Source organism: Sphingomonas sp. GW821-FHT09E03, assembly GCF_059416225.1.
Genome location: NZ_JBWKOS010000004.1, coordinates 357,518 through 467,563 on the forward strand (window position 1 = coordinate 357,518; position 110,046 = coordinate 467,563).

A 110,046-nucleotide genomic window follows, 5' to 3' on the forward strand; every position below is an offset into this window, starting at 1 on the left:
GGAGCGGATGAGCGCCTTCTACGACAAGAAGTTCGAGGTGCTGGTCTCCACCACGATCATTGAATCCGGCATCGACATCGCGTCCGCCAATACGATGATCGTCAACCGTGCCGACCGCTTCGGCCTCGCCCAGCTCTACCAGCTGCGCGGCCGCGTGGGTCGCTCCAAGACCCGCGCCTATGCCTATCTGGTGACGCCGCCGGAGCGGATGATGACCGATACCGCCGAGAAGCGGCTGAAGGTGCTCTCCGATCTCGACAGCCTCGGCGCCGGTTTCCAGCTCGCCAGCCACGATCTCGACATCCGCGGCGCGGGCAATCTGCTCGGCGACGAACAGTCCGGGCACATCAAGGAGGTGGGCTACGAGCTCTACCAGTCGATGCTTGAAGAGGCGATCATGGACGTCAAGGCGGGCGGGCTCGCCAGCGATCGCCCGCGCGACTTCAGCCCGCAGATCACCGTCGATGCACCGATCCTCATTCCTGAGGAATATGTCCCCGACCTCGACCTCCGGATGGGGCTGTACCGCCGCCTCAACGAGCTGGAGGAAAGCCGCGACATCGAATCGTTCGCCGCCGAGATGATCGATCGCTTCGGGCCGCTGCCCGAGCCGACCGAGAATCTGATCCGGGTGATCGAGATCAAGCTCAACGCGCGGCGGGCCTGCATCGCCAAGATGGACGTCGGCCCGCGCGGCGTGCTGGTCGCGTTCCACGACGACACCCCGCCCAACGTGCCGGGACTGCTCGCCTATGTTGACCGGCTCAACGGCGTTGCCAAGCTCAGGCCCGACAGCAAGCTGGTGCTCCAGCGTGCCTGGCCCGACGCCAAGTCGCGCCTGCACGGCGCGTTGCAATTGTCGAAGGGGCTGGCCAAGGCAGCGGGGTGAGGCGCCGACCGGTGGCGCTCAGCTGCTGTGGTCGGAGATGATCTTCCAGCCGGCGTGGCCGCGCTCGAAAACGAGCGTTGTCATCCCGGCGGCCGGCTTCTTGCCGGCAGGATAGGTCAGCTGCCAGCGCGCGAACAGGATCTGGTGGCGCGGGTCGACCGGGCGGAAACCGGAGATGCGGAACGACAGCGCGCCGCGCGCCGCGGGATCGGCGCCATAGCCCTTGGCGTAGCGTGCGGCGATCGCGGCCTTGCCGCGGACCAGGCCGTCGCGGGTGACGAAGATCGCGTCGTCGGCATAGACCGCCATGAAGCGGCGGATGTCGCCGCGGCTCCACCCAGCGGCGCTGTCGGCCATCGCGGCGCGGATCGCGGCCTGCTGGTCGTCGGCGCGGGAAAGCGCCGGGGTAGACAGTAGAAGCGAGGCGGCCAGCAACGTGCGGATCATGATTGCTCCATCAAGGCGGTGAGCGCGGCCTCGTCGATCGGCTCGGCGAGGAGGAAACCCTGGTAGAAGGCGCAGCCCTCGGCGGCGAGCAGCTGCCGCTGCGCCTCGGTTTCGATCCCCTCGGCAACGACGGCGAGATCGAGCGAGCGAGCGAGCGCGACCACCGCGCGGATCACGCACCTCTCGCGGTCCGAGCCCTTGATGCCACGCGCCAGTGCCTTGTCGATCTTGAGGTAATCGAGCGGCAGCGCGGTGAGATAGGCGAGGCTCGAATAGCCGGTGCCGAAATCGTCGAGCGCCACCCGGCAGCCGGCGGCGCGCAGCGTCTCGAGCAGCACCGCGGCGACGCCGAGATCACGGATCGCGCCCGATTCGGTTACTTCCACTGTCAGCCGGTCGAGCGGGAAGCCGCTCGCAGCGACGCGGTCGAGGAACAGCTGCGCAAAGCCGGGGCGGCCGAGATCGCCGGCGGTGAGGTTGAGCGCGACGCGCAGGCGGTCGAGCGGCGGCGGCCAGGCCGCGACCCGCGCCAGCACCAGCCGCTGGATGTGATCGGACAGCGCAATGCCAAGATCGGCGCGATCGGCGGCGGCGAACAGGGCGTCGGCGCCGAGCGGGCCGAGCGCGGGATGGTGCCAGCGCGCCAGCGCCTCGACCCCGCTGATCCGGCGGCCTTCGATGGGCGCCTGCGGCTGGAACAGGATCTCGATCTCGCCGCGCTCGATAGCGTGATGGAGATCAATCGCGAGCGAATCGAGCGGCGCCGCTCCTTCCGGTCCGGCGATGCGGATCACCGCGCCATCGCTCGCCTTGGCGGCGATCAGCGCCTCGCCGACGCGGCGCAACAGGCTGTCGGCATCGTCTCCCGCCCCGGCCAGCCCCATGCCCCAGCGGCTGCCCAGCACCGCGCGTTGCTCGCCGGCGTGGAGCGGCTGGGCAAGTGCCGCGCCGAGCCGTGCCGCCAGGCCATCGAGGCCGGTGGCGTCGGCCTCGACCGCGACGACGATATCGCCGCCTCCGGGATGGGCGACCTGCGCCGCGTCACCAGGGGCCGATGCGGCGATCGCCTCGACGGTGCGGCGCGCCTCGGCGATCAAGGCATCGCCCGTGGCACGACCGCGCGCGGCGTTAAGGATGTCGAGCCGCGACAGCGAGATACGCAGCACGCCAACGCTGCGGCCTGCCGCGATGCGGTCGGCCAGCCACAGGCGCAGCACCGCCATGGCGGTGTCGTCGGCGCGATGGGGCCAGCGCCGCTCACCCTCAGCCGACCAGCGATCGGAGCCGCGCTGGGCATGGCGGGCAGCGTAGCGGATCGCCTGGGTCAGCTCCGTCACGCTGGCCGGCATCGCGAGGAAATGGGTGGCGCCGGCGGTGAAGGCCTCGTCGATCGCCTCGTCATCTACACCGTCGAGAAGCACCAGCAGCGCCGCACCGGTCGCGCCGACCAGCCCGCCCAGCCGCCGCAGATCGGGCAATGATCCGGCGATGCCGCCGCGCGCGTCGATCACCGCCACCGCAGCGCCGCTCGCCATACAGCGCGCGGCAACGCCGCCGCCACCGGCATCGATGATCGGGTGCCAGCCGTCCGCCTCGGCGGTCTCCGCCACCGCCGGGCCCGGCGTGGCCGCGCCGCCCGGCGATACGATAAACAATGCTGCGCAACCGGCGTCTTTCCCCATCCGCACAGGCGTAGCCGCGCGCGGTGGCGCCGCCAACTGCCCTGGCGCTGCCCCGCTTCCCGTCCGGGGACGCCGACATCCCCAATGACCTGTCTCGTGCAGACCCGCCCTTGCCCCGGAGCCGCCGAGCCCCTAGCTCCAACCCATGGCCATTGATGTTCTCTCGACCGACCGCCAGCTGGTCGATGCTCACGGCCGCACCATTCGCTATCTGCGCATTTCGGTGACCGATCGCTGCGACCTGCGCTGCCGCTATTGCATGGCCGAGCAGATGACCTTCCTGCCGCGCGCCAAGCTGCTCAGCCTCGAGGAGATAGCGATCATCGCCGAGCGCTTCATGGCGCGCGGGGTGACCAAGATCCGCCTGTCCGGCGGCGAGCCGCTGGTGCGGCGCGACGTCGGCGAACTGATGGACCGGCTCGGCCGCCATGTAGGCCATGGCCTCGACGAGCTGACCATGACAACCAACGGCACCCGCCTCGCTGAACATGCCGAGCGCATGATCGCGGCCGGGATCAGCCGGATCAACGTCAGCCTCGACAGCCTCGACGCCGACACCTTCCGCTTCATCACCCGCCACGGCGACCTTGCCCAGGTGCTCGGCGGCATCGCCGCGGCCAAGGCGGCCGGGCTTGCGGTCAAGATCAACATGGTCGCGCTTGCCGGGATCAACGAGGCCGAGATCGGCACGATGCTCGCCTGGTGCGCCGCCGAGGGCCATGACCTGTCGCTGATCGAGACGATGCCGCTCGGTGCGATCGATGAGGACCGGGTCGACCGGTTCGTGCCGCTGACCCGCGTGTTCGAGACGCTTTCCAGCCGCTTCCCGCTGGTCCGCGACACGCACCGCACCGGCGGCCCGGCGCGCTACTGGCGCGTAGAGGGCACCGCGACGCGGCTCGGCCTCATCTCGCCGCTTACCGCCAATTTCTGCGACGGCTGCAACCGGGTGCGGCTGACCACCGAGGGCAAGCTCTACATGTGCCTCGGCCATGACGATCAGGTCGACCTCAAAGCAATCCTGCGCGAACAGGGCGTCGACGCGCTCGACGATGCGATCGACGGCGCGCTGCTGCTCAAGCCCAAGCGGCACGATTTCCGCATCGAGGCGGGCTCGGCGCCGGCGGTGACGCGGCACATGAGCGTCACCGGCGGATGACCGGCTACACGCGGCGGGCGCTGGTCGCCTCGCCAACCGCCCAGGCGCAGGCCGCCGCGGCCGAACTCGCCGACGCCCAGGATTGGGTGGAGCCGGCCGACGCCGATGTGATCATCGCGCTCGGCGGCGACGGCTTCATGCTGCAGACGTTGCACGCGATCCTCGATCGCCGCAGACCGGGGGTACCAGTGTTCGGGATGAACCTCGGCACGGTCGGGTTCCTGATGAACGAGTGGCGCCGCCACGGCCTCGATGAACGGCTGATGCGCGCACGCCCCTTCCAGGTGACGCCGCTGCTGGTGACGGTGACCGACCAGGAAGGGCGGATCTTCCAGGTGCCGGCAATCAACGAGGTGTCGCTGCTGCGCGAGACGCGCCAGACCGCCAAGCTGTGCGTCACCGTCAACGATCGGGTGGTGATGCCGGAGCTGGCGTGCGACGGCATCCTCGCCGCCACCCCTGCCGGTTCGACCGCCTATAATCTCTCGGCGCAGGGCCCGATCCTGCCGCTGGGATCGAACCTGCTCGCGCTGACCCCGATCAGCCCGTTCCGCCCGCGGCGCTGGCGCGGCGCGATCCTGCCGGACAAGGCACGGATCTCGCTGAAGGTGCTCAACCCGGCCAAGCGGCCGGTGTCGGCGGTGGCCGACCAGCGCGAGTTCCGCAACATCGCCTCGGTCGACATCGCGATGGATCGCGCCCGCGAACTCACCCTGCTGTTCGATCCCGAGCATGCGCTCGACGACCGGATCACCATGGAGCAGTTCCTCGGCTGATCGACCGATCGGTTCTGCGACAAAACGGGGTTGCATCGCCGATTTTGCCGTTTATAGACGCGCTTCCGCAGCGCGTTCCCTGATAGCTCAGCGGTAGAGCTCTCGACTGTTAATCGAGCGGCCGTAGGTTCGAATCCTACTCAGGGAGCCAGCTGCGGACCTCCGAAAACCAAGGTTTTTCGTCGAGGGCCGCGCGATGTCGGGGCCACTATTATGACATCCGCGATCTATTGCTTGATTGTTGCTCCACCGGCCTATTGCCGCCTACGATAACCATCACGTGCCGGGCCGGGCGTGTGGAGGATTGTGTATGGCGATTGGTCTTGTCGCAGCCGCTCTGATCGCCAGCGGGCAGGCGGGCCCGCCGGCAGCGGTGCCCCCCGCGCCGCAAATATCAGGGCAACGCCTCCAGCGGTGGATCCCCGGTGACGTGCGATGCAGCGGCAGGACCTTCGCCGGCACGCAGCTTCGGCGGCCCTACACAACCTTGCTTTGGGGCGAGCAAACATCGGCGCCGCGAACCTACACGTTCCGGATCGATCCGCGCGGCCAAGCCATGTCGATCACCGGCAGCGGAGACTGGGACTATTCGACAACTGACATAGCGCCGTCGCTCGCAGCATCGCATTTCGCAGTGGCGGCGGCGCTGGACAATTGCACGGTGACCTACACCGCGAATCCCCTGTCGATCGCCGACGCTCCGCTCGGCGATCTCATCTCCTACAGCATCAATCCGCTCAACGGCGAGCTGCCGCCAGCGGCGTGGGCCCGGATCAAGCCCGAGGGGGCGGATTGCGACAAGGAGCCCAGGCCGCAGTGGCTGCGGGCCGTGTCGCCCGATTACCTGAAGCTGCCGGGTGCTCCTGGGGCACGGGACTGGAGCCTGGTGGCTTATGATCTAAACGCCAAAGGCCGCCCTATCCACCTCAGGCAGGCGGTCGGCACCGGCAACGTAGCGCTCGAACGGGCTGCACTGCGCGCGATGGGCCAGTCGCGGCTGACGCAAGGCCCGCGGCGTGGCTGCCTCAACCCGTTCACCAGAAACGCCACCCGTTTGCCGGCGCCGGCGGACATCGATCCACCGTCGCTGACCCCAGCCGGCAGTAATTGCGCCTATGACGAGAAATGGGAAACGATGCCAGCGCTCGTCTATCCGGACAATTGGCGCAAGCGGGCGATCGAGGGTTGGGCGATCCTGGCGTTCGACGTTGCGCCCTGGGGCGCCACCGGCCACGTCAGAGTCTTGGCGAGCCAGCCGTCGGATGAATTCGGCAAGGCGGCGCTGCCGATCGTGTTGGATGCCAAGAAGAAGGCGTCCAGCACAGGGCTGGTGGGCTGCGTCGAGCGAGTCCGGTTCCGGATGGGGCCCGGTACGCCCGAGCCGGCGGGAGGCGGCTGACCGCAAGGTCAGTTACCGCCCGCCCTTGAGGCGCGATCAGGCCGGCTTGGCGAGCATCTTCTCGGCACTGGTTTTGACGAAATCGCCGATCGGGCCGGCCATCATCGCCAGCATCATCGGGATGCGCACCGTGCCGGCGACCTGCGCATCACCGATCACGAGATCGGCCGCCACCTTGTGCCCCATTGCCTTGATCGCCAGCGATAGCGCATCCGCGCCGGTCCACTCGGCATCAACCGTCCCGCCGCCGGGGATGTGCGCCGCGAGCTTGGGCAGGCCGGCTTCGATGCGGCGCCGCGCCTCGGCCCGGCCGAGCGCATGGGGGATGTCGAAGGCAAGGTCGGCCATGGTCACTCGTCGGTTGCTGGATCGGGTGCGTGGCCTAGGCTGCCGATGACGGCCATGACAAGGCTAGCCACGCACCCGCAACAGATCAGGGCCGCTCGGCAGCCAGCGTCAGCGCCGCCGCGGTGCCGCTCGCCGGGCGCAGGTGGAACCACTCGGGGCGGTCGATCGCCGTGAGGAACGCGAGGATGCAAAGCCCGAACGCCAGCAGCCCGACCTTGCCCCACACAGGGTGAAGTGGCTTGTCGTTGTTGGTGGCGGAATCGTCCATGAACGTCTCTCCTTGGGGGTTCGATGCCCGATCTAGGTGGCGGGTTTTGCCAGCGGACGTGCGCGGCGTGACGTTTTCTTGCTGCGACGCAGCAGATACCATGGGCGTTGCCGGGCGTGGTTCCATGCTATGGCATCCCGATGCAGCAGGCCACCACCATCATCACCATCGACACCCGGCACCAGGGGCTGATCGATTTTACCCGCGACGTCGTCGACTGGGTTGATCGCCAAGGGCTGACCGAGGGGCTGCTCACTCTGTTCTGCCGCCACACCTCCGCCTCGCTGGTGATCCAGGAGAATGCCGCCCCGGCAGTCCGGCGCGACATGGAGGCCTATTTCGCCGCGCTGGCGCCCGAAAGCCGGCATTACGAACATGACGACGAGGGGCCGGACGACATGCCGGCGCACCTGCGCACTGCGCTCACCGGCGTGCAGCTGTCGATCCCGCTGATCGGCGGCCGGCTTGCCTTGGGGACGTGGCAGGGCATCTATCTGTTCGAGCACCGCCGGCATCCCCACCCGCGGACGATCGCGCTCCACCTGATCGGCGAAGCGCGCTAGCGGCTGCTCAGATGCCGGCCACGTAGAGGCCGTGATGGGACAGAATGAACAGGCTGCGGCCATCCGCGCCGCCGACGAGCAGCTGGAGTGGGCGCTCGGGGACGTCGATCCGGCCGATCTCGCGGCCATCGGCGGCATAGACGAATATCTGTCCATTGGCGACGAATACCCGTCCCCGCCCATCGACCGCGACGCTCTCGCCACCGCGGTTCGCGAAGGCCTTGAGCGCGCTGAGCTCGCCGCGCGGGCCGAGCAGGCCGCTATACGTCTTATTCTCCGAGCCGTTGGTGACGAACACGCGACTGCCCGGTCTGGCGGCGACAAAGCCGTAGCTGTCGAGCGCATCGGAGAAGCGCCAGCCCCTGAAATCCGCCGGCCCCTGCTGGAAGGTGCGATAGGCCGGCAGCACCAGGCTGCCATCGGGCGACACATAGGCGCGGGACTTGGGCAAGGCGGCGTCGCGCGCGAACATGTCGGCGAGCGTCGGGTAGCGCATCGTCGCGGGATCGAGCTGATCCTTGAACTCGCCGTTGTTCCAATAGCTCGCCGGCAGCGCCACGCTGGCTTCCGGGTGGTCCGCCGCCGCGGTCGGCGCGATCACGGTCAGCGCCGTCTCGGGCGCGCCCGGCTTAAAGCTGTAGACGGTGCCTTCTCGCCCGGCGGACGACAGCACCATCAGATTGCCCGAGCGATCCACCGCCAGGTTGACCGCATCGAGCGGCGTATCCCGCACGATGGACAGACCGCCCTTGGCCGACCAGCCGTAGATCCGCTGCGCTTTGCGATCGACAAAGTAGAGATTGCCCGCCGCATCCACCGCGCCGCCGCCGGCGGCATCGAAGCCGCCGGCTAGCTTGGTGACCTTGCCGGCGAACGCGCGGGCCTTGGCCGGCGGGGTGGCGGCGCCGACATCGAGGGTCGCAAACTCGTGCTCGCGTACTTCCAGACCATTGGTCATGTCCTGGACGGCATTTTCGTACGGATATTTGCTGGCGCGCAGGTAGGTGGCGCAGCCATTCTCGTCGCAGGTGCCAAGTCCGCTTTCGGCGTTCACATGCACGTTGCGGAAGCGGATGCCGCGGGCATTGTAAAGCCGCACTGCCGCCGCGGCGGGTTTGAGCGAGCGGGTGACGCGATAGGCGTGATAGTTGGCGACGAGGATGTCGTGGCTGTCGCGGATCTCGAGCGACACTGCATCCTGGCTTTCGCCCGCTTCCTCCTCGGTCTGCGGCGCGAGCAGTTCCCAATTGGCGACGCGGTTGAGCGCGATCTCGGTACGGGCGTGATGCTCGACCGACATCTCGTAGACATGGCCGGGGGTGTCGGTGTCGGAGACGTAGAAGCCGGCCTGGGCGTAGGTGTTGGGGCTCCAGATGTTGTTGAAGGTGCCGCCGCCGCCGCGCGTCACCCACAGGCTGGGATATTGCGCGTCCCAGCGCTTGGCGGGATCGGCATCGCCGCTGTGGTTGGCATTGTACGGATCGAAGCGGGTACCGTCGGCGAGGTCGGTGCCGTGGCCGCCCTGGAACTTGACGTCGTCGACCAGCGAATTTGCGCCGGCGGTCCACAGCAGGGCGGTGGCGCGCGGATTGATCCCGCCGGTGGACAAGCCAAGGCCGGAGACAATTGCCGAGCCACCGTCTGCGGAGGCGATCAGCGGCTTGGGGGCGCCAACGCCCTGATAGCCGGGGGTACGATCGGGCAGGATGATCTGCGTGAGGTTGGGATGGAGCGCGACCAGCGCGGTGTCGGCGCGCAGCCGCAGCGTGTCGCTGACGATGTAGCGACCCGCGGGAAAATAGACGGTGCGATGCGAGTCGATCGCGCGCTGGATCGCCTGGGTATCATCGGTCTTGTTGTCACCGCGCGCGCCGGCCTCGCGGACGTTGAACCAGTCGATGGTCGCGGGCAGCGGCCGGATCGCGGGGGCACCGGGCGCCGGCAGCGCGGGCAGCGCCGCCGCCTTGATGACGGTGGCATATTGGCCGGTCTGGCCGAGGCCGGGTACCGTCAGGCCGTAGTCGAAGGCCGCGACCCGGTAAGCCTGACCGGCCCCCGCTACCGTCTTGCCGCTGTCGCGGAAGCGCGCGAATAATGGGGTGTTGGACGCCAAGGCGTTCTCGAAGCCGATCTGAGTGTAGACGTTGTTCTCGTTGGAGATCACGACGCCGGCGCGGGCGATATTCTCGAAGCGGACGTCCCTGCCCCACAGCCAGTCGCCATAGCCCCGGTCGATGTCGATCCCGACCGGCGCGTTGCGCATCGTGACGTTGACGAGGGTGAGCCCCGCCTCATGCTCGCGGATCGCAGCGTCGCGCTGGCCGTCGAAGCTCGAATCGAGCAGGGTGAACTGCCAGGCAGGCGATGGTTTCTCGGTGAGGATGCCGTAACGGCCACCGCGGAAGTGCAGGTCCTGGCCGACGTTGGCGACCTGGTAGAGCCCGGCAAGACCGGAGCCGAGATCGAAGTCCATGTGGCTGAGATAGGCGTGCTGCGCTGCATGGAAGCGGATCGCCGCGGCGGCCGGATTGCCCTGGCCGATCTCGACATCGATGTTACTCATCGCCGAATAGAAGGTGCCGGGGTTGGCGTCGGCGACGGTGGCGTCGAACGGCACGCTGCCAGGCGGCGGGAACGGCACTCGCGGCACCTGGCCACGGTGGGCGCCGGCGAAGATCACCATGTTGGCGATGCCCTGCTGGAAGCCGGGGGTGGAGTCGCCGAGCACCAGCACTGGCCGGGTTCCGCCGACGCCGAACACGCGAACACCGGGCCAGACGAAGATGGTCCGGGTAACGCGATAGCGGCCCGAGGGCATGAAGACGATGCCGCCGCTGCCCTTGGCGGCGGCGGCGTCGATCGCGCGCTGGAGCGCGGCGGTGTCGTCGGCGCGGCCGTCGCGCTTGCCGGCGACGGTGACCGCGCGGGGATCGTCGGGCGCGGTCTGCAGCGACGACGTCGACGCCATCGCCGGGGCGGTGCTGGCCAGCAACAGGCCGATAAGCGCCGCCGCCCCTATTCCGTTGCGTCGCTGCATGGCCGATCTCCTGATAGACGAAAGTCCCGGCACATGGCCGGGACAGTTGGGGGAAGAGGTAGCGCCCCGGCGGCGGTCGACACCAGCCACAGAGGCGCAGAAGGATCAGAAATTGTAGCGGACGCCGAGCCGGAACATCCGCCCGATCACGTCATAGAGCGCCGGGTTGACGTCCACCCCGGTGTTGGTCTGCGGCGAGGGCGCGGGATCGCGGTTGAAGAGATTGTCGACCTTGAAATAGGCGGTCAGCTTCTTGGCGATGTTGTACGATCCGCCGACGTCAAAATAGAAGGCGCCGGGCATGAAATTATAATCGACGGTAGGGTTGTTGACGGTCGATACCGGGCAATTGCCGGTGCCGCAGACGACATATTGATTGCCGATCACGCCGTCGCTGAACCAGCGCTGCTGCAGGGTGAAGCTGAAGCGATCATTGTCATAGCCTTCGATCGCCAGCCATTTCCACTTGGGCGTGTTGCCCGAGTTGGCGCCGGCGCTGTCGATCGGAATGGTGCCAGGCAGCCCGGTGTCGGTGATGAAGCTGCGGACGTTGGTGGCGAGCCCGCGCAGCGAGAAATTGCCCTTGATCCCCAGCGGGTCGCGCCACTGGTAGCTTGCTTCGATGTCGATTCCATCGGTGGAAATGGACGCGAGGTTGAACGGCTGGACGGTGACGAAGTTGTTGCCGCCGGGATCGGAGAGATTGAACGAGCCGCAGGTCGCGGTGACGCCCGAGAAGCAGAGATTGACCTGCTGTTGCGCGCTCAACGCCGAGATCACGCCGTCGAGCTTGATCTTGTAGTAATCCACCGAGACGCTGAACCCGGGGAGCCAGCTCGGCCGGGCGAGCACCAGCCCCACCTCGGTGTTGCGCGCGACCTCGGGGCGGAGGTTGGGATTGCCCGTGGTGTTCTGGATGATGTTCACCGCGGTGTTGTTGAACGGATTGGTGAAGTTGGGGACGGTGACCGAGATCGGTGCCGCGAACAGCTCGGACAGATTGGGCGCGCGGACGTCGCGCGAGGTGACCGCGCGGATCCGGAACCCGTCGAGCGGCGTGTCCCAGGTGCCGCCGATCTTCCACGTGTAGACGGTGCCCGAGGTGCTGTAGCGCGTCGCCCGGCCGGCGACATTGAGGTTGGCCTTGCCCAGCGTCGCCGAGCTCAGGAACGGCACGTTGAGCTCGAGGAAGCTTTCGAGCACGTTATAGCTGCCGCGGCCGTTGTGGTAATTGCCCGCGTACCAGTTGTTGCCGACGGTATTGAGCAACGGATCTGCCGGGTAGTTGGTGTCATACGGGCTCTCGTCCGACACGCCGTTGCCATAGGGATCGCCAGTGACATGGTAGAATTCGCGGCGATATTCGGCGCCGGTCGCGACCGACACCGGCCCGGCCCAGAGCGAGAAGGGCTCGCCCGAGATGCTGGCGCTGGCGACGTCCTGGGTCTGACGCGTGTGCTGACGCGGGCCGTTGGCGGGCTCGATATAGGCGAGCGCCGCCGCCGACGGCGGTGTGCCGCCGATGATGTTGATCGGGACGCACCCATTGGCTCGTGCCACTGCGCTGGCGCAGACGGTCTGGCCGTTGAGCGTGATCGCCTGGATCGCGGCATTGTAGCGCGGTGTCAGCGTGATGTTCTCGACGTTGATGTCGGTGATGTTCTCGCCATGCTCGTAATAGACGTCATAGTGCCATTGCGAGCCGAGCACCGGCACCCGGCCGGTGGCGCCACCGACGAACCGATATTGCTTGCGGGTGGGATAGACGGTGATGTTGGGCAGGATTGCGTTGCTGACGCCATATTGGAACTGGGTGATGCCGTTCGCCGCGCACGCCGCCTGGATCGAGGCGGGCACGAACGGGTTGGAACATTGCAGCGTCAGGCCGGACTTGGCAGCGCCAGGGTTGGGCTGGTTGCTGGTATCGACCTGGGCGATGTTGACAGTGGCGTAAATCTCATTGTCGGCATCGATGTCGAAGCCGACCCGGCCATAGCCGTTGTAGCGATCGAGCCTCGACTGCAGCGTGGTGCCGATGCCGACATTGCCCGAGAGGTCGCCGCCGACGCAGAAGCCGATGTAGCAGCCACTCACCGTACCCGCCGCATTCTTGGCCGGCACGCCGTTGGAGCCGTAGGCGAACTGGAATGGCTGGCCGGCGGCGTTGAACGCGGTGCCCTGCAGCGGGCCGGCGGATATCAGCCCGTATTTGGTGTACTGATAGGCCTGGACATGCTCACGATACTGATATTGCGGCGAGCCGTCGTTGGTGATGCCGCGGTTGATCAGGGTCGCGGTGGTGTACCAGTCGCGGCTGTCGGGCGCGTCTTCGCCGAAGCCGCCGGGCTTGATGCCGTCCTCATGGGCATATTCGCCGCTGACGATGACGTGCAGGCGATCATTGAGGAATGCCTTGCCCGCCGCCGCCTGGACCAGGATCTGGCGATCGTCGCCATAGGTGGAAACGCCGCCGAGGACGTTGGCCTTGAAACCTTCGAACCGCTTGTTGGTGATGAAGTTGACGACACCGCCGACCGCGTCCGACCCGTAGGATGCCGAGGCGCCGCCGGTGACGACGTCGACGCGCTGGACCAGCAATTGCGGGAACAGGCTGATGTCCGGCACACCGGTGACGTTGGCGCCGACTACGCGCTGGCCATCGAGCAGCGTCAGCGTGCGAATCGTGCCGAGCCCGCGCAGCGAGAAGGAGCTGAGCCCCTGAGTGCCGCTCGAGGTGCTGTTGGTGCCGGTGGTGGTGCCGGTCGAGCCCTGCAGCGAGGGCAATTGGGCGATGGTGGTGAAGATGTTGGGCTGGGCGTTGCGCGCGATCTCGGCGGCACCGATCACCGTCGTCGGCGTCGGTGCGCTGAAGCCGCTGGAGGTGATCCGCGAGCCGGTGACAATGATGTCCGGGCCGCCGGCGGCCCGGGTGGTCTCCGCCGCCTGATCAGTCTGCAGCGTCGCGGGTGCGGTCATCTGATCGGGTGCGGCGGGGTCGGCGGTCTGGGTAGTCGTCGGCAGGCCGCTGTCAGGCGACGCGGGCGGCGTGGTCTGCGCCGCCGCCGGCAGCACCAGCACCGCAGCGATCAGCGGCGCGAGGCTGGCGCCGAGCAGAGAATGGCGGCGGTGTCGTTGGATATTGGCCATGGCAGTTCCTCACCTGTCGTGTTTTGTTTTTCGTAATCGTCGGTCACACCCTCGCGGCGAACAGCGTGTGGTGGGTCAGGATGAACAGCGTGCGATGATCGGCGCCGCCGAGCAGCAGCTGCAGCGGGCGCTCGGGCACGTCGATCCGCCCGATCTCGCGGCCGTCAGCGGCGTGGACGAAGACCTGGCCGTTGGCGATGAACACCCGACCCTGCCCGTCCGTCGCGACGCTCTCGCCGCCGCGGGCCGCGAACGGCTCGAGATCGACCAACGCGCCGCCCTTGCCGAGCCGGGCGCTGTAGGTGACGCCTTCGGAGCCGTTGCTGACGAACAATCGCTCGCCGGTCCTGGCCGCGACAAAGCCATAGGCCTGGAGCGTGTCGGACCAGCGCCAGCCGGCATGATCGGGCGGGCCCTGCTGAAGGACCCGGAACGCCGGCAGCACCAGGCTGCCATCGGGCGAGACATAGTCGCGCGCCTTCGGTGTTCCGGCGTCCCGCGCGAACATCTCGGCAAGGGTGGTGAAATGGTCGCTGGCCGGATCATACTGATCGCGGAACTCGCCATTGTTCCACCAATTGACCGGCACCAGCGTCCGGGCGCCGGGATGATCGGCGGCCGCGGTCGGCGCGATGACGGTGAGCGCGGTCTTGTCCCCGTCGGGATCGAGCGCATAGACGCTGCCTTCGGGTCCGAACGACGACAGCACGAGCAGCTTGCCCGATCCATCAACGGCGAGGTTGACCGGATCGGGCGCGGCATCGCGCACCACCTCAAGCCCCCTCGCCTCGGTCCAGCGATAGATGCGCTGGAAGCGGTGCTCGATGAAGTAGAGCGCGCCATCGGCACCGACCGCGCCGCCGGAAATCGACCAGAAATCGCCCGCCAGCTTCTTCACCGGCGTGCCGAGGCTCGCCGGCGCAACGGGCGGCGGCGCCGCGGGCACGTCAAGCGTCGCGAACTCGCGCTCGCGCACCTCAAGCCCGTGCGTCATGTCCTGGATGGCGTTGTCGAACGCGAATTTGCTTGCGCGCAGATAGGTTCCGCAGCCGTTGGCGTCGCAGGTGGCAAAGCCGCTCTCGGCGTTCACGTGGACGTTGCGGAAACGGATGTCGGCCGCGTTGAACAGCTTCACCGCGGTAGCGGCGGGGTGAAAGGTGCGGGTGACACGATAGGCGTGATAGTTGGCGAACAGGACATTGCGGGTGTTGCGCAGCTCGAGCGAGACGGCGTCCATTCCCTCGCCCACTTCCTGCTCGGTCTGCGGCGCCAGAAACTCCCAGTTGGCGACACCATCAAGCACGATCTCGTTGCGGACGTGATGCTCCACAGACATCTCGTAGACATGCCCCGGCGTCTCGGTATCGGAGACGTAGAAGCCGGCTTGGGCGAAGGTGTTGGGGCTCCAGATGTCGGCAAAGGTGCCGCCGCCGCCGTCGGTCACCCAGATGCTGGGATATTGCGCGTCCCAGCGGTTGTCGGCGACCGGATCGCCGCTGCGCGCGTTGCGGGCGCCGAGCGGCTTGCCGTCCGCGGTGGGGGAACCGCCACCGCCCATGATCTTGACGTCCTCGAGCAGGCTGCCAGCGCCCGAACGCCACAGCAGCGCGCTTGCCCGCGGGTTGACCCGGCCGGTGAACAGCCCGAGCCCGGCAACGATGTTGTCGCCGCCTTTCGGCGTCTCCAGGATCGGCATTACCGCGCCGACACCGGCGTGGGCGGGATCGTCGTCGGGGATCACCAGCTGGGTGATTGCGGGATGGAGGCCGAGCAACACCGTGTCAGGGCGGAGGCGCAGCGTCGCTCGGACCATGTAAAAGCCGGCGGGGAAATAGAGCACGCGGTGGGTGTCGATCGCACGCTGGATCGCGTCGCTGTCGTCGGTGCGACCATCCCCCTTGACTCCGAGGCTGCGGACGTTGGTCCAGGCCGCGACCTCCGGATAGGCGCGGATTGCCGGGGCGCGGTGTGACGGCATCGCCGGCAGCGGCGCGATATCCGCCTTGGTCGCGATCTTGCCGACCCGGCCGAGCCCCGGCACCGCGAGACCATGGCTGAAACTGGCGACGCGATAGGCGCCGGGCTTGCCGGAAACGGTACGGCCGCTGTCGCGGAAGCGGGCGAACACCGGCGTATCGACCGCCAAGGCGTTGTCGAAGCCGATTTGGGTGAAGGTGCTCGCCTCGTTGGAGATGATCACCCCGGCGCGCGCGATGTGCTCGAAGCGGACGTCCTTGCCCCATAGCGAGTCGCTGTACCCCCGATCGATCTCGATCCCGACCGGCGCGTTGCGAAAGGCAACGTTGACCAGCGTCAGATCGGCCTCATGCTCGCGGATCGCCGCATCGCGCTGGCCATCGAAGCTCGAATCGATCAGCGTGAACTGCCACGCCGGCGAGGTCTTCTCGCTGACGATGCCATAGCGACCACCCTCGAAGTGGACGTCCTTCATGACATTGCCGGCCTGATAGACACCGGCGAAGGCCGAGCCGAGGCGGAAGCGCATGTGGCTGAGGAAACCATGCTGAGCGACGCGGAAGCGCACCGCGGCGGCCGCGGGATTGCCAGCGCCGATCTCGACGTCGACGTTGCTCATCGACGAGTAGAAGGTGGCCGAATTGGCGTCGCGGACCTTGTCGCTGCGCGGCACCACGGTGGGCACCGGCACGGGCACCTTGCCGACGTCATATTGATCGCCGCCGGTGAACACGATCAGCGTGCTGACGCCCTGCTGGAACCCCGGCGTGTTGTCGCCGAGCACCAGCAGCGGCCGGGTGGGGCCGACGCCGAAGATGCGCACGCCCTGCGGCACCAGGATGCTGCGGGTCAGCCGGTAGCGGCCGGACGGCAAGAAGACGATGCCATGGCCGGTGTCATCGCGCGCAGCGTCGATCGCGCGTTGCAGCGCCTCGCTGTCGTCGGCGCGGCCGTCGCCCCTTCCCTTGACCGTAACGGCACGGGGATCGTCGGGGCGGGCGAGCAGGGTCGAGCCGGTGATGGCGGCAGCCGCAGGCTGCGCCACGAACAGGCTGGTCGCCGCCAACAAAACTGCCTTCATCCCGATCACGTTTCCACCCCAGCAATCATGGACGCGTCGCGGCGCCTCGTCTGGATCGTGGTTACGCTGGCACGGCGTGGCTGGCATCCACGACGATGGTCGTAGTTCCCCGCAACCCGCCGCCTCGCTAATGGGTTGGGCATCATGCCGACCGGCTCGTGGCTCGGCGCGACCAGCCAGCGAGGACAAGGCTTGCACCCGTCAACCACTCCTGCGGCGCTCGCCCCGATGGCGATCATCATCATGGGCGTCAGCGGCAGCGGCAAATCAACGCTCGGCCATGCGCTGGCGCAGTCGCTGGGCTGCCCGTTCCTCGAGGGCGACGACTTCCACGATGCCGCCGCCATCGCCAAGATGAGCCACGGCGAGGCACTCACCGACGACGATCGCTGGCCATGGCTCGACCGCCTGGGCGCCGCCATTGCCGGAGCCGTCGCGGAGCGCGGCCTGGCGGTGGCCGCCTGCTCGGCCTTGCGGCGCAGCTACCGCGATCGGCTGATCACCGCGATACCTGCCCCGACACGCTTCGTGCTGCTGGACAATGATCGCGACGAACTGCGCCGCCGGATCGCCAATCGCCCGCTCCATTATATGCCGCCGAGCCTGCTCGACAGCCAGCTGCAGACACTAGAACGGCCTGCCGCGGGGGAGCGGGCCATGGCGTTCGACGCGGGCTCAGCGCCGGCGGTGCTATGCGGGCGGGTGCTCGCGTGGCTCGAACAATCAGGCACCGAGGGATGATCCGCGCGGTGCTGACCATCGCTGCCGCGGCCGTGCTGGCGCCCGCTCAGGCAACGCCGCAGATCACGGTGCCGATCTGGCCGCAGGGGGCGCCCGGCTCCGCCGCCCACCGCGGCGAGGCCGAGATCGTCGAGAACAGCTATATCCGCAACGTCCATGCCCCCTCGATCACGGTGTTCCCCGCCGATCCGGCACACGCCAACGGCGTCGGCGTGATCGTGATCCCCGGCGGCGGCCACCGCATGCTGGTGTGGGTGAACGAGGGCGTGATGCCGGCGCGGACACTGAACCGGTTTGGAATCACGGTATTCGTGCTCAAATACCGCCTCGCGCGTCAGCCGGGATCATCGTACGGTATCGAAACCGATGCCGCCGCCGATGCTCGACGCGCGGTGCGCTGGGTACGCGCGCACGCCGCCGAGTATCACATCGATCCGCATCGACTGGGGCTGATGGGCTTCTCCGCGGGTGGCGAACTCGTGTCGCTGGTCGCCGACAACCCTGCGCCCGCAGGCGCCGCGCCGCTCGATGCGATCGACCGCATCAGTGCCCGGCCCGATTTCCAGATCCTGGCCTATCCCGGCCCACTGGGGATCCCGGCGCGCGCCGTCATCGGAGCGCCACCGGCGTTCCTCGTCGCCGGGACGCAGGACGCGTGCTGCGCGCCGCCGACGCTCGCGCTGTACCAGCAGTTGCGCGCGGCCGGCGTCTCGGCGGAACTACATCTGTTCGCCGACACCGATCACGGCTTCAACGTCGCCATGCACGCCGAGCGTGTGTCGCTGCAGCATTGGCCGGACCGGCTGGCCGACTGGCTGGCCGACGGCGGCTGGCTGGTCGCGCGGCACGATGCGCGGACCACGCCGAGCAACTGGCCGATGCCCTAGGGCATCGGCCTAGGGCATCAGGCGCTTGCGTCCCTCCGACAGATGCCAGCGCATCGCCAGCGCGGCGCCGTCGGCATCCTGGGCGCGGATCGCGTCGACGATCGTCTCATGCTCGCGCATCATCGCGCCGATCACCTCGGGCGGTCGCGACCGGGAAATGTCGACGCCGGCGCGCATGATCCGGTCGATCTCGCCCGACAGTGCCTCGAACGCGAGCAGGAAGGCCGGGTTGGCGGTCGCGAGCACGATCCGGCGATGCAATTCCATGTCCTCGGCGTGCGCCGGGTCGCTCGACAGCAAGGCGGTGCGCAGGTCCGCCAGCGCCGCGTCGATCGCCGCCATCTCGGCGACCGAGCGGCGCGCCGCGGCGAGCCGCGCTGCCTCGGCCTCGAGCACGAAGCGCACCTCATACGTGCCGAGCGTCGCCGACAGTTCGGCGAGCGGCATGTAGGCGACCAGGCGGTCCGACGGCCGGTTCTTGACGAACGAGCCGGCGCCACGCCGCGCCTCAGTGATGCCGTCCGACGCCAACCGCACCAGCGCCTCGCGCACCATCGTCCGTGACATGCCGAACATCCCGGCCAGCCGTGACTCCGAGGGCAGGCGATCGCCGATGCCGAGCCCATCGGCATCGATCAGCGCGACGATGCCCGTATAGGCCTGGTCCGCCAGGCGGATGTCGTTCATCGGCCATTCTCCCCGCAGCAGACCCCTCGGGCTGCCATCACATCACGCTGCTGCCGAGCAGCACCAGGATCAATCCCACCACGGATACCACGGTCTCCAGTACCGACCAGGTGCGGAAGGTGCCCGGCGTATCGGTGCCAAGATAGCTCTTGACCAGCCAGAAGCCCGGATCGTTGACATGGCTGAAGAATACCGAGCCCGCGCCGATCGCCAGCACCGTCCATTCAGGCGAGACGCCGGAGGCGGCGACCAGCCCCGGCATGATCCCGGCGGTGGTGATGGTTGCGACGGTCGCCGAGCCGGTGGCCAGGCGGATGCACACCGCAACGCCCCAGGCGAGCAGGATCGGCGACAACGCTCCGCCGGCCGCGACGCGGACCAGCAGGTCCGACAGGCCGGCGCTGACCAGCACCTGCTTGAGCGCCCCGCCGGCGCCGATCGAGAGCAGGATGGCGCCTGCCGGCTTCATCGTTTCCGACCAGATCGCCTCCTGGGTGGCGCGCCGGCCGACGCCGCGGCCGAACAGCAGCGGCAGCGCGACGAGGCAGGCGATCAGCAGCGCCAATACCGGATTGCTCGCGGCGCCAAGCCAGGCGAAGCGCGGCGCCACGCTGACGGGGAGCAGCGATTCCACCTGGCCGGCGGCGATCAGCACCACCGGCATCAGCACCACGACCAGCGCCCGCCAGATCGCCGGCGGCTCGATCTCCACCGGGCGCGGCGCGATCGCCGGGGTGGCGAGCACCACGCCGCGGGCGGTAAACCGCGCGAGCAGCGGCCCGGCGATGATCGCGGTCGGCAAGGCGACGAGCAGGCCATAGCCGATCGTCAGGCCGAGGCTGGCACCGAGCGCGTCGACCGCAAGCAACGGCCCGGGGTGGGGCGGCACCAACGCGTGGACCACCGACAAGCCGGCGAGCGCGGGCAGCATCAGCCGTAGCTTGGCGTCGTCGCCGCGTCCGCCATCGGGCAGCGCCGCTGCCGCCGTGGCGACGATCGGCAGCAGCAGCACCAGCCCGGTCTCGAAGAACAGCGGCAGGCCGATCACCAGGGCGACCAGCAAGCTTGCCCACGGCGCCCGGGCGGCGCCGGACCAGCGCAGACCGGCGCGCGCGAGCGCCGCAGCGCCGTCGGACAATTGCAGCATCGCCCCGAGTGCCAAGCCCAGCGCGACCACCAGACCGGTGCCGCCGAGGATGTCGCCCGCCCCCTTCTGCACCGCCTTGGCGGTATCCGCCGTGGCCATGCCGCTGACCAGCCCGACGGCAAAGGCGCCGCACAGCAAGGCGATGAACGGGTGGAGGCCGACACGCACGATCAGCACGATCGACAGACCGATGCCGAGCAGCGCGGCGATGATCAGGCGGTAATCGGCAGCGATCATGGTCGCGCTCCTGCGGTGATCCGCAACGTCGCGGTCGCACGGCGCCCACGCCTATCCTCTCGTATCATCACCCCTCCTCCAACCGGCTTACCACTGACCTTGGCGGCCGTCGAAGCTCCAAAGCTGTATGACAGGAAAATTGAGAATGACCATAGATTGCTGCTGATCTAGCTAGATTGAGCGTCAAACCGCTTGAACCTGTCCAACCAATACGCCTAGGATCGGATCACGACGTGAGTCGAGATGGGCGACCGACCGGCGAGACGACCGGCAGCGCCCCGACGGGCGCTGGGCGCGCGATGGGAGAGATGGCCGTGAACAGGATCGTACCGAACGACAACATGCCGACCGATCCGGGCCACCAGCCGGCCACGGCGGGAGCGCAGCTCACCCCGACGCAGATGAAGGTGCTGGCCGGGGTTCATTCAGGGCTGCTCAACAAGCAGATCGCCTATGATCTCGGCATCGCCGAGGCGACGGTGAAGGCGCATATGACCGCGCTGATGCGCAAGCTCAACGTCCGCAACCGCACCCAGGTCGCGGTCGCTGCGCAGCGCATGGATCGCACGCTGCGGGCGTGACATCTTGCGAAGCAGGCTGATCCGCGCGTGCGGCTGTGGTATCGCTATCAGCATAACAGTGCATCAGCACGAACAAGGGTGGAGGCCGGGATGGACTTGGGACGACGTGACCTGCTGCTGTCCGCGGCATCACTGGCGGTGGGATCGAGCGCGATGGCGCGTGTGGTGCCGGATCGGCCGCTCGGCTACGCAATCGTCGGGCTTGGTTATTACGGGCTTGGGGTGATCATCCCGCAGTTCGCCAACTGCGCGCACAGCCGGCTGGCGGCGGTGGTCAGCGGCGATGCTGCCAAGGCGCGACGCGTCGCCGCCGAGCACGGCTTGCCGGCGCGATCGATATATTCCTACGCCAATTTCGATACGATCCGCGACAATCCGGACGTCGACATCGTCTATGTCTGCCTGCCCAATGCGATGCACGCCGACTATACCATCCGCGCCGCCAAGGCCGGCAAGCACGTGATGTGCGAGAAGCCGATGGCGGTCTCGGTGAAAGAATGCGAGGCGATGATCGCGGCGTGCAAGGCCGCGGGGCGGAAGCTGATGATCGGCTATCGCTGCCATTTTGAACCGCTCAACGTCGAGGCGATGCGGCTGGCGCACAGCGGCGCGGCGGGCAAGATCCGCTACGTCCGCTCCGAACACGGTTTCACCCAGGGCAGCCCCTCGGCCTGGCGGCTCAAGCGCGCCATGGCGGGTGGCGGATCGCTGATGGACATGGGCATCTACAGCCTGCAGGCGGCGCGCTACATGACCGGTGAGGAGCCGATCGCGGTCACCGCGCGCGAATCCACCGACCGTCGCGACCCGCGGTTCACCGAGGTCGAGGACATCCTCGACTGGACGCTGGAATTCCCCTCGGGCGCAATCGCCAGCTGCCAGTCGATGTACAGCGCCAACCAGAACCATGTGCTGCTGATGGGCGACAAGGGGCGGGTCGAGCTCGAACCCGCGACCCGCTACGACGGCAACCGGATGTGGCTCGGCAAGGACGGCCGCGAGCGCGAGGTGACACCGCCGCCGGGGCCCGCCAAGACCCAGTTCGCCGGTCAGCTCGATCATCTCGCCAGCTGCGTGCGCACCGGGGCCGAGCCGATCGTGTCGGGTGAGGAAGGATTGCGCGACATGCGGATCGTCGAGGCGATCTACCGTTCCGCGCGCGAGGGCCGCACCATCCGCCTTGGAGCCGGGGCATGATCGCGCGGCTCGCACGAGTTGCGTTGCTGCCGCTGGCGTGGACGGCGGTACCCGGCAGCGCAGCGGATCCGACCAGCTTCGCCGCCGCCGGCGAGGTCGCCGCGCAGGTCGCCGCAATGGGCAAGGCGATGAAGCCGGGCCAGGGGTTCGCCTGGCAACCGGTCGTGCGCGATGGCGCCACCGTTGCCGGGCTGGAAATCTGGAAGGCGCCGGGCCGCCCGGCAGTTCACCCGAGCGACGGCGAATATGTCATGGTCGTCGCCGGTGCGGGCACGCTCGTCTCGGGCGGGACGCTGGTGGCGCCGGTGGTGAAGCAGCCCGGGCTCACCGAAGGTGACCGGATCGACGGCGGCACCACCCGCACGCTCGCGCCCGGCGACGTCTTCCTGATCCCCGCCGGGACGCCCCACTGGTTCGGCATCACCGGCGACCGGCTGGTGATGCTCGGGATCAAATTGCCCGCAGGACGCTGACCCTCAGCGGAACGCTCCGGCACCCCGCACGCCTTTTCCGAAGGCGGCGGGGCCATCCGCCGAGACGGAACATTTGCCTTACATGCTCAACAACTCCACCGGCCGGTCTTCGACCCCGGGCTCAAGGTGATCAACTCGGATGCGCGCATCGATCTGCTCGTCACCGCCGTCGGGCTGCCCGGCGGTATGAGCGGCCGCCAAGTCGCCGACGCCGCTCGCGCGATCCGCCCGAACCTCAAGATATTGTTTATTACCGGCTATGCGGAAAATGCGGTGCTCAGCCACGGCCACCTCGACCCCGGCATGCACGTTCTCACCAAGCCGTTCTCGATCGACGCGCTGACCAGCCGCATCCGTGGGCTGATCGAGGGCTAGCTGAGCCCCCCCCTCGAGCGACGCCGCAGCATCGGGATGTCAAAATGGTGCCCCTGGCCTCTGCCGCTTCGTCGAGGTCATCATGCTGTAAACCCTGGATTTTATTGATGCTTGTAGATGGGCGGTGCCCCCCGTGGTGCCCCCTGCCCTATCCCGCCGGTGGTTCAGCGGAGAGGCGGGCACTCACCCATTCGTCGACGGCAGCCTGCCACCAGCCACAACATTGCGCGGTGAGTCGCACCTGCTTCGGGAACTGGCCGTTGGCGATCATCCGGTAGATGGTCGCTCGGCTCAGACCGACCGTCGCGACGACATCGTTGATCCGGAGGAAGCGACCAGCAGTGCTCGGCTGGCCCTCCTGCTTGCGTTGGGCGGCAGTCTTCATGCGGCTTCCTTGAGGCGTTCGGCATCGTGCAGCTCGGCGATACGATCGCGGACCTGGACGGCAGTGGCGTAGGGTGAGGTTAGTCCGTGCATGGCCATGATGCGGGCGCGGACGTCGACGATGATGGCTGCTTCTTCGAGGCTTGGGACGCGCTGCGGCCAGCCTTTCACGTAGCGCAGATTGGTGGGCAGCGACGCTTCCAAGCGGAGACGCTCGGCGCCGAGGAGCTTGCCCCGCGCCAGTTCCGAAGCCAACGAAGCCGGCAGCAGATCCGGGGCAACGTCGCCAAGCCAGCGATCAGGCTGAAAGCTGAATGTGGACGAGGCCTCGCGGCTGACCAGATGCAGGTAGGCGCCCCGGTTGCCCGGCGCCCTTGCGGCGATGCCAATGTCATGCGCCGAAGCTAGGACGCAGAACGCGCAGCCATGGCGCGTGCTGCCCAAGCCGTAGCTTTCCGGCAACGGCAGGCCATAACGCTCGCAGTAGGCGTAGACCTCGTCCTCGCGCACATCGACGCCAGGGTGCCACGTTAGGATATTTGCACCGCGCTTGCGCGTGTAGCAGGAGCCCTCGGCCTTGCTGATCGGGGTTAGCCGACGCTTGGGGCTTTCTTCGCGGCGAATGCCAACCACGGACAGGATCCGATCTGCTGGAAAGCGACGCAGCAGCTCGGGCAGAATGACCTGCGTTTTCATTTCTGACGTGCAGAAACGGGTGCTCGCGGAAGACCATGGCGCCGTCAGGTGGTAGGTCAGCAGCTCCTCGTAGCGCCGGCAGCCCAGCTCAAAGCGGCGCTCCCATTTGGACAACATGTCATAAGACTTGTTGCGCACCACGATGAGCGGCACGCCAAGCAGGGCCGCTGCCGCCCGTACTGTAGCCGGGGTGGATTGCCATTCGATACGACCAAGATCCGCATGGATCCCGACGCGTCGCTCCCGCGGGTGACCAAGGCGGTCGAGCAGCTGCGCGGTAGCGTAGCTGATCGAAACGCTATCCTTGCCGCCAGAAAGGCTAAACGCCACAGGTGCGCCTGCTTGGATGGCCATGCGCACGTCTGGGGAGACCGCCAGCTCTTCGAAGCCGGTGGTGAAGAGTGCCATCTGGTGCCGCGCGTCGGCTGCCCGCGTCATGCAGCGAGCCTCACCGGCGCAGCGGGCGGCTGATTAGCGAGGACGAGTGCGCGAGCTACCGGCGGACATACGCTGTTGCCAATCGCGCTGATCTGCTTGGCGATAGCGCTCATCAGATCACCTCGTAAGATGCGATGTCATGGGGGCGGCCAGTAAGGGTCCAGCGGCAGCCGGCCTTACCGTCTGCTGCCCAACCAGACGGCGACATGGGGTTGGCGTCGGTCGCACCCTCGTTGCCGTTGGCGAGGATCACGCGGACGCGCTTGCCGATCGCCTCGCGGGGCAAGTAGCCGGGGTTCGGGCTCACAGCCGGATCTCCGCGTAGCCCATGCTGCTCAGCGCCTTGGCAACCAGATGCCAGACGTGGAGCTTCAATCGGGCGTGGCGCCGCACCCTGTCCTCTCGCTGGGCCGTCCCAGCGAGCATGGCGTGGTGCAGCGTCTTTGCATCGCGCCCGCGATAGCTCCGGGCGCGATAGTCGGCGTGCTGGCGATCGGCAGTGGTGCCGCTGTTGTCGATCGTCATCCGCGCAAGCTCGGAAACCTGCCCATCGACGGCCGACCACAGCTCTACGCGGACGACGATCACATGTGCCTCACAGCAGCTGCGGCGATCACGGCGATCAGCGTCCAGGTGCCGGCAGGCGCGAGGATCCGCGCCAGCATCTGCGCGCGGGGCGACCAGGAGGTGACGTGGGGCTCGCTCATCAGATCATCCCCAGCGCTTGCATGTAGACCTCGAGGATCGCTTCCTCTTCCTGGAACTCCTCTTTCTTCTTCTTCCGGATCGACAGAATCTTGCGGATGGCCTTCGGGTCGTATCCGCGCCCTTTGGCCTCGGCCATCACGTCCTTGATGTCGTCGGTGATGCCCTTCTTTTCTTCCTCGAGGCGCTCGGCGCGTTCGATCAGCAGGCGCAGCTCGTCAGCCGCGATGTGACCGCCGCCCATGCCTTCGCCGCGGGTATCGCCGGCCGAGTTCGTGCTTTCGGATATGCTCGTCATTGCTGGTTCCAGTTCGTGCGGGTGGAAATCAGGGGCGCGCCAGCGGCGCGACTTGTAGAGAGGGGCTCCACAAGGACCGGGAGCCGTTCAGAACATTGGCGGCGGGCGGCGCGGGACCGGGTGAAGATCCGCGGCGAGGCACCAGCACGCGACGCCGTCGGCGAAGCGGACTGTGGCCAAGAGGTGGCGGACGGCGAGCACATCGGCCTGCTTGCCGCGACGCTGGCCGCTGCCGAGGAAGAGCACCCGGTCGCCATGGCCGAGGCCTGGGCAACCCTCGCTGGTGGCAGAGCGCGACACTTCACCGCGCTTCAGCCAGGAGCCGCGCGATGCGCCGCCATTGCGGGTTCACGGTCGCGGCGATGATGCCGATCGACGCCGAGGCGGCACCGGCGAACGCGGCCGCCGCCAGCACAGGAGCCATGCCGGCCATCAGCGCCGCGCCCCGGCAACGCTGACGACCAGCATCAACAGGCCCGCAGGAATGGCGACCAGCGCCGCCAGCGTGATGGCGACCGCGCGCAGCACACGGCGCCGGCGCGACCGCGCGGCGTAGAGCCGGGCGGCAGTCACTGGCAGCGCTCCACGCGCTCGAAGTCCGGCAGGCACTGGGTGCAGGCGGTGGCGGTCGCCCAGGCGCAGGCATGGTGACCGTCGGTACAGGGATCCCAATGGCTGCAGCCGCAACCACGGCAGATCCGCGGGTGGCGATCGGCGGGCTCGGTGGCGAGCTGGCGGTACACGTCCGGGTCGAACGGGAAGACGGTGCGCAGGCTTTCCAGCGTCTCGGGCCGGCGCGCGACGTTGCCCGGCGTCTCGAGCACATGCATCAGGTCCAACGCCGGCGCGACCTCGTCGGCGTTGCGCGCGAGCATGCCTGCGGCCACGCTAATCGACAGGCCGGCAGCCTCACGGCGGAGGCGCAGGTACGCGGCCGGCGTGAGAGCCTCCGCGTCTGCGCAGAGAGCACGCTCGCCGCGCTTCTTGGGGAGAGCGAACGTCCGGGGAAAAGCGTGCATCATGGGCGATCCTTTCAGGCAAGGGTGTGGCGTTGCCGGAAGCGGGCGCTTTCGGCGGGGTCAGGTCGACAGGGGGCGAATGCGGCGAAGCCGCGTCGGGCTAGGTGCTCATGTTGCCGGCCAGCGCTTCGCAAATGAGCGCAGCAGTCTCGACGCGGCGATCATCATTGGCCGGTGCCGGATGATTTTCATTCGCCGGCTTTGGTGCCGACCAAGCTCCAAAAGGGAGGCGGACCTCCGGGTTGGATTTGGCGCTCGGCCGGATCTCACGCACGAACGACAGCTGGGCGACGGCGCTAAACCCGCAGTCGTCATTGGTGCAGACGATGCGCAGCTCGCGGACGCAGAGCGTCACTTCCTGGCTGTCGCGAACAATGGTCTTGTTGCGGCAATGCGGGCACTTGATCGACGGCAGACGTGTGAGCTTCTTAGGCATTTAACCCCCCGGTGTTCCCCGCGGCCGGCGCCACGCCGTTCGGGAGGAAGCTCGCCAGGCGCCGCATCAGCGCTTCGATCGCGCTTGCTGCCTGCTGCGCCTCGGCGAACGCCCGATGGGCATCCAGCGGCGAGGCATTGGAACTGGTGAGGACGAGGGCGGCAGCGACGGTTTCGCCCCACTCCTTCGCCGCGGTGGCAATCTCCGCAACCAAGGCGCGCGTGCAGGCGTCCTGCCGATTAACGGTGACCTCAAGCTGAAACGCATAGGCGTCGAGGAACGGAGCGCCCTGTCCGCCGGCAGCCTTGTAGGCGGCGTCGAGCGCGAGCGCGTGATGGATCCTCGGCGTTGCTGAGCAGCTTTCTTCCGTCCAGTAGCCGATTGTCCGATCGCCCACGCTGGTGATGGCGCGGCAGGCCGGCTTCTCGATGACGCCAATGACACGGCGCATGGCCGATTTGAAGGTACGAGGCGCGCGGAGCTTGGTCATCGGCCAGCTCCGATCAGGCCGAAGCGGTAGAGCAGCTGCTGCCACCAGGGCGCGGGCTTACGCTCGCCGAAGTAGCCGATGCGGTACAGACGGCTCAACGTGCCACGCCTTGCGAAACCGAGAGGATATCGAAGGCGACATCGCCGCTGCCCGTGAGGCACATATGCTTCATATCTACTGCTAGAGAGGGGCGACCAATGCTGATCAGCGCTAATTGCGCATCATGAGGGATAAGGTCATCAGGCCAGTTTCGCGGGTCACGAAACCATGCTGCAAATCGCTCGAGATTATGAACGAGAAATGGTTTTCCCTCTCTCAATCGCTGGAAGAAGGATCCATTATTGACGACGATTGTCGCGACTCGAGCCAGCGACCTTCCGCCACACGCAGCAATCTGCTCCTCGTAGGCGTCGGCAAGTGTTCGCATGGCGTTCTCATATGCGGCATCCATGCATCGGCACTGCGGTATTTGGACAGCGGATGTCAATGGACATCTGCCGCTCGCTTGCCGTTTTTTGATGCTGCATAGGTGCCGCATGAACTCGCAGCTGCAAACGATACAGGAGCGGATTTCCGCGAAGCTCACGGAGCTGAACCTATCGGCACGGGAAATTTCGCTCGCTGCCGTGGGAAAGCCGGATGCCATTCGCAACATCCTGAAGAAGAATGCGATGCCGGCGATTGACCGGCTCGACGCGATTGCCGAGGAGCTGGGCACGACAGCGGATTGGCTCTTGGGGCGCGAAACCGGTATCGTCCCTACGTTCGATGCCGGCTTGCCGATCCGCCCCGAACAACTCCGCCGCCTGCCAAAGACACTGCCTATTTACGGTAGCGCGCTAGGCGCAGACATGGAGTTTAGTGGCGACGGCGGCGTGGTGGTGCGTGTTGAGCAAACGGAGGTGCACATGGTGACGCCCCTCGACTTCATGGCTCGGCCCATTGGGGTGACAGGCCGCCCGGATTTGTACGTGCTGGAGGTTTCCGGCCATTCCATGGAACCTCGTTATGATTCGGGGCGGCGGGTGCTTGTGGATCCGCGGCGCTCGCCCGGCGTCGGCGATGACGTGGTGGTGCAGTTGCGAGGCCCGACGTTTGACGGCGAAGAGGTGCGCCACGTCCTGATCAAGCAGCTGGTCCGCCGTCGCCCCGGAGCGGTGGTCCTGCGACAGTTTAATCCTGATGCGGTATTTGACGTGCCCAACGAGCAAGTCTCGGCCGTTCATCGCGTTATGCCTTGGGACGAGGCGTTAGGATTTTGATGGTGAGCGAGACATCACCCAACGAGCTGTCGGTAGCTACTGTGCTCTCCCAACTTAGCCGTGCGGGCGTTCCCGACGCCAAGCTAGACGCATTGCGTCTGAAGTATGCCAATTCGTCTGTAAACGGCGGCTTGGTCATGGACTTTGTCGCTGCGCAGATAACTTTCAATCTATCGTTGGCGGAGGCGCTGCAGAAGGTCGCGAACAACCAATCGTACAGCTTGGAAGCAGTGATTGCCGACTTGCGAGATACTGTGACTGCTGGACACGCCATCATCAACACGGTCGCCGACCAGACGGTAAATGCGGTGCCAAATGGCTGAACCCGAAACTCGCCTTCGCGCCCTTTTTTCAGTCGAGCAGCGGCTAAGGGCGATCGAAGAAGCCGACACGCGCTTGAATGGCGGGGGTGGCGGTGGCACATCAGGCGGCGTGACTGACGATTGGAAAATCAGCGTGGACCGCCAGCTCGGCCAGCTCCATGAAGACGTCCGCGCGCTCCTCAACCGCGGCGTTGCTGCGGTCGTTGCGCTAGCCCTGATGGTCGGCGGCCTCTATTTCTACTTCAACGAGAAGTTTGAAGCCGTCGATCGGCGGATGTCGGCGATGGAGGTTCAGCAGGCCAAGTCGGACGCGACCATCAATGGCAAGCTAGACACTCTTCTGCAGCGAAAGGATGCGGCTCAGAAGTGAGCCGATTACGCGGCGCTCTCTAGCGTCAGCGCCGAGGTGAAGCCGCGATCGGGCAGCAGCTCGTGGGTGACGTCGGATACGAGCCACTTGACGGCGCTGATCTCGGCCTTGAAGCCAGCGACCGTTACCGGTCGGTCAGGGTAGATCTCCAATCGGCCGAGGGCGAGCCCCAAGTCTAGCTTCCGCGGCGCGCGGGCGGCTCGGCTGCTCTCGGCCGTCGCCGCTTTCTTGGCCGCGGCCTCGCTGGCATAGGTGCGGGTCAGCCGGCGCGTCGGGCCGCTGCCGCTACCGGCCTTCACGGTCTGCTTCTTCGCACCCTTGCGATCGTGCCATTGCGCCTCGACCTCGCCAGCCTCCTCGCGCTTTTCGATGCGGAAGCTATGCCGGTCGCCGTCGCGTCGCTGGATGGTCAGGCCGGGGATCTTGGCGCCACTGGAGGTGGTGGCGACGCCGATCGGCGCAAAGATAAGCGTGCCGGCTTTCACCGTAGCGGTCGCGTCATGCTCGCGGCCGAGCCGCCGCAGCAGCGCCATGTCGCTCTCCCGCCCTTGGGTGAACGCCTCGACCTTGATCGAGGCCAGCGCTGGGGCGCAGCGGGCGGTGAGCTTGTTGCGGCCGGCGATCTGGTTGACGATCGCGCCAAGCGTCGTGTCGTGCCAGCTCTGTTCACGCCGGCTGCGGATATCGCTGGTGAGGTCGGCCGATCGGGCGCGGACGGTGATCAGATCCGGCGGGCCGCTGTGCTGCACCTCGTCGACGACGAACTTGCCCTTGTCGACCAGGCCAACGGTGACGTCGCTGCCCGCCTTCCAGCCGAGCTGGACGCTAAGCGTGGCGCCGGCCGAGGGGATCGCCATACGCCCGTCATGGTCGGTGATCACGATCTCGAGCTGGTCCGCGTCGCCACCGCGGCGCTCCGATAGTCGCAGGGAAACCAAGCGCGGTCGGAGCTTGTCGGTCAGATCCTGCCCGTTGAGCGTCACCTTGTAATCGGCGATGTTGGTGACGGCCGTCACGCGCCGGCGCCCTGCTGCTGATCCTCAACCTCGAGCAGATCGATGCCGAACTGGATCAGGCGCGCGGTGCCGTCAGGGAAGAAGGAGCGCTGACCTTCGCGGATATTGGTGATGACGAAGGCGCCATAGACGCGGCCGGTGCCATCCATCAGCGGCCAGGCTTCCCCTTCCTCCGCCATCTCGCGCAGCCGCTCGAGCGAAGCGGCACCTTCCATCAGCTCGGCCGGCGCATCGCCGGTGAGCGAGATGGTGTCGTTTTCCCGCCCGGTGAACTGGACGGCGTCGATCGCGCCAATCCGACCGCTACGCGCGTGGCGCCAGGCGCTGTCGCGCTGCAGCTCCTGGTAGGCGAGCGTCGGTAGCGAAAAGGCGAACATGCCCAGCGACATCATCGTGCTCACAGGTCGGCTCCATCGGCATCGTCACGGTAGCTCGAGCGCCGGCGCGCATGGACATCTCGCTCGCGCCGGTCCAACTCGCGGGCGACAGCGCGAGCCAATGCCTGCTCATCCATGCCGGCAACCCCCTGGACGGTGATGTTGTAGATCGGCGCGGTATAGCTGCCCCCCTGGCCAGCGACGCCTCCTGCGCCGCCCGAGCTGCCAGCGCCTTGACCGCTGGTCGACGGCAGGCGCGTGCTGATGATCTTCACGCCGCGACCGCGCGCGGCGACCTTGTCGGCGGTGGCGATGGCCGGCGAGACGAGTGCGCCCGTCGCGAGCGCAGGAAGAGCAGCAGCCGCGGCCATGTTTCGCGTCAGGCGCCGCATGCGCCCGATCGCACCATCATGCCCGCGATCGAGCCCCGCATTGAGCCCACCGACGATGTGACCGCCCAGCGCCATGAAAACGCGGCTGGGCGATCTGATCTGGGCAGCGGCCTTGAAGCCCCCGGCAAGCGAGCCAGCAAGTGCCTTGCCGGCCGACCATAGCCGCCCCGGCGCGCTCTTGATGCCGTTCCACAGGCCGCTGATGATCATGGTGCCGAAGTCGAAGAACATGGCGGGCAATGTGACGAACGCTGCTCGCACGGCTCCCCGGAAGGCGTTCCAGGCGATATTCCAGCCACTGGCGAGCATCGCCGGCAGCCGAGTGGTCAGCCACGAAACCGAGGCGCCGATCGCTCCGGTGAGCATGGTCCATGCCGCGCTCCAACCCGACGACAGCAGGCCCGGCAGCGTGCCGGTGAGCCAGGAGAATGCGGCGGAGCCGAAGCGGTAGAGCGACCCGAGCGCATAGCCGACGAAAGAGGCGATACTCTGCCCCACCTCTAGCAGGCTCATGGAAAAGAGCGCCTTCACGCCGCTCCACATGCCGCTGAAGATCCCGGTCACGGCGTTGGTGCCGCTGGAGAAGAGCGCCTGCACGCCGGTCCACAGGTTCGAGAAGAAGCCGGCGACCTCGCCCCAGTTGCTGTAGATCAGGTAGGCACCGCCAGCGAGCAGCGCGACCGCCGCCACCACGGCCAGCACTGTGCCGAGAATTGGCAGCAGGCCGACCGAGGCCAACCCTCCCGAGACGCCCATGGCGACCAGGCCAGCGTTGACGATCGCGATCGGCCCCATGAACGCGGCAAGCGCAATGGCGCCGGCGCCGAGCACCAGGAACATGGCAGTCAGCGCCGCGGCGCCGAGCACCACCACCTTCGTCAGCAGCGGGTGGCGCCTGGACAGGTTCGCCAGTCGATCGGCGTATACGCCCGCCTTCTGGACGATCGCGTTCACCGCCGGCAGCAGGACGGTGCCCATGCTGATCGCCAGCGCCGTCGCCTGGATCTTGAGCCGCTTGCTCTGCTCGGCCGAGTCCTTGAGGCGCTCGGCGAAATCGCGATCGGTGGTGCCGCTGGCGCCGGCCGCCGCGGCGCGGATGCGGCGGTATTCGTCGAGGTTCTGGATCAGCGGGCGCAGGCCCTGCTGCACCTGGGCATCCTCGAACAGGAAGCCGATCTTGCCGAGATCGCCGCCCGTCGCTTTCTTGGTCAGCTCGGCGATTGCCTCGAGCGGCGTCTTGCCATCCGCATAGGCTTTCTTCAGCGCGTTGGGCAGATCGACGCCCATCTTCGCGAACGCCTTGATGGTCGCTGGCGAGGCGATCTTCTGGATGATGTTGCTGACGTTGGTGGCGGCCGAGGCGCTGTCGCCGGCACCCTTGCGGGCGATCTGCAGCGCGGCCGACAGATCGGCGACGGCACCGACCCCGGTTTGCCCAAGCGCCTGGTAGCCGGCGGTGAGCGATGGAAACGCCGCCGCCATGTCCTTGATCTCGAACGCACCCTGTTTGCCCGCCTCGGCCATGATGTCGATGACGCGGGAGGTCTGCTCGATCGGCACCTTGAGGTTATCGTTCGCGGCGAATGCGGCAGCCGACAGATCCTTGATCTCGGCCTTGTACGCGGTGGCAGCGCGCCCGATCGGCTTCATCATCGCGACCGCGCGGGTCGGATCGAGCCCGAAGCCCGACAGCGTGTCGACGCCCTCCTGGAGCGCATCGGGCAGCTGGTTGGCGGCGCGGGAGGCGGCGAGCAGCTCCTTACCCATGGCCGCGGCCTGGACGCGCGACAGGTTCGCCTTCTGGGCGATGTCGGTCATCACCGACTCGAACTGCTGCGCCTGCTCGACCGAGCTCGCCAGCGGCCGCGCCAGCGTCATGCCGGTGGCAATCCCCGCGGCGCCGCCGGCAGCGAGTCCGGTGGCCATGCCCTGGGTGCGGCCGAACCGCTCGCGGGCCTCGGCGAAGCGCCGCGCGCGGGCGTCGGCTCGGCCGAGGCGCTCGGTCTGTTCAGTCAGCTCGCGATTGGTGCCCGCAATCTCGGTGCGGAGCCGGCGCTCATGGCCGGCCAGATCGCCGGTGCTGATCCCAGCGGCGCGGAGCCGGTCGCGGACCTGCTGCAGCGACTGAGCTTGGCGATCATTCTCTGACTTCAGCCCCGCTGCCTCGCGCTTGGCTTTCTCGAAATCACGGGTGAGCTGGCGCGTCGGGTTGCTGGTCTCGCTCATTTGCCGAGCGAGCGCGGCGACACGCGCCTGGGCGGCCTGCATCTCCGTCTCGGAGCCGCGGATCTCCGTCTTCAGCTTGCGGAACGACGTGATGTCGCTCTGCGCCCGCTCCAGCTCCTTCAGCCGGTCGCGGGTTTCCTTCAGCGCCCCGGTCGCGGCGCGGCTGCCGCCAGCGATATCCCGCAGCGGGCGAGTGACCCGATCGCTCGCTTCCAGGATCATGCGGATGCGAAGGTCGCGATCCATCGGGTCAGCCCTCCGGGTTGTGCCGCTCTACGGCTTTGGCACGCCAGCCCATCAATTCGGGCAGCGTCATCGGGTCCATGGCCGCAGGCGACCAGTGGAAGACGATGGCGAGATCCGCCATCGCCTCGTCTACGCTTCGGGGGAGGCCGCCTGCTTCGTCGCCTTCGGCAGCAAAAAATCCATCACTTCCATGCCGAACTGGGTGAAGTCGGCGGGATCGAGCTGGGCGACCTCCTGGGCGGTCAGCACAGGCGTGGTGATGCGCGGCAGCAGCGTGGCGGTCGCGGTGACGTTCATCTGCACCAGGTCGGCGATGTTGAGCCCGCGCAGCTCGCCGGCGCGCGGCCGGCGGACCTGGACCTTGTCGATGGTCTGCTCGCCGCGGGCGAACGGGAAGTCGAGGTTGACGGTGATGGTGGCGGGCTTGTTCTGATCGTCGTTCATGAGAAGTTACTCGGATTGAGGCGGGGATGATCGTGGAGGCGCCGTTGCCGGCGCGACCGGCGCGGCTGCCCCCTTGCGGGGGTGTCGGTCACAGGATCGCGGCGCGCTGCTCGGCGAGCATGTCGACGCCATCGACCATGTAGATCATGTTGAGGATGTCGATCTCGATCACGGTCTGGCCGTTCCAATCGAGCCGGTAATAGGCGCACTGCGTCTTGACCTTGGTCTCGCCGCCTTCGCCGACCTTGGACTCGCCCATGTCGATCTCTTCGTGGCGACCGCGCACGGTGATCTCGACGGCATCATAGGCGCCGGTGGCATCGTTCTGGTAGGATCCGGCGAAACGCAGGAAGGTGCTGGCGACGCCGGGGCGCGCGAACTGGCGGAGTACGGTGAGGTCGGGGCCGCCCAGCGTCCATTCCATCTCCATGGCCTCGGCGCCCATGTCGATCTTGACGGTGCCGTCCATCCCACCGCCGCGATAATCGTCGAGCTTGCGGGCCAGCTTCGGCATGGTCACCGACTGGGTCTCGGCCAGATAGCTCTGGCCCTCGTTGAACAGGTTCATGCTCTTCAGCTTGCGGGGAAAGGCCACGGTTCAGCTCCTGGATCGATTGGGAAAAGGCGGGCGCAGGCCGTCAGCTGACCGTGAAGTCGGCCAGATAGGTGTCGGTGATGCGCTGGGTGAGCGCGAGGTTTTCGAGCGGCGGGACCGGCGTGAACTCATAGTCTATCGCCAGCTTGCCCGCGGCGAGGCTCGCCTGGGGGTTCTTGTCGGCCTCGAACCATGCCTTGCCACCGATCAGCTGGCCGGCAGTGACCATGCCGCTGATGGTACCCTTGATCGTCTCGACGATATCCTTGGCGAGGCTCGGGCGCAGCGGCTTGTCGATCGCCCACATCATGCCCTCGCCGATGGTGTCGAGCAGCACCTGGGCGGTACGGGTGGCGGTTTCAAAGCTGAACGGAGAGGTCGGCTCGACACAGCCGCGGTTGCCCCAGAAGCGGAAGCCACCGCCGGCGCGGATCAGCGCGGTCACCTGGCTGTCGTTGAGCAGCATCGCCTCGCAGGCGGGATCCTGGACGTCGAACTGGATGTCTTTGGTGAGACCGAGCACGCCCTCCACGGCGACGTTGGACAGCGACTTGTGCCAGCCCTGCTCCTGATCGATCCGGGCGCGCAGGCCGAGGGCGCGCGCGACGGCGAAGCTGGTCACGTTCGCCGCGGCGCCGGTGTCGAAGGCGAGGAAGTCGGGATAGACGAGCATCAGCTCGCGCGCGGAGAAGTCGGCGCGGTAGAGCTTGGCCGCCGCGACATCGACACCGATCGCCGAGGCATAGGCATAGCCGCGCAGCCGCTGGGCGATCACGGCGAGCGCGGTCGCGACCGCGTGGGTGTCGAGCCCCGGTGCGCCGAGGATCCGCGGCTTGATGCCGAGCTGCGCCTCGGCCGCGAGCAGCGCCTGCAGGCCCGTCTTCATGCCGTCGACGGTACCGCCGATGACGTTGGCGCTGGTTTCCGCCGCATCGTCGCCTTCCTCGACGCGCACCACCACCGTGGGCGCCTTCACCTGGTCGGCGATCGCCCGCAGCGTGCGCGCCAGGGTGCCGCCATCGCCGGCGACGCCGATCGCGGCGTTGAGATCCGTCACCAGCACCGGCCGGTTGAGCGGGAACGCGGCGTTGAGCGCGGTGGTGTCGGCGCCGGCCGCGGCCGAGGCGGTCGCCACCAGGCCGATGACGGCGGTGGCAACGGTGACCAGCGAGCGGGTGCCCTCGGTCGCTTCGATGATGGTGATGCCGTGCATGGTGGCTCCTTCAGGCGTAAACGGTGGGGCTGCCGTTGTTCGGCAGCGGGATGGTGAGCTTGGCGAGTGCGTTCGGGCCGGCGACGTCGGTGCGCTTGCCCTCGAGCACGACGGAGAAGGCGCCTGGCGCGGTCTGCTGGATGGTGACGTTGGTGAGCTTGATCCGCGGCTCCCAGCGCAGCAGCGCCAGCGCCGTCGCCGCCATCAGGCGCATGCGACCGAGCGGGTTCATTGGCTGATCCATCAGCTCAGGGAGCAGCGAGCCATAGTCGCGCCGGCCGATGCGCGTGCCGATCGGGGTCGACAGGATGTCGCCGATCGATTGCTTGAGGTGATCGACGCCGGCGAGCGGCTTGCCGGTGCGGCCGTTCATGCCGATCATGGCTGCTTCATCCAGGCGAGCTTCGCATCCGCATCGCGAGCGTCCTCGTCGTGAAACACGCCGTAGAACCGCGCACCAGGTGCCATGTTGGCGATGTTCTTGAGGTCGGCCTCACTGAACTCGATCATGATGGCTTGGCTGGGCTCGACCGAGTGCCAGGCATCTCCCGCCTTGACCCTCATAGCGGCGCCCCCGAGATCCCACCGCCGGCGGTGACACCGGTGTGCTTGTGGCCCTTGAGGCTCTTGCCGCCGCCTACCACGTCATCGCTGGCGGTGGCCGTGCCTTGAATGCCGACGTCGCCGGTGATCTTGACCGCGCCGGTGATCTCGACCGGGCCGTTGATCTTGACGCCACCCGGCGCATCGACCTGGATCTTGCCGCCGGCGGGCAGCTGGGCAACAAGAAGGTGCGCCTTGGCGTCGTAGGAGAGGATCGCGCCATCATCGAACCGGATCAGGTCGATGTCTTCGGTCGAGGGCGCGGGGTTCGCGTCGGAAAACAGGCCGAGCACGGCCAGCGCGTTGTCGGTGTCGCCCTCGGGGCAGAGCAGCAGGCACTGCTCGCCGACGCTGGGCGGCGACCAGGTGCGCGTCTTGCCGGCGCGCTGCACCACCCAGCAGATATCGCCGGAAACGGTGTCGCCCACGCGCACGCGACAGGTCGCGTTCGCAAGATCGACTTTCTCGATCGTGCCGATTTGGATGATGTTGCCGATGACGCGGCGAGGATCTGGCAGGTCGCTCATGAGCGGCGACATTGGCGAGCCTTGCCGCGGAAGGCGCGAGCCTGCCCTTGTAGAGAGGGTTTCTACAAGGGCAGCGCTTAGGCGGCGGGGGGCGCGTCGGCAGCCGCTTGCGCGTCGGCGGCGGGATCTTCCGCCGGCACCGTCTTGATCACGCCCAGTGCGATCTTTTGGGCGACGCCCAGGGCGACATCGTCGACGCGCGCAGCGGTTCCCGCCTTGTCGTAGGTGCCCTTGTTGGTGAGGACAGCGTTGACGTCCCGCTTGTGAATCACGTCACCTTCCTCAAAGGTGACAGGCACCGTCTTGGCAGTGCGGTCATAGTTGCCGATCGTGACGTTCATACAAGTTCTCCTTAACTGTGGACCCACGTGCCGCCGTAGTTGTTCCAAACGGTCAGCTTTCCACTGCTGGGATCGACTTGGAAATGGATATCGCCGTCAGTATTGCCGGTCGGAGCATTTTGGCTGCGGGTGATCGTATCGCCGACGGTGCCGGGATCCGCGTAATGAACATACCGCCCCGCACCAGACTTGGAGACCGGGCCGGTGAATGCGGCGCCCGCCAAAAGGGCGTATTCGGCTGCTTGGCGCCCGTCGAGCAGATCGGCGTCGAGCCCCGATCCGGCGCCGTCGTTGCCGAGGTGCCAGACCTGTGAGCCGTTCTGCTGCAGCGGACGAAAAGCGTTAATCGCGCCATCGGTGATCCGCATTCGCTCCACGTCAGAGGTGCAGAAGCGTAGCGACGAGCCATATAGACCCAGCCAGTTGCGCAGCGTGTTAGCGGTATTGGTCGCCATGATGGCTGTACCGTGACTATCATTCGCAGTGGCGCTGTCGTTATGCAAACCCAGCCCGTTGAGTTCATCGCCGGTGAAGGTCACGGAAAGCTTTCGCAGGGGCGCGCTGGTTCCAACTCCCATTGCTCCTACGATCGTCATGCGACCGAACTGGTCCAACGCCAAAAGCGCAGCATTTGCGCTTGCTCCGCCAATGCGGAACACGTTGTCGCTGTCCAGCCCCATATTAACTGCAAAGGAGCCGAACCGATGGAAGGTCATGGTGGCACCGCTTGTTTCCTGACCGTCCGAAGAGACGACAAGCGATCCGCTTAAGTTTCCATTGCGGGCGCCGGTGTTCAAGGTGGACGAGAAACGGAAGCGCCCGTTCCTGTACCATTGCTCCGTGTCCGCAGCTGGAACCGGATTAATTGGCGTGTAGCCAAGACGCCCAACGATATCTGCGTAATAGGCGCCATGTTGCCCGTCGAGCAGATCCGCGTCTAGACCACTGCCGGCGCCGTCGTTGCCAGCGGTCCAGGCTTTGTTGCCCGCAAGCGCCAGGTCGCCGAACTGAGTAAGCGCGAAGAGCGAAGCGTCTGCGCTTCCACCCCCGATCCGGAACACAAAGTCGCTGTCCAAACCCATGTTTACAGCGAAGGAGCCAAACTTATGGAAGGTCATCGTTGCACCGCTGCCCGCAGCACCATCTGACGACACAACCAACGAACCGCCGAGAGCACCGTCGCGCGCGCCAGTATTACGCGTTGAGGTGAACCGGAAGCGTCCGTCCCGGTACCATTGATCCGTCCCCACCGGCGGAAGCGGGTTGATCGGCGTATATCCCAGGCGCCCAACGATATCGGCGTAATATGCGCCCTGCTGCCCATCGAGCAGATCTGCGTCGAGCCCCGACCCGGCGCCGTCGACCTGCAGGAGGCGGGAAAGGACGTTCGCCGCAGTGAAGATCGCCGCCATGTTCTTGGGCGTCAGCGCCCGCAGCGCGTCGACCAGCGCTGCGGCTTCCGCGTCCGTCGCCAGCTCGACCACGCCGGCACGCTCGGTGGTCGCAGGCGGGTTGAGGAAGTTGGTGGCGCCGAAGGTGATGTTGGCGGCGGGCACGTTGACCAGCGCCAGATCCACCGCCAGCAGGAAGACGGCGCCGGCCGATTTCTCGAGGATCACCGCCGGCTGGCCGTAGATGCCGAACAGCGTGCCGTCCGCCAGATAAAGGGCGAAGGATCGCACCGAATAGCTCGCGTCGGTTTCATCGCGGACGATCAGGTGGACCATGTCGGTGGCGATGGCATCGCCGGCAATCGTCGTAATCCGCTTCACTTCGCCTGGCAGCGCCGTGATCGCGGGATCAGCGGCGACGGCGGTGGGGCTGACGCCAACCGAGGCGATCTGGACGGCCTTGGTGCCGCCAGCGGGATTGACCATGGCCGCTCGGCCGGCGTTGGTGATGATGAATTGCAGCGCCATGGGGGCTCCTGTTCAGGCGGCGAGCGTGAGGCGGGTGAAGACGGTCGGCCGAGCCGCGGCGATGACGCCGATGCTGGATCCGGCGGACAGCGCCTGGCTGAAGGTAAAGACCGAGCGCACCGGCTTGGCACGGTGGACCTCGGCGATGACCGCATCCGCAAAGGCGGCGGTCTGCTCGGCGCCGACCAAGCCATCGAGCGATAGCACCAGGTCGAAGGTGTGCGGCGCCCCGCGTGGCGCCGTCTGCCACCATTCCCGTAGCGCCACGGCGCCGCCGAAGCTCTCGACGACGGTGCGCACCGAGGCCGCGGTGCCCTTGGTGCGCTGGATCTGCAGCGCCGCAGCAACCCGGCGCCGCTTGACCAGCTCGGGCCAGTCACTCGACCAGGCGTCGATCGACAACGCCCAGGCCAGATAGGGCAGCAGCGGCAACGGACAGGTGGCGGGGTTCCACAGGTCGCGTAGCGGCACGGGCACGTCGCTGACACGGGCGGTCGCCGCCTCGAGTCCGCGCTCGAACGCCGTGGCGTTGGGCGGCAGCAGGGTCACTCGCCGAGGCCCGCATAGGTGACGTCGGTCCCGGTGCACCAGGGCGCCTGGGTGCGGCTAACCACGATGTCGGCAGCCGGCTGGGTGAGGACGACGTTCTGGACGCCCTCGACATGCAGCGCGGCGAAGATCCCCGAGCGCGTGATGTCGCGGCCGATGCGATGGCTCTCGGCGACATAGGCGGCGAGCCGGCTGCGCGCCTCCTCAAGCACGATCGAGCCATCCGGCCCCGAGAAGGTCCGGACGGTGGCGATCACCTGATAGTTGACGATCTCGGCCGACTGCACGGTGACGTGATCGGTCAGCGGGCGGCGCGTCTCGGCCGAGACATAGTCGAGCACCGCAGTGAGCAGCGCAGCATTAGCGGCGCCATTGCCCGCGCGCGACAGCACGGTGACCAGCACCTCGCCCGCGGCGGGGCTGGTGGCGCTGGCGTCGAGCACGTCCGACGACGCGGACAGCGTGTGGAAGATGTAGGCGCCTTCGGGTCCGGCAACGGAATATCCCTCCGGCGCCAGCACCAGGCGACGGCGGAAATCGTCGTCGCTCTCGTACACCGCTGCGGAGCCAGTCAGCGGATCGGCCGGCGTGATCAGGAGGCGTGCCACGCTCATCAGCGCCGCGAGCTGGTCGAGATCCGCGCCGAGAGCATAGGCTGGCATCACGGCCCGAGCCGCATCGTTGACCCGGCCGCGCAGCAGCAGCTCGCGATAGGCGGCGATCTGCAGGATCTTGACCGCCGGGTCGCTCTCCACCGTAGCGTCGAACGTCGGCAGCAGCTCGCGCAGCCGGGCGAGCATCTCGGCATAGATCTGCTCGAACGACAGCGCCTCGATCACGGTGGGCGCGGGCAGCCGCGACAGATCGACGGCGGTGAAGGTCGCATATTCGGCCATGCAACCTGTCGTGGCGCCGCGCACGCGGCAGGCCAGTGCGCACCCTTGTAGAGAGGGTTTCTACAAGGGCGGCTTCGCCTCAGATCCGCTGACCAAGCGGCGGAGCCTCCGGCATTCACATTAACCGAAGGGGTATCATGAGGGTACAATGTGTCGCTCGTCCCGCAGAAATGCGCGAGCAAGGCGGAGGGTGTCTCCACCGCGTCAGGAACAATGCCGCTGATCTAGACCTCGCCTGGGATAGTACGGCTTTTCAAATGCACTCGCTGCTACTAGCCGTTTTGCACAGACGGCCGAACGGAGGCTTCCCATGGACGTAAATGAGGTTGAGGCACTGCTCACCGGCGCGGAGGAGACCGACACACTCGAGTTCAAGGCGGCAGTTAGCTGGAACCGCAACCTTTACGTCAAAGACATTCTTGCTATGGCTAACGTTATTGATGGTGGCCGTATAGTCGTCGGCGTCGAAGACGGTACTTTCCAAAGGCAGGGTTTAACGCCTGATCAAGCAGCGACTTACAATAATGACATCATGCGAGATGCGATCGCTCCGTTTGCGGACCCACGGGTTCTTTTTCGGTCCGAAGCTGTTAAAGATATAAGTGGTCTAACGTTTGTTGTAATAGACGTTAGCCCTTTTGAAGACGTGCCTGTTATTTGTCATCGAGACGGCGCCGACGTTCAAGCTGGCGTGATATACTTCAGAAGCCGGACGCGACGCCCAGCTAGCGCCCCAATAGGGAACAGCTCTGATATGCGGGATTTGGTTGAAAGAGCCGCCGCTCTAAGCGCAACAAGACTGCGACGCATCGGTTTCGTTCCCCTTGAAGAAGGCGGGCCAGACTATGACGCGCAGCTTGGAGGATTGTGATGAAGGCGGGTTTGCTAGAGCGCATTCAGGAGATGGCCTACTGGCGTGTCCTGATCCGGCCTATCGTTCCTCTTAAAGAGGAACTAACCTTTGCCCGTTGTCTTGATATCGTCAGCTCAAGCAAAGTATCTTTGCGTGGCTGGGATTTTCCTCACGTTGAGCGTCGTGACGAAGACGACGTAGGCGGCCATGGGCGAGGAGACGATTTTTACGAGAGCTGGACCGAATGGCAAGGTTTTCACGAATTTTGGCGCATGTACAAGTCCGGGCAATTCATCTCGTATAGCCTTCTTCACGGCGAGATTGGAATGTTTGGTGACGAAGGCGGAAAGCAAACGGTTAACACTGTTGACGCGACATACGGCGTCACCGAGTTTGCAGAATTTGCACAAAGGCTGTTTCGACATGTGCCTTATAAAGGCGGGTATGAACTAACCATTTCTTTGAAAAATGCGGCGGGTTACCGCTTGAGCGCTGGTGCAGGGCGAATGCCGTTCTTTGATCGCCAATTAAACGGAGCCGCCGATATCACAGTTGTCACTCGGATCACCGCTGGAGACGCCGCCAAAGGATCTGTGGAAATTGCAAATGAAATCGTGCTAAAGATCTTTGATTACTTCGGGTGGAACCCCGATCCCAATCAGATTAGGCATGACCAAGAGGCATTTTTCAGGCGAGAATTTCGGTAGCTTAGGCCTGAGCAGCCCCCACCGGGTGGTCCGGTTTGGTAGTTAGTGCATTGTCGTTTGCGCCGCCATTGTCGGTCGGAGGTGGAGCGAAGCGGAACCGGAGGCCGGCAATGGCGGTGTCGCTGCTTCCGGAGCCGGCGGTCGGTAGCCGAGGCTGCTGTGCGGACGGACAGTGTTGTAGTGACGTCGCCAGGCCTCGATCAGCACCCTGGCCTCGGCGAGGCTGTAGAAGATCTCGCCGTTGAGCAGTTCGTCGCGAAGCGAGCCGTTGAAGCTCTCGTTATAGCCATTCTCCCACGGCGAGCCCGGCGCGATGTAGAGCGTCTTCACGCCGATCTGCCCGAGCCATTTCTGGACCGCGGTGGCGATGAACTCGCTGCCGTTATCCGACCTGATATGCGCTGGCGGACCCCGCTCGACGAACAGGTCGGCCAAAGCCGCCAGCACGTCTTCATGTTTGAGCTGGCGGGCAACGACCAGCGCCAGGCATTCTCGGCTGGCCTCGTCGATGATGGTCAGGATGCGGAACTTGCGCCCGTCATGGGTGCGGGCCTCGACGAAGTCGTAGGCCCAGACGTGTCCCGGATACTCCGGCCGGAGCCGGATACAGGAGCCGTCATTCAACCACAGCCGACCGCGCTTCGGTTGGCGCTGGGGCACTTTCAGCCCCTCGCGCCGCCAGATTCGCTCCACCCGCTTGTGGTTCACCGACCATCCTGCCGCATGCAGCAGCGCCGTGACCCGGCGATAGCCGTAGCGCCCGTACTGCTTGGCCAAGGCGATGATGTCATCGGTGAGCGCCGCTTCGTCATCTGCCCCGCACGGCACCTTGCGCTGTGTCGACCGGTGCTGCCCGAGCACGCGGCACACCCGCCGCTCGGATACGTCCAGCACCTCTTTCACCTGATCGATGCAGCGCCGGCGCCGCGCGGGGCTCAGAAGTTTCCCCGCGCCGCCTCCTGCAAGATGAGCTTGTCGAGCGTCAGATCGGAGATCGCACGGCGCAGCCTCAGGTTCTCCTTCTCGAGATCTTTCATCCGGCGCGCCTGATCCGTCTTCAGCCCGCCATACTCCTTGCGCCAGCGATAATAGGTCTGCTCGCTGACCGCGATCCGGCGGCACGCCTCTGCGGTCGTGCCGCCCTGGCCCAGCATGATCTCGACCTCACGCAGCTTTCCGATGATCTCCTCGGGCTTGTGCTTCTTCGCAGGCATTCGTCGTCCCTTCCTTGGTCCAGACTGTCATAGTCGATGGACCACTCAGAAGGGGGCAGCTCAGGCCTACGTTAGCGATATTCTATCGTTAGGTTGCGGGGTACGGTTTGCTGACATCAGAGTGCAATCGGTTTTGGACCTACCAGAAAAGCATGCATCAGGCGGAGGGTATTTCCGCCGCCTCTTGCCGCCTTGGTAGCGTAGCTGCGCTAGTCCGTTCCTACCTCCCGTAAGGCTTCGCCTTCGTCGCCAGCACTGCAGCCCGATCTAGATGTGCATTGCGCTGCTCCGGCGTCGATGCACTCGCGGCTGCTTCAAGCTGAGCTCCAACTAGTTCCTCGTAATCGGCGTAGGTGAGATATTCAGCCAAGGTGGCTCCGTTTGTCGCTCGCATGAGCCGAGAGGTACGAGCGGACGATCAAAGGGATGCCCCACCGAGCTGGTCGGCTAGATGAGCTGGTGCATTTGCTGGGTCAATCGATCGGGTACAGTCTCAGTAAATTGATGGTATTAAGCGTGCTTAACCCGCGGAAATGCGTGACCGCGGCGGATGTGGTATCTGCCGCGGCGGTGGGTATCTCCGCCACTCTTTTATCCGGATCTGTCAATCGTCAAAGCGCGGTGGTAACCGTCTCAAGCAGCAGATCGAGCGCGCGCGTCCGCTCTGCCTGGGTCAGGCCGAGCAACCCGCGCTGGGCATAGCGCACCGGCTTGGCATGCAGCGCCGGCCGATCGCTTAGCCCCTGCTGGTGAACGTTGGCGATCTCTGCCGCGCGTCCGGTGAAGCCGATCCACGCTTCATGGTCAGTGACGCCGGCGCAAAGGTTGCGGCCGTTGCGCAGCTTGCGGAACATGGCTCGCTGCCGGATCATGCCTCCGCGGCGGAACTTGCCGGCACCGGCGTTCTGCTCTTCGCGCTCCACCGGCAACCATCGCGCAACCTGATCCCAGAAGAAGCTGCGGATCCCGCCCGCCTCGACATCATAGCCGGTGAGCAGCGCGCCCTGGCGCACCCAGCTCTTCATAAACACCACGCGGGGCTCGGCCGCCCCTTTGGGATAGAGGAACCGCACGGCATAGGCGCCCGGCTTCAACACCTTCTTGGGCTGGCGCGGGGTGTAGGGCTGGCCATCCGGCGCCTGCTGGCGGCCGATCCGCGCCGATTGGCTCTTCTGGACCTCGCGCGCCATCTTGCGCAGCAGGGATCGCTGGGCGGCCGGCGCGAGCTGGCGGAGCAGCGCGCCCGCGATCGTCTCGATCTCGGCGAAGTCGCTCACTCGACGGGGGTGTGGCGCGGGTCGCTGGTCTGGACGACAAGCTGATCGTTGAGGAACAGCTCCCAGAGCGGCACGCAACCGATGCCGAAATCGTCGACGTCGGCCGGTGCCTCGACGCGCTCGGCGGTGAAGCCGCCTCCTGCCTTGGCCATGACCAGCACCGCTTCGTCCAGCTCGAGGTAGATCGAGACGTCCGCGGTGTCGGCGTCGAGGAGTTCGGACTCGAAGCGGAACGGCTCCTGGTCGGCGCGCTGCAGCAGCTCGGGCTGGTGCTGGCCGATCCAGGCGAGGATCGGCACCATCAGCTCGTCGACGTCGCCGGCATAATCCTGGACGACGATGTTGAGCGTGTAGCGATATTCCAGGCTGAGCGTGCCCGCTCGCGCCGCGACCCGCCCCTTGTCGACGAACATCGACAGCTTGGTGGGATCTGCCGCGATAGCAGGCACGAAGGCCTGCAGCAGCTCGCGGACCGAGTCGGGCTTCTTCATGACGCTTAGCTTCCGATCAGCGGCCGGGCGTCGGCGCGGGACACGCGCCGGGCTTGTTCCAGTTGATCAGCCGGTCGAGCTTATCCGCGTTGGCGCCGAAGGAGCGCGCCAGGCGGATGATGCCGGCACGAACCTTGGTGGGGATCTGGGCGATCAGATCTGGATCCTCGGGCAACCCCTGCGGTCGCTCCGCGCAGCGGGTCAGCTCGGCAGGCGGCGTGTCCTTGATCGGAACCGCGATCGGATCAGGAACCGGGCTCGCGGGCGGCTGCGGATGCGGCGCGCAGGCCAGCAACGCCGTTGACAGCAGCAAACCACTCACGATCGACCAGATTCTTGCGTTCAGCTTCGGCATCGGCGGCCTCCATTCGGAATGCGGCGGAGCGGGCGGCCTCGGCCGCGGCGCGTGCCGCCTGGGTGTCGGTGTTCTGTCGGGCGTCATGGTCAGCCATCGCCTGGGCGAGCAGCTGGGCGGTGCGCTCGTCGGCCGTGGCCTTGAACTTGGCGAGTCCAGCGACCCGGGCGGAGCAATCGCGCCCCGCCGCTGCCGTGCCCTCCGCCGCATAAGCGGTGCCGGATCCGGCGCAGGTGACCTCTGCCCAGTGCTGCAGCTGGTCGCGATCGGCGCGGACCTGCTGAAACTGGACGTAGAGGTAGGCGCCGACAGCGGCGACGACGAGCAGGACGATGAACGCCGCTTCGGCGCGGAGCTTGGCCCATAGGCCGGCGAGCAGCTTGATCACGACGGTTCCTTTCCGGTCAGCATCATCGCCTCGAGGCGTTCTGCGCGGGCGCCGACCTGGCCGTGCCACTTGGAGGCCTTCATGCCTGCGGCGGCACCCTTCCAATCGCCCGCTTTGATCTTCGCCAGCGTGTTAACGAACGAGAGCAGGCCCTTGGTGCTGTTGCCGATGCCCATGTTGAAGCACATGTTCAGCAACACACGCTGCCGGACCCCGTCGAGCGTGCGCCACCACGGTAGCTTGCGATCGAGATCGGCTTCGCTGCGCTTGATGTCGTTGGCGAACAGCGCGTCCGACTGCGCCTGGGTGATACCCTTGGCCTTGCAGCTCGCGACGGTGATGCCGAGCAGCGCGGTCTCGGCAGCCGAGATCCCGACCTCGTCTAGGTTGCGGCCCTTACCGATCGACAGCTTGCCGGCGGTGCACCAATACACTTTGAGCTTGTCGCCCTCATCCCGCGCGATCTCGCGCGCCAGGACTGCACGGTCATAGGTCATGCGGCATCCTTCTTCTTGCGGAGGATCGGGATGAGATCCCGGATGGAGCTGGGCAGATCGGCGACAGTTTCGACGCAGCTGGTGATGAAGCGCGGCGTGGCCTTGAACGCGATCATACCGACGACGAAGCCGATCGCTTGGCGCACGAACGGGTCGAGCGGCCCCCAGGGGGACAGGGCGGCAATGGCGTTGGTCGCGAAATAGCTGACGACGATTCCCACCCAAAGCTGGGTGACGCGGCGGCCCCAGGTGAGCCCGGTTTCGTAGACAAGGCTGACGCTTGCACCGAGTGCGGCCGGACAGAGGCTGACCAGGAACGCGAGCAGCGCGTGCGCGACGTCGTGAAGGAGCTTGTCCATCGTCAATCCCAGAGCTGGATGAGGGGAAGCGCCGTCACCGCCGGCGTGGTGCTCGCCGGCACGATCACGGGGGTGCCGATCGGCAGCACCGGGCCGAGATCTGCGACGCCGGGGTTCAGCTCGAGCACGCGGGCAAGGTCGGCCGCGCCGAGCGTGCGCTCGCGCCAGATCAGCTCGTCGAGCGTGTCGCCCTGGCGCGCGGTGATGACATCGGCCATCAGATCAGCTCGACGTTGGTGCGGGTAGTGCCGAGCATATCGCGGATGGCGTGGATGCCATCGCGGCGCAGCTCGCCGATTGCGGGCTCGACCTCTTCGGCCTTGCGCTGGCCGGTGCCGGTCAGGTCGACGTCGCGATAGGTCTCGACCAGCTCCGCCTTGGCATAGCTGCCGATCGCGCGCTCGTAGAGCAGCACCAGGCGGCTGGTGCCGTCGATTTTGATCGAGGGAACCGCGGCAAGGCTGGCATGGCCGGTCAGCCGATGCGCCATCTGCCAAACGACGAGCTGATTGCCGACGGTGATCACCGCGCCGATCAGCGCCCGGCGCAGGCGCTCGGCCGTGATGCCATCCTTGAGGCGCAGGGCGAGCCGCTGGGCGGCCGGGTCGACATCGGGAAACCAGCCATCGTTGACGATGATCTGCTCGGCCGGGGAGGCCGGCGCGGGTGCAAGCGTGGGAGGGCAGCTGAAGCCGCTCACGCGACGATCCGGGCGGCGATGTTCGCACCCATCAGGAAGAAGATCAGGCCGATCAGCACCGCCGCAGCAATGACCCAGCGCGGGTGCCGATCGAGCGCTGCGGGCGCGCCAAGGTCGGCGAACACAACGCCATTGGGGAAGACGGCGAGGAGCATACCCGCAAGCGCCAACCAGGACCCGCTGCCGATCAGCATCAGGGCGAGGATGAGGAAGATGAGATCGCGCAGCATGAGGTTCGTCCTGTCTCGCTCGCCCGGTTTTCGGGGGTGGAGATCGGTCGAACGATGGCCCTCAGCCCCGGAGGGCTCTCCCATCTCGCGCGATCTGCCCCCGAGCGCCGGGGGCGAGCTATGCGACCGGCGGAGCGCCGGCCTTAATCGTTGGCGCCGCTGTCCACGGCGTTGAGCAGCTCGATCACCTCGTCGGCGCGCCCGTCGATGACGAGCTGCTTGGGCGTCTTGCCGAAGGAAGGATCGACGAAGCTGCTGAACCAGGTGCCGACCTCGGCGGGCGTGCCCCCCATCTCGGTCGCGCGGCCGATCACGCGGGCGGTCGCGGCCTGCAGGATGGCGCGCTCCATGCGCCGGATCTTGTCCTTCGCACCCGCGCGCGGGTTCAATGCCTGCGCGCGGCGCAGGGGCACCAGGGCGCGCTCCGCTGCTGCGGCGACGTCCGGGTTGCCGGATTCGCTGTCGTCGACCGCGCGCGCCAGCTCGGCGCCGATCGCCTTCATCAGCTTGGCGCGAATCTCGTCGAAGATGTCGTCATCGGCGGTGAGTGCCTCGACGGCCTCGAGCACGTCGATCGGGAACACGTCGCCGGCGACCTGGGCGGCGATGGCGGTGTCGGCGATCTCTTCAACGATCAGATCCGCGGCCGATCGCTGATAGCGGGAGGGAAGCGGGATGTGGAAGCGGAGCACATGCTCGGCCAGATCGAGCGCGCGCGGCCAATCAGCGACGTCGATCGACCAAACCATCATCGTCGGCAGCACGTCGTCGGCGCCGTTCGATGGCAGCTCGTGCCCCTCGACCGCACGGCCCGCCTCGAGCTGCAGATCGCACCAGGCGCGATAATCGGGCAGCATCTCGCGCTTGGCGGCGATCTTGAGGTCGCGTGCCTTGATCTCTTTCAGCCGACGCTGGTCATGGGTCAGGCGCAGCATGATCTGCGCGACGGCAGGATCCACGCCGGACGCCAGCTCGCCGGCCGGGCTGCCGCTGGCAGCGGCTGCGGCAATAGCGGTGGTGAGCCGGTGCTCGAGGGCGGGCGTGATCTCGGGCAGAGAGGGTTGCCCGCCCTTCTCGCCGGCGACGATCTTGGACGGGCCAGGCATGGCCGCAGCTGCGGCAAGGCGTTCCCGATGAAGGCGAGCAGGGCTCATGATCGTTTCCAGGTGAAAAAGGCGGGCAGAACGGAGGGCGAGACGGCGGTTAAGCCGCCTTCGGCCCAAGCTGGATGTTCTCGATGAGGCAGGCCTTGCCGTATTCCTCGACCATGAAAGCGTCGTTGATGCTCTCGTAGTTGGCGATCCGGTCGTATTCGGGCTCATCCTTCACCGCGCGGCGCGCGGAGCCCGTCTGCCAATAGTAGGACAGGTTCTTGAGGCTGGTGATCATGATGGCGTTGGCCGGGAAGAACGGCACCTGCATGGTGGGCTTGCCGCCGAGCTGCCGGCTCGACAGGATGACGTCGCGCGCGACCTGCTCGGTTGCCTTGTCGCCGGCCTCCGAGACGATCTTGAAATACTTCTCCTGGACGAGGTCCGATCCGACGATCACGACCAGGTCGGTCGCGGTGCGGAAGCGCTCATGGAGCAGGTTGCCGATCGCATCGAACACCAGCGCGTCGAGGTTGACATAATCGGCGGTGCCGTCGTCCGAGACGTAGACCTTGGCGTCGTCCTTGGTGCCGTGGCTCATCACGCGCGACGGCGCGTTCTGCCGCATCTTGTAGAGCCAGCCCCAATTGACGTCCTGGAGCAGCGGATGGGTATCACGGTCGGTTTCGACCGCGGCATCGACGCCGTTGAAACCGATGGTGATGACGTCTTCCGCCTTCTGGATCAGCACGGCATCGCGGACGAGCTGCTGGAATTCGGGGCGATGCGACCAGGCGTCGAGCAGCGTGTAGCCCCAGGCGTAATCGTAATCGGTCTTCTTGCAGAAATACTGATCGATCTTGTCGGCCGACGTCGGATCGGTGGGATTGCGGCGGTGGCCACCGGCGGTGTTGGTGCGGCTGGCGAGCGAGCGGCCGACGCCGACGCCGACGCGATCACCCTGCTGGGCGGCGACCGGCACCACGTTGATGCGGCTCATGAAGTCGCTGGTCAGCTGCAGCTTGGCCTGCAGGCGCTGCTCGATGACCGGTGCCACGGCGAACTGCTTCAGCTCGCCGGGGATGACGGTCAGCGAGGGATCCAGCGCGTTCAGCTGGGCGAGCTGACCGACATAGGAATTGAACATGAGGCGGGTACGGGTCTGCATGGAAGGCTCCGGGCGTGAGAGGCGTGTGGGCTGCAGCGAGGATCAGCAGTCGGTCGCGAACTTCGCGTCGACGGATCCACCGGGGGCGGGCGAGCGGGAGAAGCCGTTTGGCGTCTCGGTGGTGGCTAGCTTGCCCTCGAGCGTGGTGAAGCGGGCGTCGAGCGCGGCGTGGGCGTCGGTCACCGGCTTGAGCGCCGCGGCCATGGTGTTGCCGAGCGCGGTAATGGCGCTGGCGAACCGATCATTGTCGTTCGCCGGCTCCTTCGGCTCTTCTACCTTCGGCTCGGGTGCCTGCGGCTTGAACATCGCAGCGACCCGCGAGAAGCCCGCGACGATCGCATCGGCGACGCCGGTCGGTTCTGCCGGCGCGGCCTCGAATTCGATCTTCACCGACTCGGTGCTTGGCGCGAACACGCTGCCGGGCGCGGTGCGCGAGAACTTGAGCGCCTGAGTGCCGATGCTGGCAGGCGTGTCGGTGAACGCTAGACCGATCAGGCCGACCTTGCCGATGCCGGCATAGCTGTCGGTCAGCTCGACCGAGGGGAACGGCTTCTGATCCTTGGCGGCGAGCGCCACCAGCTGATCGTTGCCATCGACCTGGCAGTAGAGCGCGCGGCGCTGCTCCTTCTTGCCGTCGATCGTGAACTCGTCGGTCTTCGCCTCGACCGCGATCACGGTGCCATAGCCGTTGAAGGGCGGCTCGGGGCTGTAGCCCGAGACGTGCTCGATATTGATCCGCGGCGAATAGGTCTCGACGTTGAAGGTCTCGACGACCTGGTCGATCATCTCGGCCGTGATCTTGCGGCCGTCGCTGATCGTGTTGCCCTCGACGAAAGCACGGAAAAGCTTGCTCTTGGTGCCCATGGCGCTGCGGTCCTCGGTTCGAATACTGGCTCGCGGCGTCGGCCGCTCTAGAACCCGCACAGGGACCGATTAGGGGCAGCTTCTCAAGCGAGCCGTCTTGTAGAAACCCTCTCTACAAGGGCAGCCCGGCGCAGCCGGGGTTGAGCCATGGCTAGGCTCGCCGGCGATGACCAAGGTTGCGCCCGATACCGACATGACCCTGCCTGCCGCGACGTTCCCGCTTCCGGTGACGGCGCAGCGGATGGCGCGCAGCCTGTACTGGCGCGGCTGGGGCGTCACCCAAATCGCCGACGAGCTTGGCCAGATGGGCTATGCCAATGACGAGACCGGCAAGGCCTATGCGCGCGCGACGATCGAGAGCTGGAAACAGCGCGGCCGGTGGGATGATGCTTCCTGTCTCGACAAAATCGAAGACAGCCTGGAAGGCCGGCTCAACACCCTGATCTGGAAAGACAAGAAGGGCGGCGCCGAGTTCAAGGAGCTGGACGCGCTGCTGCGCGGCGTTGTCGCGACCGCCAAGATCCGCCGCTACGAGGCGCCGGGCGGGCACGAGGGCGATCTCAACGACAAGGTGGCGAACCGAAACGCGGGGCCGAAGAAGGACAAGGCTCCGCCGAACCACTTCACCGCCGAGCAGATCGACCAGCTCAAGGAGATTTTCCACCGGGAGAACTTCGAATACAACGAGCTGTGGTACGCCAACCGGCACCAGCGCACCCGCATGCTGCTCAAATCGCGGCAGATCGGGGCGACATTCTACTTCGCGCGCGAGGCGCTGCTCGACGCACTCGGGGGTGGCGGCAACCAGATCTTCCTGTCGGCGTCCAAAAATCAGGCGCACGTCTTCAAGAAGTATATCATCGCCTTTGCCGCGCGCGTCGGCGTCAAGCTCAAGGGCGATCCAATTGTCGTGTCGTCGGAGCTGCTGCCCGACGACAAGCCCACCGCCGAGCTGATCTTCCTCGGCACCAACGCGCGCACCGCGCAGGGTTACACCGGCAACTTCTATTTCGACGAGTTCTTCTGGACCTTCGGCTTCGACGAGCTGAACAAGGTCGCCAAGGCGATGGCCAGCCACAAGCACTGGCGCAAGACCTACCTTTCGACGCCATCGAGCATCGCGCATCAGGCCTACGGCCTTTGGACCGGGTCCTCCTTTAACCGGCGCCGGAAGAAGGCTGACCAGGTCAAGATCGACGTCAGCTATGAGACGCTGAAGAGCGGCAATCTCGGCGACGATCGGGTCTGGCGTCACATGCTGACGCTGGAGGATGCGGCCGAGCAGGGTTGCGACCTGTTCGACCTGGCCGAGATACGCGACGAGAACGCCCCCGACGAATATGCCAACCTCTACGGCTGCCAGTTCGTCGACGACACGCTCTCGGCCTTCAAGTTCAACGAGATCCAGCGCTGCACCGTCGACGCGATGGAGGATTGGACCTGGTTCAACCCGCTCGCAGCGCGCCCGGTGGGCGACCAGCCGGTCTGGGCCGGCTATGACCCGCAGGAAAGCCAGGACGGCGACAATGCCGCGCTGGTAATCGCGCTGCCCCCGAGCGGGCCAACGGGCAAATTCAAGCTGCTCGAGCGCCATCAGATCAAGGGTGACTTCGAAGAGCAGGCTGAGTTCGTGAAGGCCCGGCTTGCACGCTACAACTGCACCTACCTCGGCATCGACAAGAAGGGCGTGGGCGCAGCCGTCTACCAGCTGCTCCGCGACAAGATCCGCGGTGTCGTCGCGATCGAATATTCGCTTGAGACCAAGACCGCCATGGTGATGAAGGCGCAGCACAGCTTCGCGCGCCAGCGGATCGAGTTCGATCGCGGCTGGATCGACCTGCAGTCGGCGTTCCTGTCGATCAAGAAGGCGCTGACCACTTCGGGCCGGGCGGTCACCTTCAAAGCCAGCCGCACCGATGATGTCGGCCATGCCGACCTCGCCTGGGCAGCGATGCATATCATGATCAACGAACCGCTCGATGGTCAGGAGCGGCCCAAGACCACCATGGAGATCTTCGAATGAGCAAGGCCAGCAAGGCGCGAGCGGCGCGGCGGATGTCGCAAGCTGAAACGGCCCAGGCGTCGTCCGGCGCGATCGTCGTCGCCAACGACAATCGCGGCTCGAGCGAGGCGTTCGCGCTCGGCGACCCTGAGCCGGTGCTTGGTGGCCGCCAGCTGATCGACATGGTGGAATGCTGGCACAACGAGCGCTGGTACGAACCGCCGCTGCCACTCGACGGCCTGGCGCGCGCCTTCCGCGTTTCGCCCCACCATAGTTCGGCGATCATGCTGAAGCGAAACCTGTTGGTCGCGTCGCTCGATCCGACGTCGATCATCAATCGCACCGAGTTCGGCAAGATGGTCCAGGACTATCTCGTATTCGGCACCGCCTATGTTGAGGTGAAGCGCAACACCTTCCGCGCGCCCCTACGCCTGGTCCATTCCATGACCCGCTACACCCGTCGCGGCGTGGTCGATGGCAAATTCTGGTGGGTGCCCGGTGCGACAGATGCGGTTGAGTTTCCCGCCGGCAGCGTGGTCCAGATCATGCAGCCCGACGTCAATCAGGAGATCTACGGCGTTCCGGAATATCTCAGCGCCCTGCAGGCCGCGCTGCTCAACGAGGCGGCGACGCTGTTCCGGCGCCGATATTATCTGAACGGCAGCCATGCCGGCTACATCCTCTATGCCACGGGCGATATCGACACCAACGACACGGAGAAGCTGAAAGAGGCGCTGCGCCAGTCGAAGGGTCCGGGCAATTTCCGCAACCTGTTCGTCCATGCGCCCAACGGCAAGGAGGGCAGCCTCAAGATCCTGCCGATCGCCGAGGCCGGCGCAAAGGATGAATTTCTAGGCATCAAGAACGCCACCCAGGCCGACGTAATGGCAGCACACCGCGTGCCGCCTCAGCTGCTCGGGATCGTGCCGGCGCAAGGATCTGCGTTCGGCAGCCCGACCGACGCCACCGCTATGTTCTTCGAGCTGGAGATCCAGCCGCTGCAGGCGGCGTTCCTCGAGATCAACGAGCGCCTCGGCATGGAAGCGCTCAAGTTCCTGCCGCGCGTCGTGCCGGCCAAATAGTTTCGCGCCTGGCAGCGGCCAGGCGGGGGAAGCTGGGTTGCCGCCCGGCTCACCGACGAGGGGAAGCTCGCCACGACCATGGCCATCGGCCGTCCCGCACCCGGCATGTCGCCGGGCGGGATCTCTACAAGGCGAGTTTTTCCAACATGTACACCAGCAATCCTGTTCGGCCCGTCGCACCCGCGGCGGGCTATATCGGTGGCAAGCGCAATCTGGCCTCGCGTCTGGTGCCGCTGATCGCGTCGATCCCGCATGACGGCTATGCTGAGCCGTTCATCGGCATGGGTGGCGTGTTCCTGCGCCGGCGCGCCCAGCCGCGCGTCGAGGTGATCAATGACGCTTCCGGCGACGTCGCGACCTTCTTCCGGGTGCTGCAGCGGCACTATGCCTACTTCCTCGACATGCTGCGTTTCCGGGTTGCCAGCCGCGCCGAGTTCGAGCGGCTGAAGGCGCAACGGCCGGAGACGCTGACCGACCTCGAGCGCGCGGTGCGGTTCCTCTATCTGCAGCGGCTGGCCTTCGGCGGAAAGGTCAATGGGCGCAACTTCGGCGTTCATCGCGAGCGGGGATCCACATTCAACGTCACCACGCTCGAGCCCATGCTCGCCGACATCCATGACCGGCTTTCGGGAGTGGTCATCGAGCAGCTCGACTTCGGCGATTTCATCCGCCGCTATGATCGGCCGGGGATGCTATTCTACCTCGACCCGCCCTACTGGGGTTGCGAGACGGACTATGGCCAGGACGTGTTCGGCCGGGCCGACTTCCAGCGCCTTGCCGACCAGCTCGCCGGCATCAAGGGCCGCTTCCTGCTGTCGATCAACGACACGCCCGGCGTGCGCGAGGTGTTCGGCCGCTTCCACATGGTCGAGGCGGAGACCACCTACACGGTCAGCGCCGGCAAGGCCAAGTGCGCGGCCGAGCTGATCATCAGCGACCAGCCGTTCTGAACGGCGATGCAGCCCGGCAGCACAGCCGGGCTGCATCTCAATGGCGACATTTCGATGGGAATCAGCCTTGGCGCTTTCGGGTGCGCAGATGGCCTAGCAGCGATACCGCGGCCGAATTCGGCTCGGCGGGGCCTTGCCAACAGAATATAAACCTGGCGCGGGCGATGAAGGTCGATAGTAGTCACAGGCGGCAGTTGGAAAGATTGAATGGTGGCTGGGGAAAGAGTGGTGGAGTCACGCGTCTCAAACTGCGGAAAGGCTCCCACCTACGTCGACGTCTTCGCCGGCTGCGGCGGCCTGAGCCTCGGCCTGCATCGCGCCGGCTGGCGCGGGCTGTTCGCCGTCGAGAAGGACGCCTTCGCGTTTGAGACGCTCTCGACGAACTTCCTCTCGCCCGACGCGCGACACCCCTTCGACTGGCCCACTTGGCTGCCAAAGGCACCGACGACCGTAGAGGACTTGCTGCGCAACCATGCGCATGAGCTGGCGCGCCTGCGGGGCAAGGTCGACATGCTCGCAGGAGGCCCACCATGCCAGGGCTTTTCAAGCGCCGGCCGCCGCATGGCGGACGACCCCAGGAACGCGATGGTCGAGCGGTACCTCGAGCTGGTCGAGATCCTACAGCCCACCATCCTCCTGCTTGAGAACGTCAGAGGCTTCACCTTAGACTTCCAGGCGCGACCAGGCACGGGCGGCCAGCGGAGGGAGAACGCCGCCGCACGGCTCCTGCGTCGACTGTCCAAGAACTATGAGGTCGAGACTGAAATCCTTCGGGCGAGCGACTTCGGCGTACCGCAAAGCAGGCCCCGCTTCATCCTCGTGGCCGTGCGCAGACACAGCGGCGCCGTCTCCGGCGCTCTGAACGACCTGCGAGTCACGGCCGCCCTCGTCGCCCAGCGTCACGGCATAGGCCTGCTGAACAGCGCCGGTGAAGCGATCTCTGACCTCGAGTTGTCACGCAACGAGACGGTGCCCTGTCCCGACAGCGTCGGCTTCGAATCAGTAGGCTACCGCGGCCCGACGACGCCCTTTCAGCGCGCCATGCGCGACGGATACGACGCGCCGCCCAGTGACACGCGGCTGGCCCGGCATACGCACGCAGTCCGCGAGCGCTTCGCCGACATAATCGAGATCTGTCGGGAAGAAGGTCGCGGTTCGAGGCAGCTCAGCGCAGAGATGCGGGAGCGACTCGGCATCCGTAAGCTGACGACCCGCGTGCTTGATCCCAGTTTGCCCGCCCCCACCGTCACGAGCATGCCCGACGACCTGCTCCACTATCGTGAGCCACGCACGCTTACCGTTCGCGAGAACGCCCGCCTTCAGACGTTTCCGGACTGGTTCAGGTTCTGCGGGAAGTACACCACAGGAGGGCATCTGCGCCGCGTGGAAGTCCCGCGCTTCACTCAGGTGGCGAACGCCGTCCCCCCCCTTCTGGCCGAGATCCTGGGAACCAGGATCAGACAGCACTGCCTCAGCGCTGTCAGTCCCGAGCGGGAGGCAGGCTAGCCTCGACGGCGACCTCGACCGCCACCTCTACCGCTTCGACCTGATCCGCGAGGGCTGCCTCGCCTACTTCCGTTGCAAGCTCCCGCAACGTCACCAGGAGGCCGCGCAGGTTGTCCGAATGGTCAAGGATGCGCAGGCGCAAGGCCTTCATCGAATCTTGGTCAAGCGGCTGGTCGCGTCCCTCGAGTAGGAGCTTGCCGTCTCGTACCTCCGCCCTCCGATGAGCGAAATCGTTACGTGGGCCGATCACCTCGTTATTGTACTTGTCGAGATGTTCGATGAAGTGGCGCTCGCTCACTCTGTCGGCGAGCTTCGCGACCTCCTCCTTCAGCACCTCCCACCGAAGGAACGCGCCGAAGGACGGCTCACGCAGCAGCTTCGCGAGCTTTCCCCTTCTTCCCAGGCCTTCGATCTCGTCGGCTTTCTTGCGCAGGCCCTCCGAAACGCGCTTGGCAATCGCCGAAGCCAAGACGGCGGCGCCGTCGCCAGGGTGCAGGACCTGCTGAACGACCTCCAGGCAGTCGACTATCGCCATGTCGAGGTCGCTTGTCGCGGCCATGACCAGCCCGCGCATGTGGTTCAGGTCCAGCATGCGGCGCAGCTGCCCCTGGATTATACCGTTCACGCGGTCGGTTAAATGCTCGCGATTGACGCAGAACACGCCATCGATGTCTTGTTTGAAAATCAGCTCGCGGAGTTTCTTCGCATGTTCCGAGCTGTAGAAAACGACGTCGGTGTGCCTGAACGATTGGCGCAGCCGACGCGCCAGAACGGCCCCGTCATGTCCGCCGCCCAGCTTCCAGTCCATTAAAACAAGATCAAGACCTTGTGTAGGCAAGGCCGACAGCGGATCGCCGGAATCGGCAGTGACGATCCTGAGATCGATCTTGGCCTCAAAGCCGAGACGAGAGATGATCCCCTTCACGCGATCGACGAAGGGGCTAATCGGCCCAGGCTGGTCGTCGAACCAGAGGATGTTGTATTGGAGCTGCATAAAACTAGCCCTTGATGCGGATGATAAAGTGGGCGCCACCTTCGCGACGTTCCGCTGTTATCGATCCTCCCATATTGTCGAGGATTTGCGCGACGTGGTACAGTCCAAGTCCCGAGCCGGTTGAGGTGGTGAAGCCTTTCTCGTAAATACGGCCGAGATCGAGCGCGGCCGGAAAGCCCAAGCCGTCGTCGTCCACCGAAATCAACAGCTCGCGAGGGTTGGGCTGCTCGACGATGAAGTTGATCTCAGTGGCTTCCGCTCGCGACGCGTTGCTGACGAGGTTGTCGACGAGGATCGCCACCTCGATCGGCTTAAACCTTCGATTGAGCCTTGCCGCGCTGCTCGAAACGCCGATCCGGATGCCCGCCTCGCTGAACATCGGCGCGACCTCGCGGATATAATCTTCGACGTATCCGGCAATGTCCGCGTCGATCGCCTCGGACTCAAGCCTGAAGTTCGCCTTCGTCGCGAATCGTGCAATCGACAGCACCTTACGGTTCTGGAAAGAAATGTTTTCCAAGACCGAGAAGAGGTCGTCCGCTGTTGGCATATCTCCATCGCGCAGGCGGTCGAATTGGCCGTTGATGATCTCGTTGATCGCGGCTGCATGGATCACGATCTGGTGGTGGAGGATCTCGACGGTTTCGCGATCCAGGCTGGAAAGGGAGGTGAGGAAGAGGTTGCGCTTGCGCTCCTCCTCCAGCTTCTCGGTCGAGATCTCGGCGCGAAGTTGGGCCTCGGCAGCCGTTCGTTCGGCCTCGCGTCTGGCGTCACGCTCGCGGTCGGAGGCCTCGCGCGCCGAGGCCTCCGCACGCTGCAGCTCATCAAAGCGCTTCGCCGCTGCGCTAATGTCCGCGAGCAGCTGCGGGTCATCGGCCTTCCGCGCGAGGATCTCCAGACCGGCCAACGTCTCCTTAAAGGCGGCCGACCGTTCGTTCAGAATTCGCACGAGGTCGTGGTTGAACCGGACGAGTTCGACGCCTTCGGTCCCGGCCAGCTGAGAGACAATCGCCGTGATGCGCGCGGCAGCGGTGTCGCCTTGGAGCCGAGAAGTGTCGTCCACGTCCAGATCGAGCTGGTCCTGCCAGTTTACGCCGACCACGTAGCGTTCGAGCCGGCGGAAGCACTTCGTGTCGAAGCAGGTGTCCATCTGCTGGTAAGCGGGCGTTTCGATCAGCCCCTGGTCGCGGCTGGTCGACTCCCGGAACACCTCGTCCGAACCGCTCACGTCGATGCGACCGATGATGTCGCGGGTGCCGAGGAAGCGGTTGTAGCCCTGCGCCTTTCGCCGATCGATGCGGAAGGTGTCGACGCCCATTTCGCCGATCGGAAATATGCGAAACCCGTTCTTAAACAGAAAAACTGATCCGAACTGGGTAGACGGCATCCCCATCCGGCGCGCGAAGGTCGCCTTGGCCGATCGGTTCAGGTAGTAAAGATTGCACCTGAAGCTCGATCCGACCAGCAGCGGAAATTCGTTCGGCTCCCTTATATCGTAGATCACCGAGCCCCGGTCGGTCAGGACCGAATGGAGCTGCTTACCATCTTCCGACAGCCAAACCTCGAGGTGGGTGGTCTTGTCCTTTAGCGTGTCAAAGATGAAGTTGGCGATCGGGCCGTTGACAATGGAGACTGCGGTTCCCTCGCCGGCCCAGTTCTGCCGTTCGATCGCGTCTTGCACCTCCTCGCCCTTTGCGCGGATAGTCACCTCGAAGTGATCGTCGGTGTGCCCGAAGGGATTGATGAGCTTCGCCAACGCGGTCCGCAGCCGTAGTAGCTTTTCCCGGCCCCAGGGTTCTCTCAGCCCGCTGATTTCAAGCACTGTCCCCGATTTCGGGACGTCAACGCCCTCCGGAAGCTCGAACTGCGTTGCCTCGCTGTGTGCGATGCCCACGTCCTTGAACTCCTCGTTGGCGTCGCGTTCGAAGTCCTCCCAATCTACGTCGAGCACCTCCACCGACTCACCAGAGCGGCGCGTCTGCATCTTGAGGGAGCTGCCGAGCCGATCGCACGAGAACCGTCCCACGCCCTTGCTGCCGGCATAGGTGCGGCTAGCGCCGATACGGTCGCGGTAGCCCTCGTCTTCCGTCCCGTCTTGTTTTGCCGAGTAGGCGACGAAGAGCCACTTGCGCTCGATATCGCCAAGCGACATGCCCTTGCCGTCATCGATGATGAAGAGCCGGCTGTCCTCAAACACCAGCTCGACCCGCTGCGCCTTTGCATCAAAGCCGTTCTTTACCAGCTCGAAAACCGCGACAAGATCGTCCGTGATTAGGTCGCGCCCGATCACCCTTTTAAGAGCAGTGCTGACCTTAAAAAACAGCTGCGGCTCCCCCTCCGTCTCCTGATCCACTAAGCTGTCACCCCAGAGCCAACGATCGGCGGACAGCATCTTAATCAGATGGTCCGCATCTGGCCAATGCCTTACTTGCCCACTCGACTGAACGACGCAGCGTAGGTCAAGCAGAGCGCCGTAAAACAGCAGCTTGTTTTGGGATACCGCCTAAGAATTACCGTCCGCTAAACATAATCGACAACGCCGCACATTTCGACGCGCATGATGTGCAGCTCGCGCTGCGGTGCCTGCTGCCGCACGCCAGCGACCGAGCCATGCTCGTCGAGTTCTGGCGCTACGCCGGGCAGATTCACGCTGCCAACCGCGCGGCGTGTTGCCAGGCGGTGCTGCAGTCCATTGTCGCTGATCTGCGCGCCGGCGGACAATATCCGAATGACGAGCTGGAGCCGCGACGCCAGACGGTCGAGCTACTTGATGAGGTCGGCCGCGATCGGGAAGCGAAACGCCAGATGCACCAACGCCACTACTTCACCCCGCCCCCGCAGCGGGGCCGCTGACCGGCGAGACGACGCTGGTCATCCCCTGCGGCAGCCCTGCCCCGCTGCCACCCCGAATAACGCGCTGAGACCCCCGCCTCGCCCGCCCTCTTTTTCGCTCGCTTTTGATGCAATGTCGCGATCTGATGCAGACCCGCTGAAAACCGTGGCTTCTATGGCCATTTCGCGCAGTCCCGCATGATGCGGATTGATGCAGCTAGACGCCCCAACAGGCGCACCGGTCACGATGACGCGGCACAGAAGTTGCGCGCTCCCCCCTAGGGAGCCTCGGGGCCGCGCAAGCGGACCCGTTCACCAGCCGCGGTAGAGGGCTGGTGTGGGTGGGTTTCGAGCCGTTGGACCTTGGTGAGACCATCAAGCTGCGCACGCCAACGGCGTTCCTTTTATCTTTATCTCTTACAGGGCCTCTGTCTGTCCGCTCGGCGGATTTGCACTATCAACAGTTACGCGGAGCCTTTCGAGCAGGGCGCGCAGCTCGGGGTTGGCGACCTCGGCGATCACTTCGTCGACGGTCGAGGTGTCCAGCTTGCGCTGCCGAGCCAGCTTCTCGGCGACAGCGCGAACGAACTCGCTCGGCTTCCGCAGCATGCGCCGAACGCGCTCCTTTGCGGTTGTCGGCACCTGCAGCACATACGCGTTGGCGATCTGCTCGGTCTGCTGTTCGTCAGGCTCGGCAGTCTCGATCGGCCTGCACCGCCGGATCCAATCGATAAAGCCGTGCTCCTTGAGGCGCGCGAGCGCCGCCGCTACCGCGCTGCGGGAGCGGGAGATCGCATCTGCAATCCAGCGGATCGTCGGATCAAGGCGCCCGTTCTTTTTGCCTCGCAGGCGCATCAGGTAGCGGTAGACCTCCAGGCCGATGCCGCCGATCGCACCGTTTCGGCGGCCGGGCAGCTTGGTCTCGCGCTCGAACTCTTCCAGCGCTTTCATGCGGGCGTTATGCTCGCTCTTTGGGAACATGTTGTGCGCGCGCCAGAGCGCGACCTCAGCTCCACCCGCATTGTGGCTATTGCGACGAACAGGCTGCCCGGTGCGCTCGCGCGCAGGCTTGCCGCTGGCAACCTGATGAAGGGAGCGCGCCATCATGCGACGTCTCCCTTCGCGGTCAGCCGTGTTGCCGCAGCCCCGTCAGGAGTTCGCTTGCCGGCTGAAGCCCCTGGATCAGCATATCGGCCCATTCCTGCGCCAGCTCGCGCCGGCGAGGCATGTACGCGGCTCGATTGTAGATTCCTTCCACCCCGGCCGGCACGTGAGCCAGCATAAGGTCGATGATCGCTCTGTCCCCTACCCTGTTCTCGACCCCGGCCAGCTCGTTCATCACGGTCGAGAAGGTCGAGCGCCACCCGTGCGGGACATGAAGCCCGGTGAATCCCGCTTCGCGGTAAGCCTTGCTCAGCGTGGCGTCGCTCAAGGGGCGCCGCGGATGGCGAATACTGCGGAAGATCAGCGGTCCATTGCCCGAGAATTCGATCGCCAGTTTGATGACCTCGACCGCCTGCCGGGATAGCGGTACCACGAAGTCGAATGCAGCATCGTTCTTTTGCTCCAGGACGAGCTTCATCTTCGCGGCCGGAATGCGCCAAAGCGGTTCCTGGCCGTCCAGCCCCTCGAATTCGCGAGGCTCCGCCATGCGGAGCACTCCAGATCGGACGGCCGTTAGCGCCAGCATGCGCGAGGCCAGCTTCGTAAGCGGGTGAGCTGGTTGCGCCTCCACCTTGAGCAGTACGGTCTGCGCCGCCTTTACCGTTCGAACCGCCGGCTGCTTGCCGCGCCTGATCGGGGCAAGAGCTTGCTGAGCCACCGCAGCAGGATCCGACGCCACTATGCCGCTGCCTATCGCTCTGGCGTAGATATCGGAGATCCGCTGCCGAGCACGATGAGCTGTTTCGATTGCGCCCCGCTGTTCGATCGGCCGTAGGACGTCGAGCACCATCGGCGTCGTGATCGAGTCGATCGGCAAATGACCGAGCTTCGGAAACACGTCGCGTACAAGGCTCGCCTTCACAACCTGCGCGTGCCCCTTGGACCAGGTCGGAGCCTGGCTCTCCATCCAGTCGTCGGCGATCGTCTTGAACGTCGCACCCAGCCGAGCCGTTTGAGCCGCAGCACGCTGTAGCTTGTCCACGGACGGATCCACGCCCTCGCGCAACTTGCGGGCCGCGTCCTCGCGCATGCTCCGCGCATCGGCCGGCGTCAGATCCGGATAGGCCCCGAAGACCAGCCGCTTCTCTTTCCCGCCGATCCGGTACTTCCAACGCCAGCTCTTGAAGCCTGTCGGAGTCACGTAAAGGTACAAGCCACGCCCGTCCGTGAGCTTGTACGGCTTGTCCTGTGGCTTCGCCCGCTTGCAGGCTATATCCGTCAGCACCCGGTGCCCCCACCGCTAAATTCCGGTGCCCCGAAAATGCCCCCAAAACCACTGCGCTGCATGGCGACGATATGAGACAGGTTGAGACGCCAAACAACCTGTATAACGAGACAAATCCCGCCCCTTTCGGGACGGGATGAGACACGTTGAGATTGGTGGTTGGTGCCCCTGGCCGGACTTGAACCAGCACGCCTTGCGGCAACCGATTTTGAGTCGGTCGCGTCTACCAATTTCACCACAGGGGCAGCGGCGGATCAGCTAGAACAAACTGGCGATCATCGCAAGCTGGCTCGCATCGGCTCAGTTGGTCGGCGCGCGGCGGCGGTAGCTCAAGGCTTCGGCGACGTGGATCCGCCCCACCACATCTGCTCCCGCCAGGTCGGCGATGGTGCGCGAGACGCGGAGCACGCGGTGGAAGCCGCGCGCCGACAGCCGCATCGACTCCGCCGCCTGCGCGAGCAGGGTGCGGGCACGCTCGTCCAGCGCCGCGGCCCGTTCCAGCAGATCACCATCCGCTTCGGCATTGGTGCGGATGCCGTCGGTGCGATACCGTGCGCGCTGGATACCACGCGCCTCTGCCACCCGGGCAGCGACCTCCGCCGATCCTTCGGCGGCGGGCGGGAGCACCAGATCGGCGGCACTGACCGCGGCGACCTCCACCGACAGATCGATCCGGTCCAGCAGCGGGCCCGAGACCCGCGCCTGATAATCGGCGGCGCAGCGCGGTGCCCGCGCGCAGGCGAGGCTGGCGTCGCCGAGATGGCCGCAACGGCACGGGTTCATTGCCGCCACCAGCTGCACCCGTGCCGGGAAGGTGACATGGGCGTTGGCCCGCGCGACGCTGACCACTCCCGTCTCGAGCGGCTGGCGCAGCGAATCGAGCACCGCGCGCTGGAACTCGGGCAGCTCGTCGAGGAACAGCACGCCCAGATGCGCGAGGCTCACCTCGCCCGGCTTGACCTTGAGGCCGCCGCCGGTGAGCGCCGCCATCGAGGCGGAGTGGTGCGGCGCGCGGAACGGGCGGGTTCGCGTCAGCCGCCCTCCCGCCAGCGTCCCCGCCACCGACTGGACCATCGACACCTCGAGCGCCTCGGCGGCGTCGAGCGGCGGCAGGATGCCCGGCATGCAGGCTGCCATCAGCGATTTGCCCGACCCCGGCGGCCCGACCATCAGCAGATTGTGGCCGCCGGCGGCGGCGATCTCCAGCGCGCGCTTGGCGGTTTCCTGGCCCTTCACCTGGCGGAGATCAGGGCCGAGACCGACCGGCTCGGCCTCGCCGGCCACCGGCGGGCTGAGCAGGCCATGGCCCTTGAAGTGGTTGATCAGCGCCAGCAGATCGGGCGCGGCGAGCACCTCGATCGAGCCTGCCCAGGCGGCCTCCGCCCCTTGCGGGCCGGGGCAGATCAACCCCTTGCCCTCGCCCGAGGCGAACAAGGCGGCGAGCAGCACGCCCGGCGAAGCGGCGATGCGCGCGTCGAGGCCAAGCTCGCCGACCACCACATAATCCGCCAGCGCCTCGACATCGGCGACGCCCATCGCACCGAGCAGCGCCAGCGCGATCGGCAGGTCGAAATGCGAGCCCTCCTTGGGCAGATCGGCCGGCGACAGATTGACGACGATCCGCTTGGGCGGCAGCGCCAGGCCCATGGCGGCGATCGCGCCGCGCACCCGCTCGCGGCTTTCGCCAACCGCCTTGTCGGCGAGCCCGACGACGTGGAAGGCGGGCAGCCCCGGGATCAGCTGGACCTGCACCTCGACGCCGCGCGCCTCCAGCCCCAGATACGCCACGGTCTGCACGATCGCCGTCATCATCATCCCCCCGGATTGTGCGGCGAGCATAGCGGCATTGTCGGGCCGCGATACCGGGGGCGCCTACGTGCCTTGCGCCGCTAACACACGGCGCCTAGATGCTGCGGCATGAAGGATCGCCACCCCGCCAGCCGCTACGCCCAGCTCGTCCTCGGTGGGTTGCTGATGATCGGCGCCGCGATCCTCGGCCCGTTGCCCGGGCCCGGCGGCATTTTCCTCTTCGCCGGCGGGCTGGTGCTGATCCTGCGCAACTCGCGCTGGGCGCAGGTGCGGTTCGCGCGCGCCAAGCGGCGCTGGCCCAAAACCGGCCAGCTGATCGACCGCACCATGCGCCGCCCCTCCGCGCTGCGTCGTCACGCCCGTGACAAGATGGCGCGCGACAAGATGCTGCGCTCGCGTTGACTTTGCCACGCCGCCTTTGTAAGCGCAGCCCCATCAGGCCGTCCCCGTTGGCGGCCCTTTTCTATTCTGACGATTCCAAGGAATGAACCATGAAGCGGACCTTTCAGCCGAGCAACCTGGTGCGGGCGCGCCGTCATGGCTTCCGCGCGCGGATGGCGACGGTGGGCGGCCGTTTGGTGATCCGTGCCCGTCGGGCCCGCGGCCGCAAGAAGCTGTCGGCGTAAAGACTCTCTCGCTTCGTCGCGATTTTCTCGCGGCGAATGCGGGGCGACGCGCACCGATGCCGGGCTTTGTCCTGCTGGTGCGCGATCGCCAAGATGGTGACCCCGCGATGCGTGTGGGCTTCACCGTCACCAAGAAGATCGGCAATGCCGTGGTCCGTAACCGGATGAAACGCCGGCTGCGGGCCTTGTCGCGTGAGCTGTTGCCGAGCGCCGGGGTCGTCGGCGCGGATCATGTGCTGATCGGCCGCAACGGCGGTATCGAGCGCGACTTTGCGCTGCTGCGGACCGAGCTCGCCAAGGCGCTCAAGAAAGTGGTGCGGTGAGCATCGCCGCCCGGCTGCTGATCCTGGTTGCCCGCGGGTGGCAGCTTGGTCCATCGGCGGTGCTGCCGCCCTCCTGCCGCTATCAGCCATCCTGTTCGGCCTATGCAATCACTGCGCTTCGCCGCTATGGCGCCGCCAAAGGGGGCTGGCTGGCGGTGAAGCGGATTGCACGCTGCCATCCTTGGGGCGGGTACGGACCCGATCCTGTTCCCTGACCATTGGGGCATCGACTTGAAGAACGATCGTCAGAATTTCGTCCTGTTCGCGCTGTTCGCGGCGGTGATCCTGTTCGGCTGGCCGCTGATCCAGGGCAAGTTCTTCCCGGTGGCGAACCCGCCGGTGACCAAGATCGAGAAGGGTCGCTCGACGGTGGTGACGCCGCAGGGCGCCCAGCCGACTGCCAATACGCCCGCCGCGATCCAGAGCCGCCAGGCAGTGCTGGCCGCGGCGCCGCGGGTGCGGATCGACACGCCGACGCTCAAGGGCTCGATCAACCTCAAGGGTGCGCGGATCGATGATCTGGTGCTGGTCAACTACAAGGAGACCATTGCCAAGAACTCCGCGCCGATCCGCCTGCTGTCGCCGGCCGGCGCGCCCGAGGCCTATTTCGCCGGCTTCGGCTGGCGCAACGAGGGGCTGAACCCGCCGGCAGCCGACGCAGTGTGGACCGCCTCGTCGACCGTGCTCGCCCCTGGCAAGCCGGTGAACCTCGACGCCGCCAACGCCACCGGCCAGCGCTTCCGCATCGAGCTGTCGGTGGACGACGGCTACATGTTCACCATCAAGCAGACCGTGCTCAACGCCGGCCGTGGCCCGGTGCAGGTCGCGCCCTATGGCTATGTCAACCGCGCCGGCGTCTCCAAGGATCCGGGCACCTGGCAGATCCACACCGGCCCGATCTCGGTTCACGGCGGCCACGCCGATTACGGCGTCAAGTTCAAGGACGTCGACGCCGGCGGCGAGCGCTTCACCACCACCGGCGGCTGGATCGGCTTCACCGACAAATATTGGCTGACTTCGCTGATTCCCGACCAGAGCTCGCAGTTCGACGGCCAGTTCCGCTCGGGCGGCAACCTCAACTATCAGGCCGATTACACCTTCGCGCCCAAGATCCTGGCCGCCGGTCAGGCGCTGACGCAGACCAGCCGCTTCTTCGCCGGTGCCAAGGAGGTGAAGCTCCTCCAGCATTACGAGACCGCCGCGGGCGTGCCGCAGCTCGACAATTCGATCGACTGGGGCTGGTTCTGGTTCATCGAGAAGCCGATCTTCACCTATCTCGACTGGCTGTTCCGGATGATCGGCAACTTTGGCGTCGCCATCATCCTGCTGACGCTGACGATCCGCGGGCTGATGTTCCCGGTCGCCCAGCGCCAGTTCGCCTCGATGGCGAAGATGCGCGCGATCCAGCCCAAGATGAAGGCGCTGCAGGAACGCTACAAGGACGACAAGGTCAAGATGCAGCAGGAGGTGATGGGCCTCTACAAGACCGAGAAGGTCAATCCCGTCGCCGGCTGCCTGCCCACCGTGATCCAGATCCCGATCTTCTACGCGCTGTACAAGGTGCTGATGGTGACGATTGAGATGCGCCACCAGCCGTTCTTCGGCTGGATCAAGGATCTGTCGGCACCCGATCCGCTGACCCCTGTGAACCTGTTCGGCTTCCTTGCCTTCACTCCGCCGCACATGATCGCGATCGGCGTGGTGCCGATCTTCCTCGGCATCTCGATGTTCTTCCAGTTCCGGCTCAACCCGGCGCCGATGGACGATACCCAGAAGCAGATCTTCGCGTTCATGCCCTGGGTGCTGATGTTCGTGATGGCCTCCTATCCGGTCGGCCTGCAGATCTACTGGATCGCCTCCAACTGCCTGGCGATCCTCCAGCAGCGGGTGCTCTACGCGCGCCATCCCGGCCTCAAGATCGCGCCTGCCAAGTGACCGATGTCTTCGAGCCAGAAGCGATCGAATTCGCACGCAAGACCTTTGCAGGCCCGGTCGGCTTCCTGAAGTCGGCGCCCAGCCTCGAGTTCCTGCCCGATGCCACCGTGCCCGAGGTGGCGTTCGCCGGGCGCTCCAATGTCGGCAAGTCGTCGCTGCTCAATGCCCTCACCGGGCGCAACGCACTGGCGCGGACCTCGAACACGCCGGGGCGAACGCAGGAGCTCAACTTCTTCGAGGTCGGCGAGCCACTGCTGCTTAGGCTGGTCGATATGCCAGGCTATGGCTTCGCCAAGGCGCCGCCAGCGGTGGTCAAGAAGTGGCGCTTCCTGGTCAACGATTTCCTGCGCGGCCGCCAGGCGCTCAAGCGCGCGCTGGTGCTGATCGATTCACGCCACGGCATCAAGGATGTCGACCGCGAAATCCTCGAGATGCTCGACAAGGCGGCGGTGAGCTACCGGATCGTGCTGACCAAGGCGGACAAGATCAAGGCGTCCGAGCTTGCCGAGGTGACGGAACGGACCGCGGTGGAGGCCCGCAAGCGGCCGGCGGCGCATCCGGACATTCTGGTGACCTCGAGCGAGGGCGGCATGGGTATTCCCGAACTGCGCGCCGCGGTGCTCGAAGCGCTGGGCTGATCAGCCGAGGGTCTACCGTCGTCGCCGACTAGACCCGCCCTGCCCCCGCGGCTAACCCGGGGCGCATGAAGCTCATCATCGGCAACAAGGCCTATTCCTCCTGGTCGCTGCGCGGCTGGCTCGCGTGCAAGCAATCGGGCCTTCCGTTCGACGAGGTGGTCGTGCCGCTGTACGACGGCGAATGGGACCGCCGCCGCGAGGGCGCCGAGTTCGCGCCGTCGTCGGGCAAGGTGCCGATTCTTTGGGATGGCGAGGCGGTGGTGTGGGACAGCCTCGCGATCGTCGATTATCTTGCCGACAAGGTGGGGCGCGACCGCTTCTGGCCGGCGAACGAGGCGGCACGGGCGATGGCGCGATCGATGGCCGCGGAGATGCATTCGAGCTTCACCGCGCTGCGCCGCAAATGCCCCATGAACGTCCGCCAGGTGTTTCCCGCCCAGCGCCCCGACGACGACGTGCTCGCCGATCTCGCCCGGATCATGGAATTATGGGCGCAGGCCCGCGCGCGCTTCGGCGGCGACGGCGAGTTCCTGTTCGGCCAGTTCGGCGCGGCCGACATCATGTTCGCGCCGGTGCTGACGCGGATCGTCACCTATCAGCTGCCGATCGCGCGCTTCGCCACCGCCTATATGGACGCGATGTTCGGTCACCCCTGGATGCAGGACTGGATCGCCGGCGCCCAGGAAGAGGAATGGGTGATCGAGCAATATGAGCAGCCGGCGCAAAGCCCCGCGGCGTGATCGATCCGGTCGCGCTGGCGCAGGCGCTGATCCGCGCTGACAGCGTGACGCCAGCGCGCGGGCCGGTGTTCGACGTGCTGGAGGCGGCGCTGGCCACAGCCGGGTTCGCCGTTGACCGCTTCGTCAGCGGCGACGCACCCGACGGCCCGGTCGAGAACCTGCTCGCGATCCGCGCCGGCACCGGACCCCATCTTGCCTTCGCCGGTCACGTCGACGTGGTGCCGGCGGGCGACGGCTGGACCGGCTCGCCCTGGTCGGGAGAGATCCGCGACGAGCTGCTCTACGGCCGCGGCGCGGTGGACATGAAGGGTGCGGTCGCCGCCTTCGTCGCCGCAGCCGGACGAGCGCCGCGCGGCGCCACGCTCAGCCTGATCATCACCGGCGATGAAGAGGGACCGGCGACCTACGGCACGCCGGTACTGATTGAACGGATGGCGGCGCGCGGGATCGCGCCCGACGCGTGCGTGGTCGGCGAGCCGACCTCGGCGCAGCGGCTGGGCGACACGATCAAGATCGGCCGACGCGGCTCGGTCAACATCTGGATCGAGGTGCCGGGCCAGCAGGGTCATGTCGCTTACCCTCAGCTCGCCGACAACCCGGTGACGCGGCTGATCGCGGCGCTGACCGAGATCGATGCGCTGGTGCTGGATGCCGGCAATGACTGGTTCCAGCCGTCGAACATCGAGGTGACCGACCTCGCCGTCGGCAACCCTGCTCATAATGTCATCCCCGGCAAGGCATGCGCGCGGCTCAACATCCGCTTCAACAGCGAACAGCGCGGGGCCGATCTGGTTCAGCGGATCAAGGCGGTGGTTTACCGCCATGCGCCCGCCGCGACGGTGACCGCCAGGATCTCCGGCGAGGCCTTCCTCACCGAGCCCGGCGCACTATCGGCGACGATGGGCGCGGCGATCGAGGCGCACACCGGTCTTGTGCCGACGCTGTCGACCACCGGCGGGACGTCCGACGCGCGGTTCCTGTCACGCCTGTGCCCGACCATCGAGTTCGGGCTGATCAACGCGACGATGCACCAGGTCGACGAGGCGGTGGCGGTGGATGATCTCCACACGCTGACCGCGATCTATGCGGATCTGATCGCGCGGTTCACGGGCTAACGCAGGGCGGATCCGGCGACGCACCGTCGTTCAGCAGGGTGTGGCGAGCGATCAGGCCCGCCGCCTGGCGAGCGCTAGCTCCGGCCCCGCCGCAGGACGATGTACAGCGCGCCTTGCCCGCCGTGGCGCGGATGGGCTCCGCGCACGGCAGCGATTGAATCCGCGTGACGCGAGGCACCCAGCCAGTCGGTCACCGCCGAGCGGATGGCGCCGCGCGCATGGGGCCGCTCGCTTTCGGCGCGCGGTGGCTTGCCGGTGACGAGCAGCAGCACGCGATCGCCACGGCGGATCGCGTGATCCAGGCCCTGATCGAGCAAGGCGTGCGCCGAGGAGAGCGTATGGCCGTGGAGATCGATCGAGCTATCGGGCTGGACGATGCCGCGGACGATCTTCTTGTCCCAGCTGCCGTCGAGATTGCCCGCCCCAATCGGCGCGGGACGCGGCGTCACCGCGACCTGCCGGGGCGGCTTGGCCGGAGCGATCGCGCGCGGGACAACTTTTGCCGTCGCTACCGGCGCTGGTGCCTTGGGCACCGCCGCGGGCGCGACCGGCCGCGGCGTGCGAATCGGCGTCACCGTCGCCATCACCCGCGCCCACAGCTGCGCCTCGTCAGGGCTGAGTTGGCGCACTTGCCCCCACCCGTGCCAGCGTGCCGATCGGGAGCAGCAGGAACGCGGTGCCGTGCGCGGCCATGCCGCCTGCGGTCGCCTCAGCGGCAGGGCCGGCACCCCAATAGGTGTCGAAGCGATTGGCGCCCTTGATCGCGCCGCCGGTGTCCTGCGCCACCCACAGACCGCTTGCATCCTGCCGGTCCATCGACAGGAACACCGGCGCACCGAGCGGGACGTATTTGACGTCGGCGGCCGCGCTCACGCCGCCGTTGACGACATAGCCCATCGCGCCCTGCGGCGGCGTGTCCAGCGTGCGGAAGAACACGAAGCTCTTGTTCTCGTTCATGATCGCCTCGCCCTCCTGCGGATGGGCGCGCAGCCAGGCGACGATCCCCTGCATCGAGGTCTGCCCCGGCTGGAGCAACCCGCGGCTCTTCATCAGCGCGCCGATGCCGGTGTAGGCGCGGCCGTTCTGGGTGGCATAGCCGACCCGCATGAACGAGCCATCGGGCAGCCGCAGCCGCCCCGAGCCCTGGATCTGGAGAAAGAACACCGCCGCCTCGTCAGCGCCCCAGGCGAGCACCGGCGCCTTGTTGCCGAGCGACCCGGCGACGATCTGGGCACGCTCGTCATAGGGCACGAAGTTGCTGCCCTGCACCTTGCCGCGGATCTTCTTGCCCTTGAGATCGGGCGAGAACTGGCCGAGGTCGACGTCGATCAGATCGTCGGGACGGCCATAGATCGGCACCTCATAGCCGGGCCGCCGCTCGCGCGACGCGGCGATTTCGGGTTCGTAATAGCCGGTGGCGAAGGCGCTGCCGTCGCCCACCTGCACCGCCTCGAAATTGGCCACAAAGAAGTCGCGGGCGCCGCCCCGCGGCACCAACTGGGCTGCCGCGCAGGCACTTTGCCAGTCGGTGCCGCGGGTAAGACCGGAGGCATCGGTGCGGCGCATCAGGCCCGGGCAGCTCGACAGGAACGCCTGTCGCGCTGCTTCCGCTTGAGGCTCGGTCAGCGGCAGCGCGGCGAGCGACGGCCCCGGGACGACGCCGGTGCTGGTGGCGGTGGTCGCGCCGGGGGTCGGCACCACCGGGGTCGCCAGCAACGGGATGGCGGAATCGATCCGTCCGTCGAACGCCCGACCGCTCGCGATCGGCTGGGCGGCGACGCTGCTGCTTGGCCGCGACGGCGGCCGGCCGGCGGTGTGGCTGGGACGGGACGGCGGCGGCGCTACGCCAGCCGACGGCGGCACGATGGCACCGCTGCAGGCGCTCAGCGCCGTGGCGAGCGCAATGCTGACGGTTACGCGTCTACTAATCATCTGGTCACCCCGGAACGGACGCCGGGGCAAGCGCCCCGCTTCTCCAAGCAGGCGATGTGCCCAACGGTCGCGCCGGGAACAAGCCCGGGCGCGATCCAATCGATCAACAATCCTAGCCGGTGGCTCACGCCTCGTCGGTGTCGGCGAGCTTCCAATTGGGGTCGTTGCTGCGCAGCGTGCGGGCGAAGGTCCACACGTCATGCGTCTCGACCGCATCGACCAGCGACCCAGCGATGACATGGCCCTCGGCATCGCGCGTCACCGCGGCGATATCGGCGTCGAAGCGCACGGTGATCCGCGCCTCGCGGCCGGTCAGCGCCGCATCGGCGATCATCGCCCGCTCGATCGAGACCAGTCGGTTGTCGAGCGTCTCGCCGGCTTCGCGGCGCTGCGCAATCGCCTCGCCGAACGCATCGGCGACCTCGTCATTGGCGAGCTCTCGCAATTCAGCCTCGTCGCCGCGCCAGAACGCTTCGAGCGTCATCCGATAGGCCGCCTGCGCGCCCTCCAGGAAACGCGACACGTCGAAACCCTGCTCGCCGGCGACGATCGCGCGGAGGCCAGCCTCGGCGCGCGGCTCGATGTTGCGGTTGGCCGGTTGACGTACCTCAGGGGTAACGTCGATCGTGCGCGGCACCGCCAGCGACGCCGGGCGATCCTCGGCCGTGCGCGGCAGCGGCTGCTGTTCGTGGCCGGTGCGCTTCCCGAGCACGCTGTACAGCCTCAGCGCCAGAAAGCCTGCGACCATCGCGAGTAGAACTACGTAAAACACCGTGCCTCCGATCTTCGCACCCACATAGGCGCATGCGTCGGCAATTCAAAGCATCGCCCGCGAGCGGCCGTTGAATCACCCCGTGAGCGCTGCTAGGCGCGGGCTTAACGCATCCCAACGCCCGACCGGCGGTTTCGATGCTCCTCCTTTCCATGATCCAAGGACGATTAACATGGCCAGTACGTTCGACAGCCAGCCGCTTGCCAACGGTGCCGACACCGCGCCGGCCGCAGGGCTGATCTCGCAATATGTGAAGGACCTGTCGTTCGAAAATCCGAACGCGCCCGCGATCTTCCAGAACCCGAGCCAGCCGGCGATCGACGTGCAGTTCAACATCGGCACCGCGCAGGTCGGCGATGAGGTCCATGAGGTGGTGCTCAAGATCGACGTCAAGGCCGAGGCCGAGGGCCAGACCGCGTTCATCGTCGACCTGACCTATGCGGGCCTGTTCGGCCTGCGCAACGTGCCCGCCGAGCATGTCCAGCCGTTCCTGCTCGGCGAGGCGCCGCGCCTGCTGTTCCCGTTCGCGCGCCGCGTGCTCGCCGACACCGTGCGCGACGGCGGCTTCCCGCCGCTGCTGCTCGAGCCGATCGATTTCAGCCAGCTCTACCTGCAGCAGGCCGAGGCGCAGGGTCAGGCGATCCCCGAAGGCTTCGGTCAGGCCTAAGCTGATCCCGGGGGGCGGACAGCGATGAACCTGACCAAGTCGCTGGGGTCGGTCGGCGGGCTGACCCTGGCCAGCCGCGTGCTCGGCCTGGTGCGCGATTCGCTGTTCGCCCGCTATATGGGGGCAAGCTTCGCGTCGGACGCGTTCCAGATCGCGTTTCGCCTCCCCAACATGTTCCGCGCGCTGTTCGCCGAGGGCGCCTTTTCCGCCGCGTTCATCCCGATGTTCAATCGCAAGGTGGCCGACCCCGACGGCGGTGGGCTGCCCAACGGCATCGCCTTTGCCGAGGACGCCTTGTCCGTCCTGCTGCCGATCCTGATCGCGCTGACGGTGATCGTCGAGGTGGCCGCCTGGCCGGCGACCTATCTGATCTCGGGCGGCTTCCACGATGCCACGCCCGATCAGTTCAGCTATGCGGTCGAGCTGTCGCGCTGGACCTTTCCCTATCTGATGCTGATCAGCGTGGTGTCGCTGCTCGGCGGGATCCTCAACTCGCTGCACAAGTTCTGGATCAACGCCGCGGCGCCGATCCTGCTCAACGTCACGCAGATCGCTGCGCTGATCTTCTTGCACACCAGCCCGATCGGCACCGCGCGCAACCAGGCGATCGCGGTGACCGTCGCCGGGGCGCTGCAGCTCGGCTGGTTGTGGTGGGCGTGCCGGCAGAGCGGCGTGCGGCTGCGGATCAAGCGACCGCAGATCAACCCGGACGTCAAGCGGCTGATGGCGCTGATCTGGCCTGCCGCAGCCGGCGCCGGTGCGGTGCAGATCAACCTGGTCGTCTCCAGCGCGCTGGCGGCGCATTTCCTGCCGCATGGCTCGGTGACCTACATCTACCTTGCCGATCGACTCAACCAGCTGCCGCTCGGGCTGATCGGTATCGGCCTTGGCACCGTGCTGCTGCCGACGATCTCGCGCCTGCTCGGGCGCGGCGAGGAAGCGCAGGCGATGACCACGCAGAACCGCGCGATGGAACTGGCGCTGTTCCTCACCCTGCCGGCCACCGCCGCGCTGGTGATCTGCGGCCGGCCGATCATCGCGGCGTTGTTCCAGCATGGTCATTTCCGCGCCGATGATGCGGTCGCAACCACGCAGGCACTCGCCGCCTTCTCGATCGGCCTCCCGAGCTACATCCTCGTCAAGGTGCTCACCCCGGGCTATTATGCCCGCTCCGACACCAAGACGCCGGTGCGCTATGCGACCATCTCGATGGCGGTCAATCTGGTGCTCAATCTCGCCTTCATCCTGCCGCTCGGCCACATGGGCCCGCCGCTCGCCACCGCGATTGCGAGCACGGTCAACGTCACCCTGCTCTATCGTACGCTCAACCGCCGCGGCCAGTTCACCCCCGATGCGCAGCTGCGCCGGCGAGCGCCGCGGCTGCTGGTCGCCGCGGTGATCATGGGCGTGGTGATGTTCTTCCTCAACGATCTGTTCCAGCCCTATGTCACCGGCCCCAGCCTCGCGCGCTGGATGGCGATGGTGGTGCTGGTCGGCACCGGCGGGCTGGTCTATGCCGCGGCCGTCTTCGCGACCGGCGCCTTGCGCCCGCGCGACATCCGTCAGCTCGTTCGTTCAAAGTAAGGCCCTGCCATGCGCGTCGTTTCCGGCATCCAGCCCACCGGCAATCTCCATCTCGGCAATTATCTGGGGGCGATCCGGCAGTGGGTGGCGATGCAGGACGCGATGGGCCCGGACGACGATTGCCTGTTCTTCCTCGCCGATCTCCACGCGCTGACCCAGCCGGTGGTGCCGGCGGATCTCTCGGCCAACACCATCGAGATGGCGGCGACGCTGCTCGCCTGCGGGATCGACCCCGATCGCTCGATCCTGTTCAACCAGGCGCGGGTGCCGGCGCACAGCGAGCTTGCCTGGATCCTCAACGGCACCGCCCGGGTCGGCTGGCTCAACCGCATGACGCAGTGGAAGGACAAGGCCGGCAAGAATCGCGAGGGCCAGAGCGTCGGCCTGTTCGTCTACCCGGTGCTCCAAGCCGCCGACATCCTCGCCTATCAGGCGACTCACGTGCCGGTGGGCGACGACCAGAAACAGCATCTCGAGCTGGCGCGTGACATCGCGACCAAGTTCAACAGCGATTACGGCGTCGAGCTGTTCACCCTGCCCGAGCCACTGATCAGCAAGGCCGCGCCGCGGATCATGAGCCTGCGCGACGGCAGCGCCAAGATGTCCAAGTCCGATCCGTCCGAGGCGTCGCGGATCAGCCTGATCGACAGCGACGACGCCATCGCCCAGAAGCTGCGCAAAGCGAAGACCGATCCCGAGCCGCTGCCGGCGACGCTGGAGGAGCTGGACGGCCGCCCCGAGGCGAAGAATCTGGTGACGATCTTCGCTGCGCTTGCGGATCGTACCCCGGCCGAGGTGCTCGGCGACTATGCCGGCCAGGGCTTCGGCGCGTTCAAGCCAGCGCTGGCGGATCTCGCCGTGGCGACCCTGAGCCCGATCCGCGAGCGGCTGACCAGCCTGCTCGCCGATCGCGCCGAAGTCGCCGCGACCCTCGCCCGCGGCGCGCACAAGGCGCGCGACATGGCGGCGCCGACGGTGGCGGCGGCGCAGGCGGCGGTGGGATTGCAACTGTAACCAACACCGTCGACCCGGTGGAAGCCGCGGTCTGTCGCGGCTCCATTCCTGCAAAAGCCTGCATGAGATCCTAGCTTCCGCTGGGATGACGTACTTGCGGCTGGTCGAGCGCCGCGCAGTCGATGGCGGAAGCGCTAGGCTTCCAGTTCGCGCATCAGCGTGCGCACCGCGGCGTCGATGTCGCGGTCCTGATCGCGCAATTCCTCGATCTTGCGCACCGCGTGGATCACCGTGGAATGGTCCCGGCCGCCGAACTTGCGACCGATCTCGGGCAGCGAACGCGTCGTCAGCCGCTTGGCCAGATACATGGCGATCTGGCGCGGGCGGGCGACGGCGCGGCTGCGGCGCGCCGAGACGAGGTCGAGCGGCTTGAGCTCGAAATGCTGGCTGACCAGCTTCTGGATCTCGTCGATCGTCACCCGGCGCTGGGCGCCGCGCAGCAGCTCGCCGAGCGTCGCGACCGCAAAATCGAGATCGATGGTGTCGCCGGTGAGATGGGCATAAGCGATGACGCGGTTGAGCGCACCCTCGAGCTCGCGGATGTTGGCGTGGATGCGGGCGGCGAGCAGGTCGAGCACCTCGTCGGGCACGCGGGCATCGGGAAGGTCGGCAAGCTTGCGTTCCAGTATGGAACGCCGCAGCGTGAGGTCGGGCGACTTGATGTCCGCGACCAGCCCCACCGACATCCGGCTGATGATCCGCGCTTCGACGCCCTCGAGCGCCTGGGGGCAGCGATCGGCCGAGATCACCAGCCGCTTGCCCGCGCTCATGATCTCGTTGACGGTGTGGAAGAACTCTTCCTGGGTGGCGTCCTTGCCGGCGATGAACTGCAGGTCGTCGATCAGCAGCAGGTCGGCGCCGCGCAGCCGCTGCTTGAACGCGAAGGTGTCGCGTGCGCGCATCGCCGCGACAAAGTCGAACATGAAGCGCTCGGCCGACATGCACAGCACCGTCGCATCGGGATGCGCCGCGAGGAACGCATGGCCGATCGCGTGCATCAGGTGGGTCTTGCCCTGGCCGGTGCCGCTGTGGAGGAACAGCGGGCTGAAGCGCGGCGCGCCCGGCTCGGCCAACACCTTGGCGGCGTTGAACGCCACCCGATTGGTGGCGTCGACGACGAAGCGCTCGAAGGTGAAGCGCGCGTCGAGCGGCGGGCGCTCGGCCGGCGCGCGCACGACCGCCGCGGCGGCGACCGGCTTCAACGCCGCGATCGCCGCCGACACGTGGAAGCGGCCAGGCGCCGGGGTCTCGGCCGGCGCCGGCATCTGAGCCGCCGGGGCCGTGGGGGCTGGCGTGGGAGCTGCGGCAGCGGCCGGCGGCGCTACATGAAAACGGCTCGGCGGCGGCGGTGCGGGTGTTGCGGCGACGGGCGCCTGCACCTCGGCGACCAGCGTGACCGGCGCGGGGCGTGATGCGCGGGTTTCGATCGCGACGCTACGCACCCGCGGCATCAACGCCTTGAACTCGAGCAGCAGGCGATCCGCATAATGGCTACGGACCCAGTTGGTCATGAACGCGGACGGCAGGCCGAGCCGGATCGAATCGGGCTCTTCGCCGTCGATCAGTTCCATCGGCTTCAGCCACTGATCGAACAAGCGCGCCCCGGCAGATTCGCGCAGATTGGCGCGGACACGGGCCCAGGCGCGATGCGCCTCGCTTCCCGTCATCGTTGCACCCTGCCCGTAACCCAACGCACGCAACCCCTCGATCTCGCGCGCAGGACGCGCAAGTAGCTAAATTCCAGACAGTAAGAGTTCCCCCTCACGGCCAGTCGGCCGATCGGCATGCTCACGCTGTTCAGTAACGCGGTGGTGAATACCGCCGCGGTGAGGATCAGTTATGAAGGGTTGGACGAGTCGATCAAGGCCTGCCCGGGTCGCATTACTGAAATAAACCGGATTGACACTCCGCCAGCCCAGCAAATGCGTCGGATTTTTGATAAGCTACTGTTTTGGCGCGTTTTTATGCACCGTTAACGCTCGGCTACCTACTCGAATCGCGGTAAGTCCTAGGTTTCTCTTTTCGTTCCAGATGCGGGCGTCGAACGCATCAAAAAACCCGCCGGGAACGATCCCGACGGGCTAAACTTTTGAGCCTGAACGATTAGTCCCGGCCGAGACCTGTGGGTCTCACGCCATCAGCGACAGACGCTTGGTCAGGCGGGCGAACTTGCGGCTCGCGGTGTTCTTGTGGAGCACGCCCTTGGCCACGCCACGCGCCAGCTCAGGCTGCGCCTGCTGCAGCGCCACCGACGCCGCCGACTTGTCGCCCGAAGCGAGCGCCGACTCGACCTTCTTGATGAAGGTGCGGATACGGCCGACACGCGCGCCATTCACTTCGGCGCGGGCCTGGTTACGACGGATGCGCTTTTTGGCTTGCGGCGTGTTCGCCATTCTTACGTCCTCGAAATCTCTGAAACGGTGAAAAAGTGGCGCCGGATAGACCCTACGCCCTCTCGAAGGCGCTGCCCTTAGCGATTGCCGACCGGGCGGTCAACCGACTTGACCCCATCTGGCATGTCACTGGCGCTGGCAGCGTGGGCACCAGAAGGTGGAACGGCCGTTCTCGGTGCGGCGCTGGACGGTGCCGCCGCAATGGCAGGGTTCGCCCTCGCGGCCATAGACCAGGAACTGCTTGGAAAAATAGCCAAGCTCGCCATCGGGCCGGGCATAATCGCGCAACGTGGAGCCCCCCGCCTCGATCGCCGCAAGCAGCACCTCGCGCACCGCCACCGCGAGCCGATCGAGCCGTGCGCGGGCGATCTGCCCGGCCGCCCGGGTCGGCGCGATGCGGGCGACGTGGAGCGCCTCGCATACGTAGATGTTGCCGAGGCCGGCGACTATCCGCTGGTCGAGCAGCATCGCCTTGACCGGCGCGGTCCGGCCGGCAAGCGCCTCGTGCAGATAGGCGCCGGTGAACGCGGGGCCGAGCGGCTCGGGGCCCATCGCCACGAATGGCGGATAAGCATCGATCGTCTCGGTCGGCCACAGATCGAGGAAGCCGAACCGGCGAGGGTCGTTGAGCGCGAGCGTGCGGCCCTGCTCGGTTTCCATTTCGAGATGATCGTGCGGAATCGATTCGGCCGGGTCCACCCGCCACCGTCCCGACATGCCGAGGTGGAAGACCAGTGTGTCGCCGCGATCGGTGTCGATCAGGCCGTATTTGGCGCGACGGCCCAGCGCAGTGACGCGCGCGCCGGTGAGCCGCTGGCGCAGGTCGACGGGGATCGCCTTGCGCAGATCGGCACGGCGCGGCTCGACGCGGGTGAGGCGCTGGCCGGCAAGCACGGGGATGAGCCCGCGCACGGTGGTTTCAACTTCGGGGAGCTCGGGCACGGCTTTCAGCTAGGTTGCGTTTGCCCCTGCCACAAGCACTGGCTACAGCCGCTGCCATGACTGACACTGTCTCCTTCGGCTACGAAGACATTCCCGCCGACCAGAAGACCGCCCGCGTCGGCGGCGTCTTCACCAATGTCGCCGCCAAATACGATCTGATGAACGACGCCATGTCGGGGGGCATGCACCGCCTGTGGAAGGATCGCTTTGTTCGCCGCGTCCAGCCGCGCGAGGACGAGCAGATCCTCGACATGGCCGGCGGCACCGGCGACATCGCCTTCCGCCTCGCACGCTCGGGCGCCTCGGTGACGGTCGCCGACATCAACCCGGCCATGCTCGAGGTGGGCATGGATCGTGCCGCCAAGCGCGGCATCGACGGATTGGTGTGGACCGAGGCCAATGCCGAGGTGCTGACCTTCCCGGACAAGTTCTTCGACGCCTATACGATCGCCTTTGGCATCCGCAACGTCACCGACATCCCGCAGGCGCTGCGCGAAGCCCATCGCGTGCTGCGCCGCGGCGGCCGCTTCTTCTGCCTCGAATTTTCGACCACGGTGTGGCCCGGCTTCAAGGAAGTGTACGATAGCTATTCGCACAAGCTGGTGCCGCAGCTCGGCCAGCTGCTGGCGCAGGACGCCGACAGCTATCGCTATTTGATCGAATCGATCCGCCGCTTCCCCGACATGCCGACCTTTCAGGGCATGATAAAGGAGGCTGGCTTCATCCGGACCAAGGTGGAGCCGCTGCTCGGCGGGCTGGTCGCGATCCACAGCGGCTGGAAGATTTGACCCGCCAGTGACATCGCCCCTCGTCCATAGCTGGCGCCTGCTCAAATGGGGCCGGATCCTCGCGCGCCACGGCGCGCTGCGCGGGATCGAGCGCGATCCTAACACCCCGGCACCGGTTCGCCGGCTCGCCCGCATCGCCCGGTTTGGCGCGCGGGTGCCGGCGCAGCCACGTTACGCCGATGCCTTCCAGGCGATCGGGCCGGCGGCGATCAAGCTCGGCCAGACGCTGGCCACCCGCCCCGATCTGGTCGGCGAACATGCCGCGCATGATTTGCTGCGGCTGCAGGACCAACTGCCGCCGGTACCATTCGAGACGATCCGCGCAGCGATGGCGGCAAGCTTCGGCCGCGATCCCGACGAGCTGTTCCAGCGGATCGAGGAAGTGCCCGTCGGCGCCGCGTCGATTGCACAGGTCCATCGCGCGATCACGACCGATGGCCGCCAGGTCGCGGTGAAGGTGCTGCGGCCCGGCGTGGAGGAGGACTTCGCCCGCGCGATCGATACCTATCAATGGGCCGCGGCCCAGCTCGAGGGGATGAGCATCGAGGCGCGGCGCCTGCGCCCGCGGCTGACGGTGGAGAATTTCCGCCGCTGGACGCTGCGCGAGCTCAACTTCCGTCGCGAGGCCGCCTCGGCGTCCGAGCTTGCCGAATCGATGACCGCAGAGCCCGATTTCGAGGTGCCGGCGATCGACTGGCAGCGCTCGACCGCCAAGGTGCTGACGATCGAGTGGATCGACGGGATCAAGCTGTCCGATCGCGCGGCGCTGCGCGCGGCGGGCTATGACCTGCCCAAGCTCGCCAGCACGCTCGTCCACGCCTTCCTGCGCCAGGCCATCGCGGAAGGATTCTTCCATGCCGACATGCACCAGGGCAATCTGTTCGCGCTGCCGGGCAACAAGATCGCTGCGATCGATTTCGGCATCATGGGCCGGATCGACCGCCGCGCCCGGGTGTGGCTGGCCGAGATCCTCTACGGGCTGATCACCGGTAATTATAAGCGCGTTGCCGAGATCCATTTCGAGGCCGGCTATGTGCCGAGCCATCACAATGTCGCCGAGTTCGCCACCGCCCTGCGCGCCGTGGGCGAGCCGATGCGTGGCCTGCCGGTCAAGGACATGTCGATCGGGATGATGCTCGACGGTCTGTTCTCGATCACCCGCGACTTCGACATGGTCACCCAGCCCCACCTGCTGCTGCTCCAGAAGACGATGGTGATGGTGGAGGGCGTCGCCACCGGGCTCGATCCCAACATCAACCTGTGGGACACTGCGGCGCCGTTCGTGCGCGAATGGATCCGCACCGAGCTCGGTCCCGAAGCGGCGGTGGCGGACCGGCTGATCACGGATTTACGCACGCTGGCGCGGTTGCCCGATCTCGTTCGCCGCATCGAGGCGCATTATCCGGTACCGGGGGGCGAACCGCCGTCGCTGCCGCTGCGCGAGATCGAGGTGGTGCGGATCGGTGGCGGCTGGCGCTATGCCGCCGTCGCCCTGCTCGCCGCCGCGCTAGGCGTCGGCAGCACCTTGTTGCTGGCGCATTAGAGGTCGCCGGATGAACCGCCGGCCGCTTGCCCCGTTCTGGCTCGCAACCCCCTCGCGTTTCGCCGCGGTGTCGCCGCGGGTCGCGCGGGTGGTCCTGGCGCTGCTGGCCCTGCTGCTGCTCGCCACCCTGCTTGCCTGTGTCACGCCGCCGCCGCGCGCCGAAACGGCGGCACAGCCGGATGGGCAGACCGACACGATGCTCTACCAAGGGATCGTCGAGGGCATTCGCCACGGCGGCTCTTATTATCAGGTCGCCGCCGAGGCGCAGCGCGCCGGTAATTATCCGCTGAAGCCGTTCATCACCTTCCGCCTGCCGACGCTGGCGATGGTCCAGGCGACGCTGCCGCACTGGCTGGTGACGATGCTGCTCTACGGCCTGGTGCTGGCGGTGTTCGTTGCCTGGTATCGGCGGCTGTCGACGACTTTCACCCGGCGGCTGCCGATCATCGTCGCCATGACCCTGCTCGCCGGTGGGCTGCTGGTCTTTCTCCAGGCCGATCTGTCGCCGTTCCATGAAATCTGGGCCGGCTTGCTGATCGCGCTGTCACTCGGCGTGCGGCGGCCCGAGGCCTGGCTGCCGTCGGTCGCCTTCGGATTCGCGGCGGTGCTGATCCGCGAGACGGCCGGGCTCTATCTGCTGCTGATGGCGGCGCTGGCGCTCGCCGAGGGACGTCGAGGCGAAGCGGCCGCATGGGTGGCGGCGATGGGGATCGTCGGCGTGGTGCTCGCGCTCCACGCCCATGCCGTCGCCCAGGTCGTGCGACCGCTCGATCTCACCTCGCCTGGTTGGGCAGATCACCTCGGCTTCGGTTTCTTCGTGCGGACCATGGCTCTGTCGACAGTGCTGGCGCTCGCACCGCTGTGGCTGGCCGCGCCGCTCGTCGGCCTTGCGCTGTTCGGCTGGGCATCATGGCCGAGCCCGCTGGCGCTGCGGGAGTTGGCTGTGCTGTGCAGCTATGCCGCAGTGCTGGCGATCTTCGGGCGATCCGACACCTTCTACTGGGGCCTGCTGGTCGCCCCGCCGCTGCTCGTCGGACTCGCCTTCGTGCCTGACGGATTGCGCGATCTCGTCGCCGCCGCGCAGGACACTCGGCGGATCACGGTGACCAGGGTCACGCGATGAGGGATAAGGCCATGAAGCGCATCCTGCTGATCATCGGTGGCGGCATCGCCGCCTATAAGGCCTGTGAGCTGGTCCGGCTGCTCCGCAAGCGCGGCTATCAGGTTCGCTGCGTGCTCACCGCCGGGGCGAGCCATTTCGTCACGCCGATGACACTCGCCGCCTTGAGCGAGGACAAAGTCTATACCGACCTGTGGGATCTTAAGGACGAGGCCGAGATGGGCCACATCCAGCTCAGCCGCGAGGCCGATCTGGTGGTGATAGCCCCCGCCACCGCCGATCTCCTCGCCAAGATGGCCGCGGGGCTGGCCGACGATCTTGCCACGACGCTGCTGCTCGCCACCGACAAGCCCGTGCTCGCCGCGCCGGCTATGAACGTACGGATGTGGGACCATGCGGCGACGCGCCGCAACGTCGCGCAGCTCCGCCGCGACGGCATCACCGTGATCGAGCCCGACGAGGGGCCGATGGCCTGCGGCGAGTTCGGCGCCGGTCGCCTGCCCGAGCCGCCGGCCGTCGCCGACGCGATCGATGCGGCGCTTGCCGGCCATAACGCGGTGCCGGCACGCCAGCGGCTGGCGGGGCAGCGCATGCTGGTGACCGCCGGCCCCACCCATGAGCCGATCGATCCGGTCCGCTACATCGCCAACCGCTCGTCCGGCCGGCAGGGCTTTGCGATCGCCGAGGCATTGACGCGCCTCGGCGCCGAGGTGACGTTGATCGCCGGGCCGGTGACGCTGCCAACCCCTGCGGGCGTCCGCCGCATCGATGTCGTCAGCGCCCAGGACATGGCCGATGCCGTTGCCGGTGCACTGCCCGTCGATGCCGCCGTCATGGTCGCCGCGGTCGCCGACTGGCGGGTCGCGGCCGCGCCGCACAAGGTGAAGAAGGGCGATGCGCCGCCTCTCCTCACCCTCACCGAGAATGTAGATATTCTCGCCACGCTCGCGCAGGGCCCCGCGCGGCCGCGGCTGGTGGTCGGATTCGCCGCCGAGACCGAGCAGGTGGTGGACCACGCCATCGCCAAGCGCGCGCGCAAGGGCGCCGACTGGATCGTCGCCAACGACGTCTCGGGCGACGTGTTCGGCGGCGACGCCAACACCGTCCACCTCGTCACCGCCGCCGGGGTCGAGACGTGGGAGCGCCTCGCCAAGCAGGCGGTCGCGGAGCGGCTCGCCAGCCGCATCGCCGATGCGCTAGAGGCAGCGCATGACTGAGATCCGTATCGCGCTGATGCGCTTGCCGCACGGCGAAGGCCTGCCGCTTCCTGCTTATGCCACCGACGGCGCCGCCGGCATGGACGTCGTCGCTGCCGAGGCGCTCAACCTCGCGCCCGGCGCCCGGGCGGCGGTCGCCACCGGTTTCGCCATCGCCATTCCCGCCGGGTTCGAGGTACAGGTGCGGCCACGATCCGGCCTGGCGCTCAAGCACGGCGTCACCTGCCTCAATACGCCCGGCACGATCGACTCGGACTATCGTGGCGAGGTGAAAGTGATCCTCGCCAACCTCGGCGACGAGCCGTTCGCCATCGCCCGTGGTGACCGCATCGCCCAGCTTGTACCCGCCCCGGTTCAGCGCGCGGCGCTGGACGAAGTCACTTCGCTGGATCAGACCAGCAGGGGAATTGGAGGGTTCGGCTCGACCGGACGATGATGGCGATGTTGGCAATAGCGATCCAGGCGGCGGCCGTATTGGCCGCACCCGCCCCCGTGCCGCCCCAGGACTGGAGCGGGCTGCCGGTGCTCGCCTATGCCAAGGCGCCGGACGGTGCAGCGGTGTCGGGGTTCGTTGCCGCAGAAGTGACGGCGGGACGATGCCGCGCAGCGACCGTGTCGCCGGCGGGCGCGACGCTCGCGGTCGATGCCGCGGTGTTGGTCGCGCCGGACGGCCTTGCCCGCAAGGTGGTGCCGCGCGCAATCGACTGCCCCGCCGTCGAGCAATATGCCGCCGGCCTGATCTCCAGCACCGTCCGCGCCAATGCCGCCACCAACAGCCCGGTCGCCGTCGCGGGCGAGGGCTGGTACCGGACCACCCTCACCTTCTCCTGGAAGCCGTGACCCTCGCCGACGAGGAGCTCGACCGCTACGCCCGTCACATCGTCCTCAAGGAGATCGGGGGCGATGGCCAGCGTCGCCTGAAGGCAGCGACGGTACTGATCATCGGCGCGGGCGGGATCGGCTCGCCTGCCATTCAATATCTGGCGGCGGCGGGCATCGGCCGGCTCTTAATAGTCGACGACGATCGGGTGGAAGCCTCCAACCTCCAGCGCCAGACCATCTTCTCGGTTGCGTCGATCGGCGAGCACAAGGCAGCGGCCGCCGCCGCGGCCGTGCGCCGCCTCAACCCGCTGATCGCGGTCGATCCCCTCGTCCTCCGGATCGACGGCAGCAACGCGGGGTCGTTGATGGCCGACGCCGATGTCGTGCTCGACGGATCGGACAATTTCGATACCCGGCTTGTCGTCGCCGACTTCGCTCATGCCGCCCGTGTGCCGCTAATCTCTGCCGCGGTCGGGCAGTTCGATGGCCAGCTGGCGACGTTCCGCGGCTGGGAAGCGGACAAGCCATGCTACCGCTGCTTTGTCGGCAGCGATCCCGCGCAGGCCGGCGCGACCTGTGCCGACGACGGCGTGCTCGGTCCGGTGACGGGGGTGATGGGCAGCCTCGCCGCGCTCGAGGCGATCCGCGCGATCGTGCCGTTCGGGGAAGACACCGCTGGCAAGCTGCTGCTCGTCGACGCGCTGTCGTGGCGTTTCCGGACGCTGACGCTGCCCAAGGATCCCGGCTGCCGAACGTGTGGTGTAGCGTCCTGACAGCCGCGGTTTAGCGCCCGATGCGCTGCCGGTACCAGTCGACGAACAGCGGCACCCCCACTTCGATCGGCGTGGTCGGCGTAAAGCCGAGATCGCGCTGCGTGGCAGCAATATCGGCATAGGTGGCCGGCACATCGCCGGCTTGCATCGGCTGGTGATCGCGCACCGCTCGGCGGCCGCACGCCTCCTCGATCACGTCGATCAACCGGCCAAGCTCCTCCGACCGGTGATTGCCGATATTGTAGAGCGCGTGCGGCTTGGTGCTGCCACCAGGCTTGGCTAGGCCGTCATCTGTCGGTGGGCGATCCAGCGCGGCGACCACGCCGGTTACGATATCGTCGATGTAGGTAAAATCGCGCTGCATGCGGCCATGGTTGAACACCTTGATCGGCCGCCCGGCGAGGATCGCGTCGGTGAATAGCCACACCGCCATGTCCGGCCGGCCCCACGGTCCGTAGACGGTGAAGAAGCGCAGGCCGGTCTGCGGCAGCCGATACAGATGAGCGTAGCTTTCGCTCATCAGCTCGTCTGCCTTCTTGGCGGCGGCGTAGAGCGAGACGGGATGATCCACGCGGTCGTCGACGCTGAACGGCAGCGTCTCGTTACCGCCATAGACCGACGAGGACGATGCGTAGACGAGATGAGTGCAGCCGCGCCCGCGGGCGACCTCGAGCATGTTGAGGTGTCCGGATAGGTTCGCGCGGGCATAGGCGCGCGGATTCTCGATAGAATAGCGGACCCCGGGCTGCGCGCCGAGGTGGACGATGCGATCGAAACGCTGGTCCGCCAGCATCTCGTCCAACCAGCGATCGTCAGCAAAATCGCCGTCGAGCACCGTCACCCGGCCGCCACCGCGAGCGACGAGATCGGCGATCCGGTCCCGCTTGAGCTGCGGATCGTAATAGTTGTTGAAATTGTCGATCCCGATCACCGTGTCGCCGCGCGCGGTGAGGCGTGCGGCGACGTGGTAGCCGATGAACCCGGCAACCCCGGTGACGAGGACGCTGCTCACCCGAGCAGCTGTTCCGCGAAGCTGCGCACCGCAGGCCCGATGTCCGCACGCTGCAGCGCCAGCGCCAGATTGGCCTGGATGTAGCCCGCCTTGTCGCCGCAATCGAACCGATGGCCATCGAAGGTGAAACCGTGGAACGGCTGCTGGCCGATCAGCTGCGCCATCGCGTCGGTCAGCTGGATCTCGCCGCCGGCGCCCTTTTCCTGATTCTCCAGGATGCGCATCACCTCGGGCTGCAGAATGTAGCGGCCCGGGATCATCAGGTTGGACGGCGCACTGCCCTTGCCGGGCTTCTCGACCAGCGCCTTGACCTCGGTAAGCCGGCCATCGATCGCGCCGGGCGAGATGATGCCATATTTGTCGGTTTCGCTGTCGGGCACCTCGAGCGCGCCAATGACGTTGCCGCCGACCTTGTCATAGGCCTCGACCATCTGCTTCATAAAGCCTGGCGACCCGGCCATCAGCTCGTCGGGCAGCAGCACCGCGAACGGCTCGTCGCCAACGATCTCGCGCGCGCACCACACGGCATGACCAAGGCCGAGCGGCTCCTGCTGGCGGACATAGACCGGCGAGCCCGGCTTCTGGCGGATGCCGTCGAGCACGGCGAGCGACTTGCCGCGCCGGCGCATCGTGTCCTCGAGCTCGTAGGAGATGTCGAAATGATCCTCGAGCGCGGTCTTGTTGCGACCGGTGACGAAGATGATCTGCTCGATGCCTGCTTCCAGCGCCTCTTCGACCGCATATTGGATCAGCGGCTTGTCGACGACGGTGAGCATCTCCTTGGGCATCGACTTGGTCGCCGGGAGGAACCGGGTACCGAGCCCCGCGACGGGGAAGACGGCCTTGCGTACGCGCTTGATGGTCATTGCGATCCCTTGTTACCCCGGAGTTTTCGAAGGGGCGTCTAATCTGATGGTGATGTGTCGGCAACGGCATGCCGCACAATTGCTTAGCGGCATGTTAAGAGCTTCTATCTAGCAATGCAGCGCATGCCAGCAGCCTCTTCCGCCGCCTCTCCCAAGATCCTGGTCATTTTCGGCACCCGACCCGAAGCGATCAAGCTATTCCCGGTCATCCGTGCCCTGGCGGCGACCGATGGCCTGCGCGTGGTCACCTGCGTCACCGCGCAGCATCGCGGGCTGCTCGATCAGGTGCTCAGCATCGCGGGGTTGCGCCCCGACATCGATCTCGACCTCATGGAGCCCGGACAGACACTGGACCGGCTCACCGCGCGGCTGCTCACCGGTCTCGGCGAGGTGATGAATGCCGAGCAGCCCGATCGCGTGATCGTCCAGGGCGATACCGCGACCGCAATGGCCGGCGCGCTCGCCGCTTACTACCGCAAGATCCCGGTTGCGCATGTCGAGGCGGGGCTGCGCTCGGGCAATATCTATCATCCGTGGCCCGAGGAGGTGAACCGCCGCATCGTCGCCCCGATCGCCGACTTACATTTTGCGCCGACCGACACCGCCGCCGCCGCGCTGGCACGCGAGAATGTCACCTTCGGCGTCCATGTCACCGGCAACACCGTGATTGACGCGCTGCACTGGACCCGCGAGCGGATCGCCGCCGATGTCGCGCTCGCGAAAGGTCTTGATGCCATCGAACGACGGTTTGCCGGCAAGCGCGTGGTACTCGTCACCACTCACCGGCGCGAGAATTTCGGCGACGGCATGGCCGCGATCGCACGGGCGATCGCGCGCATCGCCGATCGCGAGGATGTCGCCGTGCTGTTCCCGATGCACCCCAATCCCAATGTCGGCGTGGTGATGGATACGATCCTCGGCGAGCGCGCCAATGTCGCCCGGATCGAGCCGCTCGATTATCCCCACTTCATCCGCGCGCTGGCGCTGTGCGATCTGGCGCTGACCGATTCGGGTGGCGTGCAGGAGGAAGCCCCCGCGCTCGGCAAGCCGGTGCTGGTGATGCGCGACACCACCGAACGCCCTGAAGGGGTGGCGGCAGGAACCGCGCGGTTGATCGGCACCGATGAGGACCGCATCGTTTCCGAAGTCTTCACGCTTCTCGACGACAAGGCCGCCTATTCCGCGATGGCGCGCGCCCACAATCCTTTCGGCGACGGCAACGCAAGCAACCGGATCGCAAGGATCATCGCCGATGGTTTCGGACTCTGAACTCAAGGTCGTCGTACTCGGCCTGGGCTATATCGGCCTGCCGACCGCGGCGGTGATCGCCCGGACCGGCGCGAGCGTGCTCGGCATCGACGTCACTCCCGCCGTGGTCGAGACGGTCAACTCGGGTCGCGTCCATATCGAGGAAGTCGATCTCGATGGGCTGGTATCCGGCGTCGTCGCACGAGGCTCGCTGCGCGCGTCGACCCAGATCGAACCGGCCGACGTGTTCGTCATCGCCGTGCCGACGCCGTTTGCCGAGGATCACGCGCCCAACATCGGCTATGTGCTGCAGGCGGCGACGAGCATCGCCACGGTGCTCAAGGCGGGCGACACCATCATCCTCGAATCCACTTCGCCGGTCGGGACCACCGAGGAGGTCCGCGACCTGATTGCACAGCTCCGCCCCGATCTGCGCGTTCCCGGGCGCACCGGCGATCAGGCCGATGTCGCCATCGCCTATTGCCCGGAGCGGGTGCTACCCGGCCGCATCCTCGTCGAACTGATCGACAACGATCGGGTGATCGGCGGCATCACGCCACGCTGCGCGCGCAAGGCACTGGCCTTCTACCGCCGCTTCGTCCGCGGCGCCTGCGTGACCACCACTGCGCGCGCCGCCGAGATGACCAAGCTGACCGAGAATGCGTTCCGCGACGTCAACATCGCCTTTGCCAACGAATTGAGCCTGGTTGCCGATACGATGGGCGTCGACGTTTGGGAGGTGATCCGGCTCGCCAACCGTCATCCCCGGGTCAATATCCTCCAGCCTGGTCCCGGAGTTGGGGGGCATTGCATTGCCGTCGATCCCTGGTTCCTGGTCCACGCCGCGCCGGACAACACGCCGTTGATCCGTACGGCTCGGCTCGTCAATGACGGCAAGACCGATCACGTCATCGCGCAGGCTGCCGCGTTGATCGAGGCGCAACCGGGGGCGCAGGTCGCCTGCCTTGGCCTCGCCTTCAAGGCCAATATCGATGATTTCCGCGAAAGCCCGGCGCTCAAGGTCGCGGTCGCGCTTGCCGACATGTTCGGCGAGCGGGTGCGGATCGTCGAACCTTATGCGTCAACCCTGCCGGAGGTATTCGCCGACACCGGCGCAACGCTGACCGATGTCGACAGCGCGATCGAGACCTGCCCGGTGATGATCGTGCTGGTCGATCACGACGTGTTTCGCTCGATCCCGCTCGAGGAGCGGCTCGACAAGGCCGTGCTCGACACCCGCGGGATCTGGCCGGACCAGCCGCGTGCCGCCAAGCCGGCACCGGCACTGCGACTCGCCAGCTGAGCGGCGCACCCTTGCCGCACGTGCCGCGCGCGGGTATCGAGTCCTTTCCTCAATCTGACTGGTGTAATGCTTAGAAAGCTGCTCAATCCGCGGCGGACGGCGGAGGTTTCACTGACGTCGATACCCGCCGGCGAGCGGGTCTACGCGATCGGCGACATTCACGGCTGCGCCGAACTGCTCGACGACCTGTTGACGCGGATCGACGCCGACGATGCAGCGCGCACGCCGGCACGGACCACGCTGGTGTTCCTCGGCGACCTGATCGATCGTGGCCCGGCGTCCGCCGCGGTGGTGGAACGGCTGCGCCAGCTGCACCTGCAACGGCCGGACACCCGGTTCCTGCTGGGCAATCACGAAGAGATCTTCCTCGGCGCGATCGACGGCGAACCCAAGGCGCTGCGGCTGTTCTGCCGCATCGGCGGCCGCGAGACGATCATGAGCTACGGCCTCGAGGCAAGCGCCTATGACGCGATGGACTACGAAGAACTGGCCAAGACGTTGGTGCATCTCGTTCCCGACAACCATCGCGCCTTCATCGCCGCGTTCGAGAACATGATCGAGATCGGCGACTATCTGTTCGTCCACGCCGGTATTCGCCCGGGCGTAGCGCTGGAAGAACAGCGCGACTCCGATCTGCGCTGGATCCGTGACCCCTTCCTTGAGCATCGCAAGCCGCTCGGCAAGATGATCGTCCATGGCCATACCATCGCCGAACAGTTGGATGTGCAGCCACATCGGATCGGCGTCGACACCGGTGCTTATGCGACCGGTCGCCTGACGGCGCTCGCCTTGGAAGGGACCGAGCGTTGGTCGATCCAGACGAGCGGAGATGCTGCCACGACGAAAACGGAAGGCCCGGCTTGATTGTCCTTTCCTGATCTCGATTAGACGCACGCCGCCGGGCTTCGATCAGTTTTGCGGCGCGGGGGCCGGCGCACTACCGGGCATGGACTGGCCGGGCATCGGCTGGCCGGGCATCGCCTGACCGCCGGGCATGCCCTGCGCACCGCCCATCATCTGCTGCTGCTGTGCCTGCATCTGACGCACGACGCTCTCGGGCAGGAAGTCGAGCAGGTCGATATCGAACACCAGTGTCGAATTGGCCGGGATCGGGCCCGACGCCTTGTCGCCATAGCCGAGGCTCGGCTTGATCCAGACGCGGTACTTGGCGCCCTTCGGCATCAGCTTGAGCGCCTCGGAGAAGCCGGGGACGACCGCCGCAACCGGCATTGGCGTCGGCTGCTGCGACTTGTCGAAGGTGGTGCCGTTGAGGAGCTTGCCCTCATAGTTGATCAGCGCGACGTCGGCGTCGGTCGGCTTCGGCGCACCGGGCTTGCCGGGCTCAAGCACCTTATACTGGAGGCCCGAGGGGGTGGTGAGCACGCCCTTGGCGCGGGCGTTGCGGGCAAGGAAGTCGTCGCCCTGCTGGGCCAGCGCGAAGGCGGCGATGCAGGCGAGGACTATCCCCACCCAGAGGTAGACGAGATAGCTGCGCTTGATGGGACGCAGGGGCACGGCAGTGACGGTGGACATCGGGACACCTGGAGTTGTGGTGCCGGTCCGGCCGTCACCGGTGAAACTTCTCTAACCTCGCGCATACGCGCCGCGACTAGCGGCGTATACGACAGCGAAGCTTACCTACTTATCTCAGCGCGCGCCGTCGCGTTCGGCGCGCTTGCGCTCGAGCTTGCGCGAGCGGCGGACGGCAGCCGCGCGCTCGCGGGCACGCTTCTCCGACGGCTTTTCATAGTGCCGGCGCAGCTTCATCTCGCGATACACACCCTCGCGCTGCAGCTTCTTCTTAAGCGCGCGAAGTGCCTGATCGACATTGTTGTCGCGGACGACGATCTGCATAAAACCGATGAACTCCACTCAAATGGGTAACGCGGCCGCGTACTGAGGGTACGCGCCGTGTGAACGGGCCCCCTAGCAGCGAGGCAGGCAATTTGCAACCCGCAGCATCAACGCCCTGGCCGCAACATGGCGGTAACAAAGCGCGTTTCGCAGACATAACCGCGCAACGGTGCCCGCGCATCACCGTCCGGCTTTTACCCCGGGAGACGGATCAGCATGGATTACCACGACAACGACAACCACACCCACGGCCACAGCCTTGCCGACGACCTGCCGCTGATCGATGCGATGATCGCGCGCCGCCGGGCGCTAAAATGGTTCGTCGGCGCCGGCAGCGCCGCGCTGGTCGCCGGGTGCGGCGGCAGCGGAGCGGGCGATGTCGACGTGATCGCCGGCGCCACCGCCACCGCCACCCCGACTCCGACGCCGACCGCTACCGCGGGGCCGCTCGCGACGGCCACGGCCTGCATCGCCGAGCCCACCGAAACCGGTGGTCCCTACCCCGCCGACGGCACCAACACGTCGGGCGGTGCCACCTCGAACGTGCTCACCGTCAACGGCATCGTGCGCAGCGACATCCGCGCAAGCTTCATCTCCACCACCACGGTGGCGACGGGCGTGGAGATGACGCTCACCCTGACCCTGGTCGACGTCAACGCGAGCTGCGCCCCGCTTGCAGGCTTTGCGATCTACCTGTGGCATTGCGACCGCAACGGGCATTATTCGCTGTACAGCGGCGCCGCCGCGGAAAGCTATCTGCGCGGGGTGCAAGTGACCGACGCCAACGGCCAGGTCAGCTTCACCACCATCTTTCCCGCCTGCTACGACGGACGCTGGCCGCATCTGCATTTCGAGATCTTCTCGAGCCTCGGCAATGCGCTCGGCGGCCGCTATGCGGTGTTGACCTCGCAGCTGGCGCTACCCGCCGACTGGTGTGCGACGGTCTATGCCGACACCAGCACCTATCCCTCGAGCAGCGGCAACTTCGCGCGGGTCAGCCTGGCGAGCGACATGGTGTTCGGCGACAACAGCGATGCCCAGCTCGCACAACAGACCTCGGCGGTGACGGGGGCGGTGGCGACGGGGCTGGTCGCGACGGCAGTGATCGGGATCGCACGCTAGCGACGCGGCGCGCTGCTCGAGACAGCGGGAACATGGCAGCGCTCTTGGCGCGGGTCGGTCGGCAGGGCTAAGGCGGGCGGATGACGTCGCTCACCTTATACAACAGCCTGACCCGCAGCCTCGAAGCGTTCCAGCCGGAGGATCCGGCCAACGTACGGGTCTATTCGTGCGGGCCGACGGTGTACCATTATGCCCATATCGGCAATCTGCGCGCCTATGTGTTCACCGATACGCTGGCGCGGGTGCTGCGCTGGACCGGCCATGGCCTCACCCATGTGATCAACATCACCGACGTCGGCCATCTCACCTCCGATGCCGATGCCGGCGACGACAAGATGGAGGCGGCGGCGCGGGCGAGCGGGCAGGACATCTGGGCGATCGCGCGCCACTATACCGACGCATTCAAGCAGAATTTGCGCGACCTCAACATCGGCGATCCCACCCATTTCCCGCTCGCCACCGACCATGTCGAGGCGATGATCGCGTTCGGCGTCACGATCGAGGAGCGGCATTGCTACCGCCTGGCCGACGGGCTGTATTTCGACACCAGCACCGTGCCCGATTATGGGCGTTTGGCGCGGGCGCAGGACGATGTCGGCGAGAGCCGGATCGACGTGGTCGAAGGCAAGCGCCACCCGGCCGATTTCGCGATCTGGCGGACCTCGGCGCCCGGCGAGAACCGGCAGATGGAATGGGACAGCCCCTGGGGCCGCGGCGCGCCGGGCTGGCATCTCGAATGCTCGGTCATGGGCCGCCACTTCCTCGGCGCGCATTTCGACATCCATACCGGCGGGATCGACCATCGCGAGATCCACCATCCCAATGAGATAGCGCAGAACCAGGCGTTCGGCGGCTGCACCGGCGGCAGCCCGATCGACACCGGGGCTAGCGTTTGGATGCACAACAACTTCCTGGTCGACCGTGGCGGCAAGATGTCCAAGTCGTCGGGCGAGTTCCTGCGGCTGCAGGCGCTGGTCGATCGCGGCTTCCACCCGCTCGCCTACCGGTTGATGTGCCTGCAGGCGCAGTATCGCAGCGAACTCGATTTTTCCTGGGACAATCTGGCCGCGGCAGCGACGCGGCTGAAGCGGCTGGTGCAGACGGTCGCGGCGCTGAAGGCCAAGCCCCCTGCCCCCGCGGCGGCGAGCGCCGCGGCCTATCGCGAGCGGCTCGCCGCCGCGGTCGCCGACGACCTCAACACGCCCAGGGCGCTGCCGGTGCTCGACGAACTGCTCGCCGACAAGAAGGTATCGGCGGCCGACCGGGTGGCGGCGCTGGCTGATTTCGACGCGGTGCTCGGGCTCGACCTGCTTGCACTGACCCGCGAGGATCTGCGGGTGCGGCCCGCCGATGCCGGGATCGACGAGGCGGGGATCGCCGCGCGGCTGGCGGAGCGGCGCGAAGCGCGCGCGGCGAAGGATTTCCCGCGCTCCGATGCGATCCGCGACGAGCTCACCGCGGCGGGCGTCGAGGTGATGGATGGCGATCCGCTGGGATGGGATTGGAAGGTGTAGGGTTAGAGGCGTCGGGACGGTGACGGTGCGCGCGTGACCACCCGCTCCCTTAAGCCGTCACCCCAGCGAACGCTGGGGTCTTGCGCGGCTCCTGTCCCGCGCCATCGCCAGAGATCCCCGCTTCCGCTGGGATGACGGCATAATGACGGGATAATCGCGCAACAGCCGTTGCCTATTCCAGGGGCCGATCGCGCTCGGCAAGGACGGGCGGGACATAAGGCAGCGGCGCGTTGGCGGGGATGCGGGCGATCTCGTCGGCGAGCGCCTGGGCGCGGGCCTTGGACGAGGGATGGGTGCGGCTGCGGAACACCCCGCCATCGATGTCGCCGCCATGCTCGCGCCAGAAGCGCACCGCGAGATGCGGATCGTACCCCGCGTTGCGGATCAGGTGCAGGCCGAGCAGATCCGCCTGGTCCTCGGTGGTGCGGAACAGCCGGCCGTTGCGGCCGACCTCGGCGAGCAGCCCGCGGTTGACCTTGGCGGCATCGAGCCGGGCGCGGTGGCGCAGGATGTTGTGGGCGAGTTCGTGGGCGACGACCACTGCGACCTCGTCATCGCTGTAGCGTTCGAAGAAGCGTACGCCGAGCTGGACGATGCGGCCGTCGGCGGACGCCTCCATGCCGGGGCCGAGAAGCACCTCAAAGGCGCTGCGACAGCCGGGGCTCGCCGCGACGGTGTAGCGGTGGTGCTCGCCGCCCTGCAGGGTATCGACCACCAGCGGTCGGTCCGCCGGCTGCGCGGCGACCAGCGCATTGGCGGCGTCGCGCGCCTGGCTGGTCGCGGGAGCATTGCCGGGCGCTGCAGGGGCGAGCGGCTGACCGTCGATCGCGACGACCGACAGATTGTCGTGCAGCCCGGCGCGCGCCGCGGCCGAGCCCGGCACCACCGCCTCGATCGCAAGCGGCGCGTCGAAGCCGAACGCGGTGCGCGCGGCGGCGCGCAGACCGGGGTCGTACTGGCCGAGGCCATGCAGCGCCCAGCCGGGGGTCGGCGCGAGATCGCGGCATAGCGCGGCGTTGGCGGTGGTGAGGCGGTAGGCGATCGCCGCCATCCGGCCGCCGACCGCACGCAGCGCGGTAAAGGTCGCGGCGGGATCATCGGCCGCGGTAGCGGTGATCGGGGTGGCGATCAGGGCAAGGGCAGCAAGGCGGGCGGCGAGCGAGGCGACGGTCATCGGGGGTGGTTCTAGTCGCCGGCAGGCGGGATGGCCATTGGTCGCGGGGGCGACGTGGGCGGATCGGCTGAGAACCTGCCCTGCTCTGCCCCCATCCCGTCGATCCGGCTAACGCCGGGACCTCCTTGGGAAAGGCCGCCGCTCGCCGCGAGAGACCCTGGCGCCCGCGGGGGTGACGGATTTGAACGGGATTAGCGAATGCCCCCCGGCATGGCGAAGAACCGCCTATCTTTCGCCCAAGCCCTGCTTAATTGCGTCGGCGGCCATTTCGGCGCATGAACCCGCGCCTCAACCGAGGAATTCATCATGGCCGCCCACTGGGCCCCCGACAGCTGGACGCGCGCCGAAGCGCGGCAGCTTCCCGATTATCCCGATGCCGCCGCGCTCAAGGCGGCGACCGACACGCTCGGCTCGTTCCCGCCGCTGGTGTTCGCCGGCGAGGCGCGCAACCTGACGAGCGAGCTCGCCGATGTCGCCGCCGGCAAAGCGTTCCTGCTCCAGGGCGGCGATTGCGCCGAGAGCTTCGCCGAATTCCACCCCAACAACATCCGCGATACCTTCCGCGTCATCCTGCAGATGGCGGTGGTGCTGACCTATGCCGGCAAGCTGCCGGTGGTGAAGCTCGGGCGGATGGCAGGGCAGTTCGCCAAGCCGCGCTCGACCGCGACGGAGACGATCGATGGCGTCGAGCTGCCGAGCTATCGCGGCGACAACGTCAACGACATCGCTTTCACCCCCGAGAGCCGGATCCCCGATCCGCAGCGGATGGTGCGCGCCTATTCGCAATCGGCGGCGACGCTCAACCTGCTGCGCGCCTTCGCGCAGGGCGGCTATGCCAATCTCGCGCAGGTCCATCGTTGGACCCACGACTTCATGGGCCGCAGCCCGTGGTCGAAGAAATATGCCGAGACCGCCGACCGGATCGGCGAGGCGCTCGAATTCATGGCGGCGTGCGGGATCAACCCCGAGACGGTGCCGCAGCTCGCGCAGACCAGCTTCTTCACCAGCCACGAGGCGCTGCTGCTGCCGTTCGAGCAGGCGCTGACGCGTCAGGACAGCCTGACCGGCGACTGGTATGACACGTCCGCGCACTTCCTGTGGATCGGCGACCGCACCCGTTTCGAGGGCTCGGCGCATGTCGAGTTCCTGCGCGGCATCGGCAACCCGATCGGGCTGAAATGCGGGCCGAGCCTGGAGCCGGATGCGCTGCTGCGGATGCTCGACACGCTCAACCCCGGCCGCGTGCCGGGACGGATGACGCTGATCACCCGCTATGGCTATGACAAGATCGAGGCAGCGCTGCCGCGGCTGGTCCGCGCCGTGACCCGCGAGGGCCATCCGGTGGTGTGGAGCTGCGATCCGATGCACGGCAACACCGTCAAGGCGGTGACCGGCTACAAGACCCGGCCGTTCGACCGCATCCTCGCCGAGGTGCGCGGCTTCTTCGCGGTGCACCGCGCCGAGGGCACGCACGCCGGCGGCATCCATGCCGAGATGACCGGGCAGAACGTCACCGAATGCACCGGCGGCGCGGTCGACGTCACCGAGCAGAGCCTCGCCGATCGCTATCACACCCATTGCGATCCCCGGCTCAACGCCGGGCAGAGCCTGGAGCTCGCCTTCCTGCTCGCCGAGATGCTCAACGCCGAAATGGCCGAGCGCCGCAAGGTCGCGGCCTGAGTGCACGCCCCTTGAAAAACAGCGCCGGGCGGACTTGACGCCCGGCGCCGTCCCACGTAATTGCGCGCCTCCACCGTATCGGCCCCTTCGTCTAGCGGTTAGGACGACGCCCTCTCACGGCGTAAGCACGAGTTCGATTCTCGTAGGGGTCACCATGGTTTTCCAGCGATCGAGCCGATCGTCGCCGCGTCGTTTGCGGCGATGCGATCGCTTGCCTCTTGCATCCGCCCGCCGCTTTGCTGTTTACCCGCCGCAATGACGGGCGGAGCGTACCGCCGCGCATGGGGAGTGATGATGGACGACTGGTGGGAGAGCCTGGGCAAGACGGTCTCGGGCGTGTTGTCTGCGCACGGGCCGGCGGTGCCGGCGGCGGCGCACAGCTATGCGCCGGGTGATTTCAGCATCCACTTCTTCCTCCAGCTCGCGGTGATCCTGGTTGCGTGCCGGCTGGTCGGCTGGCTCGGCAAGAAGCTGCTCGGCCAGCCGCAGGTGGTCGGCGAGATGATCGCGGGCGTGCTGCTCGGGCCGTCGCTGTTCGGCCTGGCGCTGCCCGACCTGCAGGGCGCAGTCTTCCCCAAGGAAACCAAGAACGTGCTCTATGCGGGCGCGCAGCTCGGCGTCGGCCTCTACATGTTCCTGGTCGGCACGACGCTGCGGCTCGACCATTTCCGCACCAAGGCACGCAGCGCCTCGATCGTGTCGCTGGCGGGGATTGCCGCGCCGTTCGGGATCGCGGTGCTGATCACGCCGCTGCTGCTCGGCGTGCCCGGGCTGTTCGCGGCGGGGATCAGCCAGGCCAATGCGACGCTGTTCCTCGGCGCGTGCATCGCGCTCACCGCCTTTCCGATGCTGGCGCGGATCATCAACGAACGCGGCCTCGCCGACAGCGCGCTCGGCACGCTGTCGCTCACCGCGGGGGCATTCGACGATGCCTGTTCGTGGTGCGTGCTGGCGATCGTGCTCGCGACCTTCGGCGGCGGCCCGGGCGTGGCGATCCTGGCGATCGGCGGCGGGCTGCTGTGGGCGCTGTTCGTGCTGCGCGCCGGGCCGCGGCTGCTGGCGCCGCTCGCCCGCACCGTCGAGACGGAGGGCGAGATGAGCATCCAGGTGTTCGCGCTGGTGATGATCGCCTTCTGCCTGTCAGCCTTCCTAATGGACGTGATCGGCATCCACGCGATCTTCGGCGGCTTCATCCTCGGCGTGGTGATGCCGCGCGGGCTGCTCGCCGCCGAGATCAAGCGCAAGCTCGAGCCGCTCACCGTGGTGCTGCTGCTGCCGATGTTCTTCACTTACTCGGGGCTCAACACCCGGATGGACATGGTCAACTCGCCGAGCCTGCTGCTGATCGCGCTCGGCATTCTGGTGGCCTCGGTGATCGCCAAGGGCGGCGCCTGCTACCTCGCCGCGCGGCTGTCGGGCGAGGACAATCGCACCGCGCTCGGCATCGGCGCGCTGATGAACTCGCGCGGGCTGATGGAGCTGATCATCATCAACATCGGCCTGCAGAAGGGCATCATCGGCCCGACGCTGTTCTCGATGCTGGTGCTGATGGCGATCGTCACCACGATGATGGCGAGCCCGCTGTTCGAGCTGTTCTACGGGCGCAAGGGCCGCGAGACCGGCGAACTCGCTGCGCTGACGCCGCGGCCATCCGCGGCGGCGTGATTGGTATGGGTTGGGGCGGTGCAGCCATGCGCTGGACCGCCCCAGAAGATCAGGGCCGCGTGGCGGTGACCGGCGCGCGCTCGTCGGGATCGAGGCCGCCGCCGAGCGAGCGATAGAGCTCGACCAGATTGCTCTCGCGGTTGAGCCGGGTCGTCACCAGCTGCTGCTGCGCTGAATAGGCCGTACGCTGCGAATCGAGCGTGGTCAGGAACGACTCGACACCCGCACGGTAGCGGGCATCCGAGATGCGCAGCGCCGCGGTGGCGGCATCGACCCGCGCGGTCTGCGCGGCGATCTGCTCGTCGATCGTGCCGCGCTGCGCGAGCGCATCTGCGACCTCGCGGAACGCGGTCTGCACCGCGCGCTCATAGGTCGCGACGGCGGATTGCTGCTGCGCCTCGGCGACGCGGACGTTTCCGCGAAGGCGACCACCGTCAAACAGCGGCAGCGCGATGGAAGGTGCGCCGGTGTAGGTGAAGCTGCCGCCAGCGAACAGGCCACCGAGCGCGGTGCTGATCGTACCCAGCGTCGCGGTGAGCGAAATGTTCGGGAACAGCGCCGCGCGCGCCGCGCCGATGTTGGCATTCTGCGCGATCAGCTGATGCTCGGCCTGGAGCACGTCCGGCCGGCGCAGCAGCACCGCCGACTCGATCCCCGCCGGCAGCGCCTGGATGGCGGCGCCGCCGGTGCCAAGGCCCTGCGGCAGATTGTCGGGCGAGACCGGCGCGCCGACCAGCAGGTCGAGCGCATTCTTGTCCTGCGCCAGTCGGGTCCTGAGCACGGCGATGTCGTTGCGCGCTGCCTGGTAGGTCGTCTCCGCCTGACGTGCCTCAAGCTCCGAGGCGACGCCGATGCGGAACTGCGCGCGGGTCAGTTCGAGCGACTGCTCGAACGACTTCAGCGATTCCTGCGAGATGCGCAGCTGATCCTGGTCCGACGCGAAGGTCAGCCAGGCGGTGGCGATTTCCGCGATCAGCGCGATGCGGGTGGAGCGCTGCGCTTCCTCGGTCGCGAAATACTGCTCGAGCGCGGCCCGGCTGAGATTGCGGACGCGGCCGAACAGATCAAGCTCGTACGCCGAGAAGCCGACGTTGAGCGAATAGAATTCGTAATTGGACGAGGTCGATCCGACCGCGGATGCGGCGCCCGTGCCGGTACCGGTGCCCGCGCCGACCCCCGTGCCGGTACCAGTACCCGTTCCCGTTCCGGTGCCGCCGGTCGCGGCGCCCGCGAGGGCGCCTGACGCGCCCTGGACGTTGTTGGTATAGGTAGCCGACCCCGACAGCGTCGTCGAGGGCACCAGATCCGCGCGCTGGATGCGATATTGCGCGCGGGCCTGGAGTACGTTCGCCGCCGCAACGCGCAGGTCACGGTTGTTGTCGAGCCCGAGCGCGATCGTGGCGCGCAGGCGATCGTCGGTGAAGAACGACCGCCAGCCGATCTTGGTGACGTCAGGACCATCGGTGGAGGCGGCGGGGTAGACCCCGCCCTGCGGCAGCGCCGCCGGCACCTCACCGACCGGCCGCACGTAATGCGGCGCGAGATTGCACCCGGCGAGCGCGGTGGCTGCCAGCAGGGCGAGGACGCATTTGCTATTCATCACAACTCAGGCTCCCTGCGGCGCGGGGCTGGGCCCGCGCTCGCCGTCATCATGGCGTCCATGATCATCATCGTGCGGATGGTCTTGCGCCACCGCCTCGTCTTTCCGGGCGCTCCCGAACAGCCGCAACACGACGATGAAGAACATCGGGACGAAGAAGATCGCCAGCACCGTCGCCGAGAACATGCCGCCGACCACGGCGCGGCCGATGGCGTTCTGGCCGCCGGCGCCCGCGCCGTTGGCGATCGCCAGCGGGAACACGCCGAAGATGAACGCCAGACTGGTCATCAGGATCGGGCGAAGCCTGAGCTTCGCCGCGTCGATGGCCGCGTCGAAGGCGTTGAGGCCGTGACGCATCCGCTCTTCCGCGAACTCCACGATCAGGATTGCGTTCTTCGCCGAGACACCGATCGTGGTGATCAGGCCGACCTGAAGGTAGATGTCGTTGTTAAGGCCGGTGAGCCGCGCCGCGAGCAGCGCACCGACGACGCCCAGCGGCACCACCAGCATTACCGAAATCGGCACCGACCAGCTTTCATACAGCGCCGCGAGGCACAGGAAGACGATCAGCAGCGACAATCCGTATAGCGCCGGTGCCTGGCCGCCCGACAGCTGCTCTTCGTAGCTGAGGCCGGTCCAGTCGAGCCGCGTGCCGGGCGGCAGCTTGGCCTGCATGTCCTGCATCGCCTTCAGCGCAGCGCCCGACGACACGCCCGGCGCCGGCTGGCCGAGAATTTCCATCGACGGCTGGCCATTGTAACGGGTCAGCTGGGTCGCCCCCTGGCTCCACGACAGCGTCGAAAAGGCAGTGAACGGGGTCATGGTGCCGCTGGCGTTGCGCACGTAGAGGTCGCCGAGATCCTCGGGGTTCATGCGATACGGCGCATCGACCTGGATGTAGACGCGCTTGACCCGGCCACGATCGATGAAGTCGTTGACGTAGGAACCACCCCAGGCCGTCGCGATCGTGCTGTTGACCGCGGCCAGGTCGAGCCCGAGTGCGCGGGCCTTGTCCTGATCGACGATGACCTTGAGCTGCGGCGCATCGTCCAGCGCATTGGGGCGTACGCCCACCAGCGACTTGTTCTGCGACGCCATGCCCAGCAGCTGGTTGCGCGCGGCGAGCAGCTTGTCATGGCCGATGCCGTTTTCGTCGACAAGCTGCATATCGAAGCCGGTGGCGTTGCCGAGTTCCTGCACCGCCGGCGGGATGACCGCGAAGATCAACCCATCCTTATATTGCGAGAACACACCCATCGCGCGGCCGATCACGGCCTGCGCCTTGTTCGCTGCCCCCGGCCGGTCCTTCCACTCCTTCATCGGCATGAAGGCGATGCCGCTGTTCTGGCCGGTACCGGCGAAGCTGAAGCCGTTGATGGTGTAGACGCCGCGGATCGCGTCGCCCGCATCGCTGAGGAAATGGTCACGGACCAGATCCAGGCCCTTCTGGGTGCGTGCGGTGGTCGCGCCCGGCGGTCCCTGGACCAGCGCGATCATCACGCCCTGATCCTCGTCGGGCAGGAAGCCGGTCGGCAGCCGCATGAACAGGAAGGTCATGCCGGCGACGATCAGCGCATAGACGATCAGCGAACGGCCCCAACGGGTGGAGGTGGCGCGTACGCCGCGTTCGTAGCGGGCCTGGCCACGATCGAACCGGTCGTTGAACCAGCGGAAGAAGCGCGCCAGCGGGCCATGACCCTCGTTCTTGTTGGGATTATGCGGCTTGAGGATGGTCGCGCACAGCGCCGGGGTGAGGATCAACGCCACGGCGATCGAGAGCACCATGGCCGAGACGATGGTGATCGAGAACTGGCGATAGATCACGCCGGTCGATCCACCGAAGAATGCCATCGGCAGGAACACCGCCGACAGCACCAGCGCAATGCCGATCAGCGCGCCCGTGATCTCGTCCATCGATTTGCGCGCCGCTTCCTTCGGCGTCAAATGCTCGGTGGTGATCAATCGCTCGACGTTCTCGACGACGACGATCGCGTCGTCGACCAGCAAGCCGATCGCCAGCACCATGCCGAACAGGGTGAGCGTGTTGATTGAATAGCCGAACATCGCCAGCACCGCGAAGGTACCGGTCAACACCACCGGCACTGCGATCGTCGGGATCAGCGTTGCGCGGAAGTTCTGGAGGAACAGGAACATGACGAGGAAGACGAGCACCACCGCCTCGACCAGCGTCTCGATCACCTGCTCGATGGAGAGCCGGACGAACGGCGACGTATCGTAAGGGAAGATGACCTTGACGTCGGGCGGGAACTGCTTGGCGATCGCGTTGACCCGCTCCTTGACCGCCACGACGGTGTTGAGCGCGTTGGCGCCCGGCGCCAGCTTGATGCCGATGCCCGAAGCGGGCTTGCCGTTCCACTGTGCCGAGAAGCCGTAATTCTCTGCCCCGATCGCGACCCTGGCGACATCACCCAGCCGGACCACCGAGCCATCCGTGTTGCTCTTGAGGCGGATCTGCGCGAACTGCTCGGGCGTGTTGAGGCGCGACGAGACGGAGACCGTCGCGTTGAGCATCTGCTCCTTGGGCGCGGGCTGCGCACCGATCTGCCCCGCCGAGACCTGCGCGTTCTGCGCCGTCACCGCATCGGTAACGTCGGTCATGGTCAGCGCGTAATTGTTGAGCTTGAGCGGATCGACCCAGATGCGCATCGCATATTGCGACCCGAAGATCTGGGTGTCGCCGACGCCGGCGACGCGTGCCAGCGGATCCTGGATCTTGGACGCAACGATGTCGGCGAGATCGTCCGCGTCGTGCTGACCGTTTTCGGAATAGAGACCGACGAACAGCAGGAAGTTCTGCGTCGCCTTGGCGACGATGATGCCCTGGCGCTGGACCTCTTGCGGCAGCAACGGCGTCGCCGCCTGCAGCTTGTTCTGAACCTGGACCTGGGCAATGTCAGGATTGGTGCCCTGCTCGAAGGTCAAGGTGATCGTGACGGTGCCGGCCGACGAGGAGTTGGACGAGAAGTAGCGAAGGTGATCGATCCCCTTCATCTGCTGCTCGATGATCTGGGTGGTCGTATTCTCCAGCGTCTGCGCGTCGGCACCCGGATAGGTCGCAGTGATCGAGACCGCCGGCGGCGCGATCGCAGGGAACTGCGCGATCGGCAGGCTGCGCACCGACAGGATGCCGGCGATGACGACCATCACCGCCAGCACATAGGCGAAGATCGGACGATCGATAAAATAGCGTGACATGGCTGGTTACTTCGCCTGTGCCTGCGCCTGGCCCTGCTGCGGCGGGGTGCCGGCGGGCTTGGCATTGGGGTTCCAGGGCTGCCCCTTCACGGGCATGCCCGGACGCAGCATCATGGCGCCTTCGACGATGACCTTTTCGCCGGGCTTGATCCCGCCGGTCACCAGCCAATTGTCGCCGACCGTGCGGCTGGCCTGCAGCGTGCGCGGCTCGATCTTGTCGCCGGCGCCGATCACCAGCACCGTCGGCTGGCCCTTTTCGTCGCGGCTGACCGCGCGCTGCGGCACCAGCAGCGCCTTGGCCTGGGTGCCTTCAACCAGCGCGGCGCGGACGAACATGCCCGGCAGCAGCAGGCCGTTGGGATTGGGGAACAGCGCGCGTATCACCTGCGACCCGGTGGTGGGATCGACGGTGACGTCGGCGAAGCGCAACGTGCCCTGCGGGCCGTATTCGGTGCCGTCCTCGAGCTTCAGCTTGACGTGGGCATTGCCGTCACGGGTCAGCTGGCCGCTGAGGATCTGCTGGCGCAGCTTGAGCAGATCGGCGCTCGACTCGGTGATGTCGACATAGATCGGGTCGAGTCGCTGGATCGTCGCCAGCGGCGCGGTCTGCGAGGCGGAGACGAGCGCACCGGTGGTGAACGCCGAGCGACCGATCCGGCCGGTGATCGGCGCGCGGATGGTGGTACGATCGAGATCGATCTGCGCTGAGCGCAGCGCGGCCTGTTGGGCGGCGACATCCGCCTGCGCCTGCGCCGCGCTGGTCTGCGCATTTTCATATTCCTGGCGCGCGATCGCATTGATCTTGACCAGCTCGCCATAACGACGCGCGAGCGCGGCGCTCGAGGCGATGCTCGAGCGGGCGCGGGTGAGCGCGGCACGGGCGCTGGCGACCTGGGCCTGATAGGGCGCCGAGTCGATCCGGTAGAGCGGCTGGCCCTGGTGGACCATATCGCCCTCGACGAACAGGCGCTGGAGCACCAGGCCGTTCACCTGCGGGCGGACCTCGGAGGTCTCGAACGCGGTGGTGCGGCCGGGCAATTCGGTGGTCAGCGTCACCGGTTGCTCGCTCACCGCGACATAGCTCACGGTCGGCGGCCCCTGGGGAGCCTGCTGTTGCTGGTTGCCGCCACCGCAAGCCGCCAGGGCGAGCAAGGCGCTAGATGCCAACACACAGCCCATCAGCCGCTTGGAGAACATAGATTTTCCCGCTTGTAAAAAGGGTAGAGAGCGATCACTCACGAAACCGGTCGTTAGCTCGACCGTTCGAAGGCGTCAACAAGGCTGAGGAAGGTTTGCACAGTGCGCGTGGACGAAGGATGTTTGCCGACCCGCGCCGATCTGCGCCGTCACAACATCAAGGAAGTGGCGCGGCGGCTGTTCATCGAGCATGGCTTCCACGCGACCGGCATCGCGCTGATCGCCAAGGCGTCGGGCGTCGCCGTCCAGCAGCTCTATCGCGATTTCCCCGCCAAGGAGGACATCATCGCCGCGATCGTCGAGGCGGATTGCGAGCGGTTCGCCGATCTCGCGACGCTTGATGCCGCGCTCGCGGCGGAGGATCGCAAGGGCGTGCGCGACTGGCTCGCCTCCACCACCTGCCGCAAGGACAAGGAAGGCGATCGCCTGTTCCTCGAGATCGCCGCCGAAGCCTCGCGGAACAGCCGGATCGCGGCGATCCTCGCCTGCGTCCGCCAGACGATGTTCGACAACATCAGCCGCGCGTTCGCGGGCATGACCGGCAGCAGCGTCGTCACCGACGAGCATCGCCTGCTCGCCGAATCGTTCATGATCGTCTCGATCGGATCGATCTACACCCGCACCATGCACAGCGGCTTCGTCGAGCCGGCGAGTCGCAACCTGCTCTCGTGCCTGATCGACAATGCGCCTGGCGTCAAAGGCCAGGAGGGCTTCTGCTCGGCCAGGGTGGACGAGATCAAGCGACCAGCCTGATCGCCGCCACCGATTGCTCGATCCGCGCGGCGCGGGTGGTGCCGGGCCAGGCCGACAGCCCCTCCTCGAGCAGCCGTGCGGCATCGCCGAGCGCCGCCTCGCCGAACATCTCGGCGGTGCCGGCGAGCTTGTGCAGGCAATCGGCGACATCGGCGAGTTCCGCCTCGGCAAAAGTGGCGTCGCGCACCAGCGCGTCGAGCTTGGCGAGCGCCTCCTCCTTGCGCAGCCGGTAGCGGTCCTGCAGCTTGGGGCTGAACCGCGAGACGGGTGCCGCCGCCGACGCCGGTGGCGCAACAGCCCCTGCGGGAACGCCGCACCACCGCTCCAGCGTCGCGCGCAGCCCGTCGATCGTGAACGGCTTGGCGAGATGGCTCTGCATCCCGGCATCAAGGCAGGCGGCGACATCGTCGGCATAGGCGTTGGCGCTCAGCGCGACGATCGGCAGCGCCGCAGCGGTGAACCCGTCGCCGCGGATCTGCCGCGCCGCCTCGAGCCCGTCGACCTCGGGCATCTGCATGTCCATCAGCACCATGCCATAGGGATCGCCGGCGGCATCCGCGGCATGGACCATCACCATCGCCTGCCGCCCGTCGACCGCGAGATCGGACCGATAGCCCAGCCGATCAAGCATTGCCTTGATCAGCAGCTGGTTCACGTCGTGATCCTCGGCGACGAGGATGCGCCGGCTGTGGCACGCGCGCTGGTCGGCGCCAGCCGGCGTCTCGGCAGCGAGGCTGACCGGGGTCGCCGCGGTGCGGTGTGCGACCAAGGGCAGGCTGAGAAAGAAGCTGGTGCCGGTGCCGGCTTCGCTGGTGAGGCGCAGCTCGCCGCCCATCAGGCTCGCCAGCTGACTGCTGATCGCGAGCCCCAGCCCGGTGCCGCCATATTTGGCCGCGGTCATCCGCTCCGCCTGGACGAACTCCTGGAAGATCGCCGCCTGGCGATCGGGGGCGATGCCGATCCCGGTATCCGCCACCTCGATCAGCACGCCCTCACCCTGCCGCGCCGCGCTGAGCGTGATCGAGCCATGGTCGGTGAACTTGGTGGCGTTGCCGAGCAGGTTGAGCACGATCTGGCGCAGGCGCAGCCCGTCCCCCACCACCATCGGCGGCAGGTCGTCGGCGAGGTGGCAGTGCAAGGCCAGCCCCTTGCGCTGCGCGGCCGGCGCGACGAGCTTCATGCAGGCTTTCAACGCATGGAGCATGTCGAACGGCTCCGCGGCCATCTTCATCTGCCCGGCCTCGACCTTGGACAGATCGAGGATGTCGTTGAGCAGCCGCATCATCGCCTTGCCCGAATCGGCGATCAACTCGGTCTGTCGGCGCTGCTCGGGATTGAGATCGCCGGCGAGGAGCAGATCGGTGAAGCCGACCACGCCGTTCATCGGCGTGCGGATCTCGTGGCTCATGTTGGCGAGGAAGCTCGATTTCGCCCGCGCGGCTGCTTCGGCCGCGGCGCGCGCCTCGTGCAGCGCCAGCTCGGCGGCGACCTGGCGGCTGGCGTCGCGGCTGACGGAGATGATCCGGGTCTCGCCGTCATAGGGCGTGACCCGCGACGCGACCTCGATCCAGCGGAGGTCGCCCTCGGCATGCTTCATCCGCACCCGCACCGTCGCGACCGCGCCGACGCCCGCGGTCAGCACCGCGCGGGCATGCTCCCGGAACGCGTCGTGATCCTCGTCGACCACGATGTGATAGGGCGTGAGGCCGAGCAGCGCCGCGGGCTCATAGCCAAGAATGGTGCGCGAGGCAGGCGACATGAAGATGCAGCGGCCATCGACATGGTTGAGCGAGATCATGTCGCTCGCTTCCTCGGTGATCAGGCGGAAACGCTCTTCCTCCTGGCGCAGCAGCGCCTCGGCCTCGGCCTGTTCGGTGATGTCCTGGACGATGCCGAACAGCCCCCTGATCTCGCCAAAGCGATCGACGTCGACCTCGCCGCGGACGAGGATATGGACCCTGGCGCCATCGGGGCGGATGATCCGCGCCTTGAAGCCATAGCCTTCGCGCGTGGCATAAGCCTGCTCGACGATGGCCTTCACCCGGTCGCGATCGTCGGGGTGATAGAGCAGCAGCGCGCCATCGAACGACGGCGGCGTCCCCGGCGCCAGGCCGTGAATGCGATAGACCTCGTCGGACCAGAAATGCTCGCCGGCGAGCGTGTCGACGCGCCAGTGGCCGAGGCGCGCGACGCTCTCCGCCATGGTCAGCATCCGGTTGCTGTCGCGCAGGTCGTGGCTGCGGGCCTTGAGCGCCAGTTCGGCCTCGCGGGCGTCGGTGACGTCCTGGAACACACCGAACAGCGCCATCACCTTCTTGTCCGCCGCCATCTCCGGCCGGCCGCGCGCGATCACGTGGCGCATCGTCCCGTCCGGGCGGATCAGCCGGGCGCGAAACTCGTAAGGCTGGCCATTGGTGAGCGCCTCGGTGAACACCCGGGACACCGCGGCGCGATCATCCTCATGATAGGCCGCGAGCGCGGTATCGACCGGTGGACGGAAGCCGTGGGGCCGGCCATGGATGTCGCACACCGTGTCGGACCAGAAGGCGGTCTGGTCCGCCAGATCGACCCGCCAGTGACCGACCCCGCTCATCTCCTCGGCCATCAGCAGCATGCGATTCGCTTCTGCCAGATTGGCGCCTGCCTGCCGCAACGCGCTCTCGGCGCGACGTCGCTCGGTGACATCGGTGAGGCCGCCGAGCACGTGGACGGCGGCATCGTCGCGCGCGGTTTCGATGCGCGCGGTGGCGATGACGTCGAGCACGGTGCCGCCCCGCGTCACGCAGCGATATTCGCGCAGGCCGATTGTGCGGTCGCCCACCAGCGCAGGCCAATCCTCGGTGACGAACCGGTGCGCCGACTCGCCGGTGAGGAAGTCGGCGAACGGCCGACCGATCACCTCGCCATGCCGATAATCCATCAACGCCAGCCAGGCGTCGCTGACCTGATCGATCCGGCCCTCGCCATCCAGCGAATGGAGCGGCAGCGGCGTGCCGCGATACAGCGAGCGGAACCGCTCCTCGCTGCGGCGGAGGGCATCTGCCTCGCGCGCGGCCAGCACCGAGAAGCGCCGATCGAACATCGCGGCGACGAGCGCGAAGAACAGGATCAGCGCGGTCGCCGCGAAGACGCTGAACGCCAGCCCCATCGGCCCGACCCCGCTGCCGGCAGCGGAGCCATGGTGATGAATGGCATAGGTTGCCGCCTGCATGCCGGCGAAGTGCATGCCTGAAATCGCCACGCCCATCACCACCGCCGCGATCGCGCGCTGCGACACGCTGTTGTTGCGCCCGGCAAGCCACAGCGCGGTCGTCGCGGCGCCAATTGCGATCAGGATTGAGATCGTAACCCACAGTCGATCGAAACTCAGCGCCGCCGGCATCCGCATCGCGGCCATGCCCATGTAATGCATCGCCGCCACGCCGAGGCCCATGATGATCCCGGCAACCGCCAGCCTGGCGCCGACCGGATGGGGCCGATCGACCAGCAGGAACCCTGCCCCGGTCATCAGGATCGCGACACCCAGCGACGCGATTGTGAGGCCGACGTCATAGCTGACCGCCAGACCGGGCACGCTGTGCGCCAGCATTGCCACGAAGTGCATCGTCCAGATGCCCCCGCCCATCGCCACCGCGGCAGCCACCAGCCAGGATCGCCGCAGCCGGCCGCTCGAGGCACGGAGCCGTGCACCGAGATCCAGCGCGGTGTAGGAAGCGAAGATGGCGATCATCACCGACATGGCCACGAGCATGAAGTTGTTGGCGCCGGAATGCGTCATCTGGTCCCCTGAAAACGGCCGAGCGGTTACGCCCCGTAGAAATTCGTCACATTCGGTGCACTTGGGCTGGTAAAGAGTTTGGAAATAACCCGAACTGACCGACATTGCCGTGCGTTGACGCTGCCCAGCACGGAGACAGGACGATGGACATCACCCGCAGCGGATCGCAGGCCTCGGCAAGGGGCCCGGCCGACTATTTCACCGGCACGGTGCGTACCGACGGCGCCTTCAAGGGCAGCGGCGCGCTGAGCTGCGCGACGGTCACCTTCGAGCCCGGCGCGCGGACTGCCTGGCATACCCATCCGCTCGGCCAGACCATCGTCATCACCTTCGGGCTCGGCTGGGTTCAGCAGGAGGGCGGCACCATCGAGGAGGTGCGCCCGGGCGACATCGTGTTCTTCGCGCCAGGCGAGAAACATTGGCATGGCGCCTCGGCGCATGCGGCAATGAGCCACCTCGCGATCACCGAGGCGCAGGACGGCGTGGCGGTCGACTGGCT

At 66.7% G+C, this 110,046-nt stretch carries 116 protein-coding genes, 3 tRNA genes and 2 pseudogenes (2 of these 121 only partly in view); 51 read left to right on the plus strand and 70 right to left on the minus strand.

Annotated elements, in window-relative coordinates; genetic code table 11:
• Positions 1-889: the 3' end of a transcription-repair coupling factor gene (gene mfd / locus AC07M8_RS12040; protein WP_495174559.1), read on the plus strand. 2,597 nt of this gene lie to the left of the window's left edge; the window shows 889 of its 3,486 coding nt (coding positions 2,598-3,486); the start codon falls outside the window, past its left edge; it ends in the stop codon at positions 887-889.
• 18 nt (positions 890-907) lie between these two features.
• Here mfd and AC07M8_RS12045 read toward each other — a convergent pair whose 3' ends face one another.
• On the minus strand, positions 908-1,336 hold the full coding sequence (locus tag AC07M8_RS12045) for a YybH family protein (RefSeq protein ID WP_495174560.1): 429 nt from the start codon (positions 1,334-1,336) through the stop codon (positions 908-910).
• A complete protein-coding gene (locus AC07M8_RS12050) occupies positions 1,333-3,018 on the minus strand; it encodes an EAL domain-containing protein (protein WP_495174561.1) in 1,686 nt (561 codons plus the stop codon). Before AC07M8_RS12050 ends, AC07M8_RS12045 begins: the two co-directional genes overlap by 4 nt.
• A gap of 145 nt (positions 3,019-3,163) precedes the next feature.
• On the opposite strand from AC07M8_RS12050, the gene moaA reads away from it, so the two are divergent.
• The 4 genes from moaA (at position 3,164) to AC07M8_RS12070 (ending at position 6,352) form a co-directional block, all read left to right on the plus strand.
• A complete protein-coding gene (moaA, locus tag AC07M8_RS12055; protein WP_495174562.1) occupies positions 3,164-4,177 on the plus strand; it encodes a GTP 3',8-cyclase MoaA in 1,014 nt (337 codons plus the stop codon).
• A complete protein-coding gene (locus AC07M8_RS12060) occupies positions 4,174-4,953 on the plus strand; it encodes an NAD kinase (protein ID WP_495174563.1) in 780 nt (259 codons plus the stop codon). Before moaA ends, AC07M8_RS12060 begins: the two co-directional genes overlap by 4 nt.
• Before the next feature lie 76 nt (positions 4,954-5,029).
• Positions 5,030-5,104: transfer RNA gene (locus AC07M8_RS12065), tRNA-Asn, on the plus strand.
• A 129-nt stretch (positions 5,105-5,233) separates the two neighbouring features.
• Complete coding sequence (locus tag AC07M8_RS12070) at positions 5,234-6,352, plus strand: energy transducer TonB (RefSeq protein WP_495174564.1); 1,119 nt, start codon at positions 5,234-5,236, stop codon at positions 6,350-6,352.
• Positions 6,353-6,388: 36 nt separating this feature from the next.
• Here AC07M8_RS12070 and AC07M8_RS12075 read toward each other — a convergent pair whose 3' ends face one another.
• Both AC07M8_RS12075 and AC07M8_RS12080 read right to left on the minus strand, forming a co-directional pair.
• Positions 6,389-6,700 carry a polyhydroxyalkanoic acid system family protein gene (locus AC07M8_RS12075; protein WP_495174565.1) on the minus strand — a complete coding sequence of 104 codons (312 nt, stop codon included), beginning with the start codon at positions 6,698-6,700 and terminating at the stop codon, positions 6,389-6,391.
• A gap of 85 nt (positions 6,701-6,785) precedes the next feature.
• Positions 6,786-6,968, minus strand: a complete 183-nt coding sequence (locus AC07M8_RS12080) for a hypothetical protein (RefSeq protein WP_267393413.1) — start codon at positions 6,966-6,968, stop codon at positions 6,786-6,788.
• A 140-nt stretch (positions 6,969-7,108) separates the two neighbouring features.
• On the opposite strand from AC07M8_RS12080, the gene AC07M8_RS12085 reads away from it, so the two are divergent.
• The gene (locus tag AC07M8_RS12085; protein ID WP_495174566.1) at positions 7,109-7,531 is read left to right on the plus strand and encodes a secondary thiamine-phosphate synthase enzyme YjbQ; all 423 of its coding nucleotides are present in this window, start codon (positions 7,109-7,111) and stop codon (positions 7,529-7,531) included.
• Positions 7,532-7,538: 7 nt separating this feature from the next.
• Here AC07M8_RS12085 and AC07M8_RS12090 read toward each other — a convergent pair whose 3' ends face one another.
• The 3 genes from AC07M8_RS12090 to AC07M8_RS12100 all read right to left on the minus strand — a co-directional run bounded on the left by AC07M8_RS12090 (position 7,539) and on the right by AC07M8_RS12100 (position 16,773).
• Positions 7,539-10,568 (minus strand): glycosyl hydrolase family 28-related protein, encoded by a 3,030-nt coding sequence (locus tag AC07M8_RS12090; protein ID WP_495174567.1) that lies wholly within the window; start codon positions 10,566-10,568, stop codon positions 7,539-7,541.
• A 105-nt stretch (positions 10,569-10,673) separates the two neighbouring features.
• On the minus strand, positions 10,674-13,715 hold the full coding sequence (locus AC07M8_RS12095; protein WP_495174568.1) for a TonB-dependent receptor plug domain-containing protein: 3,042 nt from the start codon (positions 13,713-13,715) through the stop codon (positions 10,674-10,676).
• Positions 13,716-13,758: 43 nt separating this feature from the next.
• Positions 13,759-16,773 carry a glycosyl hydrolase family 28-related protein gene (locus AC07M8_RS12100; RefSeq protein ID WP_495174569.1) on the minus strand — a complete coding sequence of 1,005 codons (3,015 nt, stop codon included), beginning with the start codon at positions 16,771-16,773 and terminating at the stop codon, positions 13,759-13,761.
• 228 nt (positions 16,774-17,001) lie between these two features.
• Here AC07M8_RS12100 and AC07M8_RS12105 point away from each other — a divergent pair, with 228 nt between their 5' ends.
• Complete coding sequence (locus AC07M8_RS12105) at positions 17,002-17,514, plus strand: gluconokinase (protein ID WP_495174570.1); 513 nt, start codon at positions 17,002-17,004, stop codon at positions 17,512-17,514.
• A complete protein-coding gene (locus AC07M8_RS12110) occupies positions 17,511-18,401 on the plus strand; it encodes an alpha/beta hydrolase (protein ID WP_495174571.1) in 891 nt (296 codons plus the stop codon). Before AC07M8_RS12105 ends, AC07M8_RS12110 begins: the two co-directional genes overlap by 4 nt.
• Positions 18,402-18,410: 9 nt before the next feature.
• On the opposite strand, the gene AC07M8_RS12115 is transcribed toward AC07M8_RS12110, so the two are convergent.
• Positions 18,411-19,088, minus strand: coding sequence for a FadR/GntR family transcriptional regulator (locus tag AC07M8_RS12115; protein ID WP_495174572.1), 678 nt, complete (start codon positions 19,086-19,088; stop codon positions 18,411-18,413).
• A 37-nt stretch (positions 19,089-19,125) separates the two neighbouring features.
• Complete coding sequence (locus AC07M8_RS12120; RefSeq protein ID WP_495174573.1) at positions 19,126-20,472, minus strand: GntP family permease; 1,347 nt, start codon at positions 20,470-20,472, stop codon at positions 19,126-19,128.
• Positions 20,473-20,813: 341 nt separating this feature from the next.
• On the opposite strand from AC07M8_RS12120, the gene AC07M8_RS12125 reads away from it, so the two are divergent.
• From AC07M8_RS12125 to AC07M8_RS12140, 4 genes and pseudogenes are all read left to right on the plus strand, one after another.
• Positions 20,814-21,053: a helix-turn-helix domain-containing protein gene (locus tag AC07M8_RS12125; RefSeq protein WP_495174709.1), complete on the plus strand. Its 240-nt coding sequence runs from the start codon at positions 20,814-20,816 to the stop codon at positions 21,051-21,053.
• Positions 21,054-21,143: 90 nt separating this feature from the next.
• Positions 21,144-22,250 carry a Gfo/Idh/MocA family protein gene (locus tag AC07M8_RS12130; RefSeq protein ID WP_495174574.1) on the plus strand — a complete coding sequence of 369 codons (1,107 nt, stop codon included), beginning with the start codon at positions 21,144-21,146 and terminating at the stop codon, positions 22,248-22,250.
• Positions 22,247-22,723: a cupin domain-containing protein gene (locus tag AC07M8_RS12135; RefSeq protein WP_267393428.1), complete on the plus strand. Its 477-nt coding sequence runs from the start codon at positions 22,247-22,249 to the stop codon at positions 22,721-22,723. The genes AC07M8_RS12130 and AC07M8_RS12135 overlap by 4 nt, the downstream gene beginning before the upstream one ends.
• A 117-nt stretch (positions 22,724-22,840) precedes the next feature.
• Positions 22,841-23,098, plus strand: a pseudogene (locus AC07M8_RS12140) (response regulator); the annotation flags it as partial.
• A gap of 148 nt (positions 23,099-23,246) precedes the next feature.
• Here AC07M8_RS12140 and AC07M8_RS12145 read toward each other — a convergent pair.
• The 13 genes from AC07M8_RS12145 to AC07M8_RS12205 form a co-directional block, all read right to left on the minus strand.
• Positions 23,247-23,483, minus strand: a complete 237-nt coding sequence (locus tag AC07M8_RS12145; protein WP_495174575.1) for a helix-turn-helix transcriptional regulator — start codon at positions 23,481-23,483, stop codon at positions 23,247-23,249.
• Positions 23,480-24,586 (minus strand): phosphoadenosine phosphosulfate reductase domain-containing protein, encoded by a 1,107-nt coding sequence (locus tag AC07M8_RS12150; RefSeq protein WP_495174576.1) that lies wholly within the window; start codon positions 24,584-24,586, stop codon positions 23,480-23,482. Before AC07M8_RS12150 ends, AC07M8_RS12145 begins: the two co-directional genes overlap by 4 nt.
• A gap of 142 nt (positions 24,587-24,728) precedes the next feature.
• The gene (locus AC07M8_RS12155) at positions 24,729-24,923 is read right to left on the minus strand and encodes a hypothetical protein (RefSeq protein ID WP_495174577.1); all 195 of its coding nucleotides are present in this window, start codon (positions 24,921-24,923) and stop codon (positions 24,729-24,731) included.
• Positions 24,920-25,204: a hypothetical protein gene (locus AC07M8_RS12160; protein ID WP_495174578.1), complete on the minus strand. Its 285-nt coding sequence runs from the start codon at positions 25,202-25,204 to the stop codon at positions 24,920-24,922. Before AC07M8_RS12160 ends, AC07M8_RS12155 begins: the two co-directional genes overlap by 4 nt.
• Entirely contained in the window at positions 25,201-25,323 is a 123-nt protein-coding gene (locus AC07M8_RS12165; protein ID WP_495174579.1) for a hypothetical protein, read from the minus strand. Before AC07M8_RS12165 ends, AC07M8_RS12160 begins: the two co-directional genes overlap by 4 nt.
• Positions 25,323-25,565, minus strand: a complete 243-nt coding sequence (locus AC07M8_RS12170; RefSeq protein WP_495174710.1) for a DUF2312 domain-containing protein — start codon at positions 25,563-25,565, stop codon at positions 25,323-25,325. The genes AC07M8_RS12165 and AC07M8_RS12170 overlap by 1 nt, the downstream gene beginning before the upstream one ends.
• Before the next feature lie 141 nt (positions 25,566-25,706).
• A complete protein-coding gene (locus AC07M8_RS12175; RefSeq protein ID WP_495174580.1) occupies positions 25,707-25,919 on the minus strand; it encodes a hypothetical protein in 213 nt (70 codons plus the stop codon).
• A gap of 1 nt (position 25,920) precedes the next feature.
• Positions 25,921-26,052, minus strand: coding sequence for a hypothetical protein (locus tag AC07M8_RS12180; RefSeq protein WP_495174581.1), 132 nt, complete (start codon positions 26,050-26,052; stop codon positions 25,921-25,923).
• Positions 26,052-26,192, minus strand: coding sequence for a hypothetical protein (locus tag AC07M8_RS12185; protein WP_495174582.1), 141 nt, complete (start codon positions 26,190-26,192; stop codon positions 26,052-26,054). The genes AC07M8_RS12180 and AC07M8_RS12185 overlap by 1 nt, the downstream gene beginning before the upstream one ends.
• The gene (locus AC07M8_RS12190) at positions 26,189-26,641 is read right to left on the minus strand and encodes a hypothetical protein (protein WP_495174583.1); all 453 of its coding nucleotides are present in this window, start codon (positions 26,639-26,641) and stop codon (positions 26,189-26,191) included. Before AC07M8_RS12190 ends, AC07M8_RS12185 begins: the two co-directional genes overlap by 4 nt.
• 97 nt (positions 26,642-26,738) lie before the next feature.
• Positions 26,739-27,074, minus strand: a complete 336-nt coding sequence (locus AC07M8_RS12195; RefSeq protein WP_495174584.1) for an ogr/Delta-like zinc finger family protein — start codon at positions 27,072-27,074, stop codon at positions 26,739-26,741.
• The gene (locus AC07M8_RS12200; RefSeq protein WP_495174585.1) at positions 27,067-27,564 is read right to left on the minus strand and encodes a hypothetical protein; all 498 of its coding nucleotides are present in this window, start codon (positions 27,562-27,564) and stop codon (positions 27,067-27,069) included. Before AC07M8_RS12200 ends, AC07M8_RS12195 begins: the two co-directional genes overlap by 8 nt.
• A 94-nt stretch (positions 27,565-27,658) precedes the next feature.
• Positions 27,659-28,015, minus strand: coding sequence for a hypothetical protein (locus AC07M8_RS12205; RefSeq protein ID WP_495174586.1), 357 nt, complete (start codon positions 28,013-28,015; stop codon positions 27,659-27,661).
• Between the two features lie 85 nt (positions 28,016-28,100).
• Between AC07M8_RS12205 and AC07M8_RS12210 the strand changes: the two genes are divergently transcribed.
• The 3 genes from AC07M8_RS12210 to AC07M8_RS12220 are packed head-to-tail and all read left to right on the plus strand — an operon-like array spanning position 28,101 to position 29,519.
• Positions 28,101-28,826, plus strand: coding sequence for an XRE family transcriptional regulator (locus tag AC07M8_RS12210; RefSeq protein ID WP_495174587.1), 726 nt, complete (start codon positions 28,101-28,103; stop codon positions 28,824-28,826).
• A 2-nt stretch (positions 28,827-28,828) separates the two neighbouring features.
• Entirely contained in the window at positions 28,829-29,149 is a 321-nt protein-coding gene (locus tag AC07M8_RS12215; protein WP_495174588.1) for a hypothetical protein, read from the plus strand.
• On the plus strand, positions 29,142-29,519 hold the full coding sequence (locus AC07M8_RS12220; RefSeq protein WP_495174589.1) for a hypothetical protein: 378 nt from the start codon (positions 29,142-29,144) through the stop codon (positions 29,517-29,519). Before AC07M8_RS12215 ends, AC07M8_RS12220 begins: the two co-directional genes overlap by 8 nt.
• Positions 29,520-29,524: 5 nt before the next feature.
• Here the strand turns inward: AC07M8_RS12220 and AC07M8_RS12225 are convergent, their stop codons facing one another.
• The 14 genes from AC07M8_RS12225 to AC07M8_RS12290 form a co-directional block, all read right to left on the minus strand.
• A complete protein-coding gene (locus AC07M8_RS12225; protein WP_495174590.1) occupies positions 29,525-30,535 on the minus strand; it encodes a contractile injection system protein, VgrG/Pvc8 family in 1,011 nt (336 codons plus the stop codon).
• Positions 30,532-30,927 (minus strand): phage tail protein, encoded by a 396-nt coding sequence (locus AC07M8_RS12230; protein WP_495174711.1) that lies wholly within the window; start codon positions 30,925-30,927, stop codon positions 30,532-30,534. Before AC07M8_RS12230 ends, AC07M8_RS12225 begins: the two co-directional genes overlap by 4 nt.
• Positions 30,928-30,932: 5 nt before the next feature.
• Positions 30,933-33,776, minus strand: a complete 2,844-nt coding sequence (locus tag AC07M8_RS12235; protein WP_495174591.1) for a phage tail tape measure protein — start codon at positions 33,774-33,776, stop codon at positions 30,933-30,935.
• A gap of 4 nt (positions 33,777-33,780) precedes the next feature.
• A complete protein-coding gene (locus tag AC07M8_RS12240; protein WP_495174592.1) occupies positions 33,781-33,897 on the minus strand; it encodes a GpE family phage tail protein in 117 nt (38 codons plus the stop codon).
• Positions 33,898-33,905: 8 nt separating this feature from the next.
• Complete coding sequence (locus AC07M8_RS12245) at positions 33,906-34,220, minus strand: phage tail assembly protein (protein WP_495174593.1); 315 nt, start codon at positions 34,218-34,220, stop codon at positions 33,906-33,908.
• A gap of 88 nt (positions 34,221-34,308) precedes the next feature.
• A complete protein-coding gene (locus AC07M8_RS12250; RefSeq protein ID WP_495174594.1) occupies positions 34,309-34,815 on the minus strand; it encodes a phage major tail tube protein in 507 nt (168 codons plus the stop codon).
• Positions 34,816-34,858: 43 nt separating this feature from the next.
• Complete coding sequence (locus tag AC07M8_RS12255; RefSeq protein ID WP_495174595.1) at positions 34,859-36,028, minus strand: phage tail sheath subtilisin-like domain-containing protein; 1,170 nt, start codon at positions 36,026-36,028, stop codon at positions 34,859-34,861.
• A gap of 10 nt (positions 36,029-36,038) precedes the next feature.
• Positions 36,039-36,410, minus strand: a complete 372-nt coding sequence (locus tag AC07M8_RS12260) for a GPW/gp25 family protein (protein WP_495174596.1) — start codon at positions 36,408-36,410, stop codon at positions 36,039-36,041.
• Positions 36,407-36,538, minus strand: a complete 132-nt coding sequence (locus AC07M8_RS12265) for a hypothetical protein (protein ID WP_495174597.1) — start codon at positions 36,536-36,538, stop codon at positions 36,407-36,409. The genes AC07M8_RS12260 and AC07M8_RS12265 overlap by 4 nt, the downstream gene beginning before the upstream one ends.
• Positions 36,539-36,588: 50 nt before the next feature.
• On the minus strand, positions 36,589-37,158 hold the full coding sequence (locus AC07M8_RS12270; protein WP_495174598.1) for a phage baseplate assembly protein V: 570 nt from the start codon (positions 37,156-37,158) through the stop codon (positions 36,589-36,591).
• Positions 37,159-37,235: 77 nt separating this feature from the next.
• Positions 37,236-37,499 (minus strand): hypothetical protein, encoded by a 264-nt coding sequence (locus AC07M8_RS12275; RefSeq protein ID WP_495174599.1) that lies wholly within the window; start codon positions 37,497-37,499, stop codon positions 37,236-37,238.
• A gap of 11 nt (positions 37,500-37,510) precedes the next feature.
• Positions 37,511-39,418, minus strand: coding sequence for a hypothetical protein (locus AC07M8_RS12280; protein ID WP_495174600.1), 1,908 nt, complete (start codon positions 39,416-39,418; stop codon positions 37,511-37,513).
• A gap of 12 nt (positions 39,419-39,430) precedes the next feature.
• Complete coding sequence (locus AC07M8_RS12285; RefSeq protein ID WP_495174601.1) at positions 39,431-39,967, minus strand: phage tail protein I; 537 nt, start codon at positions 39,965-39,967, stop codon at positions 39,431-39,433.
• Positions 39,964-40,863, minus strand: coding sequence for a baseplate assembly protein (locus AC07M8_RS12290; RefSeq protein ID WP_495174602.1), 900 nt, complete (start codon positions 40,861-40,863; stop codon positions 39,964-39,966). Before AC07M8_RS12290 ends, AC07M8_RS12285 begins: the two co-directional genes overlap by 4 nt.
• 310 nt (positions 40,864-41,173) lie before the next feature.
• On the opposite strand from AC07M8_RS12290, the gene AC07M8_RS12295 reads away from it, so the two are divergent.
• Complete coding sequence (locus tag AC07M8_RS12295; RefSeq protein ID WP_495174603.1) at positions 41,174-41,734, plus strand: ATP-binding protein; 561 nt, start codon at positions 41,174-41,176, stop codon at positions 41,732-41,734.
• Positions 41,734-42,423, plus strand: a complete 690-nt coding sequence (locus tag AC07M8_RS12300; protein ID WP_495174604.1) for a hypothetical protein — start codon at positions 41,734-41,736, stop codon at positions 42,421-42,423. Before AC07M8_RS12295 ends, AC07M8_RS12300 begins: the two co-directional genes overlap by 1 nt.
• 42 nt (positions 42,424-42,465) lie before the next feature.
• On the opposite strand, the gene AC07M8_RS12305 is transcribed toward AC07M8_RS12300, so the two are convergent.
• From AC07M8_RS12305 to AC07M8_RS12365, 13 genes are all read right to left on the minus strand, one after another.
• Positions 42,466-43,637 (minus strand): IS3 family transposase gene (locus AC07M8_RS12305; protein WP_495174605.1). Its coding sequence is split into 2 segments (ribosomal slippage): positions 42,466-43,373 and positions 43,373-43,637, totalling 1,173 coding nucleotides; the frame shifts between segments, so codons are not numbered across the junction.
• A gap of 611 nt (positions 43,638-44,248) precedes the next feature.
• A complete protein-coding gene (locus tag AC07M8_RS12310; RefSeq protein ID WP_495174606.1) occupies positions 44,249-44,914 on the minus strand; it encodes a phage virion morphogenesis protein in 666 nt (221 codons plus the stop codon).
• Positions 44,911-45,405 carry a phage tail protein gene (locus AC07M8_RS12315; protein WP_495174607.1) on the minus strand — a complete coding sequence of 165 codons (495 nt, stop codon included), beginning with the start codon at positions 45,403-45,405 and terminating at the stop codon, positions 44,911-44,913. The genes AC07M8_RS12310 and AC07M8_RS12315 overlap by 4 nt, the downstream gene beginning before the upstream one ends.
• A gap of 16 nt (positions 45,406-45,421) precedes the next feature.
• Positions 45,422-45,700 carry a hypothetical protein gene (locus AC07M8_RS12320; RefSeq protein ID WP_495174608.1) on the minus strand — a complete coding sequence of 93 codons (279 nt, stop codon included), beginning with the start codon at positions 45,698-45,700 and terminating at the stop codon, positions 45,422-45,424.
• Positions 45,651-46,148 carry a DLW-39 family protein gene (locus AC07M8_RS12325; protein ID WP_495174609.1) on the minus strand — a complete coding sequence of 166 codons (498 nt, stop codon included), beginning with the start codon at positions 46,146-46,148 and terminating at the stop codon, positions 45,651-45,653. Before AC07M8_RS12325 ends, AC07M8_RS12320 begins: the two co-directional genes overlap by 50 nt.
• On the minus strand, positions 46,145-46,645 hold the full coding sequence (locus tag AC07M8_RS12330) for a glycoside hydrolase family protein (RefSeq protein WP_495174610.1): 501 nt from the start codon (positions 46,643-46,645) through the stop codon (positions 46,145-46,147). The genes AC07M8_RS12325 and AC07M8_RS12330 overlap by 4 nt, the downstream gene beginning before the upstream one ends.
• A complete protein-coding gene (locus AC07M8_RS12335) occupies positions 46,642-47,004 on the minus strand; it encodes a hypothetical protein (RefSeq protein WP_495174611.1) in 363 nt (120 codons plus the stop codon). The genes AC07M8_RS12330 and AC07M8_RS12335 overlap by 4 nt, the downstream gene beginning before the upstream one ends.
• Positions 47,005-47,006: 2 nt before the next feature.
• A complete protein-coding gene (locus AC07M8_RS12340; RefSeq protein WP_495174612.1) occupies positions 47,007-47,222 on the minus strand; it encodes a tail protein X in 216 nt (71 codons plus the stop codon).
• Positions 47,222-47,704, minus strand: coding sequence for a head completion/stabilization protein (locus AC07M8_RS12345; RefSeq protein WP_495174613.1), 483 nt, complete (start codon positions 47,702-47,704; stop codon positions 47,222-47,224). The genes AC07M8_RS12340 and AC07M8_RS12345 overlap by 1 nt, the downstream gene beginning before the upstream one ends.
• Entirely contained in the window at positions 47,701-47,934 is a 234-nt protein-coding gene (locus AC07M8_RS12350) for a hypothetical protein (protein ID WP_495174614.1), read from the minus strand. The genes AC07M8_RS12345 and AC07M8_RS12350 overlap by 4 nt, the downstream gene beginning before the upstream one ends.
• Positions 47,935-48,077: 143 nt before the next feature.
• The gene (gpM, locus tag AC07M8_RS12355) at positions 48,078-49,040 is read right to left on the minus strand and encodes a phage terminase small subunit (RefSeq protein ID WP_495174615.1); all 963 of its coding nucleotides are present in this window, start codon (positions 49,038-49,040) and stop codon (positions 48,078-48,080) included.
• Positions 49,041-49,137: 97 nt separating this feature from the next.
• Positions 49,138-50,193, minus strand: a complete 1,056-nt coding sequence (locus AC07M8_RS12360; RefSeq protein WP_495174616.1) for a phage major capsid protein, P2 family — start codon at positions 50,191-50,193, stop codon at positions 49,138-49,140.
• Between the two features lie 42 nt (positions 50,194-50,235).
• Positions 50,236-51,057, minus strand: coding sequence for a GPO family capsid scaffolding protein (locus tag AC07M8_RS12365; RefSeq protein ID WP_495174617.1), 822 nt, complete (start codon positions 51,055-51,057; stop codon positions 50,236-50,238).
• Positions 51,058-51,223: 166 nt separating this feature from the next.
• Between AC07M8_RS12365 and AC07M8_RS12370 the strand changes: the two genes are divergently transcribed.
• The 4 genes from AC07M8_RS12370 (at position 51,224) to AC07M8_RS12385 (ending at position 56,597) form a co-directional block, all read left to right on the plus strand.
• Positions 51,224-53,080, plus strand: a complete 1,857-nt coding sequence (locus AC07M8_RS12370; RefSeq protein WP_495174618.1) for a terminase large subunit domain-containing protein — start codon at positions 51,224-51,226, stop codon at positions 53,078-53,080.
• Positions 53,077-54,141: a phage portal protein gene (locus AC07M8_RS12375; RefSeq protein ID WP_495174619.1), complete on the plus strand. Its 1,065-nt coding sequence runs from the start codon at positions 53,077-53,079 to the stop codon at positions 54,139-54,141. Before AC07M8_RS12370 ends, AC07M8_RS12375 begins: the two co-directional genes overlap by 4 nt.
• Before the next feature lie 146 nt (positions 54,142-54,287).
• On the plus strand, positions 54,288-55,091 hold the full coding sequence (locus AC07M8_RS12380) for a DNA adenine methylase (protein WP_495174620.1): 804 nt from the start codon (positions 54,288-54,290) through the stop codon (positions 55,089-55,091).
• A 228-nt stretch (positions 55,092-55,319) separates the two neighbouring features.
• A complete protein-coding gene (locus tag AC07M8_RS12385) occupies positions 55,320-56,597 on the plus strand; it encodes a DNA cytosine methyltransferase (protein WP_495174621.1) in 1,278 nt (425 codons plus the stop codon).
• Here AC07M8_RS12385 and AC07M8_RS12390 read toward each other — a convergent pair.
• Both AC07M8_RS12390 and AC07M8_RS12395 read right to left on the minus strand, forming a co-directional pair.
• Positions 56,572-57,591 (minus strand): response regulator, encoded by a 1,020-nt coding sequence (locus AC07M8_RS12390; protein ID WP_495174622.1) that lies wholly within the window; start codon positions 57,589-57,591, stop codon positions 56,572-56,574. The genes AC07M8_RS12385 and AC07M8_RS12390 overlap by 26 nt on opposite strands.
• A gap of 4 nt (positions 57,592-57,595) precedes the next feature.
• A complete protein-coding gene (locus AC07M8_RS12395; protein ID WP_495174623.1) occupies positions 57,596-59,983 on the minus strand; it encodes a sensor histidine kinase in 2,388 nt (795 codons plus the stop codon).
• A 170-nt stretch (positions 59,984-60,153) separates the two neighbouring features.
• On the opposite strand from AC07M8_RS12395, the gene AC07M8_RS12400 reads away from it, so the two are divergent.
• Entirely contained in the window at positions 60,154-60,444 is a 291-nt protein-coding gene (locus AC07M8_RS12400) for a hypothetical protein (protein WP_495174624.1), read from the plus strand.
• Positions 60,445-60,840: 396 nt separating this feature from the next.
• Here the strand turns inward: AC07M8_RS12400 and AC07M8_RS12405 are convergent, their stop codons facing one another.
• The 4 genes from AC07M8_RS12405 to AC07M8_RS12420 all read right to left on the minus strand — a co-directional run bounded on the left by AC07M8_RS12405 (position 60,841) and on the right by AC07M8_RS12420 (position 64,621).
• On the minus strand, positions 60,841-61,530 hold the full coding sequence (locus tag AC07M8_RS12405) for a hypothetical protein (RefSeq protein ID WP_495174625.1): 690 nt from the start codon (positions 61,528-61,530) through the stop codon (positions 60,841-60,843).
• A 19-nt stretch (positions 61,531-61,549) separates the two neighbouring features.
• On the minus strand, positions 61,550-62,812 hold the full coding sequence (locus AC07M8_RS12410) for a tyrosine-type recombinase/integrase (protein WP_495174626.1): 1,263 nt from the start codon (positions 62,810-62,812) through the stop codon (positions 61,550-61,552).
• A gap of 160 nt (positions 62,813-62,972) precedes the next feature.
• Positions 62,973-63,057, minus strand: a tRNA-Leu gene (locus AC07M8_RS12415).
• A 55-nt stretch (positions 63,058-63,112) separates the two neighbouring features.
• Positions 63,113-64,621 carry a YifB family Mg chelatase-like AAA ATPase gene (locus tag AC07M8_RS12420; protein WP_495174712.1) on the minus strand — a complete coding sequence of 503 codons (1,509 nt, stop codon included), beginning with the start codon at positions 64,619-64,621 and terminating at the stop codon, positions 63,113-63,115.
• A gap of 108 nt (positions 64,622-64,729) precedes the next feature.
• Between AC07M8_RS12420 and AC07M8_RS12425 the strand changes: the two genes are divergently transcribed.
• From AC07M8_RS12425 to dapE, 8 genes and pseudogenes are all read left to right on the plus strand, one after another.
• Positions 64,730-65,023 carry a hypothetical protein gene (locus tag AC07M8_RS12425; protein WP_495174627.1) on the plus strand — a complete coding sequence of 98 codons (294 nt, stop codon included), beginning with the start codon at positions 64,730-64,732 and terminating at the stop codon, positions 65,021-65,023.
• 89 nt (positions 65,024-65,112) lie between these two features.
• Positions 65,113-65,247: a 50S ribosomal protein L34 gene (rpmH, locus tag AC07M8_RS12430; RefSeq protein ID WP_085809552.1), complete on the plus strand. Its 135-nt coding sequence runs from the start codon at positions 65,113-65,115 to the stop codon at positions 65,245-65,247.
• 17 nt (positions 65,248-65,264) lie between these two features.
• A pseudogene (rnpA, locus tag AC07M8_RS12435) lies at positions 65,265-65,570 on the plus strand (ribonuclease P protein component); the annotation flags it as partial.
• A gap of 2 nt (positions 65,571-65,572) precedes the next feature.
• Entirely contained in the window at positions 65,573-65,785 is a 213-nt protein-coding gene (gene yidD / locus AC07M8_RS12440) for a membrane protein insertion efficiency factor YidD (protein WP_267393612.1), read from the plus strand.
• A 16-nt stretch (positions 65,786-65,801) separates the two neighbouring features.
• Complete coding sequence (gene yidC, locus AC07M8_RS12445) at positions 65,802-67,505, plus strand: membrane protein insertase YidC (RefSeq protein ID WP_495174628.1); 1,704 nt, start codon at positions 65,802-65,804, stop codon at positions 67,503-67,505.
• A complete protein-coding gene (yihA, locus tag AC07M8_RS12450) occupies positions 67,502-68,143 on the plus strand; it encodes a ribosome biogenesis GTP-binding protein YihA/YsxC (RefSeq protein ID WP_495174629.1) in 642 nt (213 codons plus the stop codon). The genes yidC and yihA overlap by 4 nt, the downstream gene beginning before the upstream one ends.
• 65 nt (positions 68,144-68,208) lie before the next feature.
• Entirely contained in the window at positions 68,209-68,883 is a 675-nt protein-coding gene (locus tag AC07M8_RS12455) for a glutathione S-transferase family protein (RefSeq protein WP_495174630.1), read from the plus strand.
• On the plus strand, positions 68,880-69,998 hold the full coding sequence (gene dapE / locus AC07M8_RS12460; RefSeq protein WP_495174631.1) for a succinyl-diaminopimelate desuccinylase: 1,119 nt from the start codon (positions 68,880-68,882) through the stop codon (positions 69,996-69,998). Before AC07M8_RS12455 ends, dapE begins: the two co-directional genes overlap by 4 nt.
• Positions 69,999-70,072: 74 nt before the next feature.
• On the opposite strand, the gene AC07M8_RS12465 is transcribed toward dapE, so the two are convergent.
• The 3 genes from AC07M8_RS12465 to AC07M8_RS12475 all read right to left on the minus strand — a co-directional run bounded on the left by AC07M8_RS12465 (position 70,073) and on the right by AC07M8_RS12475 (position 72,702).
• Positions 70,073-70,582, minus strand: coding sequence for a Smr/MutS family protein (locus AC07M8_RS12465; protein WP_495174713.1), 510 nt, complete (start codon positions 70,580-70,582; stop codon positions 70,073-70,075).
• A gap of 25 nt (positions 70,583-70,607) precedes the next feature.
• A complete protein-coding gene (gene mltA, locus AC07M8_RS12470; protein ID WP_495174632.1) occupies positions 70,608-71,930 on the minus strand; it encodes a murein transglycosylase A in 1,323 nt (440 codons plus the stop codon).
• 124 nt (positions 71,931-72,054) lie between these two features.
• Entirely contained in the window at positions 72,055-72,702 is a 648-nt protein-coding gene (locus tag AC07M8_RS12475; RefSeq protein WP_495174633.1) for a Tim44/TimA family putative adaptor protein, read from the minus strand.
• A gap of 172 nt (positions 72,703-72,874) precedes the next feature.
• Between AC07M8_RS12475 and secB the strand changes: the two genes are divergently transcribed.
• From secB to trpS, 3 genes are read left to right on the plus strand one after another with little or no spacing between them, the layout of a single operon-like run.
• The gene (gene secB / locus AC07M8_RS12480; protein ID WP_495174634.1) at positions 72,875-73,369 is read left to right on the plus strand and encodes a protein-export chaperone SecB; all 495 of its coding nucleotides are present in this window, start codon (positions 72,875-72,877) and stop codon (positions 73,367-73,369) included.
• A 24-nt stretch (positions 73,370-73,393) separates the two neighbouring features.
• The gene (murJ, locus tag AC07M8_RS12485; RefSeq protein WP_495174635.1) at positions 73,394-74,953 is read left to right on the plus strand and encodes a murein biosynthesis integral membrane protein MurJ; all 1,560 of its coding nucleotides are present in this window, start codon (positions 73,394-73,396) and stop codon (positions 74,951-74,953) included.
• Between the two features lie 9 nt (positions 74,954-74,962).
• Complete coding sequence (trpS, locus tag AC07M8_RS12490; RefSeq protein ID WP_495174636.1) at positions 74,963-75,967, plus strand: tryptophan--tRNA ligase; 1,005 nt, start codon at positions 74,963-74,965, stop codon at positions 75,965-75,967.
• Positions 75,968-76,101: 134 nt separating this feature from the next.
• Here the strand turns inward: trpS and dnaA are convergent, their stop codons facing one another.
• Complete coding sequence (gene dnaA, locus AC07M8_RS12495) at positions 76,102-77,634, minus strand: chromosomal replication initiator protein DnaA (RefSeq protein ID WP_495174637.1); 1,533 nt, start codon at positions 77,632-77,634, stop codon at positions 76,102-76,104.
• Positions 77,635-77,751: 117 nt separating this feature from the next.
• Between dnaA and AC07M8_RS12500 the strand changes: the two genes are divergently transcribed.
• The gene (locus AC07M8_RS12500) at positions 77,752-77,943 is read left to right on the plus strand and encodes a hypothetical protein (protein WP_495174638.1); all 192 of its coding nucleotides are present in this window, start codon (positions 77,752-77,754) and stop codon (positions 77,941-77,943) included.
• A 153-nt stretch (positions 77,944-78,096) separates the two neighbouring features.
• On the opposite strand, the gene rpsT is transcribed toward AC07M8_RS12500, so the two are convergent.
• Together rpsT and mutM are read right to left on the minus strand one after the other, a co-directional pair.
• Positions 78,097-78,360, minus strand: coding sequence for a 30S ribosomal protein S20 (gene rpsT / locus AC07M8_RS12505; protein WP_495174639.1), 264 nt, complete (start codon positions 78,358-78,360; stop codon positions 78,097-78,099).
• 126 nt (positions 78,361-78,486) lie between these two features.
• The gene (gene mutM, locus AC07M8_RS12510) at positions 78,487-79,302 is read right to left on the minus strand and encodes a bifunctional DNA-formamidopyrimidine glycosylase/DNA-(apurinic or apyrimidinic site) lyase (protein ID WP_495174640.1); all 816 of its coding nucleotides are present in this window, start codon (positions 79,300-79,302) and stop codon (positions 78,487-78,489) included.
• Between the two features lie 56 nt (positions 79,303-79,358).
• Here mutM and AC07M8_RS12515 point away from each other — a divergent pair, with 56 nt between their 5' ends.
• The 7 genes from AC07M8_RS12515 to AC07M8_RS12545 are packed head-to-tail and all read left to right on the plus strand — an operon-like array spanning position 79,359 to position 85,565.
• Positions 79,359-80,090: a class I SAM-dependent methyltransferase gene (locus tag AC07M8_RS12515; RefSeq protein ID WP_495174641.1), complete on the plus strand. Its 732-nt coding sequence runs from the start codon at positions 79,359-79,361 to the stop codon at positions 80,088-80,090.
• 7 nt (positions 80,091-80,097) lie between these two features.
• On the plus strand, positions 80,098-81,633 hold the full coding sequence (gene ubiB, locus AC07M8_RS12520) for a 2-polyprenylphenol 6-hydroxylase (RefSeq protein ID WP_495174642.1): 1,536 nt from the start codon (positions 80,098-80,100) through the stop codon (positions 81,631-81,633).
• Positions 81,634-81,643: 10 nt separating this feature from the next.
• On the plus strand, positions 81,644-82,756 hold the full coding sequence (locus AC07M8_RS12525; protein ID WP_495174643.1) for a hypothetical protein: 1,113 nt from the start codon (positions 81,644-81,646) through the stop codon (positions 82,754-82,756).
• Between the two features lie 11 nt (positions 82,757-82,767).
• Positions 82,768-83,970 (plus strand): bifunctional phosphopantothenoylcysteine decarboxylase/phosphopantothenate--cysteine ligase CoaBC, encoded by a 1,203-nt coding sequence (gene coaBC, locus AC07M8_RS12530; protein ID WP_495174644.1) that lies wholly within the window; start codon positions 82,768-82,770, stop codon positions 83,968-83,970.
• Positions 83,963-84,406, plus strand: a complete 444-nt coding sequence (gene dut, locus AC07M8_RS12535; RefSeq protein WP_495174645.1) for a dUTP diphosphatase — start codon at positions 83,963-83,965, stop codon at positions 84,404-84,406. Before coaBC ends, dut begins: the two co-directional genes overlap by 8 nt.
• Complete coding sequence (locus tag AC07M8_RS12540; protein ID WP_495174646.1) at positions 84,403-84,810, plus strand: hypothetical protein; 408 nt, start codon at positions 84,403-84,405, stop codon at positions 84,808-84,810. The genes dut and AC07M8_RS12540 overlap by 4 nt, the downstream gene beginning before the upstream one ends.
• A complete protein-coding gene (locus AC07M8_RS12545) occupies positions 84,807-85,565 on the plus strand; it encodes a HesA/MoeB/ThiF family protein (RefSeq protein ID WP_495174647.1) in 759 nt (252 codons plus the stop codon). Before AC07M8_RS12540 ends, AC07M8_RS12545 begins: the two co-directional genes overlap by 4 nt.
• Positions 85,566-85,575: 10 nt before the next feature.
• Here AC07M8_RS12545 and AC07M8_RS12550 read toward each other — a convergent pair whose 3' ends face one another.
• Complete coding sequence (locus tag AC07M8_RS12550; protein ID WP_495174648.1) at positions 85,576-86,577, minus strand: NAD-dependent epimerase/dehydratase family protein; 1,002 nt, start codon at positions 86,575-86,577, stop codon at positions 85,576-85,578.
• Positions 86,574-87,443, minus strand: coding sequence for a UTP--glucose-1-phosphate uridylyltransferase GalU (gene galU, locus AC07M8_RS12555; RefSeq protein WP_267393475.1), 870 nt, complete (start codon positions 87,441-87,443; stop codon positions 86,574-86,576). Before galU ends, AC07M8_RS12550 begins: the two co-directional genes overlap by 4 nt.
• 114 nt (positions 87,444-87,557) lie before the next feature.
• Here galU and wecB point away from each other — a divergent pair, with 114 nt between their 5' ends.
• The 3 genes from wecB to AC07M8_RS12570 all read left to right on the plus strand — a co-directional run bounded on the left by wecB (position 87,558) and on the right by AC07M8_RS12570 (position 90,858).
• A complete protein-coding gene (gene wecB, locus AC07M8_RS12560; RefSeq protein WP_495174649.1) occupies positions 87,558-88,712 on the plus strand; it encodes a non-hydrolyzing UDP-N-acetylglucosamine 2-epimerase in 1,155 nt (384 codons plus the stop codon).
• Positions 88,696-89,994: a UDP-N-acetyl-D-mannosamine dehydrogenase gene (gene wecC, locus AC07M8_RS12565; protein ID WP_495174650.1), complete on the plus strand. Its 1,299-nt coding sequence runs from the start codon at positions 88,696-88,698 to the stop codon at positions 89,992-89,994. The genes wecB and wecC overlap by 17 nt, the downstream gene beginning before the upstream one ends.
• Positions 89,995-90,060: 66 nt before the next feature.
• Positions 90,061-90,858, plus strand: coding sequence for a metallophosphoesterase family protein (locus AC07M8_RS12570; RefSeq protein ID WP_495174651.1), 798 nt, complete (start codon positions 90,061-90,063; stop codon positions 90,856-90,858).
• Positions 90,859-90,903: 45 nt separating this feature from the next.
• Here AC07M8_RS12570 and AC07M8_RS12575 read toward each other — a convergent pair whose 3' ends face one another.
• Together AC07M8_RS12575 and rpsU are read right to left on the minus strand one after the other, a co-directional pair.
• Positions 90,904-91,527 carry an FKBP-type peptidyl-prolyl cis-trans isomerase gene (locus AC07M8_RS12575; RefSeq protein WP_495174652.1) on the minus strand — a complete coding sequence of 208 codons (624 nt, stop codon included), beginning with the start codon at positions 91,525-91,527 and terminating at the stop codon, positions 90,904-90,906.
• Positions 91,528-91,641: 114 nt separating this feature from the next.
• On the minus strand, positions 91,642-91,848 hold the full coding sequence (rpsU, locus tag AC07M8_RS12580; protein ID WP_267393484.1) for a 30S ribosomal protein S21: 207 nt from the start codon (positions 91,846-91,848) through the stop codon (positions 91,642-91,644).
• A gap of 216 nt (positions 91,849-92,064) precedes the next feature.
• On the opposite strand from rpsU, the gene AC07M8_RS12585 reads away from it, so the two are divergent.
• Positions 92,065-92,970, plus strand: coding sequence for a dioxygenase family protein (locus tag AC07M8_RS12585; RefSeq protein ID WP_495174653.1), 906 nt, complete (start codon positions 92,065-92,067; stop codon positions 92,968-92,970).
• Positions 92,971-93,050: 80 nt separating this feature from the next.
• A complete protein-coding gene (gene cysS / locus AC07M8_RS12590) occupies positions 93,051-94,484 on the plus strand; it encodes a cysteine--tRNA ligase (protein ID WP_495174654.1) in 1,434 nt (477 codons plus the stop codon).
• A gap of 172 nt (positions 94,485-94,656) precedes the next feature.
• On the opposite strand, the gene AC07M8_RS12595 is transcribed toward cysS, so the two are convergent.
• Positions 94,657-95,658 (minus strand): M48 family metalloprotease, encoded by a 1,002-nt coding sequence (locus AC07M8_RS12595; RefSeq protein WP_495174655.1) that lies wholly within the window; start codon positions 95,656-95,658, stop codon positions 94,657-94,659.
• A gap of 306 nt (positions 95,659-95,964) precedes the next feature.
• On the opposite strand from AC07M8_RS12595, the gene AC07M8_RS12600 reads away from it, so the two are divergent.
• The 3 genes from AC07M8_RS12600 (at position 95,965) to AC07M8_RS12610 (ending at position 99,003) form a co-directional block, all read left to right on the plus strand.
• Positions 95,965-97,338: a class II 3-deoxy-7-phosphoheptulonate synthase gene (locus AC07M8_RS12600; RefSeq protein WP_495174656.1), complete on the plus strand. Its 1,374-nt coding sequence runs from the start codon at positions 95,965-95,967 to the stop codon at positions 97,336-97,338.
• Positions 97,339-97,418: 80 nt separating this feature from the next.
• Positions 97,419-97,493: transfer RNA gene (locus tag AC07M8_RS12605), tRNA-Glu, on the plus strand.
• 139 nt (positions 97,494-97,632) lie between these two features.
• A complete protein-coding gene (locus AC07M8_RS12610) occupies positions 97,633-99,003 on the plus strand; it encodes a cation:proton antiporter (RefSeq protein ID WP_495174714.1) in 1,371 nt (456 codons plus the stop codon).
• Positions 99,004-99,052: 49 nt separating this feature from the next.
• Here AC07M8_RS12610 and AC07M8_RS12615 read toward each other — a convergent pair whose 3' ends face one another.
• Genes AC07M8_RS12615 through AC07M8_RS12625 form a run of 3 tightly spaced genes read right to left on the minus strand, consistent with a single transcriptional unit; the run spans position 99,053 to position 105,016 of the window.
• Complete coding sequence (locus AC07M8_RS12615; RefSeq protein ID WP_495174657.1) at positions 99,053-100,603, minus strand: efflux transporter outer membrane subunit; 1,551 nt, start codon at positions 100,601-100,603, stop codon at positions 99,053-99,055.
• Positions 100,604-100,609: 6 nt separating this feature from the next.
• Entirely contained in the window at positions 100,610-103,819 is a 3,210-nt protein-coding gene (locus AC07M8_RS12620) for an efflux RND transporter permease subunit (RefSeq protein WP_495174658.1), read from the minus strand.
• Positions 103,820-103,825: 6 nt separating this feature from the next.
• The gene (locus tag AC07M8_RS12625; RefSeq protein WP_495174659.1) at positions 103,826-105,016 is read right to left on the minus strand and encodes an efflux RND transporter periplasmic adaptor subunit; all 1,191 of its coding nucleotides are present in this window, start codon (positions 105,014-105,016) and stop codon (positions 103,826-103,828) included.
• 108 nt (positions 105,017-105,124) lie between these two features.
• Here AC07M8_RS12625 and AC07M8_RS12630 point away from each other — a divergent pair, with 108 nt between their 5' ends.
• Positions 105,125-105,769: a TetR/AcrR family transcriptional regulator gene (locus AC07M8_RS12630; RefSeq protein WP_495174660.1), complete on the plus strand. Its 645-nt coding sequence runs from the start codon at positions 105,125-105,127 to the stop codon at positions 105,767-105,769.
• Here the strand turns inward: AC07M8_RS12630 and AC07M8_RS12635 are convergent.
• Complete coding sequence (locus AC07M8_RS12635; RefSeq protein ID WP_495174661.1) at positions 105,753-109,547, minus strand: PAS domain S-box protein; 3,795 nt, start codon at positions 109,545-109,547, stop codon at positions 105,753-105,755. The two genes, AC07M8_RS12630 and AC07M8_RS12635, sit on opposite strands and share 17 nt — an antisense overlap.
• Positions 109,548-109,690: 143 nt before the next feature.
• Between AC07M8_RS12635 and AC07M8_RS12640 the strand changes: the two genes are divergently transcribed.
• Positions 109,691-110,046, plus strand: the 5' portion of a protein-coding gene (locus tag AC07M8_RS12640) for a (R)-mandelonitrile lyase (RefSeq protein ID WP_495174662.1). It continues 43 nt past the right edge of the window; 356 of the gene's 399 nt are visible here — the first part of the coding sequence; the start codon lies at positions 109,691-109,693; the stop codon falls past the right edge of the window.

What these genes read in the sequence shown, in the direction of transcription:
- coaBC (WP_495174644.1), top strand. Translation starts at nt 82,768, where the DNA reads ATGAAGCGCATCCTGCTGATCATCGGTGGCGGCATCGCCGCCTATAAG.
- AC07M8_RS12210 (WP_495174587.1), top strand. Translation starts at nt 28,101, where the DNA reads ATGAACTCGCAGCTGCAAACGATACAGGAGCGGATTTCCGCGAAGCTC.
- AC07M8_RS12220 (WP_495174589.1), top strand. Translation starts at nt 29,142, where the DNA reads ATGGCTGAACCCGAAACTCGCCTTCGCGCCCTTTTTTCAGTCGAGCAG.
- AC07M8_RS12080 (WP_267393413.1), bottom strand. Translation starts at nt 6,968, where the DNA reads ATGGACGATTCCGCCACCAACAACGACAAGCCACTTCACCCTGTGTGG.
- AC07M8_RS12370 (WP_495174618.1), top strand. Translation starts at nt 51,224, where the DNA reads ATGACCAAGGTTGCGCCCGATACCGACATGACCCTGCCTGCCGCGACG.
- AC07M8_RS12075 (WP_495174565.1), bottom strand. Translation starts at nt 6,700, where the DNA reads ATGGCCGACCTTGCCTTCGACATCCCCCATGCGCTCGGCCGGGCCGAG.
- AC07M8_RS12290 (WP_495174602.1), bottom strand. Translation starts at nt 40,863, where the DNA reads ATGGCCGAATATGCGACCTTCACCGCCGTCGATCTGTCGCGGCTGCCC.
- AC07M8_RS12365 (WP_495174617.1), bottom strand. Translation starts at nt 51,057, where the DNA reads ATGGGCACCAAGAGCAAGCTTTTCCGTGCTTTCGTCGAGGGCAACACG.
- AC07M8_RS12595 (WP_495174655.1), bottom strand. Translation starts at nt 95,658, where the DNA reads ATGACCGTCGCCTCGCTCGCCGCCCGCCTTGCTGCCCTTGCCCTGATC.
- AC07M8_RS12245 (WP_495174593.1), bottom strand. Translation starts at nt 34,220, where the DNA reads ATGAACGACGATCAGAACAAGCCCGCCACCATCACCGTCAACCTCGAC.
- AC07M8_RS12260 (WP_495174596.1), bottom strand. Translation starts at nt 36,410, where the DNA reads ATGATCGGCATGAACGGCCGCACCGGCAAGCCGCTCGCCGGCGTCGAT.
- AC07M8_RS12170 (WP_495174710.1), bottom strand. Translation starts at nt 25,565, where the DNA reads ATGGGCGGCGGTCACATCGCGGCTGACGAGCTGCGCCTGCTGATCGAA.
- AC07M8_RS12455 (WP_495174630.1), top strand. Translation starts at nt 68,209, where the DNA reads ATGAAGCTCATCATCGGCAACAAGGCCTATTCCTCCTGGTCGCTGCGC.
- AC07M8_RS12420 (WP_495174712.1), bottom strand. Translation starts at nt 64,621, where the DNA reads ATGACGGCGATCGTGCAGACCGTGGCGTATCTGGGGCTGGAGGCGCGC.
- AC07M8_RS12465 (WP_495174713.1), bottom strand. Translation starts at nt 70,582, where the DNA reads ATGGCGACGGTGACGCCGATTCGCACGCCGCGGCCGGTCGCGCCCGCG.
- AC07M8_RS12315 (WP_495174607.1), bottom strand. Translation starts at nt 45,405, where the DNA reads ATGAAGAAGCCCGACTCGGTCCGCGAGCTGCTGCAGGCCTTCGTGCCT.
- dut (WP_495174645.1), top strand. Translation starts at nt 83,963, where the DNA reads ATGACTGAGATCCGTATCGCGCTGATGCGCTTGCCGCACGGCGAAGGC.
- AC07M8_RS12095 (WP_495174568.1), bottom strand. Translation starts at nt 13,715, where the DNA reads ATGGCCAATATCCAACGACACCGCCGCCATTCTCTGCTCGGCGCCAGC.
- AC07M8_RS12195 (WP_495174584.1), bottom strand. Translation starts at nt 27,074, where the DNA reads ATGCCTAAGAAGCTCACACGTCTGCCGTCGATCAAGTGCCCGCATTGC.
- AC07M8_RS12625 (WP_495174659.1), bottom strand. Translation starts at nt 105,016, where the DNA reads ATGTTCTCCAAGCGGCTGATGGGCTGTGTGTTGGCATCTAGCGCCTTG.
- AC07M8_RS12205 (WP_495174586.1), bottom strand. Translation starts at nt 28,015, where the DNA reads ATGGATGCCGCATATGAGAACGCCATGCGAACACTTGCCGACGCCTAC.
- AC07M8_RS12515 (WP_495174641.1), top strand. Translation starts at nt 79,359, where the DNA reads ATGACTGACACTGTCTCCTTCGGCTACGAAGACATTCCCGCCGACCAG.
- AC07M8_RS12525 (WP_495174643.1), top strand. Translation starts at nt 81,644, where the DNA reads ATGAACCGCCGGCCGCTTGCCCCGTTCTGGCTCGCAACCCCCTCGCGT.
- AC07M8_RS12050 (WP_495174561.1), bottom strand. Translation starts at nt 3,018, where the DNA reads ATGGGGAAAGACGCCGGTTGCGCAGCATTGTTTATCGTATCGCCGGGC.
- AC07M8_RS12395 (WP_495174623.1), bottom strand. Translation starts at nt 59,983, where the DNA reads ATGCTGTCCGCCGATCGTTGGCTCTGGGGTGACAGCTTAGTGGATCAG.
- galU (WP_267393475.1), bottom strand. Translation starts at nt 87,443, where the DNA reads ATGACCATCAAGCGCGTACGCAAGGCCGTCTTCCCCGTCGCGGGGCTC.
- AC07M8_RS12540 (WP_495174646.1), top strand. Translation starts at nt 84,403, where the DNA reads ATGATGGCGATGTTGGCAATAGCGATCCAGGCGGCGGCCGTATTGGCC.
- rpsT (WP_495174639.1), bottom strand. Translation starts at nt 78,360, where the DNA reads ATGGCGAACACGCCGCAAGCCAAAAAGCGCATCCGTCGTAACCAGGCC.
- AC07M8_RS12620 (WP_495174658.1), bottom strand. Translation starts at nt 103,819, where the DNA reads ATGTCACGCTATTTTATCGATCGTCCGATCTTCGCCTATGTGCTGGCG.
- AC07M8_RS12300 (WP_495174604.1), top strand. Translation starts at nt 41,734, where the DNA reads ATGAAGGCGGGTTTGCTAGAGCGCATTCAGGAGATGGCCTACTGGCGT.
- AC07M8_RS12190 (WP_495174583.1), bottom strand. Translation starts at nt 26,641, where the DNA reads ATGATGCACGCTTTTCCCCGGACGTTCGCTCTCCCCAAGAAGCGCGGC.
- AC07M8_RS12100 (WP_495174569.1), bottom strand. Translation starts at nt 16,773, where the DNA reads ATGAAGGCAGTTTTGTTGGCGGCGACCAGCCTGTTCGTGGCGCAGCCT.
- AC07M8_RS12090 (WP_495174567.1), bottom strand. Translation starts at nt 10,568, where the DNA reads ATGCAGCGACGCAACGGAATAGGGGCGGCGGCGCTTATCGGCCTGTTG.
- AC07M8_RS12570 (WP_495174651.1), top strand. Translation starts at nt 90,061, where the DNA reads ATGCTTAGAAAGCTGCTCAATCCGCGGCGGACGGCGGAGGTTTCACTG.
- rpmH (WP_085809552.1), top strand. Translation starts at nt 65,113, where the DNA reads ATGAAGCGGACCTTTCAGCCGAGCAACCTGGTGCGGGCGCGCCGTCAT.
- AC07M8_RS12275 (WP_495174599.1), bottom strand. Translation starts at nt 37,499, where the DNA reads ATGAACGTCACGATCGGCAACTATGACCGCACTGCCAAGACGGTGCCT.
- wecB (WP_495174649.1), top strand. Translation starts at nt 87,558, where the DNA reads ATGCAGCGCATGCCAGCAGCCTCTTCCGCCGCCTCTCCCAAGATCCTG.
- AC07M8_RS12330 (WP_495174610.1), bottom strand. Translation starts at nt 46,645, where the DNA reads ATGACCTATGACCGTGCAGTCCTGGCGCGCGAGATCGCGCGGGATGAG.
- AC07M8_RS12295 (WP_495174603.1), top strand. Translation starts at nt 41,174, where the DNA reads ATGGACGTAAATGAGGTTGAGGCACTGCTCACCGGCGCGGAGGAGACC.
- AC07M8_RS12145 (WP_495174575.1), bottom strand. Translation starts at nt 23,483, where the DNA reads ATGAAGACTGCCGCCCAACGCAAGCAGGAGGGCCAGCCGAGCACTGCT.
- AC07M8_RS12600 (WP_495174656.1), top strand. Translation starts at nt 95,965, where the DNA reads ATGGCCGCCCACTGGGCCCCCGACAGCTGGACGCGCGCCGAAGCGCGG.
- AC07M8_RS12085 (WP_495174566.1), top strand. Translation starts at nt 7,109, where the DNA reads ATGCAGCAGGCCACCACCATCATCACCATCGACACCCGGCACCAGGGG.
- murJ (WP_495174635.1), top strand. Translation starts at nt 73,394, where the DNA reads ATGAACCTGACCAAGTCGCTGGGGTCGGTCGGCGGGCTGACCCTGGCC.
- dnaA (WP_495174637.1), bottom strand. Translation starts at nt 77,634, where the DNA reads ATGACGGGAAGCGAGGCGCATCGCGCCTGGGCCCGTGTCCGCGCCAAT.
- AC07M8_RS12200 (WP_495174585.1), bottom strand. Translation starts at nt 27,564, where the DNA reads ATGACCAAGCTCCGCGCGCCTCGTACCTTCAAATCGGCCATGCGCCGT.
- AC07M8_RS12060 (WP_495174563.1), top strand. Translation starts at nt 4,174, where the DNA reads ATGACCGGCTACACGCGGCGGGCGCTGGTCGCCTCGCCAACCGCCCAG.
- AC07M8_RS12615 (WP_495174657.1), bottom strand. Translation starts at nt 100,603, where the DNA reads ATGAATAGCAAATGCGTCCTCGCCCTGCTGGCAGCCACCGCGCTCGCC.
- AC07M8_RS12180 (WP_495174581.1), bottom strand. Translation starts at nt 26,052, where the DNA reads ATGGCCGGCATGGCTCCTGTGCTGGCGGCGGCCGCGTTCGCCGGTGCC.
- AC07M8_RS12350 (WP_495174614.1), bottom strand. Translation starts at nt 47,934, where the DNA reads ATGCTGCGCGATCTCATCTTCCTCATCCTCGCCCTGATGCTGATCGGC.
- AC07M8_RS12585 (WP_495174653.1), top strand. Translation starts at nt 92,065, where the DNA reads ATGGATTACCACGACAACGACAACCACACCCACGGCCACAGCCTTGCC.
- AC07M8_RS12240 (WP_495174592.1), bottom strand. Translation starts at nt 33,897, where the DNA reads ATGGCGGATCTCGCCATCGTCTTCCACTGGTCGCCTGCGGCCATGGAC.
- AC07M8_RS12425 (WP_495174627.1), top strand. Translation starts at nt 64,730, where the DNA reads ATGAAGGATCGCCACCCCGCCAGCCGCTACGCCCAGCTCGTCCTCGGT.
- AC07M8_RS12360 (WP_495174616.1), bottom strand. Translation starts at nt 50,193, where the DNA reads ATGCAGACCCGTACCCGCCTCATGTTCAATTCCTATGTCGGTCAGCTC.
- AC07M8_RS12120 (WP_495174573.1), bottom strand. Translation starts at nt 20,472, where the DNA reads ATGATCGCTGCCGATTACCGCCTGATCATCGCCGCGCTGCTCGGCATC.
- AC07M8_RS12380 (WP_495174620.1), top strand. Translation starts at nt 54,288, where the DNA reads ATGTACACCAGCAATCCTGTTCGGCCCGTCGCACCCGCGGCGGGCTAT.
- AC07M8_RS12230 (WP_495174711.1), bottom strand. Translation starts at nt 30,927, where the DNA reads ATGATGTCGCTGGGCATGTTCGCCTTTTCGCTACCGACGCTCGCCTAC.
- AC07M8_RS12390 (WP_495174622.1), bottom strand. Translation starts at nt 57,591, where the DNA reads ATGCAGCTCCAATACAACATCCTCTGGTTCGACGACCAGCCTGGGCCG.
- AC07M8_RS12125 (WP_495174709.1), top strand. Translation starts at nt 20,814, where the DNA reads ATGCCGACCGATCCGGGCCACCAGCCGGCCACGGCGGGAGCGCAGCTC.
- AC07M8_RS12405 (WP_495174625.1), bottom strand. Translation starts at nt 61,530, where the DNA reads ATGATGGCGCGCTCCCTTCATCAGGTTGCCAGCGGCAAGCCTGCGCGC.
- cysS (WP_495174654.1), top strand. Translation starts at nt 93,051, where the DNA reads ATGACGTCGCTCACCTTATACAACAGCCTGACCCGCAGCCTCGAAGCG.
- AC07M8_RS12500 (WP_495174638.1), top strand. Translation starts at nt 77,752, where the DNA reads ATGCTCACGCTGTTCAGTAACGCGGTGGTGAATACCGCCGCGGTGAGG.
- AC07M8_RS12255 (WP_495174595.1), bottom strand. Translation starts at nt 36,028, where the DNA reads ATGCACGGCATCACCATCATCGAAGCGACCGAGGGCACCCGCTCGCTG.
- AC07M8_RS12130 (WP_495174574.1), top strand. Translation starts at nt 21,144, where the DNA reads ATGGACTTGGGACGACGTGACCTGCTGCTGTCCGCGGCATCACTGGCG.
- AC07M8_RS12110 (WP_495174571.1), top strand. Translation starts at nt 17,511, where the DNA reads ATGATCCGCGCGGTGCTGACCATCGCTGCCGCGGCCGTGCTGGCGCCC.
- AC07M8_RS12270 (WP_495174598.1), bottom strand. Translation starts at nt 37,158, where the DNA reads ATGAGCGACCTGCCAGATCCTCGCCGCGTCATCGGCAACATCATCCAA.
- AC07M8_RS12115 (WP_495174572.1), bottom strand. Translation starts at nt 19,088, where the DNA reads ATGAACGACATCCGCCTGGCGGACCAGGCCTATACGGGCATCGTCGCG.
- AC07M8_RS12575 (WP_495174652.1), bottom strand. Translation starts at nt 91,527, where the DNA reads ATGTCCACCGTCACTGCCGTGCCCCTGCGTCCCATCAAGCGCAGCTAT.
- AC07M8_RS12045 (WP_495174560.1), bottom strand. Translation starts at nt 1,336, where the DNA reads ATGATCCGCACGTTGCTGGCCGCCTCGCTTCTACTGTCTACCCCGGCG.
- wecC (WP_495174650.1), top strand. Translation starts at nt 88,696, where the DNA reads ATGGTTTCGGACTCTGAACTCAAGGTCGTCGTACTCGGCCTGGGCTAT.
- AC07M8_RS12375 (WP_495174619.1), top strand. Translation starts at nt 53,077, where the DNA reads ATGAGCAAGGCCAGCAAGGCGCGAGCGGCGCGGCGGATGTCGCAAGCT.
- AC07M8_RS12335 (WP_495174611.1), bottom strand. Translation starts at nt 47,004, where the DNA reads ATGGACAAGCTCCTTCACGACGTCGCGCACGCGCTGCTCGCGTTCCTG.
- AC07M8_RS12610 (WP_495174714.1), top strand. Translation starts at nt 97,633, where the DNA reads ATGGACGACTGGTGGGAGAGCCTGGGCAAGACGGTCTCGGGCGTGTTG.
- AC07M8_RS12165 (WP_495174579.1), bottom strand. Translation starts at nt 25,323, where the DNA reads ATGAGCGAGCCCCACGTCACCTCCTGGTCGCCCCGCGCGCAGATGCTG.
- trpS (WP_495174636.1), top strand. Translation starts at nt 74,963, where the DNA reads ATGCGCGTCGTTTCCGGCATCCAGCCCACCGGCAATCTCCATCTCGGC.
- AC07M8_RS12235 (WP_495174591.1), bottom strand. Translation starts at nt 33,776, where the DNA reads ATGGATCGCGACCTTCGCATCCGCATGATCCTGGAAGCGAGCGATCGG.
- AC07M8_RS12105 (WP_495174570.1), top strand. Translation starts at nt 17,002, where the DNA reads ATGGCGATCATCATCATGGGCGTCAGCGGCAGCGGCAAATCAACGCTC.
- secB (WP_495174634.1), top strand. Translation starts at nt 72,875, where the DNA reads ATGGCCAGTACGTTCGACAGCCAGCCGCTTGCCAACGGTGCCGACACC.
- gpM (WP_495174615.1), bottom strand. Translation starts at nt 49,040, where the DNA reads ATGCCTGGCCCGTCCAAGATCGTCGCCGGCGAGAAGGGCGGGCAACCC.
- AC07M8_RS12135 (WP_267393428.1), top strand. Translation starts at nt 22,247, where the DNA reads ATGATCGCGCGGCTCGCACGAGTTGCGTTGCTGCCGCTGGCGTGGACG.
- AC07M8_RS12150 (WP_495174576.1), bottom strand. Translation starts at nt 24,586, where the DNA reads ATGGCACTCTTCACCACCGGCTTCGAAGAGCTGGCGGTCTCCCCAGAC.
- AC07M8_RS12340 (WP_495174612.1), bottom strand. Translation starts at nt 47,222, where the DNA reads ATGGCCGATGTCATCACCGCGCGCCAGGGCGACACGCTCGACGAGCTG.
- AC07M8_RS12280 (WP_495174600.1), bottom strand. Translation starts at nt 39,418, where the DNA reads ATGGCGCTGCAATTCATCATCACCAACGCCGGCCGAGCGGCCATGGTC.
- mltA (WP_495174632.1), bottom strand. Translation starts at nt 71,930, where the DNA reads ATGATTAGTAGACGCGTAACCGTCAGCATTGCGCTCGCCACGGCGCTG.
- AC07M8_RS12265 (WP_495174597.1), bottom strand. Translation starts at nt 36,538, where the DNA reads ATGATCGAGTTCAGTGAGGCCGACCTCAAGAACATCGCCAACATGGCA.
- AC07M8_RS12635 (WP_495174661.1), bottom strand. Translation starts at nt 109,547, where the DNA reads ATGACGCATTCCGGCGCCAACAACTTCATGCTCGTGGCCATGTCGGTG.
- rpsU (WP_267393484.1), bottom strand. Translation starts at nt 91,848, where the DNA reads ATGCAGATCGTCGTCCGCGACAACAATGTCGATCAGGCACTTCGCGCG.
- moaA (WP_495174562.1), top strand. Translation starts at nt 3,164, where the DNA reads ATGGCCATTGATGTTCTCTCGACCGACCGCCAGCTGGTCGATGCTCAC.